Raw genomic sequence first — 112,452 nt, forward strand, 5'->3', positions numbered from 1 at the left:
GGCGCCGGCGGCGAGCACGCCGGGCACCGGGGTCTGCGGCCCGAGGCGGCGGCGCCCGTCGGCGTTCGTGTGCGCGGTGCGCGGCGCCTCAGGCGAACTCGAGCGCCGTGCAGCACCAGCGGCCCTGGCGCAGCTCGAAGCGGGCGGCGACGGCCCGGGACCGCTCGCCGTAGCGCACGTGGGCCCAGGTCTCGAGCACGCCGGGCCGGATGACGCTGCTGCGCACGCTCACCAGGTGGGGACGGGCCGGGTGGGGCCGATGCTGGCCGGACCGAGAGCCGGCCGCGCGGGCGACCAGGACGGCCCGGCGCCGGAGGTCCTCGTGGACGGCTCGCGTCGACCAGCGCACCAGCTGGCTCGGGGGACGGGCGCCTCCGGCGATCTCGACGGCGGCCTGGAGGTAGCGCTGGGCCCACACCTCGCCCTGGAGGTGACGCTGGCGGACCAGCTCGCCGGCCTGGGAGATCGGCACGACCTGTGCTGCCGGGCCGTCGTGAGCCTCGGACGCGACGTCGGAGGCCGGGCTGGGGGCCAGCTCCGGCGCGCGCAGTGCGACGGCGCCGAGGTCCAGTGCGAGGGAGCCCTGCACCTCCGCGAGTCCGATGCGGGGGCGAGCGGCGGGGCCGTGCCGCAGGGGGACGACGGGGGCGTGGGCGCGGGAGCGCGAGGAGGTGCGGGTCATGGTCGTGTCCTTCCGAGCGGAGACGGGTGCAGGGGGCGGTGGGACGCGGCGGCGGGCGCCGTCGCGACGAGGTCGTGGGGGACGCGCAGCCGCTGGCCGACGCGCAGGAGGTCGGGGTCGGGCACCGCGTGCCGGTTCGCCCGGTGCAGTCGCGGCCAGGCGGCCGCGACGGCGGCGTCGTCGACAGCACGGCCGGAGCCGGCCTCGAGCAGGGCGGCGGTGATCGACCACAGGGAGTCGCCCGGGCGCACCAGGACGAACGAGGGAGAGCGGTGCTCCCGCGGAGCGCGTGCCGCGGCGGGGACGGGGGCGCTCGCGTCCGACGCGAGGGCCGACGGCGCGAGCGTGGGCGCCGACTCGGGCGCCGTGGCCGACTCAGGTGTGGTCTCGGGCGTGCTCGGGAGCCGGGGGTAGGGGAGTCCGTCGAGGTCGCTCGCGACCGTGGACGCGGCGACGGGCGGGATGGGCTGCGGGTCGGCGCCGGGGGCGTCTGCGGGAGCCGGGAGGGCGAGGCCCGTGCTGAGCGAGGAGGTGAGCGCCACGCCGCAGGCGAGCAGCACGACGCGCCGCAGACGGGCCGGGGCGCGTGCGGCGAGCCGGCCGGGGCGTCGACCCCCCGCCTCGCGGACCACGGCCAGGCAGACCGCCCACAGCCAGGTCAGGCAGGCCAGGAGCGTGAGCTCGGCGAGCGCGACGACGGCGTCGGCCGGAGCGCGGGGCATCCGCAGGTCCGAGACCAGCAGCCCGGCGAGCATCAGCGCCGCGAGCGTGGCCGCCACCACGACCACGATGCGCCGACTCGCCATCGTTCCTCCCGAGAACTATGCGTTTGCGTCCGTTTGCATCAGTCAAGGCGCGTTGGATCCTCCTGTCAACGATTCGTCCACAGCGTGCGGCGACGTCGCCGATGACGATCGGTCGCGCCCGCTGCTAGCGTCGCGACGTCCCGCCTATCTCGGAGGTCTCTGATGGACACCAGCCCCACCGCGTTCGCCGCATCGCCCCGTCCGGGGCTCCTGGTCACGCTCGTGTGGGTCGTCGGCGTCCTCGCCGCCACGGCCTTCCCGCTCGGCGGCCTCGTCGCGGGCCTCGCCGCCGCCGGCACCACCTACCGCCGCTCCTCGATCGCGGTGCGCGTCGCCTGGGTCGTCTACGGACTGCTCACCGTCGCGCTCCAGATCGGGACGTTCGTCGCCGTGGCAGGCTCCTCGCCCGTCGGCCCGCCGGTGCCGGTCGGTCCGATCGGCGGCCCCGTCGGCGGCTGAGCCGCACTCCCCGCGCCGTCGTGCACGAGGAGTCCCTCTTCGACGTCCTCGCCGAGCTCGAGCAGCAGGCGGAGGCGCTCTACGACGCCGAGCGCGGGCTCGAGCTCGCCGACCGGGTGCGCAGCGAGTACCAGCAGGTCGCCCTGGCCGGCCGACTGATGGCGTCCATCGGGTCCGTCGTCGGCCTCGAGGTGCCGCACGTCGGCTGGATCCGCGGCGAGCTGGTGCGGGTCACCGCGACCTGGAGCCATCTGCGGGTCTCCGGACGCGACTGGATCGTCCTCCACGACGCCGTGCAGGCGGTGCTGGGGGCGAGCCCGCGCTCGGTGCCAGAGGTGGCGTGGTCGCCGCTGGCCGGCCTCGGCGTCGGCTCGGTGCTGCGCCGCCTGGCCGACGGCGGGCTGAGCGTCACCCTGCAGCGCCGCGACGGCGGACGTCTGGAGTCGGCGATCCGGCGCATCGGCGCGGACTTCGTCGAGGTCCTCGGGCCCGGGGGAGACCAGGTGCTCGTGCCGCTCGCCGCGATCGCGGGTCTCGCCAGCCGCGAGGTCTGAGACGCCTCAGGTGGCGTCGACGTCGAAGGGCGGGACGTCGCCCTCGATGAGCGGCGCGCCGTCCTCGCGACGCCGCTGGGCCTCCTCGGCCTCGACGTCCTCCATCGCCTCCATGATGTGCTTGCGCACGATCTGGCGGGGGTCGAGGTCGCGCAGGTCGAGGTCGGCGTACTCCGGGCCGAGCTCGTCGCGCAGCTCGTCGCGGGCGGCGTAGGCCATCTTGCGGGCCTGGTGCAGCATCTTCGCGGCCTGCCGGGCGAACTCGGGGAGTCGCTCCGGCCCGAACGCGACCATCGCCACGACGGCGATCACCGCGAGCTCGAGGAAGCCGATGCCGAACACGAGGGAAGCCTAGACGTCAGGTGGGTGGCCGCGTCGGCGGGGGCCCCGACTCGCTCAGAGTCGGTTGCTCGGGGTGAGCCCCAGCTGCATGCCGGCGAGGCCGCGTCCGCGACCGGCCAGGCGCTGGGCGATCTCGGTGAGCGCGACCGCCGACGGGGCGGTGGGGTCGGCGTCGACGACCGGCTTGCCGGCGTCGCCGCCCTCGCGCAGGGAGGGCTCCAGCGGGATCCGACCGAGCAGCGGGACGTCGTAGCCGAAGCGCTCGGAGAGGGTCTGGGCCACCCGCTCGCCACCGCCGGTGCCGAAGATGTGCAGGCGCTCCTGGGAGCCGTCGGGGTTGGTGTGCTGGTAGTAGCTCATGTTCTCCACGACGCCGACGACGCGCTGGTGCATCATCGAGGCCATCGTGCCGGCGCGCTCGGCGACCTCGGCGGCGGCCTCCTGCGGCGTGGTGACGACGACGACCTCGGCGCCGGGCAGGTGCTGGCCCAGGGAGATCGCGATGTCGCCGGTGCCCGGGGGCAGGTCGAGGAGCAGGGCGTCGAGGTCGCCCCAGTAGACGTCGGCGAGCATCTGCACGAGCGCGCGGTCGAGCATCGGGCCGCGCCAGGCGACGACCTGGTCGCGGCGCGGCTTGAGCATGCCGATGGAGATGACCGAGACGCCCGAGGGGGTCGGCACGGGCATGATGAGGTCGTCGACCTGGGTGGGGCGGCTCTCGGCCACGCCGAGCATCGCCGGCACCGAGTGGCCGTAGATGTCGGCGTCGACGACGCCGACCTTGAGGCCCTGGGCGGCCATCGCCAGCGCCAGGTTCACCGTGACCGAGGACTTGCCGACGCCGCCCTTGCCCGAGGCGATGGCGTAGACCTTGGTGAGCGAGCCCGGCTGGGCGAAGGGGATCTCGCGCTGAGCGGCGCCCTGGCCGAGGGTCTCGCGCAGCGCCGCACGCTGCTCGTCGTTCATCACCCCGAGCGTGAGGCGGACGTCGCTGACGCCGGGGACCTTCCCGACCGCGGCGGTGACGTCGCGGTTGATGGTGTCCTTCAGCGGGCAGCCCGCGACGGTGAGCAGCACCGTGAGGCTGACGACGCCGTCGTCGATGGCCACCGACTCGACCATGCCGAGGTCGGTGATCGGACGCTTGATCTCGGGGTCGTTGACGGTCGCCAGGGCGGCGTTGACCTGCTCGAGGAGGGAGTCGCTCATGATGCGTCCAGTCTAGGCGCCGCCCAGGGTCGCGCCGCCCGCGCCTCCCGACGCGGACGGCACGACCCGGAGCCGGTGCTCGGCGAGGGCGTGGTCAGCGCGCGTCGATGGCGGTGATCCAGTACTCCGTCGTCGGCGTCGGGGTGGTGGAGAACCGGGCGTTGGGCAGGTACAGACGCTCGCCCAGGCGCGCCACCGTGGTGGGCACGTCGAAGTCCGGGCTGGTCAGCGTGCGGGTGACGGTGCCGCGGCGGCCGTCCTCGGAGAGTCGCATCACCGCCACCTGGTTCAGCCGGTTCTGCACGCCGTAGAGCGTGCGGCCCGAGCGGAGCAGGCCGTCGCCGTTGGTGAGCAGCGCGCCGCCGAGGTCGACGACGGTGGTGACGCCGGTGCGCGGGTCGACGCGGTGCAGCTCGCCGGAGGAGGAGTCGACGACGAGCAGGGCCGATCCGTCGGGGGTGGTGGTGAGGCCGTTGGCGTTGTTGACGCCGTCGTCCTGCACCCACGCGCCCGAGAGCGGCAGCGAGCGCGCCTGCGCCGGCAGGCGTCCGCCGCGGCCGAGCGGGATCTCGGTGAGCACGGCGTTGCGGGAGTCGGTGACCCACACCGCCCGGCGGGTGATCAGCACGTCGTTGACGAAGCTGGTGGCGCCCTCGGGAGCCACTCGATAGGTGCGCAGGAGCTCGCCTGTGCGCGAGTCGACGACCCGGACGGTGCCCGACGGCCCGCCTGCGACGAAGAGGCGTCCGAGCCGGTCGATCTTCAGGCCCACCGACGCGGTGCCGGGGCCCTGGCTGATGGTCTCGCCGCGCCCGGTGCGCAGGTCGACGCGATAGAGGTCGCCGTCGGCGCGGGAGCCGAGGTAGGCCTGGGCGCGAGGACCGATGGTGATGCCCTCGGGCTGGAAGCCGTCGGGCAGCTCGATGCGCCTCGGGAACGGCGCGGGGGCGTGCGCGCCGCCGTGGTGGGAGGCGACGCGCGCGGAGTCGGCCTGGGCCACGCCGGGGAGTCCGGCGAGGGAGCCGAGGGAGGTGGTGGCGGCCGCGGCGAGCAGCGTCGCCACGGTGACGCGGGCGCCGCGACGGCGACGCAGGGGTGCGGGGGTCTGACCGGGGGTCGGGGTCATGCCTGCTCCAGAGGTCGGGGCGCCGAGACCCGAGCGATGGGCCGCGCGGTGAGGTCCCGACGCCGAGAACGGGACCCCATCCACGGTGGCAGAGCCGGGGGAGCGGCCCGAGTCCGTCAGGGTGAGGGGGCGTCGTCCTGCTCGGCGTCCCGGCTGGCGTCCCGGCCGCTGTCCCGGCCGGCCTCGCGCACCGCCTGGCGGTCGTCGAGCTCGCCGAGCAGGCCGCGCAGCTCCGAGCGCAGGTAGTCGCGGGTGGCCATGTCGCCCAGCGCCATCCGCAGCGAGGCGACCTCGCGGGCCAGGAACTCCATGTCGGCGTGGGCGCGGGTGTTGGCCTGGCGGTCCTGCTCGGCGATCACCTTGTCGCGGGTCTCCTGCCGGTTCTGTGCGAGCAGGATGAGGGGCGCGGCGTAGGAGGCCTGGAGGCTCAGCATCAGGGTGAGGAAGATGAAGGGGTACTCGTCGAAGCGCCACGACGACGGCGCGGCGAGGTTCCAGCCGACCCAGACCACCACGAACGCGCTCATGTAGAGCAGGAACGTGGCGGTGCCCATGAAGCGGGCGAACTGCTCGGCGAAGACGCCGAACGCGTCGGAGTCGAAGCGCGGCCGCGGGACGAGCGGACGACGCTGCTCGCGCGGGGTGTCGAGGCGCTCGCGACGGCTCTCGGCCACCTCAGGCCTCCCGTCCGGCGGCGCGGTCGCGCCAGTTCTCGGGGAGCATGTGGTCGAGGAGGTCGTCGACGGCGACGGCGCCGAGCAGGCGTCCGGCCTCGTCGCACACGGGCGCGGCGACCAGGTTGTAGGTGGCCAGGTGGGCGGCGACCTCGTCCTTGCCCATCTCCGGGCGCAGCGGCTCGAGGGAGTCGTCCAGGGCGCCGGCCACGAGGGTCGAGGGGGGCTCGCGCAGGAGCCGCTGGATGTGGGCGACCCCGAGGAAGCGTCCGGTGGGGGTCTCCAGCGGCGGGCGGCAGACGTAGACCAGCGCGGCCACCGACGGCGTGAGGTCGGGGTTGCGCACGTGGGCCAGGGCGTCGGCGATGGTGGCGTCGGGGCCGAGGATCACCGGCTCGGGGGTCATCATCGCGCCGGCGGTGTCGGCGGTGTAGGACATCAGGCGCTTGACGTCCTCGGCCTCCTCGGGCTCCATGAGGTCGAGCAGCGTGGCGGCGGTCTCGGGCGGCAGCTCGGCGATGAGGTCGGCGGCGTCGTCGGGCGACATCTCCTCCAGGACGTCGGCGGCGCGCTCGGAGTCCAGGCGCCCGAGGATCTCGACCTGGTCCTCCTCCGGCAGCTCCTCGAGGACGTCGGCGAGCCGCTCGTCGTCGAGCGCCGCGGCGACCGCCGTGCGCCGCTCGGCGGGCAGCTCGTGGATCATGCTGGCGGCGTCGGCCGGACGCATGTCGTTGAGCGCCGCGACGAGCTGGGTGGCGGCCTGCGACTGGTCGGTGCGGGTGAGCCCGGCGACGTCGCGCCACTCCACGACGTGGGTCTGCCCGCGACGGCGCAGGCCCTTGCCGGGCTCCTGCACCGCGACGCGGCTGATGACCCAGTCGCGGTTGCGCGCCTGCTCCATGCCGACGTCGTAGACGGTGCCGGCGACGTCGCTGCTGGGGATGGTGACGGCGCGATCGAGCATCTGGGCGATGACGAGGGTCTCGGTGGAGCGCTGCTCGAAGCGGCGCATGTTGAGCAGGCCGGTGGTGTAGACCTGCCCGGCGTCGATCGCGGTGACGCGGGTCATCGGGACGAAGATCCGGCGGCGTCCGAACACCTCCGCGACCAGCCCGAGCACGCGCGGCTGGCTGCCCTCGGCGCGCACGGAGGCGACGACGTCGCGGACCTTGCCGACCTGCTCGCCGATGGGGTCGAAGACCGGGAGCCCGACGAGGCGTGCGATGTAGACCCGGGCCGCGTTGCTCACGGAGCGCAGGCTACCGGTCGGCCGCGCTCCGGCCGGGTGTCCACCCCTTGGGCACCGGGCGACGTCCTCGCAGCCTGCGGCCTGTCAGAGTGGCTGTGATCACGCTCACCGCTTCCCGCCGACGGTGTTGCAAGTGACTCGCGAGTAATAAAGTTGCGGGCGATCAGCAACGCCCCCCGAGCCTCACGAAGGATGCCGCAGATGCGCTTGTGCCAGACCGACGGGCTGACCGACGACCAGATCGAGATCCTGAAGGCCGTCCGCGCCTTCACGGAGAAGGAGATCCTGCCGGTCGCGACCGAGCTCGAGCACGCCGACGAGTACCCGCAGGCGATCGTCGACGGACTCAAGGAGCTCGGCGTCTTCGGCCTGATGATCCCCGAGGAGTACGGCGGCCTCGGCGAGTCGCTGCTCACCTACGCGCTCGCGGTCGAGGAGATCGCCCGCGGCTGGATGAGCGTCTCCGGCGTCATCAACACCCACTTCATCGTCGCCTACCTGCTCATGCACCACGGCACCGAGGAGCAGAAGCAGCGCTACCTGCCCAAGATGGCCGTCGGCGAGGTCCGGGGCTCGTTCTCGATGTCCGAGCCCGGCACCGGCTCCGACGTCTCGGCGATCTCCACCAAGGGCGTCAAGACCGCCGAGGGCTACGAGATCACCGGCCAGAAGATGTGGCTGACCAACGGCGGCTCCTCCACCCTCACCGCGCTGCTCGCCAAGACCGACGAGGGCGCCGACTCGGTCTACCGCAACATGACCACCTTCCTCATCGAGAAGGAGCCGGGCTTCGGCGAGACCGCCCAGGGCGTCACCATCCCGGGCAAGATCGAGAAGATGGGCTACAAGGGCGTCGACACCACCGAGATGGTGCTCGAGGGCCACCGCACCACCGAGGCCCAGATCCTCGGCGGCGTGCCCGGCAAGGGCTTCTACCAGATGATGGACGGCGTCGAGGTCGGCCGCGTCAACGTCGCCGCCCGCGCCACCGGCGTCGCCAACCGCGCGTTCGAGCTGGCCGCCCAGTACTCCCAGCAGCGCGAGACCTTCGGCAAGCCGATCGCCCAGCACCAGGCGATCATGTTCAAGCTCGCGGAGATGGCCACCAAGGTCGAGGCCGCCCACGCGATGATGGTCAAGGCCGCCCGGATCAAGGACAAGGGCGAGCGCAACGACGTCGAGGCCGGCATGGCCAAGTACCTCGCCGCGGAGTACTGCAACGAGGTCGTCGAGGCCTCCTTCCGCATCCACGGCGGCTACGGCTACTCCAAGGAGTACGAGATCGAGCGCCTCTACCGCGAGGCCGCCTTCCTGCTGATCGGCGAGGGCACCGCCGAGATCCAGAAGATGATCATCGGCCGCCAGCTGCTCTCGACCTACGCCCTCTGAGCGGAGCGTCGTGACCCAGCAGCACCCGCACGTCACCGACACCGTCCCGGCCCCCGCGGCTGGGGCGGTGTCGCCCGTCGGGCCCTCCGACGCTCCCGTCGGCGCCCCCGACCCCGCCGACCTCCAGGCCGCCCTCGACCGCCTCGAGGCGCTGCTCGACCGCGCCGACGGCCTGCTGACCCGCGTCGAGACGCTCGTCGACGCCGTCGTCGGCCCGCTGGCCACCACCACCGCGCTGACGACGCAGCTCACCGGCCAGGTCGCGAACCAGGTCGGCGACTCCCTGCGCAAGGGCGCGGGCCAGGCCACCGCCGCCGTCCTCAAGGGCGTGCAGGCCGGTCGCGGCCTCGCCGGCCGCTGACCCCGCCCCACCTCCCGCCCCCGGAGCATCAGGAGCTTCCATGCCCGAGACCAAGACCAACCCCGGCAACTTCTTCGAGGACTTCAGCCTCGGCCAGGTGATCGAGCACGCGACGCCGCGCACGATCACCGACGGCGACCGCGCCCTCTACGGCGCCATCTACCCGACGCGGTTCGCACTGCCGTCCTCGGCGCAGTTCGCCGCCTCCGTCGGGCTGCCGCAGGCGCCGGTGGAGGAGCTCATCGGCTTCCACATCGCCTTCGGCAAGACGGTGCCGGACGTCTCGCTCAACGCCGTCGCGAACCTCGGCTACGCCGAGTGCCGCTTCCACCGCCCGCTGGTCACCGGCGACACCCTGCGCACGCGCTCGGAGGTGATCGGTCTGAAGCAGAACTCCAACGGCAAGACCGGCGTCGTCTACGTGCGCTCCACCGCCACCGACCAGCACGGGGCCACCGTGCTGGAGTGGGCGCGCTGGGTGATGGTGCACAAGCGCGACGTCGAGGCCCCGGCGCCGGAGACCGTCGTCCCCGAGCTGGCCGCCGTCGTCGACCCCGCCGACCTCGTGATCCCCGAGGGCCTGGACTTCACCGACTACGACGTCGCGGCCGCCGGCGAGCCGCACCGCTTCGACGACTACGCGGTGGGGGAGCGCATCGACCACGTCGACGGCGTCACGCTCACCGACGCCGAGCACATGATGGCCACCCGCCTGTGGCAGAACACCGCCAAGGTGCACTTCAACACCGAGGCCCGCCCCGACGGCCGGCGCCTCGTGTACGGCGGCCACGTCATCTCCCTGGCCCGGGCCCTGTCGTTCAACGGACTGGCCAACGCCCAGACGATCGTGGCGATCAACGCCGGCGCCCACGTGGCCCCGGCCTTCGCCGGCGACACCGTCTACGCGTGGTCGGAGGTGCTCGACAAGGCCGAGACCTCCGCGCCCGGCGTCGGCGCCCTGCGCCTGCGGCTGGTCGCCACGCGCGGTCGCGACACCTCGATGACCCTGCGCGGCGAGGACGGCAAGCACGCCGAGGGCGTCCTGCTCGACCTCGACCTGTGGGCGCTCGTGCCGCGCTGACGCGCCGCTCGCGCACCGCCTCGACCGGCCCCCGGGACCAACGTCCCGGGGGCCGGTCGCTTTTTCGGAGAACCGCCCCCGGCACACCCCCGGGTGCACGACGATGAGGGCCATGGGTCAGACCGGTCGTCAGCTCCGCAAGCGCACCGCACAGGCGATGGGGGAGCGGGCCTCGGCCTCCTCCGCGAGCGCCCCGCGCCGTCCTGCCGCCCCCGCGCCGTCGTGGCGCGAGCGAGCGCGCTACCTCTTCGACAACTCGATGTCGCGCGGGACGCCGGCGCTCATCGCCTGGCTCACCGTCGCGACGCTGGTGCTGATCTCGTTCTTCGCCCTCGTCACCCTCGCCCTCAGACTGCGGGGCGACGACGCCTCGAGCGACGGCTTCGGCGACGAGCTCTTCAACGCCCTGCTCCACGCGCTCGACCCGGGCACCGTGGCCGGCGACGTCGGCAACCCGTGGCGCTACATCCTCACGATGCTGGCCCTCACGATCGGCGGCCTGTTCATCGTCAGCGCGCTCATCGGCGTCATCGCCGCCGGCATCGACGCCAAGATCGCCGAGCTGCAGCGCGGCCGCTCGCTCGTGCTCGAGCGCGACCACACCGTCATCCTCGGCTGGTCGGAGTCGATCTTCACGATCCTGCGCGAGCTCTCGCTCGCCAACGAGAGCCGACGCCGCCCGGTCGTCGTGATCCTCGCCGACCGCGACAAGGTGGAGATGGAGGAGGAGGTGCGGGCCAAGGTGCCCGACCTGCGCGGCACCCGCGTGGTCTGTCGCAGCGGCTCGCCGATGGACGTCGACGACCTCGCCGTCTCCAGCCACCGCAGCGCACGCTCGGTGATCCTGCTGGCGCCCGCGGGCTCGGAGGACCCCGACGCCGAGGTCATCAAGACCCTGCTGGCGCTGACCCACGAGGGCGAGGGCGGCCCGCGCATCGTCGCGGAGATCCGCAACCCCACCAACCTCGAGGCCGCGCGCCTGGTCGGCGCCGAGCGCACCACGCTGCTCGACATCCGCGAGACCGTCGCCAAGCTCGTCGTCCAGACCTCGCGGCAGTCCGGCGCCTCGGCCGTCTACGTCGAGCTCTTCGACTACGACGGCGACGAGATCTACTTCCTCGCCGAGCACGAGCTCGACGGACTCGCCTACGCCCAGGCCCAGCACCGCTTCGAGAGCGCGAGCCTCATCGGCCTGGTCGGCCCCGAGGGCAGCCGGCTCAATCCGCCTCCGGAGACCGTGATCGCCGGCCACACGCTGATCCTCGTCGCCGAGGACGACTCGGTGCTCGACGGCGCCGGCACGGCCCTGGCCCAGCCCGTCGAGGAGCACCTCGGCACCACGACGCCGGTCGAGCCGCACCCCGGACGCGCGGTGATGATCGGCTGGAACGAGCGGGCACCGCTGATGCTCGCCGAGCTGGACCGCTACGCCGCCCCCGGCTCGACGATCACCGTGCTCACCGCGCACGGCGTCCCGGTGGTGCCCGACCTGGAGACCCTGGCCGTCGAGGTGGTCCGCGGCTCCACCACCGACCGCACCACCCTCGAGGCGCACGTCGTCGAGGGCCTCGACCAGGTCATCGTGCTCTGCTACTCCGACGACCTCGAGCCGCAGGCCGCCGACGCCCGCACGCTGGTGACCCTGCTCCACGTGCGCGACATCCTCGGGCGCCTCGGCGCCACGGACACCGCCGTGGTCAGCGAGATGATGGACGACCGCAACCGGGTGCTCGCCCAGGTCGCCGACATCGACGACGTCGTCGTCAGCGGCGAGATCGTCAGCCTCATCGTCACCCAGCTCTCCGAGGACGCCCGCCTCGAGGCGGTCTTCGCCGAGCTGCTCAGCGCCGAGGGCGCCGAGATCTACCTGCGCCCCGCCGAGTGGTACCTGCGACCCGGCGTCGAGGCCACGTGGGCCAGCGTCGTCGAGGGGGCCGTCCGCCGCGGCGAGACGGCCATCGGCTGGAAGTCCGACGCCCTGGCCCAGAGCGGCGCGGAGTTCGGCGTCCAGGTCAACCCGCCCAAGTCGATGTCCCTGGTCGTCGCGCCGGGTGACAGGATCGTCGTGCTCGCGCAGGACTGACGCGTCGGGGCGCCGCGGTCCGCGGACGTCCCGGTGCCCGACGACGATGGGACTTCAACGATGGCCGACGAGGTCTGGCTGGTCCGGCACGGCGCCACGGAGTGGAGCCTGGCCGGTCGACACACCTCCAGGACGGACCTGCCGCTGCTGCCGGCCGGCGAGGACGCCGCACGCGCCCTCGCGCCGCGGCTCGCCGACGGGTTCGACCTCGTGCTCACCAGCCCCCGCCAGCGGGCCCGGCGCACCGCCGAGCTCGCCGGCTTCCCCGACGCCGTCGTCGACGACGACCTCGTCGAGTGGGACTACGGCGACTACGAGGGCATCACCACCGCCGTGATCCGCGAGACCGTGCCCGGCTGGAGCGTGTGGACCCATCCCAGCCCCGGCGGCGAGGACGCGGACGCGGTGACGGCCCGGATCGACCGCGTGCTGGCCCGGATCGCGGAGGTCGAGGGGCGCGTGCTCGTCGTCGCCCACGGCCACACCCTCCCGGCGCTCGCGGCCCGCTGGCTCGGCCTGCCGGTCTCCGAGGGACGCCGCCTCGTGCTCGGCACGACGACCGTCAGCGTGCTGGCTCGCCACCGCGAGGACGCCGTCATCCGGCGCTGGAACGCCTGACGGGCCGTGACGGGCCTTGACGGGCCTTGACGGGCACGGAGGGGCCCCACGACCGTAGGGGCGTGCCGCCGACCGTCCCCGCCCCCGAGTGCCCGCGCTGCGCGGCGCCCGTGGGCCGGATCTCGGAGGATCCGGCGGCCGGGCACTCCTGCCCCGAGCACGGGCCGGTCGCCGCGGTGCGACGCGCGGGCGACGTCGACTACGACGGCTTCGCAGCCCACCTGCTGCATGCGGGGGAGTTCCCGACCTACCTGCCCTGGCCGCTGAGCCCCGGGTGGCGCATCACCGACTTCGCGGCCGTCGGCGGCGGTGGGATGCCGACCCGCGCGACCCTCACGGGCGTCGGCGGCTCCAGCCAGCTCGACGGGCCGGTCGATCTCACGGTCGTCGTCGAGGAGGCCGCCACCGGACTCGGCGCCCGCTGCGCCGGCCTGACCCACCTCGATCCGTGGCCCGCCCCCGTGGACCAGGCGCCGCTGGTGCGGGTGCGCGTCGGGCGTCAGGCCGTGCCGCTGTGGCCGGTGTCGGTGGCCGGGGCCGAGGGCGACCTCGACCGCTCGGTCGTGGCGGGGGAGGCCGAGGGCCGGTGGCTGTGGCTCGTCGTGCGTCCGGCGTCGGCGATCCTGCTGCTGCGCGACGACTGGATCCTGCGCGACGTCTCCGGCGTCGGGGCGCCCCTGGTGGAGCTGCCGTTCGGAGGCCCGGGCCCGGCCTGGTGAGGCGTCCCACGCCTCCGTGCGGCCGATCGGGGCTCTGCTCCTCGTAGGGTGGAGGCGTGCGCATCGACCTCCACACCCACTCGCGGGCCAGCGACGGCACCCAGTCGCCCGCGGAGCTGGTGGAGGCGGCGGCCGCCGCGGGCCTCGACGTCCTCGGCCTCACCGACCACGACACCGCCGCCGGCTGGGACGAGGCGGCGCAGGCCGCCGAGCGCCACGGCGTCGTGCTGGTGCGGGGCATCGAGATCAGCACTCGTCACCGCGGCCGCGGCGCGCACCTGCTGGCCTACCTGCCCGACCCCACGCATCCGCCGCTCGTCGAGCACCTCGAGCGGATCGTCGAGGGCCGGGTCGACCGGCTGCCCCAGACCATCGCACGCCTGCGCGCCCTGGGCATCGACGTCGACGAGGACGACGTGCACGCCGCCAACGACGACGCCGTCGCGCCGGGACGTCCGCACGTCGCCGACGCGCTGATCCGCGCCGGCGTGGTCGCCGACCGCGCCGAGGCGTTCCTGCGCTACCTCAACCCCGGGCGGCCCGCCTACGTCGACCGCTACGCCGCTCCGCTGATCGACGTGCTGGCGGCGGTGCGTGGCGCCGGCGGCGTCAGCGTGCTCGCCCACGCCTGGGGCCGACGTCGCGAGGAGGTGCCCGACGCCGCCGACCTCGCCAGCCTGGCCGCGGCCGGGCTCGGCGGGCTGGAGGTCGACCACCAGGAGCACGACGCCGGCCAGCGGGAGCGGCTGCGGGCGATCGCCCGCGACCTCGACCTCGTCGTCACCGGCTCCAGCGACCACCACGGCACCGGCAAGGTCGACCACGAGCTCGGCTGCAACACCACCGCCCCGGCCGAGTACGAGCGCCTGCTGGCCCTGGCCGCCGACGCCGCAGCCGCCGCGGGCCGTGGGGCCCCGGCCCCCGGCATCGTCAGCCGCGGCTAGCCCGGGGCTGCTCGGAGGGCTCCGTGCGCCCCTACTTCCGGCCCAGCGACTGGAACCGCTGCAGGACGCCGTTGGGCACGACGCGCGCCACGGTGCTGATCGCCTGGTAGCGCACGCTCGGGATCGAGTAGATCTTGCCGGACGCGTGGTCGGCCAGGGCCTGGCGCACGAGGTCGTGGGCGTCGAGCCACAGCCACGACGGTGCGGAGTCCTGCGCGACGCCCATGCGCTCGTGGAACTCGGTGCGCACGAACCCCGGGCACAGCGTCGTGACGGTGACGCCGCGGGGGCGGTACTCGTGCGCCGCCCACTCGCCGAACCGGTTGACCCACGCCTTCGCGGCGCCGTAGGTGCCGCGGGGCAGGAAGGAGGCCACCGAGGAGACGTTGACGATGCCGCCGTGCCCGCGCTCGGCCATCGGTCCCAGCGCCGCGTGGCTCAGGCGCAGCACCGCGGTGACCAGGACGTCGAGCATCGCCGTCTCCTGGTCGGCGGAGTTGCCGAGGAAGCGGTCCTTGAGCCCGAAGCCGGCGTTGTTGACCAGCAGGTCGATCGGGCGGCCGCGGTCGGCCAGCCGCTCCTCGACCCGGCGCATCTGATCGCGGTCGGCGAGGTCGGCGCCGAGCACCTCGACCTCCACCCCGTGCTCGGAGCGCAGCCGGGCCGCGAGCTCCTCGAGCCGGGCGACGTCGCGGGCGACGAGCACGAGATCGTGGCGCGCGGCCGCCAGCTGCTCGGCGAAGGCCAGGCCGATGCCGGCCGAGGGGCCGGTGACGAGGGCGACGGGGCGGGTGACCAGAGGGGTGGGGGACGCGCTCATGTGCCCAGTAGAGCAGCACGTGCGACACGGGCGGCCGGTTGTCCGGCATGATGGCGAGCGATGACCACGACACTCGCGATCGCCAACCAGAAGGGCGGCGTCGCCAAGACCACCTCGGTGGCCTCGATCGGCGCCGCGCTCGCCGAGCTGGGCCACTCCGTGCTGCTCGTCGACCTCGACCCGCAGGCGTGCCTGACCTTCTCCCTGGGCATCGACCCCGAGGACCTCGAGATCTCCGTGCACCAGGTGCTCACCAAGGGCACCGACCCGCGCGAGGTCATCCTGAAGACCGACGACGGCGTCGACCTCCTGCCGGCCACGATCGAGCTGGCCCGCGCCGAGGCCGACCTGCTGACGCGCACCGGCCGCGAGCACGTCGTCGCCGGCGTCCTGGAGTCGCTGGCCGAGGCCGACGCCTCCTACGACTGGGTGCTGCTCGACTGCCCGCCCTCGCTGGGCGTGCTCACCGTCGCCGCCCTCACCGCCGCCGACGGCGTCCTGGTGCCGCTGCAGTGCGAGACCCTCAGCCACCGCGGCGTCGGGCAGCTGCTCGACACCGTCCACGACGTGCGCCGCTTCACCAACAAGGGGCTGCAGGTCTGGGGCGTCCTGCCGACGCTGTTCGACGGCCGCACCAACCACGCCCGCACCGTGCTCGAGACGATCTCGGAGACCTACGACCTCGAGGTCGTCGAGCCCCCGATCCCCAAGACGATCAAGTTCGCCGAGGCCCCGGCCGCCGGGCGATCGATCCTCGCCACCAGCCGCTCCAACAAGGGCGCCCAGGCCTACCGCCAGGTGGCGGTCAACCTGGTCGCCCGCGCGCAGCGGAAGGCCTGAGCGGGGCGGCCGTGACGGGAGCCCGCGTCCGGCGGACCCGCCCGCGCTACGGCCGGGTGGCCCTGCTGGCGACGGCCGTCCTCACCACCCTCGTGGCGGTGCTGGGCGGCGTCGGCGTGCTGCCCTCGGACGCCGACGACCCCGCCGAGGCGGCACCGGTGGCCGCCGAGACCGCGGCGCGCACCTCCGACGGCCCGCTGGCCGCGCCCGCGGCCCAGGACGACGTCCTGCCGCCGGGCACCGGCGCGGGGCGGCGCGTGGTCTTCGACCAGAGCCGCCAGCGGGTCTGGCTGGTGACCGCCGGCGGCTCGGTCGCCTCGACCTACCTGGTGTCAGGCAGCGTCACCGACAACCTCAGGCCGGGCCGGTACGAGGTGTTCTCGCGCTCGGCCCGCGCCCGCGGCATCGAGGACTCCGGCACGATGCGCCTGTTCGTCCGCTTCACCCGCGGCCCCAGCGGCGCGGCGATCGGCTTCCACACCATCCCCGTCGACGACGGGCGTCCGGTGCAGACGGTGGCCGACCTCGGCACCGCGCAGTCGCACGGCTGCATCCGGCAGCGCTACGCCGACGCCGAGCGGATGTGGCGCTTCGCCCCGCTCGGCACCCGCGTGGTCGTCGTCGCCTGAGCCGGGAACCGCACACGGCCCCGGGGAGTCCCCGGGGCCGTGTGATTCACGCGTGGCTGATGCTCACTCCGCTGCGGGAGCGGCCGCGGACTCGCCGCCACCGCCGCCGCTGCGACGCCGACGACGCCGACGCGGAGCGCCGCCCTCGCCCGAGCCCTCGCCCTGGCCCTCGCGCTGGCCCTCGCCCGCGGGAGCGTCGGAGCGTCCGGCCGGCGCCTCGGCGGCGCCGCCCTCGACCGGGCGCCCGTTGCGGGTGCGCGTCCGGTTGCGGTTGCGGTTGCGCGGGGCCCGCTCCGAGCGCTCGCCGCGCTCGGCGGGCTCACGCCGCTCGACCGGCTTCGGGGGCGCGATGCGGCCCTTGGTGCCGGCCGGGATGCCGAGGTCGGTGAAGAGGTGCTCGGAGGTGGAGTAGGTCTCCTGCGGCTCGTCGAAGGGCAGGTCGAGCGCCTTGTTGATGAGCTTCCAGCGGTGCAGGTCGGCCCAGTCGACGAAGGTGATCGCCTTGCCGGTGGCCCCCGCGCGGCCGGTGCGGCCGATGCGGTGGACGTAGGTCTTGTCGTCCTCGGGGCAGGTGGCGTTGATGACGTGGGAGACGCCGCGCACGTCGATGCCGCGAGCCGCGACGTCGGTGGCGACGAGCACCTTCAGCTTGTCCTCGCGGAACCGGGCCAGCGCCTTCTCGCGCGCGACCTGGGCCATGTCGCCGTGCAGGGCGCTGGCGCTGAAGCCGCGCTCGACGAGGTCGTCGGCCACCCGCTGCGCCTGGCGCTTGGTGCGGGTGAAGACGATGACCTTCTCGACGTCGTCGGCCTGCAGGATGCGGCCGATGATCTCGGGCTTGTCGAGGTCGTGGGCCTGGTAGATGAACTGCTCGGTGGCCGGCACGGTGGCGATCTCGTAGGAGGACTCCGCGCGGATGTTCATCGGCGTGTTCATGTGCATGCGGGCCAGGGCGACGATGGCCGAGGGCATCGTGGCCGAGAACAGCATGGTCTGGCGGTTGGACGGGGTCATCCGCAGCAGCTTCTCGACGTCGGGCAGGAAGCCGAGGTCGAGCATCTCGTCGGCCTCGTCGAGGACGAGGGCGTGGACGTGGGAGAGGTCGAGGGCCCGCTTGTTGGCGAGGTCGATGAGGCGACCCGGGGTGCCGACGACGACGTCGACGCCGGCCTCGAGGGCCTCCAGCTGGGGCTCGTAGCCCACGCCGCCGTAGACGGTGAGGACCCGCAGGCCGAGGTCGGCGCCGGCCAGGGCGAGGTCGCTGGCGACCTGGATCGTCAGCTCGCGCGTGGGCGTGACGATGAGGGCCTGCGGCTTGCCCTGCGGCTTCTCCGCGTAGGCGGGGTCGCTCACCGGGGTGCTGCGCTGCAGCACCGGGATGCCGAAGGCGAGGGTCTTGCCGGTGCCCGTGCGGGCCTGGCCGATCAGGTCGGTGCCCTGCAGGGCGACCGACAGCGTCATCTCCTGGATGGCGAAGGGCGTGGTGATGCCGGCGCGCTCGAGCGCGTCACAGATCTCGGGGCGCACCCCGAGCTCGCGGAAGGTGGTCAGTGGCTTGTCGCTTTCGTGATCTCGGACGGTCAGGCCGATTCGTGTCGGAATGCGGCGGGCCGGGTCGAGTCACGAACGTGGGTTCACGGACGCCGGGCCGAGAGGCCGACGGCGTGGACTCATCAGTGAGGTCACGGGCTCGCCGCGCACATGCGTGCCGCTCGCTCCGCCCCGGGTGGCGCGGGGATGCGGCGGGTGCACGAGGTCGTGCGAGGGCCAGTCTAGCCCGTGGACGTCCACGCAGTGGCTTCCTCGGCGATCCCGCGGCGATCCCGCGGCGATCCCGCGGCGATCCCGCGGCGATCCCTGGGCGATCCCTGGGCGACGCGGCGCCCGGATACGCTGCGCGCATGTCCACCCCCGAAGCCGGTGCCGCCACCGATCCGCAGGCCCCCGCCGCCGCGTCCGCGCTCGAGGAGGACGCCCTCGCGTTCGCCGACCCGGCCTACCGCGAGGCCGTCGTCGACCTCCTCGGCGTGATCGCCTACGGCGAGATCTCCGCCTTCGAGCGGCTCGCCGAGGACGCCCAGCTCGCGCCGTCGCTGGAGGACAAGGTGGCCATCGCGGGGATGGCCTCGAAGGAGTTCGGCAAGGTCGCGCTGCTGCACGGGCGCATCAGCGCGCTCGGCGCCGACCCCTACGAGGCGATGCGTCCCTTCCGGGTGGCCGTCGACTCCTTCCACGAGCGCACTCAGCCGGCCGACTGGTGGGAGGGCCTGGTGAAGGCCTACGTCGGCGACGGGCTCGCCGACGACTTCTACCGCGAGATCGCGGCCTTCCTCGACGCCGGCACGCGCGACCTCGTCGTCTCCTCGATGGAGGACACCGGCCACGCCGCGTTCGCCGTCGAGCGGGTGCGGGCGGCCATCGCCGCCGACCCGCGGCTCGGTGGACGCCTCGCGCTGTGGGGACGCCGGCTCATGGGGGAGGCGCTCACCCAGGCCCAGCGCGTCGCCGCCGAGCGCGACGCGCTCTCCTCGCTGCTGGCCGGCGGCGTCGACCGGCCGGGTCTCGACCTCGCCGCCATCGGGCGGATGTTCACCCGCCTCACCGAGCGGCACACCGAGCGGATGGCCAGCCTCGGCCTGGAGTCCTGAGCTCCGCCCAGGCAGGACGAGGGGCCCGGAGCTGCTGCTCCGGGCCCCTCGTGCGTCTGCGTCAGTCGGACCTCGGTCCAGCGTCAGGTGCGTGTCAGCTGCGGAAGCCGACCGCGCCGACCGTGCTGCTGCCGATCTCCACGTAGGCGATCTTGGCGCTGGGCACGATGATCGTGCGGCCCTTGGTGTCCTTCAGGGTCAGCACGCCCTCGCCGGACACGGCCTCGGCGACCTGCGCGGCGACGTCGTCGGGCGACGCGTCGGTCTCGACCACCAGCTCACGCACGGCCTGCTGCACGCCGATCTTGACCTCCACGGGAACCTCCTCGTCTCGGGCCGCCGGACGGCGGGCACTCGCTGGCTCGAAGCGTACGGGGCCGGTGTTCTGTTCCCGCCGGGGGATCGGCGCCGGGGTCAGTGCTCGGGGTGGTCCTCGGCCTTGGGGTAGCCGCGGATGCCGCGCCAGGCCAGGCCCGCGACGAGCGCCGCGGCCTGCGGACGCTCGATGCCGCCGCCCTCGTCGAGCCAGAAGCGGGCGCTGACCTGGGCCATGCCCACCAGCGAGACCGCGAGCAGGCGGGAGGCGGCGTCCGGGAGGCCGGTGTCGTCGCGGATGACCTCGGCGATGAGGGCCGCGCACTCGTGGGTGACGCGGTCGACCTGCTCGCGGACGGCCGGCTCGTTGGTGAGGTCGGACTCGAAGACCAGGCGGAAGGCGCCGGAGTCGTTGGCGACGTACTCGAAGAACGCGTCGATCGTCGCGGCCACGCGCAGCTTGTTGTCGTCGGTGGACTCCAGGGCCGCGCGGCAGTTGGCGATGACGGTGTCGCAGGAGGCGTCGAGCAGCGCGAGGTAGAGGTCGAGCTTGCCGGGGAAGTGCTGGTAGAGCACCGGCTTGGAGACGCCCGCGCGCTCGGCGATGTCGTCCATCGCGGCCGCGTGGTAGCCCTGCGCGACGAAGACCTCGAGGGCGCTGTCGAGCAGCTGCGCGCGGCGCTCGCGGCGCGGCATGCGGCCGCCTCGGGGGCGGGACTCGGTGTCGAACTGACCGGTGCTCACCGTCATGCTCCTCGGCGCTGGTGCTCTCGGACCACGGGTGCCGACGCACCCGCGAGCGGGAAGCCTACTCGCAGGTAGCCGCGGGTCCGCATGACGGGACTCGTCAGGCTCGCCGGGGGCGCGAGGCCACGATGGTGGGAACACCGGCGCGACGCCGAGCGTTGCGCCCGGAGTCCGTCGTCGTCGACACCACCCGTCGACGTCCGCCACCCACACCGAGGAGCACCGGTCGTGACCTTCCCAGCACTCGTGGAGCCGGCAGCCGAGCTGACCGTCGACGAGGTCCGTCGCTACAGCCGCCACCTGATCATCCCCGACGTCGGCATGACCGGGCAGAAGCGGCTGAAGAACGCCCGGGTGCTCGTGATCGGCGCCGGCGGCCTGGGCAGCCCCGCCCTCATGTACCTCGCGGCCGCGGGCGTCGGCACGCTCGGCATCGTCGAGTTCGACGAGGTCGACGAGTCGAACCTGCAGCGCCAGATCATCCACGGCCAGTCCGACGTCGGCCGCCCCAAGGCGGTCTCGGCGAAGGAGTCGGTGGCGGAGATCAACCCGCTCATCGAGGTCGTCGTCTACGAGGAGCGCCTCGACAACGACAACGTGCTGCAGATCTTCGAGGGCTGGGACCTCATCGTCGACGGCACCGACAACTTCGCGACGCGCTACATGGTCAACGACGCCGCGTACTTCCTGAAGATCCCCTACGTCTGGGGCTCGATCTACCGCTTCGACGGCCAGGCGTCGGTCTTCTGGCCGCACGCGGTCGACACCGACGGCAACCGCGTCGACGCGCCCTGCTACCGCTGCCTCTACCCCGAGCCCCCGCCGCCGGGCATGGTGCCCAGCTGCGCCGAGGGCGGCGTCCTGGGCGTGCTGTGCGCGAGCATCGGCTCGATCCAGGTCAACGAGGCCATCAAGGTGCTCACCGGCGCCGGCGACCCCGCCGTCGGCCAGCTGGTCATCTACGACGCCCTCGAGCTGAGCTGGCGCAAGCTCAAGGTCCGCAAGGACCCCAACTGCGCGCTCTGCGGCGAGAACCCCACCGTCACCGGCCTCATCGACTACGAGACCTTCTGCGGTGCGATCTCCGACGAGGCCGCCGACGCCGCCGCCGGCTCGACGATCTCGGTCACCCAGCTCGACCACATGCTCAAGGAGCGCGCCGAGGGCAGCCGCGACTTCGTCCTCGTCGACGTCCGCGAGCCCAACGAGTACGAGATCAACCAGATCCCCGGCTCGGTGCTGATCCCCAAGGGCGAGTTCCTCAACGGCAACGCCCTCGAGCAGCTGCCCAGCGTCGACTCCGGCATCCAGGTGGTCCTGCACTGCAAGTCGGGCGTGCGCTCGGCCGAGGCGCTGGCCGTCGTCAAGGGCGCCGGCTACGACGACGCCGTGCACGTCGGCGGCGGCGTCGTGGCGTGGGTCAACCAGATCGACCCCAGCCAGCCGTCGTACTGACGGCCCCGACGCCGGTGCCCCCGGCGTCCGCCTGCTGAGAGCCCGGCCCCGGACCGTGACGGTCCGGGGCCGGACTCGTTGTGGGGTCATGACTGCCCGTCTGCTCCCCGTCCGCGGTCGCGCCGCGGTGCCTGCCACGCTCGGCCTCCTCGCCGCGCTGCTCCTCAGCCTCCTCGCCGGCCCTGGGCTCGCTCCCGCCGACGCCGCCTCCGCCCGCTACGCCCGCTGGGCGCCCGCCGCGTCCGCGACCCTGACGCCGGGCACGCAGATGTACACCGCCGGCGCGCAGTGCACGAGCAACTTCGTCTTCACCGACTCCCGCGGCAACGTCTACCTCGGCTACGCCGCCCACTGCGCCGGCAAGGGCGAGGCCACCGACACCGACGGCTGCAAGGTCGACTCGGTGCCGCTCGGCACCAAGGTCACCTTCAACCGCGGTGGCAACCTCGCCAGCGACGGCACTGTGCTGGCCACCGGACGCCTGGCGTACTCGTCGTGGATCACGATGCGTCGCCTCGGCACCACGGACGCCAACACCTGCGCCTACAACGACCTCGCCCTGGTGCGCGTCGCCGCCGCCGACCGTCGCACGGTGAACCCGAGCGTGCCGCAGTGGGGCGGCCCGACCGGCCTCTCGACGTCGTCCCTGGCCGCCGGCGACCGCGTCTACAGCTACGGCGACTCCAGCCTGCGCGGCGGGCTCTCCCCGCTCTCCCCGAAGGTCGGCCTCGCCCTCGGCGACCAGGCCGCCGACGGCGGCTGGAGCCACGGCGTCTACACCCTCACCCCGGGCATCCCCGGCGACTCCGGCTCGGGCTTCCTCGACGGCCAGGGCCGCGCCATCGGCGTCCTGTCGACCGTCGGCCTGCTCCCGCTGCCGCTCTCCAACAACATCGGCGACCTCGCCCGCGAGCTCGCCTTCGCCCAGAAGCACTCCGGCATCCCCGGCCTGCGGCTGGCGAAGGGCACCGAGCCGTTCACCGGTCCGCTCTGAGGCCGGCTGATCAGGTCAGGGGAAACTGGCTGTTGTCGGGGGAAGTTTCCCCTGACAACGTCCGGTTTCCCCGGCTGACCGGGGAAGCTTCCCCACTCCTGAGGCTCCTGGGACGTGCGGGACGACGTTCGCCGGCTCGTCGATCAGGTCAGGGGAAACTGGCCCTTGTCGGGTGAAGTTTCCCCTGACAACGTCCGGTTTCCCCGGCTGACCGGGGAAACCTCCCCACTCCTGAGGCCCCTGGGACCCATGGGACGATGACGCCGTGCGCCACCCGGAGGACTACGTCGAGCAGGTGCTGGCGCTGGTGGAGAGCATCCCGGTGGGGCGGGCGACGACGTACGGGGCGCTGGCCGACGCGGTCGGGCGGTTCGGGCCGCGGAGGGTCGGCGCGGTGATGGCCGAGCACGGGGCCGGCGTGCCGTGGTGGCGGGTGGTGCGGGCCGACGGGTCGCTGCCCGAGCCGCTGCGGGCGCGGGCCGCGGAGGAGCGCCGTGTCGAGGGGACGCCGGTGCGCGCGTCGGGCTCGGTCGACCTCCCCGCAGCCTTCTGGCAGCCGCCGCTGCCGCACGACCCGGGCAGGCCGGGCAGGCCGGGCAGGACGGGAGAGGACGACGCCACCGCGTGACGGACGCCGCTTCGGCTGACCGGCCGGTAACCGCCAGACTGGCGGTCATGGCCGAGGACCCGCTCTACCGCCTGCTCCACCCGGTCATCCCGCCGCTGGCCCGGGCGATCTGGCGCCCGCGCGTCGAGGGCCTCGAGCACGTGCCGGCCACCGGCGGGGTGCTGCTGGCGTCCAACCACCTCAGCTTCGTCGACTCCGTGGTGATCCCGGTGGTCGTGCCGCGCAAGGTGGTCTTCCTCGCCAAGTCCGACTACTTCACCGGCACCGGCGTCTCCGGATCGCTGAGCCGCGCCTGGTTCTCCGGCCTCGGCATGCTGCCGGTCGACCGCGACGATCCGCGCGCGGCGCTGGCCAGCCTCGACACCGCGCTCGGGGTGCTCGAGCGAGGGGAGGCGTTCGGGCTCTATCCCGAGGGCACCCGCTCGCGCGACGGCCGGCTCTACCGCGGTCGCACCGGCGTCGCGCACCTCGCCCTCACCGCGGGGGTCCCGATCGTGCCGGTCGGGTTGATCGGCACCGAGCGGCTGCAGCCGGTCGGGTCGCGACTGCCGCGCCTGGCGCAGGTCACCGTGCGGTTCGGCGCGCCGATCCACGTCCGGGGGCCCCAGGCCGAGGTGTCCTACGAGGGCATGGCGCTGGGCCGGGCCCGCCGGGAGGTCACCGACCGCGTCATGACCGCGATCGCCGCGCTCAGCGGCCAGGAGCCGGCGGGCGTGTTCAACGACCGCGCCCCCGACGCCTGAGCCCGCGTCAGGAGAGCCCGCGTCAGGAGAAGATGCCGCCGCCGCTGTTGCCCGACTGCGGGGTGGGGAGCTTCGGGATCAGCCAGCCGAGGAAGGCGTCGGTGCTGCGCGTCTGCACGTAGATGCGGCCCGGGCCGGTGAGGTCGCAGACCAGGCCCTCGCCGGAGAACAGCGTCGACTTCCAGCCGCCGACCTTGCGCACGGCGTACTGGACGCCCTCGGTCCAGGCCACCATGTGGCCGGTGTCGACGGTGTAGGTCTGGCCCGGCTGCAGGTCGATGGCGTGGATCGCGCCGTAGCTGCTGAGCACGAGCTCGCCCTGGCCGGCGATGCGCAGCATGAACAGGCCCTCACTGGAGAAGAACGTCTTCCCGCCGCCCCACTGGGTGTCGACCGTGATGCCGGCCGAGGAGGCCAGGTAGGAGCCGGACTGGACGAACAGCGTGCCGTTCAAGGGCCACGCGACGACGTCGCCGGGCAGGCTCGGCGCGACGTAGAGCTCGGCGCCGTCGACCTGCGCGGTGAAGGTGTTCATGAAGAACGACTCCCCGCCGAGGACGGCCCGCTTGAGGCCCTTGAGGACGCCGCCCTGCGTCGAGGTCTCCATCGTGACGCCGGCTGACATCGCCAGCATCGCCCCGGACTCGGCGCGGACGGTCTCGCCGGCGGCGAGGGTGAGCCTGGCGGTGGCGTAGGCGGGGGAGTACATGACCTCGGTGCGCATGCGGCGAGCGTAGTGGCGCCGACGCACCCCCGTCCCGGCCCCGTCCGGAACTGTCGGCACTGTCTGGTCGAATGGGCCGCGATGTCGACCTCGAGCCGTTCCTCCACTCGCGGAGCCACCTCCGGAGCCACCCGCGCCGCCGCCCCCGCCGTGCGCCTGCTCGGCCCCGTGCCGGCGCCCCCGGCGCCCCGGCTCGACGAACACCAGCAGGCGGTCGTCGACCACCCCGGCGGCCCGCTCCTCGTGCTCGCCGGCCCCGGCACCGGCAAGACCACGACGCTGGTGGAGGCGATCGTCGAGCGGGTCGAGGCGCGGGGCGCCTCGCCCGAGCAGGTGCTCGCGCTGACGTTCTCCCGCAAGGCCGCCGAGCAGCTGCGCGACCGCGTCACGGCCCGGCTGGGCCGCACCCTCGGATCGCCGGTCGCGGCCACCTTCCACTCCTTCGCCTACGGGCTGATCCGCCGCTACGCCCCCGCCGAGCTCTACGACGCTCCGCTGCGCCTGCTCAGCGCCCCCGAGCAGGACGTCGTCCTGCGCGATCTCCTCACCGACGCCCCCGAGTCCGTGGCCTGGCCGCCGGGCCTGGCCAAGGCGCTCGGCACCCGCGGCTTCGCCAAGGAGGTCCACGCCGTCCTGGCCCGCGCTCGCGAGAAGGGGCTCGACGGCCTCGCGCTCGTCGAGCTCGGGCGCGCCCAGCAGGTGCCGGAGTTCGTGGCCGCGGGCCTGTTCCTCGAGCAGTACCTCACGGTCCTCGACGCCCAGGGCGCCACCGACTACCCCGACCTCATCCGCCGCGCCGTCCTCGAGGCCGAGCTGCACCGCGCCGAGCTGCGCGCCGAGCTCGCCCACGTCTTCGTCGACGAGTACCAGGACACCGACCCCGGTCAGGTCGCGCTGCTGCAGGCGCTGGCCGGCGACGGCCGCGACCTCGTCGTCGTCGGCGACCCCCACCAGTCGATCTACGGGTTCCGGGGTGCGGAGGTGCGGGGGATCCTGGAGTTCCCCACCGTCTTCCCACACCGCGACGGGCGTCCGGCCGACGTCGTCGCCCTGCGCACCACACGCCGCTTCGGCCCGCGGGTGCTCACCGCCTCCCAGCGGGTCGCGGGACGTCTCGGGCTGCCCGGCAGCATCCCCGAGCAGGCGCGCGAGGCCTTCCTCGCGCCGGTGGCGGCTCCGCCGGCGCCCGGCACCGCCGACCGCGTCACCGTGCGGGTGCACGACACCGAGCGGGCCGAGGCCGAGCACCTGGCCGACACCCTGCGCCGTGCCCATCTCGAGCAGGGCGTCGCCTGGGACGACATGGCCGTCCTGGTGCGCTCCGGGCGCACCACCCTCCCGCCGCTGCGCCGCGCCCTGGCCGCGGCGGGCGTGCCCGTCGAGGTCGCCGCCGACGAGGTGCCGCTGGTCCGCGACCCCGCCGTCCTCCCGCTGCTCGACGCGCTGCGCGTCGTCGTGGCCACCTCGCCGCTGCCCCTCGAGGAGGAGGGTGCCGAGCCCGACGCCGCCGCTCCCGCGCTGCCCGGCGACCAGGCCGAGGCCCTGCTCCTCGGCCCCCTCGGCGGACTCGACGCGAGCGACCTGCGCCGTCTGGCGCGCCGGCTGCGGCTGCGCGAGCGCGACCGCGCGATCGCCGAGGAGCGCGCGCCCCGGCCGTCGCGCTCCCTGCTCGGCCTGGCCGTCCTGCACGAGTCGTTCCTCGACGACCTCCGCGCCCCCGACCGGCCCGAGGTCGACGCCGCCCGCGCGCTCGCCGTGCTGCTCGCCCGTGCCCGGGCCGAGCTCGGGTCGGGCTCCTCGCCCGAGGAGCTGCTCTGGCTGCTGTGGTCGGGCACGGGCTGGCCCGAGCGGCTGCGCCGCGGCATCGACCTCGGCGGCGCCGCCGCCCGGCGCGCCCACCGCGACCTCGACGCCGTCTGCGCGCTCTTCGAGGTCGCCGCCCGCACCACCGAGAAGCGCCACCACCTGGGCGTCCGGGCGTTCCTCGACGCCCTCGTCGAGCAGGAGATCCCCGCCGACACCCTCGCCGAGCGCGGCACCCGCGGTGCGGCCGTCCGGCTCCTCACCGCCCACCGCTCCAAGGGCCTGGAGTGGCGGCTGGTCGTCGTCGCCCACGTGCAGGCCGAGCAGTGGCCCGATCTCCGGCGTCGCGCCACCCTGCTGGGCGCCGACCGCATCGGCGCCGACGGCGAGCTCGTCCCGCCGATCAGCCCGCGCGAGCTGCTGCTGGAGGAGCGGCGGCTGTTCTACGTCGCCTGCACCCGCGCCCGCGAGCAGCTGGTCGTCACCGCCGTGGCCTCGCCCGACGACGACGGGGAGCAGCCCTCGCGCCTCCTCGACGAGCTCGGCGTGCCCGTGGAGCACGTCGTCGGCCGGCCCCGTCGCCCGCTCTCGCTCGACGGCCTGGTCGCCGAGCTGCGCCGCACCCTCGCCGACCCCGACGTCGAGGAGCCGCTGCGCGAGGCTGCGGCCCGTCGCCTGGCGCGGCTGGCCCCGCAGGTGCCGCAGGCCGACCCCGCCACCTGGTGGGGCACCCGCGGCCCGACCTGGTCGCAGGTGCCGGTGCGTCCGCCGGGGGAGCCCGTGCCGATCTCGGCGTCGCTGCTGGAGAGCCTGCTGACCTGTCCCGCGCGCTGGTTCCTCGAGCGGGAGGCCGGCGGCGCCCCGCGCACCCACCAGTCGGCCCACCTCGGCCAGATCGTCCACGCCCTCGCCGAGCGGGTCGCCTCCGGCGAGCTCGAGGCCGCCGACGACCCCGCCGGGGTCGAGACCCTCATGGCCGAGGTCGACGCGGTGTGGGACCGCCTGGAGTTCCGCACCCCGTGGTCGAAGGCGCGCGAGCACGAGCGCACCCGGGCCGCGCTGCGCCGGTTCCTGGCCTGGCACCACGCCGACCGTCGCGAGCTCCTGGCCACCGAGGCGCGCTTCGACGCCGTCGTCGACCTCGAGGACGGCGAGCAGGTGCGGCTGCACGGCTCCGCCGACCGGCTCGAGCTCGTGCACGTGCCGGTGGAGGGAGATGTAGGCGCCACGGTGCCGCGCATCGTCGTCGTCGACCTCAAGACCGGCCGTGGCGCGCCCTCGGGCGCCGCCGTCGAGCGGCACCTGCAGCTCGGCCTCTACCAGTTCGCGCTCGACCAGGGCGCGCTCGCACGCGTCCCGGAGGTGCCCGAGCCCCTGCGGACGCCCGGCACCGTGGCCGGCGGCGCCGAGCTCGTGCAGCTCGGCTCGCTCGACCTCCCGGCGGCTGCCACCGTGCAGACCCAGTCGCCCCAGCCGCCGGACGGCGAGGCCCGGACACTGCTGCGCGAGCAGCTCGGGCTGGCCGCGTCCACCCTGCGCAGCGAGGTCTTCCCCGCGCGCGCCGGACAGCACTGCCGTGACTGCGGCTTCCTGTCCCTGTGCCCCCTCAAGAGCGCCGGGGCGGTGACGGCATGAGCGAGTCGACGTCCGACGCCTTCGCCCCGCGTCCGATCGGCTCGGCCGAGGAGCTGCAGGCGGTCATGGGCACCGCGTACGCGCCGAGCCCGCAGCAGTGGCGGGCGATCTCCGCGCCGCTGGAGCCGGCGGTGGTCATCGCCGGCGCCGGCTCGGGCAAGACCACCCTCATGGCCGCTCGCGTGGTCTACCTCGTCGTCACCGGTCAGGTGCGGCCCGAGGAGATCCTCGGCCTCACCTTCACCACCAAGGCCGCCGCCGAGCTGCGCGGCCGGGTGCGCGAGGCCCTCGCCCAGGCCGGGGTGCTGCCCGTGCCGGGGCTGCCGCGCCCGGGCGCCGGCGACGACGAGCACGCCGAGGTGCTCGAGCCGAGCGTCCTCACCTACAACGCCTACGCCGCCCAGCTGCTCACCGACCACGGCCTGCGCATCGGCCATGAGCCCGACACCCGGGTCATCACCGACGCCGCTCGCTACCAGCTCGGCGCGCGCGTCGTCGACCGCTTCACCGGCGACGTCGAGCACCTCACCGACCACCCGCCGACGGCCATCCAGAACCTCCTCGCACTCGACTCCTCGATGAGCGAGCACCTCGCCGGCCCCGACGACGTCCGCCGGGTCGACGACGACGCCGACGCCGGGCTCCTGCGCGCCCTGGCCGAGGAGGAGGCCGGCAAGGCCCGCAAGACCCACCGCGAGGCCCTGGAGAAGGCACGCTCCGCGATCGCCCGGCGCCGTGAGCTGCTGCTGCTGGTCGCCGGCTACCGCCGCCTCAAGCGCGACCTCGGGCTCATGGACTTCTCCGACCAGATCGAGCTCGCGGCGCGTCTGGCCCACGAGCATCCCGACGTCGGCGCCGCCGAGCGCGCCCGCTTCAAGGTCGTCCTCCTCGACGAGTACCAGGACACCTCGGTGGCCCAGGCGGTGCTGCTCTCGCGGCTCTTCTCCGGCCCCGAGGGCGCGGGTCGCGGTCACGCCGTCATGGCGGTCGGCGATCCCAACCAGGCCATCTACGGCTGGCGCGGCGCGTCGATCTCCAACATCGTCGGCTTCGCCGACACCTTCCCTGCCGAGGCCGGCCGGGAGGTCGCGGTGCACCGGCTGACGGTCAACCGGCGATCCGACGAGCGGATCCTGCGGCTCGCCAACCGGCTGGCCGCGCCCCTGCTGGAGCGCTACCCGCAGGTGGCGCCGCTGGAGGCCAAGCCCGGCGCCGAGCCGGGCGTCGTCGAGACCCACGTCTTCGAGACCGCCGCCGACGAGCTCGCCTGGCTGGCCGCCGAGGTGCAGGCCGTGCACGAGGGCGGTGCGCGCTGGGCCGACGTCGGGGTGCTGGTGCGCGACAACGCCCACGCCGCCGAGGTCTTCGACGCCCTGAGCGCAGCCGGCGTCCCGGTCGAGATCGTCGGGCTCTCCGGTCTGCTGCGACTCCCCGAGGTCGCCGAGATCGTCGCCACCCTCCACCTGCTGCACGACGTCACCGCCAACGCCGCGCTGCTCACCCTCCTCGCGGGGCCGCGGTGGGCGGTGGGCCCGCGCGATCTCCGACTCCTGCGCCAGCGGGCCGAGGAGCTCTCCGGTCGCGCCGCCCGCCCGGGCGCGGCCGACACCGCTGCGGAGCACCTGTGGGCGATCACCGACGACGTCGACCCCGCCGAGGTCGCCGCCCTCGACGACGCCCTCCACGACCCTGGCGAGCTCGACTACTCCGAGGAGGCGCGGGCCCGCTTCGCCCTGCTCTCCTCCGAGCTGCGCTCGCTGCGGCGCCACGTCGGCGAGCCCCTGCTCGACGTCGTGCGTCGCATCGTCGACGTCACCGGCGTCGACGTCGAGCTGGCCTCGGCCGTCAGCCCGGCTGCGGCGGCCCGGCGCGACAACCTCGACCTCTTCGTCCGCGCGGTCGCCGACTTCCAGGCCGTCGACGGCGAGGTCACCCTGCCGGCCCTGCTGGCCTACCTCACCGCCGAGGACGACCAGGGCAACGGACTCGACCTCGCCACCCCGACCCTGGCCGACTCCGTCAAGCTGCTCACCGTCCACCGCTCCAAGGGCCTGGAGTGGCCGGTGGTGTTCTGCGTCGGCGTCTGCGAGACCCGCTTCCCGAGCAACCGCTCGCGCACCCTGTGGGTCTCCTCGCCGGCGGTGCTGCCCGCCCCGCTGCGCGGCGACGCCCACGACCAGCCCCAGCTGCGCGGCCACGACAAGGCCGCCCTCGACGCCTACCGCGCCGCCACCCGCGCGCACGACGCCGAGGAGGAGCTGCGGCTGGGCTACGTCGCCTTCACCCGCGCCGCGCACCGCCTCGCCGTCACCTCCTACTGCTGGACCGCGCGCGCCACGCCCTTCGGCCCCTCGGCCTACCAGGTGGTGGTCCGCGAGATGCTCGAGGAGCTCGGCGAGCGCGTCGAGCGCTGGCGGGAGAAGCCGCAGAAGGGCGACCCCAATCCCTACGACGCCGCCGACCCGACCCGTCCGTGGCCGATCGCGGAGGCCGGCGCCGAGGCGCTGCGGCGTCGCGCGGCGGCCGAGCGGGTGCGCGCGGCCGACCCCGACGAGCCCGACGACGGCCTCGACCTCCCGCAGACCGCGCTGGTCGCGGAGTGGGACGCCGAGCTCGAGCGGCTGCTGGCCGAGCGCCACCGCGATCGCGGCGACCTCCTCGAGGTGCCGGTGCCCAGCAGCATCTCGGCCACCTCGCTGCTGCGGCTGGCCGACGACGCCGACGCCTTCGTCCGCGACCTCGCTCGGCCGATGCCGCGCCCACCGTCCTCGGCGGCGCGCTTCGGCACCCGGTTCCACGCCTGGGTCGAGGCGCGCTTCGGTCAGCAGAGCCTCTTCCCCGACGACGACCTCCCGGGCCGCGCCGACCTCGGCGTCGACGACGACGCCGAGCTCGCCGCGCTGGTGGCCTCCTTCGAGGCCGGGCCCTTCGGCGACCGTCCGCCGCTGCGCGTCGAGGCGCCCTTCGCGCTGGTGCTGGCCGGCCAGGTCGTGCGCGGACGCATCGACGCCGTCTACGCCGAGCCGGCCGGGCCCGACGGCGCGCCGCGCTACCTCGTCGTCGACTGGAAGACCCAGCGCGCCGCCGACGCCGATCCGCTGCAGCTCGCGCTGTACCGACTCGCGTGGGCCGAGCTGGCCGGCGTCCCGGTGGATTCGGTCGCGGCGTCCTTCGTCTACGTCCGCACGGGGCGCATCGAGTCGCCGTCGGACCTGCCCGACCGGGCGGGTCTGGAGGCCCTGGTGACGCGGTCTACGGTGGCGCCGTGACCCTCGATCGTCCAGCGCCGCCGCACGTCCGCCTCTCCGAGGACCCGCACGACCGCGTGGCCGAGCGGCGCAAGGACGACGCCTGGCTCGACGACGCCTGGTCGCGGGAGTCCACCCGCGTGCTGGTGGTCGCCGGCACCCGGGTCCGTCCCCTGGGTGGCGAGATCGTCTGGGTCGCGCCGTCGCAGGCGCCCGAGGGCGTGCGCGTGCTGCTCGGCGAGCGCGACGGCGTCGTGTGGTTCGCCCTCGTCGCCGACCGTGCCCTGGCCGACGATCGCTCCTGGGTGCCGCTGCGCGGCGTCCTGCCGGCCCTGGCCGGACCCCAGACCTCGATGGCGCCGCTGGTGCTCCACGCGCTGGGCATCGCCGAGTGGCTCGACGCCACGCACTTCTGCCCGCGCTGCAGCGGACGTCTGGAGGCCCGAGCGGCCGGCCACGAGCTGGTCTGCCTCGACTGCGGCCGTCCGCAGTTCCCGCGCAGCGACCCCGCCGTCATCATGCTCGTCTCCCACGGCGAGCCCGGCTCGGCCGACGAGCGCTGCCTGCTGGGGCGTCAGGCGTCCTGGCCCGAGGGGCGGTTCTCGACGCTGGCCGGATTCTGCGAGCCGGGGGAGACCCTCGAGGACGCCGTCCGCCGCGAGGTGCTCGAGGAGACCGGCGTGCGGGTGGGCGAGGTCCGCTGGTTCGGCAACCAGCCGTGGCCGCTGCCCTCGAGTCTGATGCTCGGCTTCTTCGCGCGGGCCGAGACCACCGAGGTCCACGTCGACGGCGTCGAGCTCGCCGAGGCGCGCTGGCTGACCCGTGCCGAGCTCCTCGAGGAGGTCGCCGAGGCGCGGATGCTGATGCCCGGCGGCATCTCGATCAGCCACTCGCTCCTGGAGGCGTGGCTGGGCGAGAGCCTGCCCGGGGGCTGGTGAGGCTCAGCCGAGCTCGGCGAGCTTCGCCTTGACCTGCGCGAGCGACGGGTTCGTCTGCGCCGAGCCGTCGGAGTAGACCAGCGTGGGGACGGTCTGGTTGCCGTTGTTGACCTTCTCCACCAGCGCAGCGGCCTCGGGCTGCTGCTCGATGTCGACGACGTCGAAGGGGATGCCCTCGCGGTCGAGCTGGGACTTCAGGCGGTGGCAGTAGCCGCACCAGGGGGTGGAGTACATCGTGAAGGTCGCGGACATGCGGGTGGATCGCCTCCGGGCTCGCGGGTGGTCGGACGTCTGATCCAACCAGGTGGGTGCGGTCGATGTTCCCGCCGGGCGGAGGTTCCCTGGCGTCGTCACGCGGTCGATCCCCGCGAAGCCCGGCGGGAGCGACACGGCTGTGCCACCGTCCTCGGGTGTCGTCCTCCCTCCCCGTGCCCTCCGTCCCTGTGCCCTCCGCCCCGATGCACCCCGCGATCGCCGAGCCCGAGGCGTCGAGGCCCGCCGACCTGGAGTGGCTCGTGCGTCGGATCGTCCTCCTCGGAGCGCTCGGTGCGGCTCTGCTGATCGCCTCGCACCTGGTGGTCCTCGCCCTGTCCTTCACAGGCCGCGACCTGCCGCTCCGGCTCTCGCTGAGCTCCGAGCAGAGTCCTAGCGCCTGGTGGGCCTCCCTCCTGCACGCGGCGACGGCCGCTCTGCTGGCCCTGGTCGGGCTCAGCGAGCCCCGGCCGCGTCGGCGGTGGCGCTGGTGGGTGCTCACCGTCGCCGCGCTCGCCGCCTCGCTGGACGAGGTGATGGCGCTGCACGAGGAGGTGGGCGCCCGGCTGGACGGCTCCGGTCCGTCGTGGGGGCCGGTGCACGGCTGGGTGGGGCTGGCCCTGCCGCTGATCGCCGTCGTGGTGGCCGTGGGCGCGACGGCCGTCCTCGAGCGCCCCGGCCGCGGTCTGATGGTGCTGGGAGCCGTCGTCTTCCTGCTCGGAGCCGAGGTGGGGGAGATCGTCGAGAACCTGGTGCGCGGGGGTGGGGCGAGCCTCCTCAGCACCCGGATCCTCCTGCAGCAGGGCGTCGAGGAGGGCTGTGAGCTCGCGGGGTCCCTGCTGGTGATGCTCGGACTCGCACGGACGCTGCGCGGCGTCGGTCTCGGAGAGCTCAGCCGTCGAGCTGGGCGCGGATGAGCGAGGCCTGCTCCTCGAGTCGCCGCAGCTCGCGCTCCTTGCGGTCGAGCACCGCCCGCATCCGTCGGGCGACCTCCGGGCACACCTCGACCCGGCCGCCGTGGTCGGTGCAGGGGAGCAGCGCGGCGACGAGGTCCAGGAAGTAGCCGGCGTCGAGCAGCGCGCCGATGCGTCCCACGACCGTGACGCTCTCGGGGCCGAACACGCGGTAGCCGTTGGCGGCGCGCCGCGAGGGCAGCAGGCCGCGCTCGTCGTAGTGACGCAGCGACCGCGCGGAGCGCCCGGTGAGCGTCGCGAGCTCGCCGACGGTCATCTCGGTCTTGACCTTCACGCCGGTGTCAACGCCTAGCGTCCGCCGCATGCTTCCCGCCGACCCGATCCCCGACCCGATCCTCGACCCCGGCCGCGAGGTGCACCGTCACGGCCGGGGCGCCCCGCTCGCCCTCGCCCACGGAGCGGGCGGCGGCGTGGCCGCGAACTTCGCCGACCTCATCGACGCCCTCGAGGACCGACGCCGCCTGGTCGGCGTCGACCACCCCGGGTCCGGCGGGAATCCGCAGGCGCGGGGCGACCTCGACCTCGACGACCTCGCCGACACCCTCGTCGCCGCGATGCTCGACGACGGCCACGAGCGCTTCCCCGTGCTCGGCATGTCCCTCGGCGCCGCCGTGGCGCTGAGGGCCGCCCAGCGGCACCCCGAGCGCGTGACCGGGCTGGTGCTCGGCGTCGGCTTCGCGCGGGCCGACGCCACCGTGATCGGGACGGTGCGCCTCGTCGAGACGCTGAGCGGGGCCGGCCGGCACGACGACGTCGGACGGCTCCTGCTCCTGGCCGCCTCCTCGCCCCGCGCCCTGGCCGACCTCGGCTCCGACGGACCTGGCGGCTTCGAGGCCGCTGCCGCCGCGATCGCGGCGAGTGCTCCTCCGGGCCTCGTGGCCCAGCTGCGGCTGGCCGCGCGCGTCGACGTCCGCGGGGCCGCCGCGGCCGTGCGGGTGCCGACGCGGGTCGACGTGAGCGCGCAGGACCGCCTGGTGCTGCCGGCGAGCACCCGGGCCCTGGCCGCGCTGATCGCGGGGGCGGAGGTCGTCGAGCACCCGGACGCCGGGCACGTGCTCGATCCGGGGGAGTCGCGCGCCTGGGGCCGCGACGTCGGCGACTGGCTGGCCGAGCGCGGGCTCTGATCCGGGCCGAGCGGGCCGAGCGGCGGGGCTGTGGAGCCGCGCCCGGGACTGTCGCCGGCGGCCTCTAGGCTGACCCCATGCCCGATCCCGCCGCACTCCTCGAGGCCCTCGACCCCGAGCAGCGGCAGGTCGCCGAGGCCCTCCGCGGCCCGGTCCGCGTGCTCGCCGGCGCCGGCACGGGCAAGACCCGCGCCATCACCCACCGCATCGCCTACGGCGTCGCCACCGGCGTCTACGCCCCCACCGAGGTCCTGGCGGTCACCTTCACCACCCGCGCCGCCGGCGAGATGCGCGGACGCCTGCGAGCCCTGGGGGCCGGAGGCGTCCAGGCGCGCACCTTCCACGCCGCGGCCCTGCGTCAGCTGCGCTACTTCTGGCCCCATGTCCACGGCACCGAGCTGCCGCGGCTCACCGAGTCCAAGATCCCGCTGCTGGTGGGCGCCGCGCGGCAGCAGCGGCTGCGCGCCGACCAGGCGCTCCTGCGCGACCTCGCCGCCGAGGTCGAGTGGGCCAAGGTCAGCAACGTCCACCCCGACGACTACGCCCGCATCGCCGGGGCGCGCGGGCGCTCGGTCTCCGGCCACGACCTCGAGACCGTCGGGCGCGTCTTCGGCTCCTACGAGGACCTCAAGCGCGGCGAGGGCCGCATGGACATGGAGGACATCCTCCTGTTCACCGCCGGCCTCCTCGCCGACGACGAGCGCGTCGCCGCCCAGGTGCGCCGCCAGTACAAGTGGTTCGTCGTCGACGAGTTCCAGGACGTCTCCCCGCTCCAGTCCGCGCTGCTCGACCTCTGGCTCGGCGGGCGGTCGGAGCTGTGCGTGGTCGGCGATCCCGCCCAGACCATCTACTCCTTCGCCGGCGCCAGCCCCGCCTACCTCAAGGACTTCGCCCAGCGGCACCCCGGCGCGACCTCCATCGAGCTGGTGCGCAACTACCGCTCGACGCCCCAGGTCGTGCAGGCCGCGAACATGCTGCTCGCCGGCACCTCCAGCGAGGGCGTGGCGCTGCGCGCGCAGCAGCCCTCGGGCGCGGCGATCACCTTCCGCCCGCACCCCGACGAGGTCGCCGAGGCCGAGGCCACGGCCGCCCGCATCCTCGCCCTGCGCGACGCCGGCCGCTCGCTCGGCGAGGTCGCCATCCTGTTCCGCATCAACGCCCAGTCCGAGGCCTTCGAGGAGGCGCTCGCCGCCCGCGGCCTGCCCTACGTCGTGCGCGGTGCGGCCCGCTTCTTCGATCGCGCCGAGGTGCGCGAGGCCGTCACCCGGCTGCGCGGCGCGGCCCGTGGCGGCAGCGGCGCGCTCACCGGCGAGGAGCTCGTCGAGGTCGTGTGCGGCACCCTCGCGGGCATGGGCTGGACCTCGCAGCCGCCCACCTCGCGCGGTCAGACCCGCGATCGCTGGGAGTCCTGGCAGGCGCTGGTCGACCAGGCGGGGGAGTGGTCGAGCAGCGGCGACCTCGACGGCTTCGTCGACGACCTCGACCGCCGCGCCGCCGAGCAGCACGCCCCCGTCGCCGAGGGCGTCACGCTGGCCACCTTCCACGCCGCCAAGGGCTTGGAGTGGGACGTCGTGTTCTGCTGCGGCCTGCACGACGGCACGCTGCCGATCACCTACGCCGAGACCCCCGCCCAGATCGAGGAGGAGCGTCGCCTCCTCTACGTCGGGCTCACCCGCGCCCGCGTCGAGCTGCACCTCTCGTGGGCGCTGGCGCGCAACCCGGGGGGCCGCGGCAGCCGCAAGCCGTCCCGGTTCCTCGCCCCGCTGCTGCCCGAGGACGTGAAGGCGCCCAGCGCGCCGGGCCGCTCCCACAAGGCGATGGCGTGCCGGGAGTGCGGGCGTCCGCTGAGCACGTCGGCGGAGAAGAAGCGGGGTCGCTGCGCCGACTGCCCGGCCTCCTACGACGAGGAGCTCTTCGAGCGGCTGCGGGAGTGGCGCAAGGAGCGCGCCGAGCAGGACAGCGTCCCGGCGTTCGTCATCTTCACCGACGCCACGCTCCAGCTCATCGCCGAGCACAAGCCGCGCGATCTCCAGGCGCTGCTGCGCATCTCGGGGGTGGGGCGCAAGAAGCTCGACCAGTTCGGCGAGCAGCTCCTCGCGCTGGTCGGCTGACCTCCCGACGGCCTCCAGACGGCCTCCCGACGGCCTGCCGACGGCCTTCTGGAGACCTTCCGACGACGACGGAATCCGGTGCGTCGAGGTGCTTCGGCTGCGGATCGAAGGAAATTCGGTCAGGAGCAAAAAAATGATTTGCTCCTTACATTCGATCCGGGATACCTTCCTCACACCTGACCAACCGCGCACTCCGGGCCTGACACGCCCCGCGCCCGACGCCCCGAAGGAGGTGGCCCTGATGAAGACCCAGCTCATGACCCGCGACGAGCAAATGCCGTTCGGCATCGCCGCATGCGCGCGCCAGGACGTCCTCGCCCTCGACCTCACCGGTCGCGGTCGCGCCACCTCCTGGACCGGTGCCTTCGGCCACGTCTTCGGCGCTGCTGCGTTCACGCAGGGCGTCGACGTGCCGGCCGTCATCACCGATGGCGCCGCGTACCGCACGCCGTCCACCGGGATCCCCGCCTGGAGACCGCCGAGCTGTTGAGACAGCGCACATCGGCAGCCTCCAGGCCGCGGAACCCGAACCGGGATCCGCGGCCTTGTTGCTTCTCTGGGGCATCTCCATCGCCCCGCGGACAAGGCCTTCCCCCTGAAGCCCGCACCACGAGAGACACGAAGGAGGTGAACACATGACCACCACGGTCGCCGATGTCCTCGACGCTCCCGACCTCGACCACGAGCGCATGCCGTGCCGGGTCGCCGACCCCGAGCTCTGGTTCGCGGAGTCGCCCAGCGACGTCGAGTTCGCGAAGACCCTGTGCCAGGACTGCCCCGTGCGGAGCCTGTGCCTCGACGGCGCACTCCAGCGGCGCGAGCCCTGGGGCGTCTGGGGAGGCGAGCTCTTCGCCCAGGGCGTCGTCATCCCGCGCAAGCGCCCCCGTGGCCGGCCGCGGAAGGACGCCGCCGCCTAGCCGCCCCGCTCAGCAGCACCCAGCAGCACCCAGCAGCACCCAGCAGCACCCAGCAGCACCCCGTGTGATCCACCTCCACCTCATCCCTAGGAGAGAACCGTGAACAGCTTCGTCGAGGACCTGGCGCGTGAGCGCGTCAGCCAGCACCTCCAGGAGGCGCGCCTGCGCAGCCGCGCCCGTGTCGCCCGCTCCCGCCGGCAGGCCCGGCGCTCCGAGCGCGACGCCGCCCGCCTCCGCTCCGCCGTGCGCGACCTCTGAGGAGGCGATTCGACATGACCGACCTCCTCACCCCCACCGATGACCACCAGGTCGCCCCGGCGACCGCCCACCAGAACGGAACCACCGTGCATCTCATCCACGAAGAGCTCGCCCGCGCGCAAATGTCCGCGCGCCTGGGAGAGGCGCAGACCATCCGGCTCGAGCGTCAGCGCGCCCGTGCCCTCCGCCTCGGCCGCCAGGCCGAGGCCCTGGCCCAGAAGGCCCGGCTGAGCATCGCGCGCAGCCTCTGACCTCCTGACGGCTCACCTCGCAGCATCCATCCACGATCCCGAGAGCCGGGGTCGCGGCCGCACCCGCGGTCGCGGCCCCGGCTCTCGGTCGTCGCGGGCGCGCGCTCCCGCGTCCGGGTCTACGGTGGGGCGATGACCTGCGACTGGTGCGGTCGTCGCGAGGACGACGCCGCGGAGCTGCTCACCTGGTCGACCTCGATCGAGCGGGGGCGGCGCCACGCCTACTGCCCGACCTGCTCGCGCGCGCATCTGCGCTCGATGGAGGGGAAGCTCGACAGCGAGCACTGGTGAGGCGGTGGCTCCTCGCGCAGGGGGCGGACAGGCGGTGCGGGTCGGACGGGGGTCAGGTCAGCTCGTCCCAGGCGCAACCGCACCAGGGATGACGTCGCCAGGTGCGCGGCTGCGCGTCGTCCTCCAGCGTGATCGCGCTGGTGGCCGACCACAGCCGCGGACGCAGGCCCTCGGCCCACCGCACGATCTCGCTGACCGCCTCGGCGCGGGCGCGCAGGTCGAGCACCGGATCGGACTCCGCCGCCCAGGTCGTGGCGTCCGGGGCGTCGTCGACGAGCGGTCGTGAGGGGTCCTCCTCGACCAGGTGGGCCTGCAGGCAGCGCGCGCACGCGGTGAGCCCGGGGGAGACGAAGGGGCCGACGCGGTGTGCGTGGACCCCGAGGGCGACCAGCAGGTGCGGCACCTGCTCGCCGACCCAGCGGTCGGCCGCCGCTGCGAGCGCTCCGGCCGGCCGGGCGAGGAGCGCGACGGTCTGCAGCGGCTCGCCGGCGTCCTCGGCCGGATCGAGGCCGCAGGCGGCGAGGTCGGCGGCCCAGGCCGCGCGCCAGGCCGCAGGGGCGTCGAGGACGACGCGGGTGCCGGTGCGCAGCGCGACGCGGGTGGCGGCGTCCAGCCCCGTGCGGGAGGCCAGCGCCCGCCCCAGGGGGCCCGAGGTGGCGACGTGGTCGGCGTCGGCGATCAGGCCGTCGGCGGCCAGCCGCAGCAGCAGGCCGCGGACGCGGGCCTGCGCGGGGTCGGGCAGGCGATGCTCGCGCAGGCACCGCAGCGCCTCGACGGTGACGGTGCCGTCGGGCAGGAGGATCGAGGGGCCCGGCTCGAAGCCGAGCTGGAGCGCGCCGACCTCTCGACGCGCCAGGACGACGCCGGGGGCGAGCATCGGGTGGTCGGGCAGCACGGGCATGCCCGGTTCCTACCCGCTCGCGGACCTGCGCGGCGTCGCTCGTCCACAGGCACAAGCGCGACGGCGGCCCCCCAGCCGAGCTGGGGAGCCGCCGTCGAGGTGCTCGGCGATCAGGCCTTGCCGAGGATGCGGTTCAGGTTCGTACCGCACTCGGGGCACTTGGCCTTGGCCATGCGGGTGCCCTTCTCGTTGACCTTGACCTCGCCATCGGCCTGGCGCTTGTCCTTGCACTTGACGCAGTAGAACTCGCCGCTCCAGGTCTCCGCCATGACGGCCTCCTTGTCCTTCGTATGTCTGGTCGTCGCGACGGGGACGCTCGGGGAAGCCCGTCGGAAGCTCGCGGCCGGTGCCGCTGAGCCGGGGACGACCCTACGGCACGCTCAGCACGGCGCCTAACAGGCGTGCCCCCGCGTGTTCACGCGGGATTCACGGGCGACCTCACGCCCCTGATCCGCCGTGACCCGCCCCTGTCCTGACCCGGACGTGACTAGGGTGCGCCGCATGGAGCCCACCTCGGACCTGACCCACCTGCGCCTGGAGCGTCCGCGCGACGGCGTCGCCCTGCTCGTGCTCGACCAGCCCGACCTGCGCAACGCGATGTCGTCGGAGATGACCGCCTCCTGGGTGCGGGCGATCGACGCCCTCGCCGGCGACCCGAGCGTGCGCTGCGTGGTCGTCACCGGCGCCGGATCGGCGTTCACCAGCGGTGGTGACACCGCCTGGCTGGCCGGCGACGGCACCGCCACGGTCGACGAGCTGCGCACCCGGATGCTGCCCTTCTATCGCGCCTGGCTCTCGATCCGGCGCCTCGAGGTGCCCACCCTGGCCGCGATCAACGGTCCGGCCATCGGCGCGGGGCTGTGCCTGGCGCTGGCCTGCGACCTGCGGGTGGCGGCGCGCGGGGCGCGGATGGGCGTCCCGTTCGTGCGCCTGGGGCTGCACCCCGGCATGGCCGGCACCCACCTGCTGCCGCAGGCCGTGGGCGCGGCGGTGGCGCGCGACCTGCTCCTCACCGGCCGGCTGGTGCGCGACGAGGAGGCCCTGGCCCTCGGCCTGGCCTCGCGCGTGCTCGAGCCCGAGGGCTTCCTCGACGTCGCCCTCGACCTGGCCGCCGACGTCGCGTCGACGGCGCCGATCGCCAGCCGCCTCACCACGCTCGCACTGCGCGGCGGCGGCCACGACGAGCTCGAGCAGGCGCTGCAGTGGGAGGCCCTGGCCCAGCCGCTCACCCTGGCCACCGAGGACCTCCAGGAGGGCCTGCGGGCGCTGCGGGACAAGCGCGCACCACGGTTCACCGGTCGCTGAGGACGGATCGAGGCCCCCGGCCCGATCGCGGACGCCTGCCTTCCCCGTGCTGACGTCCGGTCCCGGCCCGGAGGCCTCGCGCCGCACAACCTAGGGGCGGGCCCGCGGGGCGTCAATCAGGACCGGACCGGCCCTGTGGAGGAACGGCCCGTCCCTGTGGATGACCTGGGGAGAAACGCCGCTGCGCCGCGGGGAGGCTGGGGATCGACCTGTGGACGAAGTGCGGTCACTAGGCTGGGAGACATCGGTCGGTGGTGCCCTGAGCAGCGACGATGCTCCTCCACCGGCTGTGGACGGAGGTCGACGTGGGGGAACGGTCCGAGCGGTCCGAGCAGGCGTACGACGCCGGCCCGATCGCCGCGCTGCGTCGCATCGCCTTCCTCCTCGAGCGGGGTCGCGAGGACACCTACAAGGTCAAGGCGTTCCGCTCCGCCGCGGCCGCGCTGCTGCCGCTCGACCCCGACGACGTCGCCGCGGCCGCCCGCGCGGGCACGCTGGTCGACCTGCCCGGCATCGGGGCCAGCACGGCCGCCGTCGTCCGCGACGCCGTCCACGGGGTGCTGCCCGAGCGGCTGGCCCGGCTCGAGGCCGAGCACGGTGGACGCCTCACCGCGGGCGGCGACGCGATCCACGCCGCCCTGCGCGGCGACCTGCACTCCCACTCCGACTGGTCCGACGGCGGCTCGCCGATCGAGGAGATGGCCTTCACCGCCCTCGAGCTCGGCCGCGACTACCAGGTGCTCACCGACCACTCGCCGCGGCTGAAGGTCGCCCGCGGCCTCTCCGCGGAGCGCCTGGCCCGCCAGCTCGACGTCGTCGAGGCCGTCGACGCGCACCTGGGGGAGTCGTTCTCCCTGCTCAAGGGCATCGAGGTCGACATCCTCGACGACGGCCGACTCGATCAGACCGACGAGATGCTCGCGCGGCTCGACCTGCGCGTGGCGAGCGTCCACTCCAAGCTCGCGATGGACCCCGCGCCGATGACGCGCCGGATGATCGCCGCGATCGAGAACCCCCTCACCAACGTGCTGGGCCACTGCACCGGCCGCCTGGTCACCGGCGGACGCGGCACGCGGGCGGAGTCGCGCTTCGACGCCCGCGCCGTGTTCGAGGCCTGCGCCGCCCACGACGTCGCGGTCGAGATCAACGCCCGCCCCGAGCGTCGCGACCCGCCGACGCGCCTCCTCGAGCTCGCCCGCGACCTCGGCTGCGTGTTCTCCATCGACTCCGACGCCCACGCGCCGGGTCAGCTCGACTTCCTCTGGTACGGCGCCGAGCGGGCCGAGGAGGCCGGCATCGAGCCGGACCGGATCGTCAACACGTGGCCGCGGGAGCGCCTCCTGGCCTGGGCGAACGGCTAGCGTGCCGTCATGGCCGGGTCGGGACGCGTCGAGGTGCGCCGCTCGGCGCGCCGTGTCCGCACGGTCTCGGCCTACCGCGAGGGCGACCGGATCGTCGTCCTCGTCCCGGCCACGCTGAGCCGGGCGGAGGAGGAGAGCTGGGTCGAGACGATGGTCGCCCGGCTGGAGAAGGCCGAGCGTCGCCGTCGTCCCTCCGACGCCGACCTCCAGGCCCGGGCCCTCGCGCTGAGCGACCGCTGGCTCGGCGGCCTGGCGCAGCCGGAGTCGGTGCGCTGGGTCGACAACCAGACCGCCCGCTGGGGCTCGTGCACCCCGGCCGACCGCACCATCCGGCTCTCCGCACGGCTGCAGGGGATGCCCGGCTGGGTCGTCGACTACGTGCTCGTCCATGAGCTCGTGCACCTCATCGAGGCCCACCACAACGAGCAGTTCTGGGGCTGGGTCGACCGCTACCCCCAGGCCGAGCGCGCCAAGGGGTACCTGCTGGGCTGGTCGGCGGCGAGCCGCACGCAGAGCGGCACGGAGGTCGAGGACCCCGTCGTCGACGACCCGGTCGACTGACAGTCCGGTCGTCGCCGCGGCTCAGTCGACGACCAGGCGCTCCCGGGCGATCAGGGCCAGCGCGAGCAGCTGCGGCTCGAGGTCCTCGGGCGGCGCGGCGATCGGCCACCAGCGGACGTCGAGCGACTCCTCGCTCACCGTGGGCATGACGCCCTCGCGGGCGCGGGCCACGAACCGGACGTCGAGGTGCTCGACCTCGGCGTGACCGGCGCAGAACGGCACGGTGTGCGCGTCGAGCTGGGCCGGGACGGGATCGATCGCCAGGTCGTCGAGACCCGACTCCTCGCGTCCCTCGCGCAGCGCCGCGCCGAGCAGCGTGGCGTCGTCGGGCTCGAGATGGCCGCCGAAGTGGAACCAGCGCCGTGCCTTGCCGTGCAGGTTGAGCAGCACGTGCTCGCCCGCGGCGTCGATGACCACGACGCCGGCCGTCAGATGGGCCGGCGAGCAGCCCCGCTCGACGCCATCGGCATGGGCGTGCAGGTGCGCGACGAAGCGCTCGCGCAGCTCCTCCTGGTGCGCGTCGGGTGCGCTCCAGGCCTCGAGGGTGGCGACGGCGTCGGCGTGGAGACCGCTCACCGGTCGGAGTCGGGTCCGGAGTCGGGTCCGGAGTCGGGTCCGGAGTCCGAGCCCGCGTCGGGCTCGTCGCCGTCGAGCAGGCGCGCGAGCTCGGCGTCGAAGTCGTCGTCGGTGAGGCTCGTGGGGGCCTCGGCGCCCTCGCGGAAACCGAGCGGGTCGTCGAGGTCGGCGGCGGTGGGCAGGAGGTCGGGATGGGTCCAGACGCCGTCGCGGGCCTCGACGCCCTGACGGGTGCGCAGCGAGCCCCACAGGGTGGAGGCGTCGCGCAGCCGGCGGGGTCGCAGCTCGAGGCCGACGAGCGAGGCGAAGGCGGCCTCGGCCGGTCCGCCCGCGGCGCGACGACGACGGATGGCCTCCTGGAGGCGTCCGGCCGTGGGCATCCGCTCGGCGGTGGCCTGGCCGACGACCTCGTCGACCCAGCCCTCGACGAGCGCCAGGGCGGTCTCCAGGCGCTGCAGCGCGGCGTCCTGGGCCGGGGTGCGGGGCGGGTCGAAGAGGCCGTTGTCCATGAGCCGCTGGAGGGCGGCGGGGTCGGTGGGGTCGACGCCGCGCATCTGCTCCTCGAGGCGCTGCTGCATGGCCTCGGCGTTGATCGAGATGCCGCGGGCGTAGTCGGTGACCGCGCCGAGGAGGTGCTCGCGCAGCCACGGGACGCCGGTGAACAGGCGCTGGTGGGCGGCCTCGCGCAGGGCGAGGTAGAGCAGGACGTCGTCGGCCGGCACGCCGAGGCCCTCGGCGAAGGCGTCGATCGCCGACGGCACGAGCGCGGCGCGGCCCGTGGCGGCCAGCGGGAGGCCGGCGTCGCTGACGCTGAGCACCTCGCCGGCCAGCGCGCCGACGCCCTGGCCGACCTGGTGGGCCAGGAGGCCGCCGATGGCCTTGGAGACCAGGCCCATGAGCGGGCCGGCGGTGGCGCGGGCCTCCGGCGGGAGGGCGCTGCCGAGGGCGTCGATGGAGCTCTGGGCGATGGGCTCGACGAGCACCTTCCACACGTCGGCGGTGCCGACGATCCACTCCGCCCGGCTCCACGCGGCGGTGCTGGAGATGCCGGAGGGGAGCGCGGTGACGGGGTCGAGCCAGTGGTCGGCCAGGCGCAGCGCGTCGGCGACGGCGTCCTTCTGACGCTGCGTGGGCGCGGGGTCGGGGGTCTGCGCGGCGGTCTTGCGCGCGATGTCGAGGGCGACGTCCCAGTTCAGGGGGCCGTCGTAGGGCTGCATGAGCGACTGGATCTGACCCAGCAGGGCGGAGAGGTCGGGCATGCCCGCGCCGCCGGCGCCCCCGAGACCACCGAGACCACCCAGGCCTCCGAGACCACCGGGGCCTCCGAGACCACCCAGGCCGCCGGCGCCGAAGAGGTGCTCGAACGGCGTGCCCTTGAAGGGGTTGTCAGGGCCCTCGCCCTCGGACGGCTTGTCGTTCATGGCTCCACGGTACGCGTCGGATCTGGGTGTTCGCTGAGGGCGGACCAGCAGCGAGCGGAGAGGGTCGCGGCCTCTCGCCTAGGGTGACGCCATGGCCGACTCCTCCCGCGTAAGCTCCGACGTCGTCCGCCTGTGCGCGCTGCGCGAGACGCCGCTCGACGTCGCCGAGGTGCTCGAGGCGCTGGACGACGACGCCTCCGGCGGCGTCGCGCTGTTCGTCGGGCGCGTGCGCGACCACGACGGCGGCCAGGGCGTGCGCGGCCTGGAGTACAGCGCCCACCCCACCGCCGCCGACCGGCTCGCGGAGGTGTGCCTGCGGGTGGCCGCCGAGTTCGACGTCCACGCCCTCGCCGCGGTGCACCGGGTGGGCGAGCTCGCGATCGGCGACGTCGCGGTCATCGTCGGCACCGCCACCGCCCACCGGGGCGAGTCGTTCACCGCCACGCGTGCGCTGATCGACACCCTCAAGGCCGAGGTCCCGATCTGGAAGCACCAGCTCTTCTCCGACGGCACGCAGGAGTGGGTCGGCGCGCCCTGACCGATCCTGGGCCCCGCGCGCCCTACCCTCGGAGGCGTGGAGATCCTGCTCTGGCTCGTGCCGCCGGCCCTGGTGACCGCGGCCACCGCGGTCTGGGTCGGCCTGCTCGGACGTGAGCCGGGCCAGGTCGACCGCGAGGAGCGCGCCCGTCTGCTCGGCGCCGCGCTCGAGCGCTCCACCGACCGTCGCTACGCCGCCCCGACCCCCGAGGCCGACCGCAGCACCGGCGTCGCCGTGCGGCCCTCGCGTCGTGCCGGCGTCGAGCGCCGCGCGTCCTGAGCCGTCTCCCGGGTCCCCGCCGACGCCTTGGGCGCGGATGAGAGGGTGAGCCCATGAACCAGCGGACGGTGGCCGCCCTCGTGGCGGCACCCCTGTGGCTCGTGCTGCTCGCCGTGGCCGGCTTCGTGCACCTGCCCTACGCGACCTACTCGCCCGGCCCGACGATCGACATCCTCGGCCAGGCGAACGGCTCGGAGACGGTGCAGGTCAACGGCGCCAAGACCTACCGCGACGACGGCCAGCTGCGCATGGTCACCGTCAACGTCTCGCCGGTGGGGGAGCGCCTGGGCCTCCTGCCGCTGCTCTCGGCCTGGTTCGACCGCACTCGAGCGGTCTACCCCTACGACTTCGTGCACCCCGACGACGTCTCCGCCGAGCAGGACCAGCAGGAGGGCGCCGTCTCGATGGTGACCTCCCAGGACGTCGCGATCGCCGACGCGCTGCGCAAGCTCGACGTGCCGGTCAAGGCCGCGCTCGGCGTCTACTACGTCTACCCCGACAGCCCCGCCGAGGGCGTCCTCAAGCCCCGCGACGTCTTCCTCAAGGTCGACGGCAAGGCCATCACGACCGCCGAGCAGCTCGTCGCCGCCGTGCGCGCGGCGCCGAAGGGTCAGAAGATCGACCTCGTCATCGAGCGCGACGGCCGCACCAAGGACGTGTCGATCACCCCGCAGACCGAGGACGGCACCCAGCGCATCGGCGTCCAGCCCGGCCGGCTGTTCCGCTACCCGTTCCAGGTGAGGGTCAACATCGACCCCCGCATCGGCGGCCCGAGCGCCGGGATGATGTTCGCGCTGGCCATCTACGACACCCTCACGCCCGGCTCGCTCACCGACGGCAAGACCATCGCCGGCACCGGCACCCTCGACCTCGACGACAAGGTCGGGCCGATCGGCGGCATCCAGCAGAAGATCGCCGGCGCCCAGCGCGACGGCGCCCAGCTGTTCCTCGTCCCGCCTGACAACTGCGCCGAGGCGCTCGGCGCGGCCAGCCCGCGTCCGCGCCTGGTGCGCGCCGACACCCTCGACAGCGCGCTGTCCTCGATCCAGAAGTGGACCAAGGACCCGAACGCGACGCTGCCCTCCTGCAAGGACGCCTCATGAGCGACGAGCCCGTCTTCGAGGGCATCCCCACCGGCCCTGGCACCCCGCCGCCGGTGCCCGACACCCCGCTGGCGCAGGCCGTCGTCGAGGTCGAGGGCCACGTGGCCGACGGCGGCTGGGACCAGCCGGCCCAGCTGTTCGCCCTCGTCGACACCGCCGAGCTGCTCGCCGCCGAGCCCGGCCTCGCCGCGCTGATGGGCGGGGACGCCGTGACGCCCGGCTCGCTGACGCCGGTGCAGCAGGAGCAGCTGCCGCCCGACCGCACCCTCGAGCAGGCGCTGGAGACCATCACCTGGCCCGACCAGGTCACCGGATGCGTCGCCGTCGTCGAGCGCACGGTGCTGCCGCCGGAGGCCGACGCGGACATCCCCGCCGACGCCGACGAGGCCGCCCGCTTCGCCGCGTCCCACCCGCTGCGCCAGGAGCTGCGCCTGGTGGCTGGAACCACCCGGGCCGGCGACTCGTTCTGTGCCATGCGGTTCCGCAGCCACGACGACGCCAGCCTGGTCGTCACCGGCCCGGACCTCGTCCCCGGCCTGCTGGAGCTGCTGCAGGCCACGCTCGACCCCGACGCCGGCTGAGCGCCGGACCCGCCGGACCCCCACCAGGAGACGCCTCGTGACCGAGATGTACGACGAGCCCGAGGGCGCGCCCGCGCCGCAGGGACCCAGCCGACGCTCCCGCGCGCTGATCATCACCGGCATCGTGCTGGTGGTGGCCCTGTTCGGGCTCACCGCGTTCGCGCGGTTCTACACCTCCCGGCTGTGGTTCGACGACCTCGGCTACGGCTCGGTGTTCAACCGCCTGCTGTGGACCAAGATCGGGCTGTTCGTCGGCGCCGGTGCGTTCATGGCGCTGGTCGTCTGCGGGATGATCGTGCTGGCCTATCGCACGCGTCCGCTGTTCGTGTCCCTGCCGCAGCAGGACAACCTCGACCGCTACCGCGAGTCGCTGACGCCGATCCGCAAGCCGCTGGTCATCGGCGTCGGCCTGCTCCTGCTGGTCTTCGCCGGCAGCTCGGGCACCTCGCAGTGGCGCACCTTCATGCTGTGGCGCAACGGCGTCGACTTCGGCCGCAAGGACCCCTACTTCGGCCGCGACATCGGCTTCTTCGTCTTCGACCTGCCGTTCTGGCACTACGTCGTCAACCTGGCGATGGCCGCGCTCGTCGTCGCCATCCTCGCCGCGGCGCTCACCCACTACCTCTTCGGCGGCATCCGCCTGCAGGTGCAGGGGGAGCGGCTCACCGCGGCCGCCCAGATCCAGCTCTCGGTGCTCATCGGCCTGTTCCTGGTGGTCAAGGGCGTCGACTACTGGCTCGACCGCTACGACGTCGTCAGCGCGTCCGGCGGCCTGGTCACCGGCGTCACCTACACCGACGACAACGCCGTGCTGCCGGCCAAGAACATCCTGGCCGCGATCGCGCTGGTGTGCGCGGTGCTGTTCTTCCTCAACGTGTGGCGTCGCACCTGGACGCTGCCGTCGGTGGGCGCCGCGCTGATGGCGCTCTCGGCGATCCTGCTCGGCCTGATCTTCCCCGGCATCGTCCAGCAGTTCCAGGTCAAGCCGTCGGAGGCCGACAAGGAGTCGCCCTACATCGGCAAGAACATCAAGGCCACCCGCAGCGCCTACGGCCTGGACTCCGTCGAGACCGTGCCCTACTCCGGCCGCTCCACCTCCGGCAGCGACCAGGCGCAGAGCCTCTCGACCCAGCTGGCCTCGGTGCCGCTGGTCGACCCGCTGCTGGTGCGTCGGGCCTTCGTCCAGCAGCAGCAGGCCCGCAACTACTACTCGGTGGCCGACGTGCTCGACGTCGACCGCTACCGCATCGACGGCCAGGAGCGCGCGCTCGTGCTCGCCGCCCGGGAGCTCGACCAGTCGGGCATCAACGCCGCGAGCCGCAACTGGTCGAACCTGCACACCGTCTACACCCACGGCAACGGCCTGATCGCCGCCTTCGCCAACCAGCGCGACGCCGCGGGCCAGTCGGTCAAGCAGGCCGACGGCATCGCCTGGGCCGAGGGCATCGAGGGGGGTCAGGACGCCCTCTCGAAGGCCGAGGGCGGCTATGAGTCGCGCATCTACTTCGGCGAGAAGAGCCCCGACTACTCCATCGTCGGCAAGGCGACGGCGTCCTCGCCCGACGTCGAGCTCGGCCTGGCCGACTCCACCTCGCAGGAGGACCGCTCCACGACCTACGACGGCCAGGGCGGCGTCGCGATCGGCTCGACCTTCCGACGGCTCATGTACGCCATCAAGTTCGGGGAGCCGAACTTCCTGCTCTCGGGCCGCGTGAACTCCAACAGCCAGGTGCTCTACGACCGCGACCCGCGCCTGCGCGTGCGTCAGGTCGCCCCGTGGCTGACCCTCGACAGCGACGCCTACCCGGCCGTCGTCGACGGGCGCGTGCTGTGGGTCGTCGACGGCTACACCACCACCGACCGGTACCCGGGCGCGGAGAAGGAGTCGTTCACGACGATGACGGCCGACTCCCGCCAGGAGAACACCGGCCTGCAGGCGCCGCCGACCGACGAGATCAACTACATGCGCAACGCGGTGAAGGCCACCGTCGACGCCTACGACGGCACCGTCACCCTCTACGCCTGGGACGAGACCGACCCGATCCTGCGCACGTGGGAGAAGGCCTTCCCCGGCACGGTGGTGCCGAAGAAGGCGATCCCCGAGGACCTGCTGCCGCACCTGCGCTACCCCAACGACCTGTTCAAGGTGCAGCGCTACCAGCTCGCGCGCTACCACGTCACCGACCCCGGCACCTTCTACACCGACCGCAACCGGTGGGAGGTCCCGCTCGACCCGACCGACGCCGGCAACCGGCTCATGCAGCCGCCGTACCGTCTGTTCTCCCAGTCCGAGCCCGGCACGGGCCCGGAGGACACCTGGTCGCTGACCTCGGTGTTCGTGCCCTACGGCAAGGCGAGCCTCGCGGCCTTCGTGTCCGTCGACTCCGACGCGACCTCGAAGGACTACGGGAAGATGCAGGTGCTCGAGCTGCCCAACGACGGCGTCGCGGGCCCGGGTCTGGTGTCGAACCAGATCCAGGCCGACTCCGAGGTGCGCCAGAAGCTGCTGCCGTTCACCTCGCCGAACCTGCCGCTCTACGGCAACCTGCTGACCCTGCCGGTGGACGACGGGCTGATCTTCGTCCAGCCGATCTACGCGCTGCGTCAGGGCTCGACGTCGGGCTACCCGATCCTCCAGCAGGTGGTGGTGTCGTACAACAAGAGCGTCGGCGTGGGCACCAGCCTCTCCGCGGCCCTGGCCGACGCCCTGGGCGTCAACGAGGCCGACACCGCCGGCCCGACCACCGGGGGCGGCTCCGGCAACGGCTCGGGCAACGGCTCGGGCGGCAACCTGACGACCTCGCAGCGCATCAAGCGGCTGCTCGACCAGGCCGACACCGCCTTCGCCGCCGCCCAGCAGGCACTGGCCGACAACGATCTCGGGAAGTACCAGACCGAGGTCGAGAAGGCCCGCCAGGCCGTCAACGACGCCCTCCGGCTGTCGAACGGATCGGGCTCCTCGGGCTCGGCGGGCTCGTCTCCGTCGGCGTCGCCGAGCGCGTCCGCCAGCCCGTCGGCCGACGCCTCGACCGGCTCCTCGGCGGCCGGCTGAGCTCGAATCGGGCCGTAGGGGAGGGGGCGGGACGGCCCCGATTTGGTCCGTCCCACCGCCTCCCTGTAACGTCTGGTTCACCGACGCGGGGTGGAGCAGCTCGGTAGCTCGCTGGGCTCATAACCCAGAGGTCGCAGGTTCAAATCCTGCCCCCGCTACAAAGTTCAGGCTCGGAATCTACGGATTCCGAGCCTGAAAGCATTTGAGGATTTGAACCAGGTACCACTTACGGACCGAAAACTCGGTGCAAGAACGCTCACCGACGAGGTCGCTCACGCTGGCTACGGAGTCAGCCTGACTGGTGCTGGGAAGCGCGGGCGTCGCTGCGCACCTAGCTCGTATGAAGACCTCAGAGACGACGATCAGTGGTCTCGAACCGCTGATGAGTATCGAAGAGTTGTCGGAGTATCTCGACGTTCCGGTCAGGACTCTCTACGACTGGCGTCTGTCTGGGCGTGGTCCGTGTGCTGTCCATGTCGGGCGTCAGTTGCGCTACTTCGTCAGCGACGTTCATGTCTGGTTGGCGAGCCAACGCGAGCAAGAACCAGGAACGCCGCTCGACGGGCGGTGACCGGTCGTGGCTAGGCCCAGGACGCCGATCGGGACGTTCGGCGACATCTCCTTCATCAAGGCCGCACAAGGCCAGGTCCGTGCGCGGACTCGCTACCGCGACGATGACGGGAAGGTTCGCCGTGTCTCCGCGACCGGAGCGACCAAGCGGGAAGCCGAACGGAACCTGAAGAAGGTGCTGGCCGAGAGGACGTCGTACCGGGCCACAGGGGAGTTGTCGCCGGACAGTTCGTTCACCGCGCTGGTGGATGTCTGGCTCGCTGACCTTGACCTAGAGGCGAAGCTCGCCGAGAGCACGAGGGCGCTGTACGAGCGCAACATGCGGCAGTTGGTGTTGCCGGCGTTCGAGGGCTACGCGCTGCGGGAGATCACCGTGAGCAAGGTCGACCGCTTCCTTAAGGGGCTGGCCGCCAACAAGAGCTACAGCATGGCCAAGCAGGCTCGGACCGTCCTGAGTCTCGCACTCGGTCTCGCCGTGCGTTACGACGCGGTTGCGAAGAACCCGGTTCGTGAGACTGCGCGGCTTCGCAAGCCCGCCTCGCAAGCAACCGCGCTCACCACCAGTCAGGTCGAATTGATCCGGACCGCTGTCCGTGGTTGGCGCCGAGGGTCGGGCTTCTCAGGCCCGCCACCCGACGGACAGTTGGAGCAGATCATCGAGGTGATGCTCGGGACGTCGGCGCGTATCGGCGAGGTGCTAGCCATTCGCAAGTGTGACGTCGACGTAACCGGCACACCGGCCACGGTGCGGATCTCGGGGACGATCGTCTCCCCGGCCGGCAAGCCCACGCAGCGGCAATCCCATCCCAAGACACAGAGGTCGACCAGGACGGTGTCAGTGCCGTCATTCACCGCTGAGGTGCTTCGTGCGCGCTTGGCCACGATCGGAGCTGAGGCGCCGGACCATCTGATCTTCTTCACCAGGAACGGCACTCCACTCACCACCAACAACGTCCGCCGCCGGCTTCGCGCAGTCATGGAGGAGGCCGGGATCGAAGGAGTCACGCCGCATTCCTTCAGGCGAACCGTGGCGACGGTGATCGACCGTGCTGGCGGCGCTGATCTTGCGGCGGAGATGCTCGGTCATTCGTCGACCAAGATCACCAAGGAGCACTACATCGAACCCGATGAGTCCGTGAATCCGGTGACCGCGGAGATCCTCGAGGCTCTCGCGCCACGGCGGTTGGAGGGCTAGCGATGAACGACGAGATTCATACCCTTTCCCATGTAGATGGAAAAGGGTATTCTTGGGTGGTCGATGTCGAGTTGATCGAGGAGTGGCTCAACGCCAGTGACGACAACACGTATGACCAGGTAATGGCGGCGCTGCGAGTCTTGGCTTCGGTCGGCCCGGCGTTGGGCAGGCCGTTGGTCGACACGATCATCGGCTCGCGACACAACAACATGAAGGAGCTGCGGCCCGGTTCGTCGGGGCGCAGCGAGGTGCGGATCTTGTTCGCGTTCGATCCGGCTCGCCGGGCGATCTTGCTACTCGCTGGCGATAAGCAGGGTCGGTGGGACAAGTGGTACCGCAAGAACATCCCGGTCGCGGATGACCGGTACGACGAACACTTGGACGGTTTGCGCAAACAGAAGGACGGCGACTGAGATGGCCAAGACGATGGAAGAGATGCTCGCCGAGCGTCCCGGCAATTCCGCGGTGCAGGAAGCGCACATGAAGCGGATGCTGGCCGAGGTGCGCGCCTACAAACTGCGTGAGTTGCGCGAGATGCTCGCGATGACGCAGACCGAGGTGGCGCAGGCGTTGGAGGTCAGCCAGAAGCGGGTTTCGGAGATCGAACGAGGCCAGGTCGACTTCACCAAGGTCGACACGCTGCGCCGGTACGCCGACGCGCTCGGCGGCACCCTGCGGGTCGAGGTCACGGTTGGCGAGGAGACGTTCCAGATCGCCTGACCCACGGACTCGAAAACTCCGTGGCGATCAGAGGCTGAGGTCCGGCGACTTTGACGTTGAACGTTGGGCAGCGTCGATGGCGTCTGTAAGAGCCCGCCGCTGCGTCGTGCTGCCAGCGGAACACGCCGAAACGGTCCGGCGTGGTGGGGTGAGCCGGTTCTTGGCGGTGTCGAGCACTGGCGCGCGACGTGGCACGTCGAGAGGGATGTGGCGTGCCCGCGGCGGCTTGACCGCGCCCGGCTCGCTCAGGTCGATGCGGGGCATGGCGACGCGCATCAGGTAGCTGCGGTCATCTGCGCCCGCAGCGATCGTTTCGGCGAGCCTCTGGTCGATGTGGTTGCACAGCGCATCGAGGTGCCGCAACTGTTGGGAACGGATCCGGGCCGTGGCGGGGAGGTCACGGATGCGAGCCGCCGCAAGTGCGCCTTGGCCAGCAGCGGGGCCGGTGCCTACGAGGCCACGCAGATTGCGGGTCTGGTCGATGAGCAAGCCGTAGGTCTCGGACCGGTGTAGCCAGCGGTCCGCCACTGGGGCCGGCGCGCCCGCAGCGTTGCTGATCGCGGCGGCGCGCGCGGAGACGATGCGTTGTGAGTCGAAGATGAGTCGCAGGCTGTAGGCGTCGGGTTGGTGGCGCAGGTGGGCGAGCAGGTTGTTCTGCGCCTGCAGCACGCCGTCGAGTCCGGAGAGTGCTGGCCCGTCGACGAGTTGGACCGGGGGACGCCACCCGCGCTGGTCGACGCTGTAGTCGGGTTCGCTGTAGCCGGCGTGGGCGGCGCAGACGACGGCAGCACGGCCGAGCAGGTCCGCCTCGGTGATGGGTTCCCAGCCAGGAACGGACGTGGCGTAGTGCCGGTCGAGTCCGGTGAGTGCCCGGGCGACCTCGGAGGCGTCCTTCAGGACCGTCATGGCCTGGTGCTCGGTGAGGTTGCCGTAGTCCAGGCCGGCGGGGAAGTCGTGCTCGCCGAGGGCTGCTGCTTTCGCTGCACGTCGCCAGAGATCCACGACGTGGTGGGGGTGTGGCGTGGCGAGCTGATCTAAGTCCGGCAGGGGAGCGGTGTAGGCGGAGCGGGCCTGGTCGAGGCGATACCGCAGTTCCTCGGCCGGGCCGCGGCTGCGCGGCGTGCGTCCACCGAGGTTTCCTTCGGGGTTCGATGCGCGAACGGCTTGCTGGCACCAGACGGTGACGCTGCTGCGGAACGCTGCGACCAGCATGACCGCGTCCGGCGTGAGGATGTCGAGGCCTTGCCTGTTGCGAGTGATCTGCAGGAGCGTGGCGAGTTCACCGCGTAGTGCCCCTGTGTTGTCGCCGTACATCAGAACCCACTGGCCTCGGGGTTCGGGTTGTCGCGGTCGCGGGCGACGTCGAGCATGTCGAGAAGCAATTCGACCTGGAGCTTGTCGACGCCGTGGTCGGCGAGCTCTTTGACGGCGCTGACAGCGACAGCGTGCAGGATGACGCGGTCGTCAGTGAGCCCGTGGGTGTCGAGGGCGGGGACGTCGTCACCGTGGATCAGGTCGAGGTACAGCAGGGCGTGTTCGTACTCGACCGAGCCGTCGAACGTAGCTGCCTCATCGGCAAGTGCGGCGATGTAGGAGCGGGCCTCGGCCAGGGTGACCGCGTGAGCAAGAAGCATGGGGATGTCCCTTCGTTGAAGATCAGGTGCGCGCACCACCACCGTCCGCCCAAGGACTTGCTCCCTGACGGGCTGATTCGCCGGCTGTGGACAACGGCTGGTTTGTCCACAGATCGCCATGACGGCTCAGGAGAAGTGGCGTTCGAGGTCGGCTTCGACCTGACGGCGTGCGGTGACGTCTTCCATCACGAACTGCACGAAGTCGGCGTCCCGGTCGGCGACCGAGGCTTCGGCAGTGGGAGGCGCGGCGGGTTCGCCGGGCCAGGTGGTCTGGCGGGTGGGTCGGTCGCGGTCCAGTCGGGTGCCGCAGGCGGCGACCCATTCCCGCAACCGGTGCCGGGTCTCGGCGAAGTCGCGATGCCATGCCAACGGCGAAGACGGCGAAGCGTCAGGGCTGTAGGAGTTGAGCCAGTGCAGGTGCAGGGCGGACAGTTCCCAGACGAGTTCGTCGTGGCGGTGCCACATCGGGGGGACCTCGTTCGGTGCGAGGCCGTAGGTGCCGCGCAGCCAGTGCACCCACGCGTTCAGGTCGAGCCACTCTGCCTCGGCCTCATCGGCGGTGAGGGTGTTCCAGTTGATCGGCCCCAACGGCTCAGCGAGCGATCCCGACTCGAACGAACCTGGCCATTCCAATTCGACCCCGTGGTCGGCGGTGTCGTTGGCGTTGTAGTTCTGCCAGGTGTCGAAGACAGGGTGCCGCTCGACATCGAGCACCGACGGATCCGCGTCAGACCGCTCGGCCGTCTCGTCGGTCATGGTCAGATGCCGATAGCGGTCGAAGACGGCTTCACCGTGGGCTGAACATCCCGGCCGGACGCTGCGCCGGTGTTGCGTTCAGCGGCGGGGCGTTCGACGCTGTAGCGAGTGCGGGCGGCGTCGTGACCGATCCGGCGGGCCACAAACTCCTCACGCTGGACGGTTTCGCCGTCACGATCGAACTCGTACTCGTGGACGTAGCCAGAAGCCACGAACTGATCGCCGGCACGGAACCAGGCGTAGGCCCGCTCGGCGGCGGACTTGAACATCACAAGCTCGCAGAACTGCGGGTCGAGTTTGGTGAATGAACCATCGGGCTCCTTGCGCCACTGCTCGACACCGACCCGAGCGCGGAACCGCGCGACGTCGCTCTTGCCGTACGTCAACTCTGGTGCGGTGGCGATGAAGCCGTGCAGGCTCATCTGGGTGGGGATCGTCATCGTCGACTCCTGACCTGACGCGATGCCTCGGTCGGCGATCGCTCTCAGAAGTCAGGTGCGCGGTAACCGGCGGCGTGTGTGAGGCCATTGGGACTGCCCCCGGTCTGGTTGACACTCGGATTTTTCAGTAGTCAGGCCGCTTCTGCGGCCGCGTAGATCATCTCAAACTCGACCGGTGTGAGCTTGCCGAGGGGGCGTTGGCGTCGTCGGCGGTTGTACTTGGTCTCGATCCAGGTGACCATCGCGAGGCGGAGGTCTTCGCGGGTCTCCCACCGCTGGGTGTTGAGGACGTTCTTCTGGAGTAGGGCGAAGAAGGACTCCATGGAGGCGTTGTCCCCGGCGCCGTAGGAACGTCCCATCGACCCGACCAGGCCGTTGTTGGCCAGCAGCCGCTGGGTGCGCTTGGCCCTGAACTGACCGCCCCTGTCGGAGTGACAGATCGTCCCGTCGGGTGAGCGCAGAGCGATGGCGTTGCGCATCGCCGCTCGTGCCAGCGATGACTTCATCCGGGTGTCGATGGAGTAGCCCACGATCTTGTTCGACCACACGTCCTTGATCGCGCAGATGTAGAGCTTGCCCTCTCGCGTGGGGTGTTCCGAGATGTCCCAGAGCCAGACCTTGTTGGGTGCGTCGGCGACGAACTCGTGCCGCACGACGCCGTGCTCGTCGACCACCGCGAGGAGGTCGTCGTGCGGGGCGGGGCCGGTGGAGCCGGGCTTGGAGCGCTTCTTGTGGTGGGAGGCGTGGATTCCGGCGATGCGGCACAGCCGGTGCACCCGGTTCTCACCAACGTTGATGCCGTGCTCGAGGTCGAGTTCGTCGGTGATGAACCGGTACCCGAGCGTGGCGTCGTCGGCGTGGATCTCGTGGATCAGATTGAGGAGGTGGGCGTCGTCCCAGTCCCGCTGGGATACCGGGTCGGCCAGCCACTTGTAGTACCCGGCCCGCGAGAGGCCGAGGACCCGCAACGTCACCGCGACCGGCACCCTGATGTGGGTGCCGGTCGCGGCCATCTCTCGGACGAGCGGGAAGACTATTTTCCCGGAAGGTTCGCCTGGGACAGGTAGGCAGCCGCGCGGCGCAGGACCTCGTTCTCCTGCTCGAGGAGCCGGTTGCGCTTCTTCAGCTCGCGTAGTTCCTTGCGCTCGTCCTCGCTCAGGCCCGGCCGCTTGCCGTCCTCGATGTCGGCCTGCTTCATCCAGTTCGCCAGCGAGCCTTCGGAGATGCCGAAGTCCTTCGCGATCTGCGTCAGCGGTGCCTGGCCCTTGCGGGCCACGGCCACGACGTCGTCGCGGAACTCCTTGGGGTAGGGCTTTGCCACGGGGACATCCTTCCTCCTGAGGTCGAAACCTCAGAGGTCAGGTGTCAACCGAACTCGGGGCAGTCCCATTCATCACTGAAGCCGACAAAGGTCGGGAGGTGCCAGTAGCCTCTGTGGAGGACTGGGAGGTGAGCGAGATCGCAAGGATCCACGGCACGTACGAGTACGACGATGATGACCTGACTCCGGGTAAGAAGAAGGAGGGCGGGCTTCATCAGAATCTGTTCGATGCCGACGGCAACTTGAAGGGGAGTGCCCGCTTCGTACCCGACGAAGAGCAATCGGAGGACCCGTTCGGCTACGGATACGTTGATCCATACGTCGAGGCACAGATGGCAGCCGAAGTAGCGGAGGATGAGCGCCGTCGGCAGCGGGAGAGAGAAGAGAACGCAGAACTCGCCGCGAAGGTCTTGGCCGCGTTGGCGGCGATTGCTTACGTGAAGGCCAAGCCCCATGCCCAGCGACTGTGGCGCGAAAAGCTGGCTCCCGCAATTGAGGCTCGGCGTGACGCTCGCATTGCGCGAAAGCAGCGGCGCCAAGAACGTAGGGGCAGGAAGAAGTCCGCTGCTGAGGTCGAGTTCATTGAGGCGACGGTCGTGGACTCAGAGGCATCTCAACTTCCAGAGGCGCAGCAGTATCGCCTCGACATGACCAGCGCCGAGGCGCAAGCTCGATACCTGATGGCTCTAGCTGCCAAGGCCTTCAGCGAAGAGCAGCTGCGCCTTGTCGCTGACGCGAATATTGTCGAAGAGCCGGAGTTCCAAGAATTGCAGCAAGCTGTGGCTGCTCTTCCTCAGGATCAAGTCATGCGCCTCATTCAGCAGCTGGAACTTAACCCTTCGCTTGCCGCGGATGGCTTCGACCTGGCGAGCGTCCTCGAACGATCTGAAAAGCAGGTCGAACGGCGACATCAGCAAGAACGCTGACCCCGCAAAGGCTTCGTACTGGTGCAGCTCGCGATCAGTGTGCGGCGTGGGTTCGCAGCATTTGCTCGACCTGATTGCGATTGCTTCGAACCATTGCGGCATCTGCTCGGGCGGTCCAGGGACGCATGTCGGTCACCAGCGGCGACGAGCTACGGAGCAGAACAAGCCCGGTCCCAAACGGCAAGGTCCTGATCGCTTCAGGCGGCAGGATCGGCACCCGTCGTGTGGAGCGTTGCAGTGATCGGGAGCCGTAGTCGCCGATGGAGATGGTGTCGGTCTTTTCGTCGCGTTCGCCGATGAGGGCGGAGAGGTCTTGGAGGTCACGGGCGGAGGAGGTGCCGCCGAGGATGACCTTGGTGATGGAGGCGTCCCAGATGGCGCCGGCTGCGTGGTCGCCCCACTTGTCGCGTGCTTGGGACAGCGATTGGAGGACGGGCATGGTGGTGATGCCGGTGCCCCCGCCTTCGGCCATGAGAACGGGCAGCGACGGCAGAGGAGAAAGGTTGCCGATCTCGTCGAGTGCCAGCAGCAGTGGCGGGTCGAGCCGGGCGCCAGGGGAGGCGGCCGCGAGACGTCGGGCGGTTTCGACGAGGTCTTCGATGAACGCCGCCACGAGAGACCAGGACGCTCCGGCTCCTGCGCCGGTGGCGAGCAGATAGAGGGTGCCGTTGCCGGTGAGGAACTCGACGGGGTCGAAGTGTTCCCCGGGGCGTGGGGTGACGGCGTCGAGGACGCGGGGGTCGGCGAGGCAGGACAGGGCGAGGGAGACGCCCATCCAGATGGAGTCGCGGGTGCGGGCGTCGGCGTGGATCATCGAGTCGAGCGATTCGCCCCAGCCGCTAGCGGCGTTGGGGTGGGAGGCGAGGATCGCGACGGCGTCGTTAGCTGATGAGGGCGAAAGGGTCCAGGCGAACAGTTCGGCCGGGTTGCGGTGGTCGAGTGCTGCCGCATGCAGCAGGGCTTGCAATGCGGTCCGGGTTTTCCCTTCCCAGAATCCGCCGGACTCGACGCCGCCCGCGGACAGGCCGGTGGCGGAGGCGAGGCCGGTGGCGCGGATCATTGCGGTTAGTGGGTCTTCGCATCCCCGTACGGGGGACCAGCGCAGGCCGGAGGGGAGTCCTTCGGCGAGATGTTGGGGGTCGAATACTGCGACGGGTCCGACCTTCTGGCGGGCGGTGATGGTGGCGGCGATGTTGTCGGGGCGGGTTGCGGTGGTCACGACTGCGCCGGGGGCGTCGAGGATGGCGTTGATGACGACGTGCAGGCCTTTGCCGGACCGCGGTGGCCCGAGGAGCAGGATCGAGTCTTCGACGGAGGCCCAGACCTCCATGCCGCGTGAACGTCCGAGGAGGTAGCCGACGTCGCTGGCCTGGGCGATGGTGAGGCTGGGCCGCAGGGTGGTGCTTCGCGCGAGGAGGGCCTTCTTGGATGCCACGGTGGCTACGTCGGTGCGGGTCGCGACACCGGCCAGTCGGCGGGGGTCGTGCTTGGTCTTGTGGCGCAGTGAGTCGATCTTTCGCCAGACCACGAACCCGGCCGCGAGGAGAGCGGCGACGAGCACGGCGAGGATGGGCCAGTAGACCCAGGGTGAGATGTCGGCTCCGAAGACGCGGCCTGGGTTAGCCGGTTCCCCGAGCACTTGGACGCCTGCCGCCCAGCCGGCGGTGGGCTGCTCAGTTCGGCATACCCAGGCGGTGAGTGCCGCAGCGCCACGGAGCAGCGCTGCAGCGGCGCCGGCAGTCCCGCTGGCGATGAGCGCGAGGTTGACCAGTGTGTCGTCGACCGGACGGCCCGCGGTGTTCACGAGGCTTCACGTTCCGACGTGTCGGTGTCCACCGGGGAGGGCCGGGTGGCCCCAGATGCTTCGCTGACGACGACGAGGTCACCGGCGGTGCGGTCGAGCAGCGAGGCGGGCAGGCGCAGGTCGAGGGTGCCGTCGGCCTGCGTGCTGGTGCGGTGCACGATGATCGCGACAAGGACTTCCTCGCCGGGTTGGAATCCTCCGCCGAAGACGGAGCTTGCCTGCACCCTCACCATTGGCCGTGCGTCGCGGGCACTGCGTTCGTGGCGAACCGGCTTCGGCGCGGGCTCAGTCGCGGTGGTCGGCTCTAGGGTGTGGAAGTCGGTGAAGACCTTGCCGTCGGGTTCGTGGATCTCGACGCGCAGCGCTGATCCGCGTTCGGTGGCGATGCGGTCCAGGAGTGGCCGGAGCTCGCCGCGCGTGAGCACCGAGGCTTCGTCGGGGAGTGGTTCGTCATCGATGGTGACGCTCAAGGCGCCTGTGTCGTCGACCGCGACGCAGACCAGTGGCAGGACCACGGGGATTCGTGGCCTTGATGTGGAGCGGCGGTAGGCGGTGGCTGGGTTCAGCAGGCTCATAGTCCCACCACCTGGGGTTCGGCGGCCGGCTGTTGCTGACGCTCCGGCGTCGTACGGGTAGGAGCGTCGCGGTCGAGCCCGGGCGGGTCGCCGTCGCCGATCTGTGGTGTATCGAGTTGGTCGAGGACGCGGACTGCGGTGGCGCGGACCCGTTCAGCGGTGGACTGGATGACCTCGACCGGTTCGCCGCCGGGCACGCTGCTGGCCCAGCTCGACACGTAGGGGATTGTGTAGGCGCTGGTGTCGAGACCGTGAGCGGCACCGATCATCAGCGCTACTGATTCGGCTTCGACTTCGGCGATGCCGCGGTGCAGCACTGCGTCGCGAGCGGCGGTGTTGTCGCCGGTGCGGGCTTCGGGGGAGTGGAGCATGACGTGGCCGAGTTCGTGGGCGAGTGTCTTGACCTGGGCTGCGTCGTCCATGTCGCGGCGTACGCAGACCTCGTGGGTGGAGAAGTCGGTGATGCCGTTCGCGCCACCGATCGCTTCGGCATTCGGAACCTGCTTGAGGGTGAACCCGTGGGCTTCGACCTGCGCGGCGAGTCCCTCCCAGAGCCCGAGGGGTGCTTGGCCGGACAGCAGGGTCGGTGCTGGTGGTTCGGGGATCGGGTCGCCGTCGGTCTGCGTCATGTCCCATACGTAGGCCGGTCGGAGCCCGACCAGCTTGGTGCGGGTCGTCTCGCCGGGTTGGGGCCGTTCCCCGCGCCCAAGACGCCGCCACGACTCAGCATTGTTGGGGGTGCGGGAGACGAACCGCGCGGTGACGGGGGCGAGGATCCCGTAGCCGGACTGGCCCTTCATTACCTGGCGGCCCAAGGTCTGCCACTGCTTGAACCCGGCGACGTAGGTCGGGGTCGCCGACGGAACGCGCCCGGACTGGAAGGCCTGGTAGTGCTGCAGGTAGATCAGCATCGTGTTGTTGAACGATCGACTGCGAAACCGCGCGGAGAACTCGAGCGCCCGTCGCCAGTCATCGCCGCTGACCAATGTGCTGACGGATTCGGTCAGTTTCGAGTGGAGAGCGTCGAGTTTGGCCTCGCGTGCCTGCTGCGCTCCCCGCGTTTGATGCCGCATCCCGATCTCACTTCCTGTCGGACGTGTCGTCCATCAGGTGCGCTGGCTTCGCCGGATCGCCGGTCATGCGACCCGTGGTGTCGAACAGTTCCAGCTCGGCGGGATGAAGCTGATGTTGCACAACGAAGGAACGGTGCTTGATGCGCCACAGGCCCTGTCCGGTGCCCAGCGTCGGCAGCAGAGACTGTTCGGTGCCGGTCAGCCCGAGGGCTGTGGCGGTGCTGCCGAGCTGGTCGGACTCCTGTCTGTAGACGACGCGGGTCTCGGCGTTCGCAAGCAGCGACGCTGCTAGCGCTCGCATGGCTGATCCGGAGTCTCCGACGTTGTCGAGGTCGGAAAGCTTGTGGAAGACGAGCATGTTGGCGATGCCGTAGTGCCGTGCGAGGCGCCAGTGGGCGTCCATGCGCCGCAGTAGCGCGGGGTGTGACATCAGCCGCCAGGCTTCGTCGTACACGACCCAGCGTTGGCCGCCGTTGGGGTCGAGAAGTGCCGATTCCATCCAGGCCGACGCACAGGTCATCAGCACCGACACCAAGGTGGCGTTCTCGGTCACGCGGGACAGGTCGAGGGAGATCATCGGCAGCGTCGGATCGAACCGCACCGTCGAGGGACCGTCGAAGAGTCCAGCGAGGTCGCCCGCGACGAGGCGACGCAGCGCATGGCCGGGCAGGCGGCCGTCCTCGATGAGCCGCCCGGTGGGATCGACGGATGGGTCGGGCTCCAAGAGACGGTCGACCACCAGCGGAAGTACCGGGACGTCGGTGGTGCGGACGACCTCGGCCAGGGCGATGTCGATGGCGGTGTGCTCCAGTGGGGAGAGTCGGCGATCGAGCACCGTCTCTGCCAGGGCGCCGAGCAGGTCGCGGCGCCGTGCGCTGACTTGAGCTGCCCACTGGACGTCGTCGAGCCCGCTGGGTCGGTGGCCCTCGTCGAGGGGGTTGAGCCGGGCGGACATGCCGTGGCCGAGCGCGATCGCTTTGCCGCCGACTGCTTCGGCCACGCCGGTGTGTTCGCCTTTCGGGTCGCCGGGGATGTAGACGCGGCGCCCGAACGGGATGGAGCGGGTGTAGAGGCTCTTGGCCAGTGAGGACTTGCCGGAGCCGACGATCCCGGCGAGTACGACGTTCGGAGCGGTGATCAACCCGCGGGCGTAGAGGACCCACGGGTCGTAGACGAACGAGCTGCCGGAGTAGAGGTCCTGGCCGACGAACACGCCGTCGCTGCCGAGTCCACCTTCGGCGAGGAACGGGTAGGCGCCAGCCAGAGTGGCGGAGGTGTCTTGATGGCGGGGGAGCCGTAGGCGTCCCGGTGTTCGCAACGCCGCGGGCCCTGGTTCGCCGGACTTGGGCAGCAGCGCGGTGGCTTTGCGTTCGGCGGTGAGTGCGTCGGCCTTGGCTCGGGCCGCGGTCTTCCGCTCTGCGCGCTCGCGGGAGAGGAGGTCCCGTGCTGCGAGCTTGCGGGCCTTCCGGTCACGTCGCCGTTCCCGCTTCGGCGAGACGAGCACCGTGCTGTGGAGCCGGGAGGTGTCGTGGTCGTTCACAGCGACAACCCGTGATGACTGCGACTCGAAGGGTGCCTGGTAGAGACCGGGGTTTGGTAGACGATCGTGGCCTCGGACTGGTGTGCGCTGTCGATCGACTTCTGGATGCTGGCCAGCATCTCGGCGGCTCGGTGCAGGTCCCACGACACTCGGTAGGCCGCGCCGGTCTGCTTCGGATCGATGATGGTCGCGTCAGCGCGTGCGCCGTGGTTGTCGTGGTACGACCCCAACTGGTGGAGCGCCTGACTCAGCGACGCGGTCGCTTGGGACAGTGAGCCGAGCACGCTATAGATCTGAGTCGGGTCCTCGATCCGACGGGTTGAATGAGCGAGCCCGCGCAATGCCTGCTCGGCCTCGGCGGCATCGACGGCCGGGTTGTCGAAGGTGGGCATGAGTTCCTCCTGGAGCGCTGGAGTCCGTTACTACCGAGGTGCGCAGTCGCCGTCAGACCTGACGACACAGAGGAAGCGCGGCGGCGGTGAACGCCTGAGCCTGTTGACCCCACAGTCGTCGGGTCTCGCAGGAAGCTTGGATGGCGGCCTGCTCAATATCGGCGACGGCGCGTTCGAGTTCGTCGGGGTCGCTGGCGCTGACGGCGATGAGGCCGGTGACGCGGAGGATGCCGTGGCCGGCGGTCAGATCGGCTTCTTGCTGGAGGACGTCTTGGTATTCGGCGGTGTGCTGGGCGTCCTCGATCTGGCCGATGCGTTGACGTTGGGCGGCGTCGGAGACGTACTCGGTCTTCTTCTTGCGGATGTCGCGGGCAGCTTGGTCGGTGCGCAGCGGCGTGTAGAGCAGGGTGACGGTGCGCCGGATGCCCGACGACAACAGGACTGGCGCGAGGAACCCGGGGAAGACCAGGGATCTGGGCCATTCGCTGATCCACAGCACGCAGTGGTGCGCGGAGTCCGAGCGCAGCATCGACCAGCTTTCGGTGACGGCAACTGGGCCGGCGGTGGCGAGGTCACGGCCGACGTCGCCGTGACGCTCCAGCGCAGCGCCGACGTCAGGGTCATACGCGCCGCGCAGAATCACGGCCAGTTCGCCGGGATCAAGCCAGTCCGAGGGGGCGAGGTCGGCCGAGCGCAGCGCGGCGATGATGGTCGACATCTCCTGGCGCAGGACGGCGGCGGCCCCACGGTTGCCTCCGCCGGCGGCGCGGACGGCTCGGCTGGCGGTCTTGAGGTTCAGCGACAGCGAGATGGTCGAGGCATGGCGCTCGCCGGCCGGGCCGGCGCGGTCGATAAGTTCGCCGTACGTGGTGGCGGTGAAGGTGTCGTCACCGGAGCCGTGCTGGTGCCACCACTCGGCCAGCCCTTTGCCGGAGTCCGGCAGCGTGCGCTCCATGATCTGCAGCGAGGCGATCCGTCCTGAGCGGCACGCGGTGGCCAGGACTCGGCCCCAGCCGGTGACGCGGCGTTCTTGTTCGAGCGGGTCGAGAAGGATGAACGCCGGATGGGAGACCGCGACGATCGCGGTCAACGTAGAGCGGTGCGGGTCGTGCACCATTACTGCGCCGGTTTCGGGGTCAAGCCACTGACGCAACCGGGCCGCATCCCCGGGAAGAGCGAGCGTGCCGACCGGTCGCGGGGCGATCACACGCCGCCGATAGGTCAACTGGCCTCCCGTGGAGCGCCACAGCCAGACTCCGACGATGGGCAGCCACTGGATGAGTTTGCGGCCCCCGAGACTGACCCACGCCAGGGCACTGCAGCAGACGATGACGGGGAGAGCGACGATCAAGCTCGCGCCCCCGCCGACGTAGAGGGAGAACACCAGCGTCACTGCGCCGATCCCGACCACGATCAGTTGGGAGGCGGTCAGGCCGAACAGCACGCCGCGGCGGGCAAGGCGGGAGAACTTCACCGGCTGCAGCTCGTAGTCGCCCGACCGGGCTGTGTTGGTGGCGCTCATCGTCCGTCTCCCGACTTACCCGAACGGCGTCCCGTCATCGCCGGGGCCGGATCAGCAGTGTGCGCGGGAACCGTCCCCGTGGCGCCAGCGGGTGCGGATGCTTGCTCGGCTTGGCCTGCGGATTGGGCGGCCACGTAGTTGCCCATCTTCGGTCCGGCGGTGGTGGCCTCCTTGGCGGCTACAGCTCCCGCAGCCACGACACCGCCGGCAGCCGCACCACCCGAGGCAGCTCCGCCTGCGCCGCTGGTGCCTCCTCCACTGGGTGCGGCAGCAGGGGCGGGTCCCCGTCCCGAACCTCCCGAGGCTCCGCTGTCGCCGCCGAGGATCTTCGGGACCATGCCGCCCGAGCCTCCTCCGGTTCGGATGGGGAGCGGCCTGTTCATCGAGGCCTTGGTCTCCTGCTCGGCCGACATGGCGTGGTACATGTCGAAGCCCATGAAGCTGATCGCCTTGTAGGTCATGTAGGGCGCGAACCCCGCCATCAGCATCAGCACGACGCCGGCGATCGGTTCGCTGACCGACTGCAGGTCAGCATCGATTGGCGCCGAGACCTGCGCGGTGGCGAGCAGGAAGATCACCACGAGCACGAGCTTGGACAAGATCAGCGCGATCACGAAGGTGGCCCACTTGCCGATCCAGCCGCGGGTCTGGTCCCACGACGCTCCGGCCAGGGCGATGGGCGCGAACACAATCGCGACCAGCAGCAAGGCCTTGCGGACCAGGAGGCTGATCCACACGATGACCGCGGCACCGATGGCCAATCCGGCGAGGAAGATCGTCAAGATCGCCGCCGCGCCGGGGGCTTTGAGGCTGAGTCCGCCGATCCCGACAGCGAGCAGGGCAACGCGATCGCCCATCTCGTTCATGTTGGTACCAGCCGCGTTGACGATCCCGATGGTCAACTGGTCGGTGATCTCCAGCGCAAGAGCGAGCAGGGTGATCGCGACGAAGGACCCGAGGATCGATTTGGCCAGGCCGGTCAGTGCGCGGGTCAGGGCTGCGGGTTCTCGTCGGACCATGCCGCCGATGACTTGGAGCAGGAAGAAGCCGAGCATGACGAAGACCGCGACGCCGAACAGGATGTTGTAGACCTTCATGTATTCGTCGCTGGTGATGTCGACCGATGTGGTGCTGTCGAAGACGTTCCACACGGACTTGAACATCCACTCCGCGGCGTTGCCCATGCCTTCGGCGAGCCAGTCGAAGGGCGCGGTGATCAGGCTCGCCGCGGCGTCTCCTGCTTTGTCGCACACCGTGGAGACCACGGGCACGTCGCATACGTCGACCATCGTTCTGTTCCTTCTCGATTCGAGCTGGAGTCAGACCGCTTGGCCGACGTTCCAGAAGAAGTTGACCAACGCGACCGACGCTCCGGTGACGATCGCGGCGCCGAGCGCGATCACGACCCCGAACTTCCCGCGACCAGCCAGGTGGGGGTTGGACGAGTTCGCGCCCATCGCCCACACGACGGCCGAGATGATCAGGGCCAAGACGGCCAGGATCAGGCCGACGGTCATGGACGCGCCGACGATCTTGCGGAGCTGTCCGATGCCGGGGAGTCCGTTGGAGTTCGGGTCGATGGTGATGTCCATCGGCAGGAGCTGCGTGAGGGCGGGCAGCAGGTCGGGGTAGAGCATGATTCCTCCTCAGAAGGTCAAGACGGTCTGTTCGACAGGTGCGTCAGTAGGCGCGGTTCACAGGGCGGCACCGACATCGAGCAACCAGTTCGCCCACGCCAGTGCCCCACCAGTCAGTGCCGCGCCGCCGAGGGCGACGAACACGCCGGCCTTGGCCTTCGCGGCCGATTGCCAACTGCCGTTGGACGAGGAGATCGCCCACGCCGCAGCTGAAATGATGAGCATCAGGCAGGCGAACATGAGCCCGTAGGTCAACAGGGCTCCGATGACGGCGCGCATGTCCGCGGAACCGCCCACGGCCCCGAAGTCAGGCCCTGCGGCACGGTGAATGAGATCGATGGTGGCCATGCTCATCAGGTGTGCCGAACAGAGCCGATCCCTGCCCAGGGGTCAGGGGATGGCCGTGAAGTGCAGATGGTCGTAGTGGCCGCCGGTGATGCTGGCGGGGTCGTGCATGCCGCCGCCGTCGTAGGGACGCCATCCTTCGGCTGATCGGGCGACGGACCAGATCTTGCCCTGCCAGATGAGGTACTGGACGCCGAGTGTTTCGGCGTTGGCCTTCATCCAGTTGGTGACTTTCCAGCCTAGGTCGAGGGCCGGTCCTTGTGCGGCGACGCCGATGGAATTGCCGAAGGTGCCGTCGCAGGCTCTGCCGAGGGAGTGCTCGGAGGGTTGGCCGGGGCGAGGGGAGAAGCAGGACCAGGAAGAGTTCGGGAACTGCCGGCGGACTTGGGCCAGGATGTGCGCGGTCCGTTGGGTGATCTTGCCGGTGGTGGTTGGGTCGTCGACCATCCCTGTGGGGTTGTCTCCGTTGTACGACGTAGTGTCGCCGTCGGGGCCGCATTCGCCGGTGGCGCTCGGCGTGCTGACGGCGAGATCGACGGCTCCTTGCGCTTTGAGCCAGGGCACCGGGTCTGCAGTGGCGGCGTTCGCGCCGCCTGGGCGCAGCTCGAAGTGCAGGTGAGGCCCGGTGGCGTAGCCCGTCGATCCGACGGAGGCGATCTGTTGGCCGGCGGTCACCCGATCACCGGCTCGGACCATGATGCTGGCCTCGGTCATGTGCGCGTACCCGGTGGCCACAGGCTGCCCGGCGACGGCGTGCTCGATCAGGATCAGGTTCCCGTTCCCTGCCGACGGGCCGGCGGAAGCGACCCGGCCGTCGGCTGCAGCGAAGATCGGCGTTCCGGATGGGGCAGCGAAGTCGACGCCGGAGTGCAGTTTGTAGATGCCGGTGATCGGGTGGAGACGCATCCCGTAGTTGCTGGTCTTGACCCAGGTGCCGGTTGGCAGGGGGAACACAACCCGTGAGGACTCACCGACCGGCGCTTGAGTCGGGTTGTCGTTCTTGCCGAAGAAGTTGATCGAGGTCAGCGGCAGGCAGGATGCCTCGGCTGCCGGGTTCAGGATGGCGGTCAGTGAAAGCAAGATGGTCGCAGGCCCGAGCATGAGCGCGACGAGCCCGCCGATGAGTGCCTTTTGCATGGGGCACCTTGCCTACTCCAGCGGCTCGTCGAGCAGGGAGAGCCGCAGCAGCCGGCACTGCTCGTACGTTGGTGCGCAGGTCATGAAGACGGTGAACGCCACGTCGTGCTGGCTGGCGACAGGCTCGCCGTCCCACACGCCGTCGCGGTGCCGCACTCCGGAGATCGTGAAGGCGGTCGTCCCGGGCGCAAGGGCACTGCCGGCCTGGTCCAGCGCCGTGTCCCACTCGGAGGGGACCTCGACGGCCTCGACCTCGATCCATTGGCGCGTCTCGTACTCGCGCAGTTCAACCCAGATCTTCTCGGGCGGCAGGTAGGCGTCGACGTCACTGATCAGTCCGGGCGAAGACTCGCCAGTCGGGTCGGCCACGGTCGCGATGCGCTGCAGGTACGCCGCCCGCGGAGCCAGCGATGAGGTGTCCCAATCGAAGATCGCGTGAGCCACCAACTCGGCGAACTCCTCCGGATCTGTGACGGGCGGCAACTCCGGCAGGGTGCCGTCGTCGGGTGTGCCGGTCGGCCCCGCCTCCGACTCAGGCGCGGTGGTGACAGGGAGAGTGCTGGAGGGAGCGCTGTGTGGCTCGTCGCGGGTCAGCAGTGCGTACGTGACCGCCGAGATGAGGAGAAGGCTTGTGACGATCGCCAAGACGATGAGGCGACGTCGACGAAGGTCGGGATCGTAGTTGGGGGAGCGGAGCATGATCTGTTTCGTCCTCACGCGTCGACGAGCGCATCGCTCGGCTGGTTGTCGCGTGCCTCGCGCGCGGTATCGGCGAAGGCCACCGATTCGGCGAGGGTCTGCTGGAAGGAGTCCCACTGTTCGTCAGTGAGTTCACGGCCGACCTTGACCGGGTCGTACCGGTTGACCCATCCGGCCAGGTCGTCCCACATCAACGTGAAGGAGTGCACCGAACGACGGGCGGACTCGGCAGCAGCCTCGCGCTTGAGCCGGTTCTCCCGGATGCGCCGTGCTCGATCTGCTTTGGCCTGGGCCAACGCCCGAGCGGCCAGTTCCTCCAGGTCCTCGGCCTCATCCTCGTCGACGGGTGCCTGTTCGGCTGCAATGACGGCGGCTCGAACTCGCTGATAGCTGGGGTCGACTGCCCCGCCTTCGCGGATCCGCTCGAGCTCGTCTTCCGCGACCTTGCGCACCGAGGTGGGCGTCGCCTCGTCGGCGGCGATGCTTTCGATCGTGCAGATCTGCTCCAGCCGGGTGTGCGATGCAGAGTTCGTCACCATCTGGGCCGCTTGGTTGCGCGACTTTCCCGGTTCGGTGTGCGGTGGTGCCGAATCGGCACCACCGTCGCCTTCCTCCCCGTCGTCGGCGCCGAAGCGGGTGGCCCGCTGTCGGCGGGCTGCATCCTCGGCCAGGAGTGTCTTCAGCTCCCGGTACAGAGCTGCAGCATCCAGCGGGGAGAGTGGTCGGTGCATGGTGTTCTCGTCTTGCTCGGCCAGCAGTTGCGTGAGGTGGTCTGAGACCCCGGTGCGGACCCAGACCCGCAGTGTGGGCCACCCGAGCTGCTTCACGGCCGCTAGCCGGCGATGCCCGCACACCAGTACGCCGTCGGGAGTGATGGTGACCGGTTGCAACAGTCCGAGGCGTTCGATCGACCGCATGAGAGGCGCCAGGTCCCGCTCGGCATCCGAGCGGTGCCGCACCCCGACCTTGATGGAGTCGACGCGACGCTCCAACTCGATGTGGCCGTTCGCGTCAGACATGGGAGACCCCCTCATGACTGGGGGCGGTCGTCTCGAACACATCGGCGAAACATGGGACACCGCTGAGTTCGCCCGGCAGGTAGCCGAGTGCAAGCAGTTGCAGGAGTCCGCGGCCCTCGCGAGCGCGTTCGTGCGTGGGGAGTTGGTTGCCCAGGAGCGCCTGCAAGACGGCGATCCAGTGATCGTGCGACAGGTCGAGCAGCGCCTCGGCGTGGTGATCGCGTGTCAGGCGGGCGTACGCCGTGGCGCGATTGCCGGAGCGGATCAACTGGCTGCAGACGTACTCGACGCATCCCGTGGCCGTGGGTTGGGGCCATCCGTTGTCGACCATGATCGACGCGGCGTGCTCGGCTGCGACCCACGCGTTGGTCGGCTCGTCGGCCTCCGGAGCGCCCGTTGCGCAGTCGCCGTACTGCTCGTCGGGCTGGTCGGTGACGTGGAACGCCGGGTGGTAGTCAGTGAGGTCGTTCTCGCGTTCACAGAATCGTTCCGCGTCGTGGTGAGCTGCGACCTCGGGACGGCGTGCCTGGTGGTTCGAGCACAGCAGTCCTTGGGCGCGGGCCTCGTAGATCATGGTGACCTGGACAGCCCGGGTGACCACCGCCCAGGGGTCGATAGCGGTCCGGACCGCGCGGGTCCGCATCGCTTCGAACGCGGCATAGGCAGCATCCTCGGGAGCCAGGTCGTACTTGCGTGCCAGGGCGGCGTACTTCTGGGTCGCGAACTGGATCAGTTCGTGCGCGTCCGAGTCTTGTCGCCACGAGCCGGTCGGTGAGTAGTGCAGTCTCACGAGCAGGAGCCGCAGGCCCTGCGCGGTAGTGAACGATGGCGTCTTCACAGTTCCACTCCTTCGCGTGAAGGGGGCGTGGCTGGCCGGACAATCGCCGACCGACTCGTGCGATGACCCGCCCTGGCGATGGAAGACGGGGCACGCCGCGCCAGAGTCGCCAGAGCTGTTTGCAGTTCGATGCCACGACCGGCAACGGGCGATCCGAAACGCATGGCGAGTTCAGTGGGGCGCACCCAAGCGATGCCGTGGGCGCCCTGCTGGCTCGGCATAACCGGCTGCTGGGAGGGATCGCGCCGCACGGCCAACGCGGGAGGATCAGCCGCCTGAACGGCCTCGGGGCGAGGCGCGGCCTCGTCAGGAAGCCGGTCGAGTCGGCGGTCGTAGGGGTCAGGTCCGTTCATGGAAGGTTCCTCGTGAAGTCTGGATGGGTCGGCAAGGTCGGGGACGAGCGTCAAAGGCGCACCCCCTCAACCGCTTGGGAAGGGCCCAGGCGCTCACCCGCCGCAGACGGAGGTCCCAGACGGTGAGCGATGCGGTAGGCCGAGCGGATCGTGGTCATCGCCTCGCGCTCGGTCAGACCAGCCGACTGAGCAGCCTCGCCCAGCACCGTGGCGGCGACATCGAACCGTTCGCCCGACTCGGCCATGCGGCACGAGGCCCAGAAGAGCCCGCGGTTCCTTTCACCCTCACCCCGCGTGGCGACCCAGGAAGCGAGCCGGTCTGGCCGCGCTCCGAGGTTCGGCAGGTCAGCCGGGGGACGGGTCGGGCGAGGCGGCTCCAGAAACCGACGAAGCGTGTTCGCATTGACAGCATCAGGTTGGCGAGTAGCAACGTTGACGACCCGATACGGGCGGGCTTCGCCATCGGGCTGGACAACGGTGGACGGCGGCAGCACCACGTATCCGCCGTCGCCACGGAAGTCGACGTGTCGCCCGGGAACCTGCCACGACCGCTGCTCGACCGAACCTGTCCGGAGGAAGCACGCGTGCATCCCGCCCGACGGTGTCGAGACCACCCACGCAGGTGTACCCAGGAGGCCGGTGGACCGAGCTTGTTGCAGCGCGTCGAAGCCGCTGCCGGAGGCATGCACGTCGACGTCCACGACGTCGACGCCAGAGGCGAAGCCGGTGGGCATGGCCACGTTCGCGTCGGACCACCGACGCCACCACTCGGTCACGACGGAGGTATCGGTCGAGGCGTCGTGGAAGCCGTGCTCGGTGAGCGGGTTCTTCTGAAACGGAACGCACGGGAATACCGGAATGCCCGCAGAAGCGAGCATCGCCGCAGTGTCCGCGGGTGTCGCAGACTGTCCCAGGCCCGCGACCAGCGCTGGTGACCAGCGAGGAGAGCTGGTGGCGTGGAGTGTCGAGTCGGTCATGGGCGCGACGATCCTCAGAACCCGTATCCGACTTCGTACCCCCTACCGGTCGGTAAAGGTGGGGGTACGCCCATACCCCAACGTGTTTGTGCAGGTCAGCAGGCATACCCCCAGGACCCTCATAGGCCTGACCACAAGACCGATCGGACGATGGTCGGTCCGGGTCAAGTCCGTGATGGGTGAGCGCGCGCCTTGTCGTGCGATTCGAATCCCAACATGTTCTTGACCCGGACAGTCGCGTCTCAGTGTTCGTCCAGTGGGCGTTCCATCTCGCTTTCGCGCATGCGTCCCGCCAGCATCGCGATCAGCGCAAGGGCGGGTGGTGCGATGCCGGCGATGATGAAGATCACGGGGATGGGCAGGAGCAGTGAGAGCGGGCCTGCGATGGCGATCGAGACCGGCATGAAGGCGATCGAGACGAAGAAGTCGAGGCTCGCGACTCGGCCGATCATGTCGAGCGGCACCAGACGTTGCAGCAGGGTTCCCCAGATGACGACACCGGCTCCGGTCGCTGCGCCGACGATGAACAGTGCGGAGAGCATCAGAATCAGGTTGTCGGCGACGCCGATGACCGCAAGAGGGAGGGTTCCGCCGCCCCAGCAGGCGATCATGAATGTGAGGTAGCGGCGCGGGAGTTTCAGCGATGACACAACGAGTGAGCCGATCGCTCCGCCGATGCCGAGTGCGGCGAGGAGGAAACCGAACGTGGATTCGGCGTCCTCGAACCTGTCGCGGGTGATGAACGGCAGCAGGACTTCGATCGGTCCCTGGATGATGAGGGCGAGAGAGGAGCCGAAGATCAGGGTCCAGAGCAACCAGCGGGTGCGAGCCACATAGTTCACGCCTGTGCGAAGGTCGCCCCATACGCTCGTGCGCTGCTCCGGAGAAGTGACCGTGGTCAGCTCGTCGCGCCGACTGAGGAACAGAGTGAGGATGAACGCGATCGCGTACGACGCTGCGACGATCACGGCCCCGATGGCGGGGAAGAACATGCCGACGACGATTCCGCCGAGGGCGGGACCGAGGCCCTGTCCCATCGAGGGTCGGAGAGCGCCTTCGAGCCCGTTCGCGGCGAGGAGCTGCTCAGGCGGGAGCACCTGGGGCAGATACGCGCTGTAGGCGGGGTAGAAGAACGCGCTTCCTGCGCCCATCGCGAATGAGGCGGCGCCGACGTGCCACAGTTCGATCGTCTCGGTGAGGGACAGGACTGCCACCACGGTCATCACGGCCGCGGTGCATCCCTGCACGGTGATGATGATGCGGCGTTTGGACAACCGATCGGCGACAACGCCACCCAGGACCGAGAAGGCGAACAGGCCCAAGCTCATCCCTGTTGCGACCGCTGAGAGCGCGAGCGGGCTGTCATCGAGCGCGAGCACTTGGAAGACCATCACGATGGTCCACATCCCGGTGCCGAAGACCTCGATGCCGACCGCGGCGAACAGGAGCCGATAGTCCTGCGAAGCCAGTGGCCGCAGGGCACGTATCCGGTTGAGGTTCTTCTCGCTCATACCAGCGCCTCGCCTGCGACCATCGAAGTCAGTTCGAGGCTCGGCCATTCGTCAACGTCACGGAGCAGTTGCCGGTCGTGCGTTGACAGGACGACCGCCGCCGCGGTCGCTCCAAGTGCGTCGGTGAGTTCGTCAACGAGCGCAATTGAAAGGTGGTTGGTGGGTTCGTCCAGGAGCAGCACATGCGGGCGCATCGCGAGCACGAGTGCCAGATCGAGCCGGCGCTGCTGCCCCATCGAGAGCTCGCCCACTCGTTTGCCCGCCTCGCGCGGGCGCAGGAGACCAAGCTGAGAGAGGCCGATCGCATCCGATTCCCGCAAGGTGCCTTCGGACACGAGCGCGCCGACGTGCGTGGCGTACACCTCGCTCGCTCTCCGATCAGGCGGCAGGGTCGTCTCCTGATGGAGAAAGCCGAGGCGCGTGCTCCGAGGCAACCGAACCGCTCCCGTGTCCGGCGACAGCTCACCACCGACCACGCTCAGCAGTGTGGACTTGCCGGCACCGTTCGGGCCGGTCACGACGAGATGGCCGCGGTGGGAGAGTGAGAACGACACTGGCTGGCTCAACCGCCCGGCGACGCTGACGTGATCGACGCTGAGGAGAACCGCGCCAGTTCGTGTGGGGAGTTCGGGGAACCGGAAGAGCTGAGGCGGTTCCGGCACGGTGACGGCGTGGGCTTCGAGTGCTTCCTGGCGTCGGTGTACGTTCTGCACGAGCCCGCCGGCCCGGGTAGCGCGCCCATGTTTGTTGGTGCCCTTCTCTGGTCGCCACCCCGAGACGAGTCGGTTCTGCGCGGCGCTGAGACTGTCCTGGAGCCGAGCATGCTCGGCCTGCTGGCGGTCATAGTCCTGCTCCCAGCGTTCCCGCTCGGCCAGGCGTCCCTCCCGGTAGCCGGCATAACCGTTCCCGTACACGCGCGGCCGATCGTCCGGCGTCGGGTCCAGGTCGACGATGGTCTCCGCGATGTCGGACAACAGCGCGCGATCGTGGCTGACGACGACAACACCCCCGCTCCGCGCTCGGAGCTGCGCGGTCAGGAACTCCAGCCCACTTCGGTCGAGGTGGTTGGTGGGCTCATCAAGCAGGAGGAAGTCGTGATCGGCGCCCAGGAGGCACGCCAGCCGTACTCGATACCGCTGTCCCACCGAGAGGTTTGCGAGAAGCATGGTCGTGTCCGTCTCCGCGTCGAGTGCTTCGAGCGCGATCTGCACGCGCCGTTCGGCATCCCACGCATCGAGCGCTTCGGCGTGTTCCAACGCGGTCGCGTACTGCTCCTCCGCCCGGTCCGTGTTGTCCGCGAGAGCGAGAGCGGCCGCGTCGAGCGCCGCCAACGCGGCAAGTGGTTCGGCGATCGCCTCCGCGACCGCCTGCCCAACAGTTCGACTGGCAGCGGCGGTCATCTCTTGCTCGGCAACACCGATCGTGCCGATGCACTGGACTGTTCCGCTGTCCGGAACCAGGACGCCAGCGAGCACCTGCAGGAGCGTCGATTTCCCTCGCCCGTTCTCTCCCACGATCGCGATACGCGATGAGGCAGTCAAGGTGAGGTCGACATGATGGAGAACGGGTGTGGCTCCGCGCATCAAAGACACGTCGGAAGCAATGAGTTGCGCGCGATGGCGCGCCGGATGACGGTTGGTGGGGGTGAGCATTCGAGTCCTTCGAGACGGCGCACCACGAGCCGTTAGGCACACGGGCACGCAAATGACGGCGACCACAGAGGGGGGTCAGAACGAGCGGCCGCCGCAGACTCGGATTACTCAACGAGCGCGGTAGGCCTACTCAGCCGTCACAGGAAGTACAAATGCATAATCCCACTCTACCGCATGACACTGGCCTGCCTTCGCATAGTTGTTGCTGGCCATGCGGTTCTTGTCGCGGGACGGACTGGCGTCAGCGAATGGCTGAGGTTTGGGTCCCAGAGGCCGGTGGTGCGTTCCCTGCTCAGTTTCGGTACGCCCCGGTGAGGCTGGAACGGTGCCAGTCCTGGCACTGCGGCCCAGCTATTTGCGGCGCCCCTGATGGCGAACGGCAGCGACGGTGGGCGGAACTTCTACGGGTCCGAGCTGATCATCGCTCCGGTTATGTACTGCTGACGCAAGGAACTCTCGGGCGGCGTCCTCGTGTCCTTGGGCCACGAGTACCGCAGCCCGGTCGACCCGAGCGATCTCGTCGTAGGGCGAGGCCAGCGTCGCAGTTGAGACCGCCTCGGTAGCTCGGTCCACGTCGTTGTCTCGGAGTGCGGTGGCGGCAACCTCATGCGCGACGTCGACGATCGCGCAGGCCAGGATCTCGTCGTCACGCGACTCGGCGTCGAGTAGCCAACTCCAGCCGGTTTCGCGTAGGTCGGAGAACGGGGGACCGTCAACAAGTCGGAGAGCGGTGTGGAAGTCCTCCTGGCCGTCGTCGCCGCAGGCTTGGCCGCGGGCTCGAAGGCGTCGGAACAGGTCGGCGTCGACGAGCACGTCGTCGACTTGATAGGTCCAGACCCCCGCTTCGCTGGCTGCGCGAGATTGAGCTGCGGGCGGTAGGTAGGGGCGGCCGGTGCGCGGGTTGTCGCCGAGCCACTTGCGGACGACGCCGATGTCGATGCGAACACGGTCCTTGCTCATGGAGAACGCCTCAGCGACTTGCTGGGAGGCGACCCCTTCGGGGTGTAGCGCCAGGTAGGCGAGGAGTTCGACGTAGTGAGGCTTGCGGCGCGCGACCGCAGCTGGGTTCCCGTGTGCAGTGGCGCGCACCGGTCCGAGTAGGTGCAACTTCGGGACCCGACTGTCGGTGTCGAACCAGGCGGCGACGTCCTCGTCGAGCGTCGGATCGAGCACCTCAGCCGCTTCCAGTTGCGAGGAGGAGACGGTCTCCTCCACGGTCTCGGGTTCGGGCGCACCATCGGCGGTGTCGTCAACTGTGTGCGCGACCTTCTGCGCTGCGGGCGGGGCGTCGGCGTACGCCGTCACGAGGCTTCCCGAGCGGTCCGTCGCCCCACGCCATGCTGGTTCTTGGGCGTCATGGACAGGCGTGGGTACGGGTGCAGCGTCGCGGGTGACTGCGACGATGGCTGCGGTCGCGGCGGCCTCGGCGGCCGTGAGACCAGCACTCGTGAGGTCGAGACCGAGACCTTGGATGTGCAGGCGGCCGTCCCCGGTCAGATGGAACGAGACAGCATCGGGGACAGGGGTGTCGCTTGAGGTCACCACGGCCGCTCCGAATCGGCCGGTGCTGTCGGCGATGACGCGGATCAGCGGCTGGGTCGCATCGATGTCGCACGCGATGACGGCGTGGAACAGCTCCGGCTCGTCGTCACCTCGGGTCGCAAGGTCAGCATTGAGTCGGTCGAGGAAGCCGAGATCGTCGGGCTCGTGGTGGTGGAGTCGCACCGGATCGAGGTCGGCGAGCTCGGCCGCGATGCCGACCGTGTCGATGTCGGTGAGCATGCTCCACGGGCTGAGCGTGAGTTCGGCGGTCATCGAGCGTGCGAGTGCGGCTGCCGCTTCCTGGTCGCCGGTGAGTGCGACTATGCCGAGTTCTTCCAGGTTGGCGAGCACCAGGTGCCCGTCGGCGGTGGCACCGATGGTGCACAGCAGTGGCCAGGGTGCTGGACTTTCGGGGTCGGGGAGCGGCTGTTCGAGCTTGAAGGTCCACGCCACGTCCGTGCCACCCCATCCGGGCGGTGGCGCGGCCGGTTCGGCGAGGTGGAGAGTCACACACTGGTCGGCGAGCTCGACGTACTGGAGAGGAGGCCGCGGCTGATGAGTCAACTCCAGTCCGTCGGCGAGGTGCCGTAGCAGGCGGTCGAGGTTCTGGAGTCGCGGCACGGTGCCGGCGCTGAGGCGTGCGGTCTTCTCGACAGCGACCAGGTCCTGGGGAGGTGGCTCGATCACTTCGCCGGGGCTTCGGAAGCGCAGTTGGGTACGGCGGTGGGCACGCAGGACGAGGAAGAGGGATCCTGCGAGGACGGTGCCGGCGCCTGTGAGGCCGGGTAGCAGCCATGTGGGTGTGCCGGAGCTCTGGTCGACGTCGTTGGATTGCGCCTCGGCGGCCGTGTCTGCGGGTGTTTCGAGGTCGATGGGAGGGGGAGTGGGTGTGGCTTCCGGAGGTGCGGTGGGGAGGGGGTCCGCCGGTTCCGGAGCGGTGTCTTCGGGTGTGGTCTCCTGCGGGGTCATGTCGACGTGCGGCTGGCCGTCGGGGATCTCGAGTTCCCAGCCCGGGTAAATCAGGTCGGGATCGGTCAATGTCCGACCATCGGGTTGGACGATGTCGTCAGAGGCCTCGAAGATCTCGTCGTAGCGGGTCGGGTCACCGAGCTCCTCGTCGGCGATGTCCCACAATGTGTCGCCAGGCTCGACCACGTAGGGACTGTCCTCGGGATCGACCGCCGTGGTGGCGTCGCTCGCCGGTAGTTGCAGCACCGTTCCCGCGGTGAGGAATCCCGGTCCGTCGGGGAACAAGTCGGGATTGAGGTCGACGATCTCGGTGAACCGAGTGCCGTCGCCGAGGTGCGCTTCCGCGATCTTCCACAGGCTGTCATGAGCCCGGGTGATGTACGACTCCGTCGCAGGAGCGGACTTCGCGGGTAGGACTGCAGGCATGGTCGCTTTGGCAATTGGTTCTGCCAGAGATGCAGCAGGAGGCGGGGCCTGGACCTCAGTGATGTTGTCGGCGTGAGCCGGGGTAGCGGCGAGGGTGAGGCTCAGCGGTTGTGCGACGGCGAACAGAACCGCGGCCGAAGCAACCAGCTGGGATGCCAGCTGCTGCCCGGCTCCGAGACCGCGCAGTTGTGGCGCGCGCACACCACGAACGGCAGCGACGATTTCGGTGAGCAGGCAGAAGGCCATCACAGCCCATGCGATCCACGCGGTAGCACCGATGACGATGAGCGCGACGCTGCCGTCGTCCGGGCTCAACAGCCTGAGCCGCAGGTCGGCCAGGTCGACGGTCCACGGCGTTGCGCCGAGCGCGACGAGCAGCACCGGCACGCCGGCGAGCACGGCCAGGATCAGGAGGGCGGCAACAAGGCCTCGGGCACGGGACGGGGTGCGATTCATCGCTCGACTCCTCCAGTTGTTCTGATCAGGCGTGCTGACGCGTCACCGGTCACCGTGAGATCCCCGATGCCGACCATCGAGAGGAAGGTCGGTTCGTAGATGTCGGTGACGCGGACGACCAGGGTGGTGCCGCCGGTGATCGTGACGGTTCCCTCGACCCCGGCGGCGGCTAGGTACTTCTCGGCGGCGCGTCGGGCAGCGGCGGTGTCGAGGGCGACGTACCGGCCTTCCACCGCCGGAGCTGCCTCCACCTGCTGTCCGCCGGCGCGGGCTGCTTGGGCGGCGACGTCGTGGGCGCGCTGCTGCGCGTGGACCTGACCGCCGAGGTCGACGGCCAGGCCGACCAGCGTCATCATCACGATGGTTGCGGTGACGACCCAGATGCTGATTGAGCCGCGTTCGTTGTGGCGTCGTGTCATGGCGACCGCTCCCGCCACGTGTCGATCGGGCTGGTCATCGTGGCCGAGATGGTCCGGGTGCCTGGCACTCCCGGAACGGACAGATCTGAGAGGTCGAGAAGGCACGACACGGTCACGTCGACTTGTGCTGGCGTTCCGACATCGTGGGAGAACTGCTGGGTGTCGATATCGACGTCGACGCGCAAGCAGTTGATGCCCTGGTTGGCGAGGTTGGTGACCGCCGCGTCCTTCGCTGCCTTCTTGGCGTCGGCCTCGACGCGCAGGATGGAGGCCGAACGGGCAGCGTCCGCAGCGGCCGACTCCACGGAGTGACGCACGACGGCGGTGCGGCCGCCGAAGATGATGAGCCCCACGAACAGAGCGAAGGCCGGTACGGCGATGGCGGCCTCGATCGAAGCAGATCCCCATTCACCTCGGCGCTTCATGGTGCGGTCACCCGCTCGACGGGGACGGTGGCGCTCTGGCGGATCACCGGGCTCCAGCCGGGGATCACGCTGAGGCTGCGGGCCTCAACGACCACGGTGGCGGTGGTCGCCGTACGTTCGGCTTGGGCGACGGCCTGTTGGAGGACGTCGTTGCCGATGTCGTCGATGAAGGCGTTGGCGGCATCGACACCGCGAGATTCGCTCCCGGTCTCCGCCCCGGCTGCTCGGGCGCCCTCCTGCGCGGCGGCGATCGCGACCGTTCGGGCGTGGTAGTAGAGCGCGGCCTGCATCCCGAGGAAGAGGACCGCGAAAAGAGCCGGCAGCAGGATCACGAGTTCGACCGAGACCGAACCACGCTGATCCCGTCGTCGGTCAGTTGATCTTGCCGGCCTGGATCTCGACAAAGGTCTTCACCGCCGCGACCACGATCCCCACGATGGCGATCACCGCCACCGCCCACAAGACGTGCTCAGTGGTGACCGAGCCGCGCTCGTCACGTTTCAGGCGGTCCTCCCAGACGAGAATCAGCGTCGTGACCGCCGTCATCAGTCGCTTCATGGTTGCTTCCTTCCTTCTGACATTCAGGTGCCGCTGAACATCCGCAGCAGGGACGGCGCCACGAGCAGCGCCATGAAGATGACTCCGAGCAGGGAGCCGGGGATCGTCATCCGTTCGCCGACCGCGTTGGCCTGGGCGACTTCGGCATTGAGCATCGCCGTGCGCATCGCGGCGGAACGAGCACGCAGGTTGCCGTAGACCGCGGCACCCTCCTCGCCGGAGAGCCGCATGATGTCGGCGAAGTCCTCCAACTCAGGCAGCCCAAGTTCCTCAGCCAGCGCATGCAATGCATCCCAGGGCGGAAGGCCTGACCAGCGAGACCGGCCGAGCTCCTCACTGAGCCGCCGAAACACCCACGAGTCCGCCACGTCGGCAGCGGACTCCATCGCCTGCCGCACGCCGGAGCCGTTGTGGCGCTCCAGAGCAACCAGGTCGATGTAGGCACCGAGCGCCCGCGCGAACTCCACCCGCGCTCGCTTCGCGTCGTCGACGGCGTTGTAGTTCGGGATGAAGAAGCACACCGCCGCCAGCGCGACTGAGGCGAACGCTGGCACCATCAATGGCAGCCCGATGCTCAAGACCTCGAAGAAGGCGCCGAGCAGGGGCGGTGCCACCAGCCCGAGTGCGGCGAACGTGAGCTTGTCTCCGTAGAACTTCGCCAGCGGGATCCGCAGCAGCGCCAGTTCCCGAGTCGGCGTGCGCACCCACATCCCGGGAGGCAGTACCCGGATCGCCCACACGCCGAGGCGTTCCTTGCCCGAGGTCGACTCGGTGGCGGCAACCAGATCGGTATGCCGGGACGGGGTGAGCCGCCCGAGTGCCTCGGCGAGATCCACCTGAGCCGGCAGTAGCCGGGCGACCAGCAGGACGCAGCCGAGCATCAGCAGCGCGCCGGCCGCCATTGCCAAGGGCAGTCCCGCGATCACGATGCCCGCCCCACCGGCCCCGGTGCACCGACGAGGAAGCGTGCCAACGGTTTCCCGATCGCCATTCGCTTCATCCGCACCAACGTCGCGACGTACGCAGCCAGCAGCGTCACCAAGATGACCTGCCCCAGCGGACTGCGGTACGGCTCGACGTACGTCCCGGAGATCGCAAGGATCACCAGGACGCCGACGCTGATGATCGTCACCCAGCGGGCAGTGGCTCGGGGTTTGGCGCGGTCGGCCTCGATCTGACGTCGAGCACGTACGTCGGCAGAGACCGACTCGGCCAGACTTTCCAGCACCTGCGCCAGTCCAGCGCCCCGGCGTCGCGCCGCGAGGATCAGGTTCGCAGCCACCAGATCTCCGGTCGCGTCATCCAACTCGTCAGCGAACGCCCGGATCGCCTCCTCGGTGTTCCACCGCGAACGCAAGCGCGCGACCAGTCGCTGAACCTCCGGTCGGATCGCGCTCGGAGATGACCGTTCAGTCGCGACCAGGGCCTGCTCCAGACCGATGCCGACAGTCAGCACACCGGACAGCGATCGCGTCCACTCCTCCATTGCCTCGAGCCGGTCGATCCTTGCCGCAGCGCCGGAGTTGGACAGCAGCATCGGCACGCCCACGCACGCCAGCGGAACGGCGATCAGCGCGAGAGCCCAACCCGTCGCTAACCACGCCAAGCACCCGCCGACCACGCCCACCAGCAGCAGCCGCTTCGTGGCAGCGCTCATCGGCTTGCGCCGAACCGGATGCGACCGCGGCGGCCGTTCCGGCGCCGGTTTCAGGCCGACAACCAGCCCGATGATCCCGGCGACGATCAGCGCTCCCGCGACGGCCGGCACCAGGGCGATCACGACAACACCTGCTGCTCGCTGAGGAAGCTGCCGAGGTCGAATCCGCAGGACGCCAGCGCCCGGTACTCCTCAGGGAGGATCGCGGGCCGCGCGGTTCCGGAGGCGTCGGGGGAGAACAGGTGCGTGGTGGCGTAGCCGGTCTCGCGTTCGCCCGGCGCGACTGCGATCACTTCACGCACGCAGCGGCGCCGCTGGAACCCATCCGCTGCACGCTCGGTGGTGAGATCCAATTGCACGATCAGGTCGATGGTCGAGGCGAGCTTGCTCGTCGCCAGTTCGTGGGTGACGTGAGGGCCGGCCTCCATCGCGCACGTCACGAGTTTTCTGATCGCCGCAACGGCATCGGAGGCGTGGGTGGTGGAGATGGAGCCGGTCCCGGACTCCATCGCCTTGATCATCGCCCAGATCTCCCGGCCGCGGACCTCGCCGACGATCTGACGCGACAGGTTGAACCGGAACGAATCGATCAGCGCCTCATCGAGGGTGAACTCGCCGGCCAGGCGACCGTCGGCGCCACGCTCGCCGGAGCCAGGGCGTGCTTCCCAGGCATGCACGATCTTGTGACGGCCGAGTTCGTTGAGGTGGAGTTCGTACTCGGTCTCGAAGGTGCCGATCGCCTCGTGCTCATCGATCTCGCTGCATAGCGCACGCACCAGCGTGGTCTTCCCGGCACCTTGGCCCGAGACCACGATGCTCTTGCGGGCACGGACAGCTGCACGCAGGAACGAGGCCAGCAGGGGTGAGAGCATTCCGCGCTCGGCGAGGTCGTCCAGTGTCACCTGCATCAGCCGGTGCCGTCTGATCACGACCGATGGTCGGGGCGTCACCCACGCTGCGGCAGCCAATCGCGAGCCACCGTCAAGTCGCAGGTGCAGCCGGGGTTGTGCTTCGGAGAACCCGCGGGCGTTCACCTCGCTGCGCGAAGCGAGGAAGACCAGGAAGTCGATCAGTTCGGCATCGGAGTCGGCGACGGGTGGTCCCTCGACGAGAGATCCGTCGATGAGTTCGAGCATGACGTTGTCGTGCCCGGCAATGATGATGTTCTCGACCCGGTCGTCGTCGACCAGTGGTTGAAGCCGGCCAAGCCGGAACAGGGAATCGAACACCGCTTGGGCCAGCGCCGCTTGGGCTGTCGAGCTCCACGCGCCGCGCCCGGCGTTGACCCGGTCGGCCATCGTCGACTCGATCAGATCCAGCACGATGGCGCGGCCCAGCTCGGTCTGCGCTGTCTTGTCCAGACGCGACGACTCGGCGCTCACTGCCTGACTCAGTTGCTTCGAGGCGAGGGTGCGCAGCGAGGCGACGACGCCCCAGTCGACGTCCGCGTCGTCGTACGACGAAGCAACCGATGGATCGGGCGGCCGCGGGGGATTCTCAGCGGCGGTTCTGGGCAGGGGTTGGCCGAACAGCGGCAGGTCGATCAACCGCGGGTCGGCGTTGGTGGGACGGACGAGGTGGTCACTGGACATCGGCGAGCACCTCCGTGCCGAGGCCATTGCGCCGGACGTTTACTGCGGCGTGGATCGTGGAGATTGCGGCCTGAAGGCTGCGCACCAACGGACTGCGATCGAACCGGTCAGGGATGGCGACCCCGCGGTGCAAGACCGCTGCGGACCGCGGATCGTCGGCGACGACTGCATGAACCGGCAGCCCAAGGACTCTGCTGACTTCCTTGGCCGAATACGGCTGGCCCTCGCCCACGAGCGTCACGCCGGGGTTCGCCCACATCCGATGCCCACGCTGGACGGTCTCGGCCCACGATCGGGTGGCCGCGATGGCGGGCAGATGCGTTCGACACAGGATCAAAGAGAGATCTGACTCGGCGAGCACAGGTTCGGGCCATCCGACGAGACCGAGGCGACCGCAGTCGACGATGACGTCTTGGCCGGTGGCTTCGAGATCCTGGAGCGCAGTCATCAAGGGCGCCCACAGTCCGGTGAGCGCCGGTGCCTGAGTGTGGGCCCGTGGACCGGGGATTAACGCCGCGGTAGAGGACCCGATCGGTTGCGCCATCCGGGGGAGCAGATCGGCCACGTCGTCAGCAGAGAGGGCCAGCTCGACCAGGCCCTGGCCGTAGGACTTGATGCCGCGGAAGTAGCCCGCCAAGATCCCAGATCCTCCTGTCGCGTCGGCTTCGACCAGCAGTACCGGGCGTGGCCACAGCAACGCCATCCCGAGTGCGGTCGTCGTGACCCCTGGGGAGCCGGACGCAGAGCAGAGCGCAATGACAGCCATGTCCTCACCGCGCCCTGGAGTCCAGCACGATCGCCACGTTCCCGGTTGCGATCTGGGCTGCCAGTGTGGCGGCCTCGGCATGGGGGACCAGGAGGTCTACGACGAGCTGGCCGGTGTCATCAGAGACTCGAACGCCGACCACCTCTGCCTCGCTGAACGAGGGAACCCCGGTCGGCGCGTCACTGCCCTCAGCGGGCGTCGCGACCACCCGCACCCGATCACCCGTCTGCAGATTCATCCCCGGCGCCTGCGACGACGTCAGCGCGACGCCGACGACCGACAGGTTCTCGGCGGGTACCACCGAGTCGGCGTACGACGACGGCGTCAGCAGCGAACCGGCCGCGATGTCGACGGCGGCTCGCTGTCCGACCGCCGACTCCAAAGAACCGGCGCCGACGGGCTTCAACGCGGGGTCGCTGTTGACCCGGACCCGGACCAGGTCGTCGGCCTCGATGATCGCCCCGCGCTCGATGTCGGCACGTGCGGCGAGGACTTCCTGGGTGTTGGTCGTGGCGGTCCATGCCCAACCGCCGAGGATCGCGCCCAGACAGATCGCCACCACTGCGGCAGCGATGAGGGCCGGGCGGCGCCGCAGCTTCGGAGGTGGAGGCAACGGTGGCTCGGCAGAGGACGGAGGGGGAACCTGCGATCGCTCATACCGTGTCGCGGTGCTGCTCATCTTCGTCTGCCCTCTCGCCGCTGCTCGTTACTCCACGAGCACCTGTGCCTCTCCGACGGTGATCTCGACCGACCTCTGCAGGCCGTCGAGACGGATGGTTCCGGTCTGACCGGCGCCCTCCCACGTGATCACCCACGACGACGTCGCCGTCACCGTGTAGGTGCCACCGGGCTCTCCGGCGCTCGACTTCGTGTAGACGTGACCGCAGTCCGGCGACGATTTCTTGCCGTAGGCGGCCTTGTACGGCGTCCCTGCCGTTCGGCACTCGACGGTGGTCCCGTCGCCCATCTGCCACGTCACCTTCTGCACGTTCGCCGTCGCGGTGATCGTGATCCCACCTGCGCTGGCGGTGGCGGTGATCGGCCCGTAGGTGTGGTCGTCTGGGTTTGCCGCCCACATCCACACCGGCATCCCGACCAACCCGATCCGGTTCGCCCCTGGCTCTGGCGTGATGCCGACGTCGATCGCGCGTAGTGCCATGTCGTCGATGGCCAACTGCGCGACGTCGCGCGGGCTCGGCCCCGTGCCCGAGTTCTCCGGAGGGTTGTCAGCCCAGATGTGGATCAGCAGATGGGCCTGCGGCTGGTAGCAGTCGTACACCGCGCCGTCGCCGGGCTCGTGTCCCTCCCAAGCAGGGTCGCCGGCGGGTGGCTGAGGGTCGAGGAGGCGGATGTAGCAGCGATAGGTGTTCGACCAGTAGCCATATTCCGACGTGCAGGGGACCGGTCCCGGTGGTGGCTTGCTGATGCCCTGCTTCGTGCCGTCCCAGTAGCAACTCTGGCCCGAGCCCGTGTCCTTTGGGCCGTCGTCGACGTTCTCGTTGCCCGGCACCTCGACGACCACCCACACCAGGCACTTGCCGGTGGTCGGGTGTGTTTGCTGGCAGACGGTCTTGGAATCTGCGGCAGCCGGGGAAGCAGCGATGCCGATCAGGCACACGACGAGGAGGGGCAGTAGCGCGAGGAACCGCGTACTCACCCGGCGCACGGAGTCTTCTCCAGGTCTTCGCCGCCGGCAACGCGCCAGCCCGTGTCGGGATCGGTGTCCCAGGTGTAGTTCGCGACGGTCAGTCGAGTCCATCCGCGATCAGGCCGGTCAGCGGGAACCATCGACTTGCCGGAGGCATCCACGACGTCGACGGCACTGACGTCCCAACAGACGTCGATCGTCACCGAGGGGACGCGGCCGGCCTTCGGATCCGAGTTGTCCAAGCTGACCGACTGCACCTTGGTCTCGACGAGCTTCGTGTCACCGTGCTGCTGGGTTCCGGCAGCTCGTTCGGTGGTCAGGAAGTTCTTCTGCGCCGAGAGCTGGGTGCTGATCGCGACCTCCTCCAGACGATCGAGTGAGACCGTGTCGTCCTGGAGCAAGAGATCGGTGAGCGCGTAGTAGTCACCGACGGCAACTACAGCCGCCGTGGCTGCGGAGTCTTCTGGGGAACCCGCCGTCGAGGGTGGAGCACTGCTTGGAGAAGACGCGCTCGTGCTTGGTTTCGGAGCTGGTTCGGCATCGGAGTCCGAGCCGCAGGCGGCCATTGCGGCGAGCAGAAATACTGCCGTCGCGACCGAGAACGTTCCGGAGAATTTCGTCATGGCCGAGTCCATCCGCCCCCGCGGGAAGTTCCCGAGAGAGCAGCAGACGGCGCCCCGATAGCGGTCGCACCGAGCTCACCGCCTCCCACCATTGAGCCAGTCAAATGTGATCTGCGCAACATTTAGTCCTCCTCTGTGCACTTCAAGGACCAGGTGCACAGCCACCGCCCACCGGCCGCACTCACTCGAAATCGACTGCTGAGCGGCCCCCACCGCTCAATCCGGTCACACCTCTGGCACAGCGAGGTGGAACACCCGGCGCACCTTGGTTTCGAGGAGGTGCGCGTGACGGTTTCGCTGCGGAAGATGAGCCCCGGGCACGGGTGCGACTACCTGCTCAAGAGTGTCGTCGTGGGCGACGGCAACCGGGCGTTGCGTACGCCGATGACGCGGTACTACGCCGAGGCCGGTACCCCGCCCGGCGTCTGGTTGGGCTCCGGCGTCCGCGAGTTCGGCGCAGGCCAACTGACACCTGGAGCGGAGGTCACGCCGTCACAACTCGAACTGCTCCTCGTCCACGGCCACGACCCGATCACCGGCAAGCAACTGGGGCGGGGCTATCCGACGTACCCGTCGATCCAGGAGCGGATCGACCAGCGCATCGCAGGGCTCGACGCCGCGTTGACGGCGGAGAAGCGAGCGGACGCGGTCGCCCGAATCACCCACGAGGAAGAAGCCCGGGGGCCGAAGACCGCGGTGTCCGGCTTCGACCTGACCTTCAGTGTCCCCAAGTCAGTTTCGGTGCTGTGGGGGCTCGCGGACGCTGACCTGCAGACGCAGCTCGTGCAGGCGCACCACGACGCCGTAGCCGAGGTGTTGGAGTTCTTCGAGCGCGAGGTCGCTGTCACGCGGGCGGGTGCTAATGCCCGCAACGGCGCCGTCGCCCAGCACGAGGTCGCCGGTGTGGCGGCGACGGCATACGACCACTGGGACTCACGCTGTGGTGACCCGCAACTGCACACCCACGTGGTCCTCTCCAACAAGGTCCGCACCGTCTACGACCAGAAGTGGCGCAGCCTCGACTCGATCCCGATCCACCGCAGCGTGGTCGCGATCTCCGAGCACTACAACGCGGTCCTGGCCGACCTACTGACCCGACGCCTTGGCATCACCTGGGACCGCCGCGACCGCGGCGCCGACCGCAACCAGGCCCTGGAGATCACCGGTGTCAGCGAAGACCTGATCGCGGAGTTCTCGAACCGCTCCCGCCACGTCGACATCGAGACCGACCGACTGATTGAGGAGTACGTCGCTGAGTATGGTCGGCGACCATCGGCGAAGACGATCATCGAACTGCGAGCGACGGCGACAATCGCGACCCGCCCCGAGAAGGAACTGCACTCACTGGCTGAGTTGACGACGGGGTGGCGTGACCGAGCCCAAGGTCTGCTGGGCGCGGATCCGACTGGCTGGGCGCACTCGGTTATTGCCCGAAGAGGCAGCGCGGGTTTGCACGTTCAGGACGTGCCACTCGACGTCGTCGTTGAGGTCGGGCGGCAGGTTGTGGCAGTGGTGGGGGAGAAGCGATCGACCTGGCGTCACTGGAACCTGTGGGCCGAGGCATCAAGGCAGACGATGGAGTGGCGCTTCGCCACACCCCGCGACCGGGAGGCAGCCGTCGCGCTGATCGTCGACGCAGCCACCGGCGCATCTATCCGCCTCACCCCACCCGAACTCGAGGCCAGCCCGGAAGCGTTCCGTTGGTCGGACGGTTCGAGTCGATTCCGGCCCCGCCAGTCGGCGGTGTTCAGTTCCGCCGACCTGCTCGCGGCCGAGGACCGGCTCTTGGTCCGCGCCAACACCCCCGCCGCACCCGCAGCCGACCTGGCCGCGGTCGAAGCGGCCACCAGCCGCGACGTCCTCGGACATCACCTGTCCAAGCGGCAAGCGAACGCGCTGGCCCAGATCGCCACTTCCGGTCGCCAGGTCGACCTGCTGGTCGGTCCGGCGGGCGCGGGGAAGACCACCGCCATGCGTGCCCTGCACGCCGCGTGGACCACGAGCCATGGGCCCGGATCGGTCGTCGGTCTGGCGCCCTCGGCCGCCGCAGCACAGGTGCTGGCCGACGACCTAGGCATCGTGTGTGACAACACCGCAAAGTGGCTCCACGAGCATGATCACGGCCGGGCCCAGTTCACCCGTGGTCAGTTGGTGATCATCGACGAAGCCACACTGGCGGGCACGCACACGCTGGACCGGATTACCGGTCTGGCCGTGGACGCTGGGGGGAAGGTGCTGTTGGTGGGGGACTGGGCCCAACTGCAATCCGTTGACGCCGGCGGTGCGTTCTCGATGCTGGCCGCCGCCCGTGACGACACGCCCGAACTGGTGGAGATCCTCCGCTTCGACCACGACTGGGAAGCCACCGCCACCGCTGCGTTGCGGGTGGGGGACACCGACGTGATCGGCACCTACCTCCACCACGACCGCGTCCACAGTGGCGGCACCGACGAGATGACCGACGCCGCATACGACGCCTGGCGCACCGACGTCCAGGCCGGACTATCTAGTGTGCTGGTCACCGAAGCCACGGCCACCGTCACCCGACTCAACCAGCAGGCTCGGGCGGAGCGGATCCTTGCCGGTGAAACCGAAGCCGGCCGCGAGGTCGCTCTGGCTGACGGCAACCGTGCTTCGGTTGGGGATCTGATCATTACCCGCCGCAACCAGCGCCATCTGCGGTCGCTGCGCGGTGGGTGGGTCCGCAACGGCGACCGCTGGCGAATCACCGACGTCCTGCCTGATGGTTCCGTCCTGGCTACCCGTCTTGATCGGAAAACCTCGGGGGCTGTGGTGCTACCCGCAGCGTACGTCGCCGAGAGCGTCGACCTCGGCTACGCCACTACCGCCCACCGGGCCCAGGGCATGACGGTCGACACCGCCCATATCGTCGCCTCCGGGCGTACCAACCGGGAGAACCTCTACGTGTCGATGACCCGCGGCCGTCGATCGAACACGGTCTACGTCGCACTCGACGACCCGGACGACACCCACACCCCGCCGCAGGACGGCGAGGTCACTGCACGGACCGTGCTGTACGGCATCCTCAAGCACTCCGGTGCTGAACTGTCGGCGCACCAGATGATCGAAGCGGAGCACGAACACTGGTCCTCCATCGCCCAGTTGGCCGCCGAGTACGAGACCATCGCCGCCGACGTCCAACGCGACCGCTGGACGAAGCTGGTCCACCACATCGGGCTGGATGAGGCCGACGTCGAACGACTCCTCACCTCCGACTCCTTCGCGCCACTGACCGCGGAGTTCCGTCGCGCCGAAGCCAACGGCTACAACCTCAACACGGTCCTCCCGCGGGTCGTCGCCAGCCGCGGACTCGCTGACGCCCACGACATCGGTGCAGTGCTGATCAGCCGCCTCCACCACGTCATCGCACGACCAAAGCGGATCGGCCGCCGCCGCGCAGAACCTGACATGGTCGTCGGGTTGATCCCGGCTGCATCCGGACCGATGACGGCCGAGCACCGCCGAGCGCTCGACGAGCGCCGTGAGCTGTTGGAAGCCCGTGCCACCGGACTGGTCGAGCGTGCCATCAAGGACCGTGAGCCTTGGGTCTCGGCAGCGAGCCGTCCGCCCCACGACGCGGCTGCTTTGCCCGCCTGGCGGGATCAGGTCCGCATCGTCGCCGCCTACCGTGACCGCTACGACATCAACGGAGCCCACCCGCTGGGGACGGCGCCTGAGGGCATCACCCAGCGGGCCGACCGAGAACGTGCTGCGGCCGCCCTGCGACGGGCACAGGAGTTGGTCAGAGACCCCGCGGGGCGCCGTGTCACGGGGGTCGAGCCGGCCGCCATCTCTCGCTGACGTGTTTCCGCAGGTGCTTGTCATCCGTGGTTGTCCACAGGTGTCAGAGATTGCTGCTCACGGCACGCGGATCCTGCGCTACCCCGGAGAGACGACATCAGGTCGTCTGAAGGGAACCAGGTCATGATTCTGATACTCGCGGTCCGCCTGGCCGCAACCACCCACGTCTACCTCGACGCCTACGCGCCGACCAACATCCTCATCCGCGCGCTGCTCGATTCCAGGCGCCAACCCCTCGCCTTCCCGGTCTCAGCGGTGCTGGCGGTCGCTTACGGGCTGGTCGGGGCCTGGCTGACTTCGATCATCGACTCGGGTGGTCCTGGTCGGCTCAATCCGCTCGCGTTGCTGTGCGCTTGGAACATGATCAAGTTCGGCTGGGTGAGCTTCGCAGTTGCGTGGAGCCGAGCCGTGAGTGTGTTCCGGGTGACCTCGCCAGCGTCTACCGGTCCATTTCACCGTGGAAAGGCCCGCTGAAAGATAGGGTGACGTCGAGACGGATGGAAAGCATGACGCCATCGGTGGCGGCGCGGAGAGGGCGCGAGAACTTGGTAATGGGGATCGCTAGCGGTGGTGGTGTCCGGTGACGGCGGTTACTGCGGTGAAACAGGGATTTACCGATTACCAAGCGAAGTACTACGCCTACGAACTGCAGCGGAGTTACGCCAGTGACCACGTCGGCAAGCTCGCCGGCCTCCTCTTCGACGCGCAGGTCGAGCCCAAGCCGCACCAGATTGACGCCGCGCTTTTCGCGCTACAAACCCCGTTCCTCAAGGGCGTGATCCTCGCTGACGAGGTCGGCCTCGGAAAGACGATCGAGGCTGGCATCGTCATCAGCCAGTACTGGGCTGAGCGAAAGCGCAGCATCCTGATCATCGCGCCGTCCAGCCTTCGCCAGCAGTGGCAGCAGGAGCTTTACGAAAAGTTCCTGATCCCGAGCTCGTTGCTCGACGCCAAGACCAAGGACCGCCTCCTCGGGGCCGGCCGATCACCCGAGGTCCTGATCTGCTCGTACGAGTTCGCCCAGCGCCACGAGCTGTCGCTCCTACGCGCGTGGGACGTCGTCGTCGCCGATGAAGCGCACCGACTGCGCAACTTCTGGAACGGCAAGGCCAAGGTCGCCAACGCCGTCGCCCACATCGTCGATGGCGCGCACAAGACCGTCCTGCTCACCGCGACTCCGCTGCAGAACAAGCTCGAGGAGCTCTACGGCCTGGTCTCGGTCTTCGACCCGGACTACTTCTACTCGCTCGACGCATTCCGCGAGCGCTACATCAAAAACCGAGAGTCAGCCGCGTTTGACGACCTCGGCGACCGCGTCGCGCAGGTCAGCAAGCGGACGCTTCGTCGTGACGCGGACAAGTACATCCGCTTCACAGAGCGACTCCCGCTGACGGTTGGCTTCGAGCCGTCGCCGGATGAGCGGCGCCTGTACGAGCTCGTCAACGATTACCTCCAGCGCGATGAGGTCTACGCCTTCTCTAAGTCCACCCGGCACCTGAGCGCCTTGATCATCCGCAAGCGCCTCGGCTCCTCGACCTACGCCATCGCCAGCACGCTTGAACGCGTCGCAGGCCGGCTGGAGCGCGAGGTCGAAGAGGGCAAGCGCTTGACGAACACCGGCAGCTTCATCGTTGACGCCGACCTCACCAACGAGGAAGAGGAAGAGCTTGACAGGGAGCCGAAGGCCGGATTCACGGCCATCGACCCGCGCGACATCGAGCCCATGAAGGAGGAGGTCCGCGAGCTGCGCGAGTACGCCGCGCTGGCCCGGTCCATCACTGTCAATGAGAAGGCCGTCCAGCTCAACCACGCCCTCGACCTCGGCTTCGAGCGCCTGCGCGAGCTGGGTGCGCCCGAGAAGGCGATCATCTTCACCGACTCGACGGTCACCCAGGACTACATCGCACGCTCGCTCACCGAGGCCGGACGCGGCGAGGGCCTGCTCCTCTTCAACGGACAGAACGACTCCCCGCAAGCCACGGCGATCTATCAGAAGTGGCTCGAACGCAACAAGGGAAGCGACGTCATCACGGGCGTCCTGGCGGCAGACCGCCGCAAGGCTCTCGTGGACTACTTCCGCGAAGAGGGCACGATCATGATCGCCACCGAGGCAGCCTCGGAGGGCATCAACCTCCAGTTCTGCTCCATGGTCGTGAACTACGACCTGCCCTGGAACCCGCAGCGAGTTGAGCAGCGCATCGGACGCGCGCACCGCTTCGGCCAGCAGCACAACGTCGTAGTCGTGAACTTCTCCAACAAGGGCAACCTCGCCGAGCAGCGCATCCTCGAGCTCCTAGAGGACAAGTTCCACCTCTTCAAGGGCGTCTTCGGTGCCAGTGACGAGGTGCTCGGCTCCATCGAGGACGGCCTCGACTTCGAGAAGACGATCAGCGACATCCTGAACCGCTGCAAAACCGCGGGCGACATCGAGGTCGCGTTCAACCAACTGGAAAAGCAGTTCGAAGGCGAGATCTCCAAGGAGATGGCCACCGCCAAGGCCAAGGTCTTCGACAACCTCGACCCCAACGTCCAGGACCGCCTCAAGTCGTACGACGCACAGTCAGGCGAGGTGCTCAACCGCTTCGAGCAGCTCCTCCTAGCGGTCACGAAGTACCAGCTCGACAGCGTCGCCACCTTCGAGGGAGACGGTCGCCAGTTCGAGCTCCACACGGCGCCGATCCCAGACGCCAAGACCGGTCGCTACTTCTTCAAGTCGCAGCCGCAGGAACACGCCCACCAGTACCGCTTTGCCAGTCCATTGGCCGAATACGTCGTCGCCAGCTCGAAAGACGCGGATACGCCTGCCCGTGAGCTCACCTTCAGTCTCGGCAAGTCCCAGCGGGCCAGCACCGCAATCAAGGCGTTGCAGGGCAAGAGCGGGCAGCTCGTGAGCAAGGTCGTCACGTTCCGGATGAAGGCCGGCAACGAGGACATTTCCGAGTCGTACGCGCTTGCAGGGCTGCTGACGGACGACGGTGAGTGGCTCGATCACGAGTACGTCGCTGACCTGATGGACCTCGCCTGCACAGAAGTGTCGGACCCGATTGAAATGATCGACGAGTCGGCCTTCGAAAAGCATCTGGACGCCCAGCGAGAGGCGTTCGAGAAGGAAGTGCAGGCACGCAACGCTCGCTACTACGACCAGCAGGAGGAGCTGCTCTACCGGAACACGCTCGACCGCAAGGCCGAGTCCGAAGGGCTGATCCGCGACTACCGCCAGAAGGAGAAGGAGAGCCGGAAGGCGGCGCGACAGACCGACGACCCGATGGAGCAACTGCGACACAAGAAGGAAGCCAGGCGCTGGGCGCAGAAGGCTGAAGACGAGGACGACCGTGCACGCTGTGAGCGGATCAAGCTCCGGGAAGAGATCGACAAGTACCTCGACCTGATCGAGCAGTCCCTCAAGGGCAAGCGCGAGACCGAAGACCTGTTTGCTATTCGCTGGCGGGTCACTGCATAAACATCAGACTTATCAATAATCATCAATATTGATAAAACGAATTCAGATAAATTCAATGAGGAAGCCTGAATGAGCGACGAAATCCACGAGATCCCGAGTACCACCCCTGACCTGCAGACCGAGCTGGCGCGCCAGCTGCAGGAGTTGGTGCCCGAGGCGATCTCGGACGGCAAGGTCGACGTCGCCAAGCTGACTGAGCTCCTCGCGGAGGACGTCGCCGACAGCAGCGAGCGATTCGGCCTGTTCTGGCCGGGCAAGAAGCGCGCACTCCGCGCTGCCCAGGAGCCCACCACGGCGACGCTCCGCCCGGTCAAGGATCAGAGCAAGGACTGGGACACCACGAAGAACGTCTTCATCGAGGGCGACAACCTCGAAGTGCTAAAGATCCTGCAGAAGCACTACCACGGCAGGATCAAGATGATCTACATCGATCCTCCGTACAACACCGGCAAGGACTTCGTGTACCCCGACAACTACAAGGAGGGGCTGGGGACGTACCTCGAGTGGACCAAGCAGGTCAACGAAGAGGGCAAGAAGGTCTCTACGAACAGTGAGTCCGAGGGGCGCTACCACTCGAACTGGCTGAACATGATGTATCCGCGCCTCAAGCTGGCTCGGAACCTACTGACTGAGGACGGCGTGATCTTCGTCAGTATCGACGAGAATGAGGACGCCAACCTTCGCCTTCTGCTCGACACCATCTTTGGTGCTTCGAACTTCGTCGGCGAGTTCATCTGGCAGCACAGCGTGCAACCCAAGGGCTACACGAACACGGTTTCACTTCACCACAACATGATCTTGGCGTATCGCCGAGGCGAGGCGTTCGAACTCCATGCGCTTGAGCGCACCGCCGAGCACAACGTGAACTACCGGAATCCCGACAACGATCCGCGTGGGCCGTGGCGCGCGGGCGATGTCCGGAATGCTCTTTACCGTCCCAACCTGAAGTACCCGCTGGAGACCCCGAGCGGGAAGCTCATCGATCCGCCTGACAACGGCTGGCGCTGGAGCAAGGAAACGATGGCTGCGAAGATCGCAACCGGCGAGATCAGCTTCGACGCTGCAGAAACCAAGATCACCCGGAAGATCTATCTCGACACGGTCGAAGGCCGGGCAGTGGAGTCCATCTGGTTCGGCAAGGAAGTCGGTGTCACGCGCGACGCCGCTCGCGAGTTGAAGTCGTTGTTCGGTGGAATGCTGCCGTTCGACACCCCGAAGCCGGTTGGCTTGATTGAGCGAATGATGCAGATCGCAGGAGTGGGTTCGGGCGACACTGTGCTCGACTTCTTCTCTGGCTCCGCGACTACAGGCCATGCGGTTGTAGCAGCGAATGCGAAGGATGGTGGCACGCGCCGGCACATTCAGGTCCAGTTGCCGGAGCCAGCCGGGGAGAACACCGAGGCGTACAAGGCGGGGCTCCGGACGCTGGCAGCGATTGCCCGTAGGCGACTGGAACTGGCCGGCCAGAAGGTTGCTGCCGAGCTCACCGGTCAGTCTGTCGACACCGGATTCAGGGCCTACGCGCTCACGGATACGAACTTCACCAAGTGGAGTGTGAGCAGCAAGGTTGAGCCGGGCGCGCTAGAGCAGCACTTGCTCAGCCTGCGCGACAGCGCGGAAGACACCGCCACGCCCGATGCTCTCCTCACTGAGTTGCTTCTCAAGCAGGGGTACTCGCTCACCGAGGAATCGTCCGAAGGCGAAGTGAGCGGGCTCAGCCTGCAGTCCGTCGGCGATGGCCTGCTCCTGGCGTACCTCGACGAACACACTAAGCCGACTCTGGATCAGCTCCGTGCGGTGGTCGACGAGGAGCCCGCGCGCTTCGTGATCCTAGAGGACGCGTTCCACGGCGACGACGAACTGAAGACGAATCTTGCTCAGCTCTGCAAGAGCAAGGGCGTGGAGCTCTGGACTGCCTGATGGAGTTCAAGTTCGACGCTAAGCAGCAATACCAGCTCGATGCCATCGGGTCGTTGGTGCAGCTCTTCGACGGCCAGCCCAAGGACGCCGAGGCCGTCCTGACGACGCTGCGTAGCGAAGGCCAGTTGGGCGGCGCCGTGGATCAGACGAGCCTCGATCTCGATCTGTCCCAAGAGGTTGGGGCCGTGGGCAACAACCTCGTCCTCGACGAGGCGACCATCCTTCAGAACCTGCAGGCCGTCCAGGACAAGAACGGCCTGGAGGTCCTCGGAGCACTCGCCGGCGACGCCCTCGACTTCGACATCGAGATGGAGACCGGCACCGGCAAGACGTACGTCTACCTGCGCACGATCTTTGAGCTGGCCAAGGCGTACAACTTCACCAAGTTTGTGATCCTCGTGCCGAGCGTCGCGATCAAGGAAGGCGTCACGACCAGCATCAAGTTGATGCGCCAGCACTTCCGGGACCTCTACCCGGCGCAGCCGTTCGACTACTCGGTCTACTCGGGCAAGTCCGCCGAAGAGGTGCAAGGCTTCGCTACCAGCACCAACGTGCAGATCATGGTCATGACGATCGACTCGATCCGCGGCGATGCGAACTCTCGCATCATTCACCAGACCCGGGACAAGTTGAATGGCCTGCGCCCGATCGACTACCTGAAGGCCACCCGGCCGGTCGTCATCATGGACGAGCCGCAGAACATGGAATCGCAGCTCTCGCAGTCGTCGATCGGGGAACTCGACCCGATCGCAACCCTTCGCTTCTCGGCGACACACCGCAAGCAGCGCAACGTCATCTACCGGCTCGACCCGGTCGACGCTCACGACCACGGGCTCGTGAAGCAGATCGTTGTTGCCGAGGTTGCCCAGCAGGGCTCGGACGCGACGCCATACATCAAGGTCATCGAGGTCAAGCGTGACCCGTGGGAGGCCAAGCTCGAGTTGGCCGTGCGCGGCGCCGACGGCTCCCTAACTCGCCGGATCGTGAAGGCCAAGCAAGACCAGGAGCTGTCCAACCTCACCAACAACCCCGCGTACGAAGGTTGGTGGATCACCGAGCTCTCGGTCGAGCCGCAGTTCATCGAGCTCAACAAGCACGGCATACTCCAGCAGGGCGAGGAGATCGGCGGCAACTCCGACTCGATCTACCGCGAGATGATCCGCGAGACGATCAAGGAGCACATGCGCAAGCAGACGATGCTCCACTCGAAGGGCATCAAGGTGCTCAGCCTGTTCTTCATCGACAAGGTCGAGAACTTCCTCGGCGACGGCTTCAACAACATCGACGCCAACGGCCAGTTCGTGCAGTGGTTCGACGAGCTGTTCCGTGAGGAGCGCGCCAAGTCGCCGCAGTGGCAGGAACTCTTCCCGCAGGATCCCGCGGAGCTCCGACGCGGCTACTTCTCGGTGCTCAAGGCCAAGCGTGGCGGGACTGACACGTTCCAGGACACGTCCGGCAGCACTAAGGCCGACGACGACGCCTATGACCTGATCATGCGCGACAAGGCTCGCCTGCTCGACCAAGCAGAGCCCGTCCGCTTCATCTTCAGCCACTCCGCGCTGCGCGAGGGCTGGGACAACCCGAACGTCTTCCAGATCTGCACCCTGCGCGAGATGGGCGCCGAGGTGGAGCGCCGTCAGACCATCGGCCGCGGCCTCCGTCTCCCGGTCGACCAGACCGGCGAGCGCGTGGCGGACCGCAGCATCGCCCAGCTCACCGTGATTGCGAACGAGTCCTACGTCGCGTTCGCCAAGTCGCTCCAGACCGAGTACGAGAAATCGGGCGTCGAGATCGGCCGCGTGCGGCTGCAGGAGTTCTCGAAGATCGCCCTCTACGAAGAGCACATCGAGCCCGACGGCCCCGAGTACTTCGGATACGAGCGCTCCAAGAGCCTCTACGAAGCGTTGGAGAAGTCGGGAATGATCAAGGATGGCAAGGTCACCGCTGCGTACCAGCCGACCCAACTCGGCTTCGATCTGAAGCAGCACATCCCGGACTTCTTCTGGCCGTACGAAGACACGATCATCGAGTACATCGGCCGCTCCAGCATTGAGCGCTACGTGAAGCCGCAGTCCAAGCGGAAGGCGCGAAAGCTCAACAAGGAGCTCTTCGCGAACCCCGAGTTCGAGGAGTTCTGGCGCGCCATCTCGGCTCGCACGACATACCGAGTTTCGGTCGAGCGTGACCGCCTGATCGAGGCGACGGTGAAGGCGATCAAGGAAGCGCCGGCCATCCAGCCACTGCGCATCCAAGTCACCCGCGCCGGAGTCAAGATTCTTCGGGGCGGCACCAAGGCCACCGAGACCGGCCAGCGATCCGCGTCGCTCCAGGGCGCCTACGACCTGCCGGACATCATCACGGAGCTGCAGGAAGCCACGTCGCTGACGCGAAAGACGATCATCGACATCCTCCTGGACAGCGGGCGCCTGCCCGAGTTCATGGGGAACCCCAACGACTTCATCCAGATGGTCAAGGGTCGCCTGCAGGCCGTGCTCGCCGAGATCGTCACCGAGGGCATCCAGTACGAGAAGATCGGTGGCTACGTCTACGAGCTTCGCGAGCTGCAGAAGGACGGGCAGGCGGAGAAGGACCGCTTCCTCGACCAGATGTACAAGCTGCAGAACCCGGAGAAGTCCGACTTCGATTACGTCGTCTACGACTCGGAACCCGAGCGCCAGTTCGCCGAGCTGCTTGACGGGCGAAGCGACATCAAGCTCTTCCTGAAGCTGCCGGGCAAGTTCAAGATCGACACTCCCGTCGGTCCGTACAACCCGGACTGGGCGATCATCAAGCACGAGGATGGTGCTGACCGGATCTACATGATTCGCGAGACCAAGAGCACCGACGACGAGGTCAAGCGCCGCCCGATGGAGAATGCCAAGATCAAGGCCGCGACTAAGCACTTCGCGGCGATCGGCGTCGGTGACTACGCCGTCTCCACGCCTGCCAACTGGAGGGTGTAGGCGGGTGAATCCGTACCCTCGCGGTTCTGAGTGGCGCAAGTGGGATCTCCACTTGCATGCCCCGGGCACCAAGCTCAGTGACAACTACGCAGCCAAGGACGGGCAACCGGATCTGGAGCGGTTCTGCCAGGTCGTCCACGACTCTGACGTTGCAGTGGTTGCGATTGCTGACTACTTCTCGCTGGATTCGTTCTTCGCGGTCAAGGCCAAGTACGACGAGTTCTACGCCGACAGCAAGACCCTGCTACTCCCGAATCTCGAGCTGCGCCTGCCCGTCGCCGTCAACCGCGCCGACCAGGAGGTGAACCTGCACCTGATCTTCCGGCCGACACTCACTCGGCAGGAGGCCGACAAGTTCCTCGGACGACTGAAAACCGCGGGCACAACGGGGCCTAGTCGAACCGCCGTCAACTGCTCTGACCTCGCGAGTCAGGCAGACTTCGAGAGCGCGACAGTCTCGCTTGAGGCGATCAACGAGGCGATCAAGGATACTTTCGGCGACCATGCCACGGTGCCGTCGATTCGCCAGGAGCACCTCATTGTCGTTGCGTCAGCGAAGGGCGACGGCATCCGCGCCGGGGGAAGTGGAGTCCAGCGCAAGAAGCTCCTGACCGACGAAATCGACAAGTTCTCTGACGCATTCTTCGCGAACGTCGGTTCGCGCGACTATTTCCTTGGGACTGACCGTCTCGAAACTGACGACTTGATCTCGCCCAAACCAGTCTTCGACGGCTGCGACGCCCACAGCTTCGATCAGCTCGCCCAAGGGCTAGGAAAGCACGTCACGACTGACGGGCACCAGCGGAACGTCACTTGGATCAAGGCCGACCCGACCTTCCCGGGTCTCCTGCAGACGCTGATCGAGCCCGCGGATCGCGTGGCAATGCAGGCGAGCGAGCCAGATCAGAAGGAGCCCTACAAGGTCATCTCGAAGGTGACGTTCTCGGGCACCGATGCCTTCCCGGCTGAGGTACTCCTCAACAGGAACCTGAACTCGATCATTGGCAGTCGATCCTCGGGGAAGTCGGCGCTTCTCGCCTTCATCTCTCACGCTGTCGATGCTGCTGAAACGACACGGATTCAGACCGAGGCTTCGGGAGTCAGCGAGCACGAGGTTGGGCCAGCCGCTGGCTTCACTTGGGCTGACGTCTCTAATGTCACCTGCACGGTTGAGTGGGAGTCCGGAACCGGCACGTCCGGCAAGGTCATCTACATCCCACAGAACTCTCTGTACTCCCTGAGCGAGCAGCCAGACGAGATCACCAAGAAGATCGCTCCTGCCTTGTTCCGGACCTACCCGACGGTCAAGACGGCCTTTGACAGCGCGAGCGGGAAGATCGCTGCGGCCAACACCGAGATCAAGGCAGCGGTGGACGAGTGGTTTTCGCTCGCCGACCGAATCGGAGAGCGTTCGCAAGAGATCAAGGACCTTGGGGACAAGGATGCGATCACGGCTCGGCGCGAGGTGCTCCAGCAGGAGATCGACAAGATCAAGGCGGCCGCACAACTCACCGACGACGAGGTGGCCACGTACCAGGCGATCGCAGGCGAGCTCGACGCCAAGGAGGCGCGCCTGAAGGAAGTTGCCGTCGAACTTGATCAGTTGTCCTCGTTCGTGATGCCGTCAGGCGAGGAGGGCGGCGCCGCCATCCTGCCGGAAACGGTGCAAGCGACCGTGACCATGCGCCCGTCTGCTGTTGAGGTCCCCGACGCGGTTGCTACTCAGATTGAGGCGCACAAGGTCGACGCGGTCCTCGCCTTGGTTGAGGAAGTGGAGAACGCTCTAATCGCGGCGACCACTTCCCGCGACGCGGAGCGGGCAACACTTCTGAGCGAAGTAGCAGCGATCAGGGCGGACAACGCGGAACTCATCGCCAAGCACGAGGCGAACGAGGAGTTGGCGACTGTCGTCGCCGAGCACAAGAAGCAGGTTGGTGTACTCGATGAGATTGCGAGGCGTGAAGCCTCGCTGGGCAAGTTGAGCGCCGATCAGGCGAGCGCTGCTTCCAAGATTGAGAAGGGGATCAAGGACCGCGCCGATGCGCTGACCACTCTTGAGTCGACCTTCAAGGTGGAGGACCGAGTGCTCACGGACTTGAAGTTCGGTATCGAGACGTCGGTGACGCCCGAAGCCGTCTCGCATGTCTCGATTGGGTTCAGTCAGCGGAGCACCAACGACTACGTCAAGGCTAAGGGTGACGAGGTTGCCTATTCAGAGGCGCAGGCGAATCCGGCGAAGTTCCTCCGTGCGCTTCGTGACGAGAAGGTACGCCTGAATAAGGGCTATGATCCCAGCGCCGTCGCCGCCGAAGTCCTGACCGTCACGAAGGAGGTCCGCTTCTCGGCGGAGCTCGACTCGGACCGGATCGGTGGGTTCACGCGCTCATCCATGACCCCAGGCAAGCAGGCTCTCTTCGCACTGACGCTGATCCTGAACGAGTCGCAGGAGCCGTGGCCGCTCCTCATCGATCAGCCCGAGGACGACCTTGATAGTCGGTCGATCTACGAGACGATCGTTCCGTACCTCGCGAAGCGGAAGAAGGAACGCCAGATCATCATGGTGAGCCACAACGCGAACCTGGTCATTGGCGCTGACTCGGAGCAGGTCATCGTAGCCAACCGGCACGGGGACGATCGCAGGAACAAGGATGCTCGCACGTTCGAGTACTTCACGGGTTCCCTCGAGCATTCGCAACTTCTCAACGACGCAAGCCCGACCACCCTCGGGCGGTTCGGTGTCCGCGAGCACGCGTGCGAGATTCTCGACGGTGGTGAGGAGGCGTTCCAGAAGCGGCGCGAGAAGTACAAGATCTGAGCCAGTTGCTCAGCGCGGGCGTTCTCGACAGCGACACGGTTCAAAAATTCGTGGCCAAGATCTGGGGACGACGAGCAGCAGGCAACTCATTTTCTTGAGCCACAACGCCAACCTTCTCGTCAACGACGATGCAGACCTCGTGTTGGTCTGCGCCTACGTCGCCCCTGGGATCGGGCGGCAGGTGAACATCAAGGAGCAGGGCGCCATCGATGTAGCGGCGGTCAGGGACCAGATCACCGCAGTGATGGAAGGCGGCGAGAAGGCCTTCAGACTGCGGAAGGAGAAGTACGGGTTCTGACGCAGCACCAGCGTGGGCCAACTAACCTGTCCTGAGCGCAGCAGCCAAGGTCGAGGAGGGATGCGTGGACTTCTACGAGCGGTTGTCGATGCGCCCGCTTTTGTGGACGAAGTTGCACGCCTTGACGGGCGAAGCGTTCCAGGGCTTCTTCCACGACCTGATGACATGCGCTGACCCCGACTTTGTTGATGTACGGACCCACGGCAACATCGGCGACCTTGCGAGCGACGGTCTGAGCCTCAACGGTCGCCGTCTGTTCGCCTGCTACGCGCCTGAGACGCCCGACGCCTCGAAGACGCTGAGCAAGTTCAATAGCGATCTCGCCGGGGCTCTCTCGAAGCGTTCCGGCCAGTTCGACACCTTCGTTTTCGTGCACAACGACACCCGGGGAACCCATCCGGAAGTGTCGGCAGCGTTGGCCGGCGCCCGGAAAGCAAACGGCGGCATTCAGTTCGAGGTGATCGGGGCTCGGCACATTCGGGACATCATCGGGCGCCTGACTCGCGATCAAGTGGAGGAGCTTCTCGGCAGCGAGCTCCCCCTTCAGCACACGGTCACGGTAGGGCTCACCGAGATGGAGGAACTGCTCGCCGAGTTGTCGGTGGCGGGCATCCCGCTCGACCCTGGTGCTCCGGTTGAGGCTGTCTCGATCAACAAGCTCCGATTCAGCGCGCTCACGCCCGACAGCCAAGCGGAGCTGCGCGACGCGATGAGGCACTCGTCGATGATCGATGACTACTACGCACGTCGGATCGACGTGACGGAGCGCGACGAAGTTGCAGCTCGATTCAATCGGGAGTACCGCGACGCGGTTGCTGACAACGCGGAGCCAGAAGACACGCTGTTTCGCTTGCGGGAGTTCCTTGCTGGGTCGCGGCTCCAGTCCGGCCCGCTCTACAGGGCCCAGACCGCGGTGCTCGCCTACTTCTTCCAACGCTGTGACATCTTCGAAAACCCACCGGCAGGCTGGGTTCCGCCCACGGAGGTTGCGTCGTGATTACGCCGACTAAGGGGATCGCGCCTCAGCGCGCGCTGCTTAGCGTGGGCGCACAGATCGCGCAGCTTCTGGATGAGCCGATGACGGTCAGCCAAGCATGGTCGCGGCTCGGGCAATGGCGTGCCTCGAACGGCCATCACGCCGCGGTTTCATTCTCCTGGTTCGTACTGGCGCTGGACACGCTGTACGCCCTTGGGGTTGTGCGGCTTGAAGCCGGACTGATCGTTCGGAGAGTCGCGTAATGCTGAGAGAGGTGCGATCGAGCGACGATCGCTTCAAAACCGTCGCACTTGGCCCTGGACTAAACATCCTGGTCGCGGACAAGACTGCTACCTCGGCGACGACGGACAGCCGGAACAGTGCCGGGAAGTCGTCCCTGGTTGAGATCTTGCACTACGTGCTCGGCATGCGACGGCTGACAGGCTCAGTGATGGCCAACCGTGCTCTGCGTGAGGATGTCTTCACGCTAGTGCTCGATTGGCCGGGACTCGAAGACCCCGTTTCCGCATCGAGGTCGCTCAAGCCCCGGTCGCGATCGAAAGTGGCGGTGACGCCGGACGTCACTGGCGGAGTAGACACGTTGCCGACGTTCGCTCGCGACGTGCCTGTTGCAGAGTGGCTCTCCGCCTTGGGAACCTCGTTGTTCGGGCTCCCCGAAGAGCACGAAGGCGTGAGCGTTCGCGGGCTTCTGTCGTTCTATGCGCGCCGCGTATCCCAGCATGGCTTCGATGACCCGGTTCAAACCTTCCCCCGTCAGTCAGTCACCGAAGCGTCGTCGAATGTCGCCTATCTTCTCGGACTCGACTGGCGCTTGGCGGCTGGCTACCAATCGCTGGCCGCAAGAGAGGCTGTGCGCAAGAAGCTCCGCGAGGCCATCAAGGACCCCGGGTTCAAGCTCGTTGTCGGAGCCGTCTCCGAGCTGAGGGGACAAGTGACTGCGGCGAACGCCCGGGTCCGGTCTCTCCAAGAGCAGGTCGCGGCGTTCCGAGTCGTGCCGGAGTATGAGCGCCTACAGGCAGAGGCGGACGCGGTCGACGAACGCATTCGGACTTTGCGAAGTGCAGACGCCGCCGATCGTCGCAACATGCTCGACTTGGAGGCCGCGATCCGCGATGAGGATGAGCCGGACGTCAGTTACGTGGAGCGGATCTATCAGGAGCTCGGCATTGAGCTTCCGGGCGCTGTCCTGCGCGCGTACGACGACGTCCGTGTCTTCCACGACTCCGTCATCGCGAACCGGCGTGCCTATCTGCAGGACGAGCTTGAGGCGACTCGTAGTCGCCTCGATGAGCGTCAGCGCGAGCGTGACGGGCTGGGCGAGCGACACGCAGCCCTGCTCCGAACACTCCAGCAGGGAGGCGCCCTCGCCGCGTTCACCGCTCTTCAACAGCAGTTGTCGGCAGCGCAGGCCGACCTCGGCACACTGCAATCACGGCTGGACACAGCGGTGCAGTTGGAGGCGACGCAGTCAGAAATCAAGCTTGAGCGTGGAAAACTTCAACAGGCCATCAGCAGGGACCTCAGCGAGCGCGACAACACGGTCACCGAGATCAACGCCCTGTTCCAGAGGTTTGCATCAACCTTGTACGGGGCCGGGCGGGACGCGTGGGTAGAAATCACCGCGCTCGAAACCAGCCTGCGGATCAATCCGCACATCGGTGGTGAGGACAGCCAAGGTGTCGGCAAGATGGTCACGTTCTGCTTCGATCTGATGGCTGCAGTGATCGCCCGCCGAGGTGGGCGGGGCCCCGACTTCTTGGTGCACGACAGCCACCTGTTCGACGGTGTGGACGAGCGTCAGGTTGCGAAAGCGCTGTCGCTCGCTCGCCAGGTCTGCTCGGAGGAAGGTCTGCAGTACATCGTGACAATGAACTCGGACGACCTCGACAAGGCGGAGCGTCACGAGTCGAGCGTCGCTGACTGCATCATCGAACCGCGTCTGACCGATGAGTACGACACGGGCGGCATCTTCGGCTTCCGGTTCGACTGATCCATCGCGTGTCGTGCAGTTTGCTGTCCATTCCAGGCTCACGCCGGGACGGTGAAAAGTCTCCGCTGCGGGTGCAGATGCTCAGTTCAGCCACGGCTTGCCTGACCGCAACCTTGATGTCGTGGACAAGTTAGGCATGTGGGCGGCGCATTACGGGGCGCTGTGCGAGTTGCGCCAACGCGAGCTCCAGGTGGATCCGGGCGAGTGTGGTGGTACGGGACATCCACGATGTCCTCACAACCCATGCGCATGCCTCACGGCTGTCGACGATGGCGTCCTGTGAGGCCGTTTGTCGGTCGAGGCGGGTGACCTCTCGAACGCGGAAGATGTCTGAGCCCATGGCCAGTGAGACACCGGCAATCGAGCCGCGGGCTGCGCGGATTCGATCTGGTACCGCTTATGGTCCACTTTGAGACCGTGCCACTCGGCACTCGGCGGGTATCCTGAGATTGGAAGCGAGGGCGATTCCCTCACTACACCGTGCGAATCGGTAGCTTCCGACTCAGGACCGCAGTAGTCGCGACGCCCCTGACGGCGCCCAGAGGTCGCAGGTTCAAATCCTGCCCCCGCTACGAATTTCAGGCGCGGAACCCACGGGTTCCGCGCCTGAAAGGTTTGTGGGACTTGATCATGTGTCCACTTAGGGCCGGGTTTCCCGGACAACCTGACCGGGGGCGGTCGAAGTGCACCCGCGGGTGACCTACACCGCGACGCCCTCCGGAACCGACCGGGGAGCGGGCCCGGACGGCGGGTGGCTATGCCGGTCCGACATGACCCACCTCATGACGATGACCGCCGCCCACGCCCTCGACCGGATCGCCGACTGGCAGACCGCCCTACGTGCCGAGAACAAGAGCCTGGGCACGATCTTCACCTACTCCGACGGCGCCACCCGGTACCTGCGCTGGTGCGCCGAGGCTGACCTCCTCCCGATGAGCCGAGCTGCGCTCAACTTCTGGATCGCCGGACTGCTCGATGCCGGATCCTCGCCCGGCACTGCCCGCATCCGCCAACTCGCCGTACGCCGCTTCGCGTCCTGGCTCACCGCCGGCGGCGAGATCGCCGCCGACCCGTTCCCCGGCGTCAAGGCGCCGCGTTACGAGCCGCCGCTGGTCGAGCCGCTCACTGACGCCGAGCTCCGAGCGCTCATCGCCACCTGCGCCGTCCCAGACAACCCCACCACCTGGAAGTCCCGACCTGAGCACGCGCTCAACGACCGCCGCGACGAGGCCATCATCCGGCTCATGTTCGAGACCGCCATCCGGTCCGGAGAGCTCGTCGACCTACGACTCGACGACCTCGACCTGACCGGACGGCTGATCACGATCCGTCGCGGCAAGGGCGGACGCGGCCGAGTCATCCCCGTCGGCCAGGCCACCACCGAGGCGCTACTCGCGTACCTCGACCACCGCGAGCAGCACCCGCTGGCCGCTAGCCCCGACCTGTGGCTCGGCAACCGCGGCCAGCAGTTCGGCCGCGAAGGACTCAGCCGGGCTCTACGCCGTCGCGCCGCGCGCGCCGGAGTACAAGGCTTCCGGCCCCACCGGCTCCGGCATACCGCTGCCCACCGATGGCTCGCGGCCGGCGGCTCGGAATCCGGCCTGATGGCCATCGCTGGATGGACCCGCAGCGACATGCTGGTCCGCTACACCCGCGCCCGCGCCTCCGAACGTGCTGCCGCCGAGGCCCGCCGTCTCGACCTGGGCAACCTCTGATCGGGCTACCCGGGAGGTCGGTCCGCGACCTACCCTTCGACGCGACCGGTCAGGTGGCCGAGGGGGCCGATGCGGCCTGGGGCGAGGCGTGCCCATAGGTCGAGGGCGTGCGCGTCCGGGCCGGCGATGACCCGAGCACGGTCCTTCTCGATCGCGTCCACGACGCGGCGGGCGAGCATGGTCGGTGACCGCATTCCGAGGGAGGCGAACCGTGAACGGCCCATGTCGGCGAGCTTGGCTCGCTGGCTTCCGCGGGCGCCCTCGGTGATGCCGGTTCTATGGGCGCCCGGGAAGACGGTGGTGAGGCCAATGTTGGTGGCGACGAGTTCTGCGCGGAGGGCTTCGGAAAAGGAGCGGACCGCGCCCTTGGTAAGTGCGTAGATGGCATTGTGGGGCAGGCCCATCAGGCCGACCATGCTGGAGACGTTCACGATGTGCGCCTCGTCCTGTTCTCGCAGTACAGGCAGGAACGCGTGGCACCCGTGGAGCACACCCCATACGTTGATGTCGACGATCCAGTGGAGGTCCGCGAGGGTTTCCTTCTCGAACGCGCCGGCTGAGGTCACGCCGGCGTTGTTGATCAGGATGTGACAGGCCCCATGCGCGTCAAGGACCTCGCCGGGAAGTGCCTGCATCCGCTCGGCCTCCGCGACGTCGGCCACGTGGGTCGAGACGCTGGGTCCGATGGCCCGTACGAGTCGAGCGGTCTCCTCGATGCCCTCGGGGCGGACATCGACCGCGGCGATCGTGGCTCCGCGTCGGGCGAGTTCGAGGGCAAGCTCGCGGCCGATACCGCTGCCCGCCCCCGTGATGACAGCGACACGGTCTTGCAAGGTACGCATAAGGGGTTCCTCTTCAGTTCGTTCCGGGGTGGGTGCGGCGGCCGCTCGTCGGAGTGGCGCGTCGCAGGGAGCGGGGCGGTTCAGCTGATCTGGAGGGCCTCGACGCAACGGGTCCGGGTGTCGCCGATCTTGTCGGAGGTGGCGGCGGCCTTGGTCATGCACAGGTTGCAGTGGTTGCAGGAACCGCGGGTGGTCTCGCCGGCTTGCATCCGGTTGATCAGGTCGGGTTCGCGCAGCAGTGCGCGTCCGAGGGCGACGAACTCGAAACCTTCGGCCATGGCGCGGTCCATGGTTGCTTTGTCGTTGATGCCGCCGAGCATGATCAGCGGCATCGAGACGGCTTCACGGAACGCCAGGGCCTTGTCGCGGAGGAACGCTTCCTCGAACGGGTACGACTTGAAGAACCGCTTGCCGACCGGGGACTTCAAGCCCACCCTCAGGGCTGGTGGCATCGTCTCCGCGAACTCGTTGAGGGGCACGTTGCCGCGGAAGAGGTACATCGGATTCAGCAGGGAGCTTCCGGCGCTCAGTTCGAGTGCGTCCAGGGTGTTGTCGGCCTCGAGCATCTGGGCGAACTCGACGCTTTCGGGCATCGAGAACCCGACCGGGGAGCCGTCGGTCATCCCGATCTTCGCGGTGACAGCCACCTTGTCACCGACCTCCTCGCGGACCGCACGGGCTACCTGGCGGGCAAACCGGGACCGGTTTTCCAGCGACCCGTTCCAAGAGTCTTTGCGTCGGTTCTGGCCCTTGGCGAGGAAGGATGAGAGCAGGTAGCTGTGGGCCATGTGGATCTCGAGGACGTCGAAACCAGAGTCGGCCATGATCCGTGCGGTGCGGGCGTAGTCCTTCGTGATCCGAGTGATGTCCGCATCCGAGCAGGACCGGATCATCTGCATGCTCATCGGCGAGGGCATCCGGGAGGCAGCAAGAGCGTGCACCCCGTTGGAACGGCCGTTCGCGACCGGACCGGCGTGGCCGAGCTGGCCCGCGATCTTGGCTCCGGTCTCATGAATCGCCTCGGTCAGTCGCGCCAGTCCAGGGGCGGCCTGGTCGTTGACGACGATGACCTCCCGGTGAGTCCTGCCTTCGGGTGCCACCGCCAAGTACGCCACGGTCGTCAGTCCGACGCCGCCTTGGGCCGGAGCGAGGTGGTAGTCGATCAGCTCGTCGGTCACGAGGCCCTCGGGGGTGCGGCCCTCGAAGGTCGCAGCCTTGATGGTGCGGTTACGAAGTTGCACAGGTCCGAGCGTCGCGGGAGCGAAAACGTCAGGCGTCATGCGCAGAGAGTAGCACCAAACGAGACGGTCCGTCTCGTCTCGTGGAAGGTAGGGTCTTCCCTGTGAGCACCCCAGCCTCAGCACCTGCGCCCGCTTCCGATGACGACCGACCGCGGCGGCGCAGCGAGCGCGCCCGACTGGCCATCCTGCGCGCTGCCAACGAACTGCTTCACGAGAACGGGCTCGACCAGTTCAGCATCGAGGGCGTTGCCGCCCGTGCCGGAGTCGGCAAGCAGACGATCTACCGGTGGTGGCCGAACCGCGCGGCCCTGGCGGCCGATGCACTGCTCGATCGTGATGACCTCGTACCTACGTCGCCGAACGACACCGGAGACGCTCTTGCCGACCTCGGCGAGTGGGCCGGCGAACTGGCCGTGGCGATGGGGTCACCCCGTGGCGCATCGACCATGAGGATGCTCACCGCTGCGGCGACCGAGAACGAGGAGATCTCGCGCCGTTTGCACGACAAGTTCAGCGGGCCCCTTCAGGAGCAGGCGATGGCTCGCCTCGGCTCAGCTCCTGATCTGACGGCGACCTTCGAGGAGCGCCGCGCCGCTGTCGACGCCATCATCGGCTTCATCCTGTTCCGCGTCCTGGCCCATCAGGAAGTGGGCCGAGCCGGCACCGCTGACCTCGTTCGCGCTCTCGCGGTGGGGTTGCGCGGTTCGGCGGAAGGCTGACCGCTCACGTAAGAAATCGGGCGGCGCGGGTACTCCGAACGCTCAGAGTTCTGAGGGAAGGCCGTGCAGGTAGAGCGCAGGCAGGTCAGTGGCTTGCGTCAAGGCTGAGACCACGCCGGGACTGGCATGGCGGAAAACGTCGGGATAGTCCCGCTCTCCGAGCTCGGCCCGCACCGGCCAAGCGAGCTGTTCGGTGTCGAGACTGAACTGTGCGTCAACGCCGGCCTTGTTCCCTCGGGGATCTTGGCGATGCCATGAGCCTTCCAGGTGGATGGCGACGAGACCGTGGAGCATGAAGGTCGTCTCGTCGTCGGTCAACAGCTGGTAGCAAAGCCCGGTGGGGATGCCTTCGGCCCGCAGTAGTGCCGCCAGCAGGTGCGCCTTGGCGTAGCAGAGGCCGGTGCCCTGTTCGAGAGCATCCGAAGCGCGCAGGGTCACGCGAGGGTCCTGGGCGTCCCACGAGTGGGTGACCTCGTCGCGTACATACTCGAATGCCGCCCTCGCGAAGTCGACGTCGCGAGGATGAGCAGCGCGTAGCTGCTGGGCCAGGTTGCGAATGGACGGATCTTCGTGATTGACGATGTCATCCGCACCGAGATAGTCGCCCGGATTGCTCGCGACCAGTTCCATGGGCCCTAGGAAACCATCTGCGCTGCCTCAGAGCAGGCCCAGGTACTTCCCGGAGCCGGTGTATGGGTTGACCGGGATGCAGGGGACGGGCTTGGCGTCTGCTGGTGCAAGTGCGTTGACGACGAAACGCCAGGTCCGTTCGCTGAAGCCGATGGAGAGGTGCTCGGACTTGTCCAGGGCGCAGCCGTCCTGCAGTGGTGGCGAGGTTCACCGCGCGCAAGTGCTGTCCCGGCTGCGCCGACTCATCGGCGGCTACCTCGCCCTGGGCTGAGGTGGCGAGTGGCGGTTAACCGCGTGCCCGGAATCGACCAGGGTCCACTTTGGGTCCAGATTGAGCTGCTCCGGATCCGTATCTGACGGGTATCCTGTGACTGGAAGCAATCCGGTTTCCCGCTCAAAACAAGGGAATCCCGTAGCAACCGTCCTGACTCCGTAGCTGTCGCAGGTGGCCCGATCTCGTCCAGAGGTCGCAGGTTCAAATCCTGCCCCCGCTACAAGGATCAGGGCCCGACCGCCGAGTGCGCCGGAGGTGAGGTCGGAGAGAATCGCCAGCGTGCGGGACCTCGTGACGTTCGCGGCGGAGATGCTGGTGCTCTCCGTGGCCACCGTGCTGCTCGCCCGCTGGTTCCGGGTGGGGCTGGGGTGGTCGCCGCTGATCGCGCTGGTGCGGGCGGCGGTGCAGCTGGGGGCGGTGGCGCTGCTCCTGCGGGGTGCCCTGTCGGCGCCGGCGGCGGTGCTGGCCTTCGTGGTGCTGATGATGAGCACGGCGTCGTGGACGGCGGGCGGACGGATCCGCGCGCTGCCGGGCGGGCGGCGTCTCGCCGCGCTCGGGGTGGTGGCCGGGGCGGCAGCGGCCCTCGTCCCGGTGCTCGGACTGGGGCTGGGGAGCACGGGGTCCGACGGCCAGCACGTGGTGGCGGTGGCCGGCATCGTCATCGGCGGTGCGATGACCGCCGCCACCCTGGCCGGACGCCAGTTCGCCCGGCAGGCGACGCTGCGGCGCGACGAGATCGAGGGCTGGTTCGCGCTCGGGGCCACTCCGAGCCAGGCGCATGACGAGATCGCCCGGCAGGCGGTGCGCGAGGCGCTGCTGCCGAACCTCGACCAGACCCGGGCCACCGGTCTGGTGACGCTGCCGGGTGCCTTCGTGGGTGCGCTCTTCGGAGGCGCCGGGCCGGTGGAGGCGGCGCGGTTCCAGCTCGTGGTGCTGGCCTCGATCGCGCTCGCGATGCTCGTGTGCGCGCTCGTGGTGACGCTGGGGGCCAGTCGCTCGCCGTTCGTGATGGTGGGGGAGTAGCGCCTCGGCGCCGGATCCGCAGGCCTTTGCCCAGAACCACTCCGATCGTTCGTTCGGTGGCCGATGAGGGGGCAGTCGTCCACGAAAGGACTCCCTGATGTCTCGGCCCCCCGCTCCCGACTCCCACCGCTCCCGAGCCCTGCGCGCCTCCCGTCGTCGCCCGTCTGCGCCGCGCGCGCAGGGCGACACCCCGATCTGGCCCGCCGACGGCCTGGTGACCCTCTCGATCGCGCTGCCGACGCCGCCGGTCGTCGACGAGGAGGCCGAGCGCGTCACCTCCCGCACCACCGCCGTGCTGCGCCGGACCTCGCGGTGCACCTCGAGCGCTCCCGTCGCCTCGGGCGCGCGCCGTCGGCGCTGGCCCTGTGGTCGTGGCTCGGGGCGCGCCGTCAGGAGTGCGACGCCACCGGACGCGGCGACATCGCCCGTCAGGCGGCGGCGCTGCTCGCGATGGTGCACCCCGACGTCGACGTCGCCGGCGCGGGCACGTGGGCCTCGATGAGCTGCCGCTGCGTCGAGCCCCTGCGCACCTGGGTGCCGGCGACGCGCGTCGGACTCGAGCTCGACCTCTCCGCCGGCGTCGCCCGCGCGCTCCTCGACGGCGCGGTCGTCGCCGAGGGCGAGGTCGAGCGCGCGCCGGACGACGGCAGCGTCGCCACCCGGGCCCGGGAGGCCGTCGTCACGCGCTGCGAGCACGGCGCCCGCCTCGACGTGCTCTGGCGCGTCCGCGGCGCGCACGTCGACTGGAGCGTCGCCGAGGCCGTGCCCGCGGCGCTGCCGACGCCGGTCACGGCGCCCGACGTCGCCTGCGCGTGAATTCCTGCGCGAACGCCTGCGCGAGCACCTAGAAGGTCGTGTAGAGCTCCTCGCCGGCCCGCCGCTGAGGCGGGGCGGTGAGGTGCTCGCCCGGCACCTGCAGCGGGATGCCCGGCGGGTAGGCGATGACGTAGCGCCCCTCCTGGACCTCGCCGACGGCAGGCTCCTCGGTGCCGCACACGGCCGCGATCGCCTCGGCGAGCACGTCGACCTGCTCGGGCGTGACGCCCACGTGCACCGTGAACAGCAGCGTCGGGCCGTCCTGCCGGGAGACGAAGATCCCGTACTCGTCGAAGAGCTCGCGCCGGGCGACGTGCGCGCGCTCGGGGGAGCCGAGGTCGACGTGCACCTTCATCGGGTCGAGCGCGTAGGCGCCGCCGAGCGTCGCGACGGGCTGGTGGACGGCCAGGCCCGGGGTGGTGCGGGCGATCTCGCGGATCCGCTCGGCCAGCCGCAGCGAGCGGTCGACGAGCGCCTCGCCCTCGGCGACGGCGTGGGCGCGGGCGATGTCGAGGCTCGCGACGATCGGCAGCGACGGGCTGGTGGTGTGCACCCGGTAGACCGCGGCGTCGACGTGCTCGCGCAGCGCCTTCGGCCCAAGCACGTGGACGTAGGAGCCCTGCCGCAGCGCGAGCATCGACTTGTGGGTCGACTGGGTGACGAGGAACGACGCCGGCCAGTCCGGATGGTCCTCCATCGCCTCACGGATGCAGGGGACGGCTGCGTTGCGTCGCAGCATCGGGTGGAAGGCGTGGATGGCCGTCCTGGCCTCGTCGACGAGCACCTTGCAGCCGGTGGTGGCCGTCAGCTCGTGGAGCGCGGCGAGGAAGCGGCGCATCTGCACCAGCGCGCCGTCGTAGGCCGAGACGCCGATGACGACGACGTCGTAGG

Annotated in this window: 108 protein-coding genes, 1 tRNA gene and 1 pseudogene (1 of these 110 only partly in view); 55 read left to right on the top strand and 55 right to left on the bottom strand. The window is 69.7% G+C overall.

All coding sequences use genetic code 11. The annotated features are described in order from the left end of the window. Window positions 1-88: 88 nt before the first annotated feature. Together ACZDWJ_RS06875 and ACZDWJ_RS06880 are read right to left on the bottom strand one after the other, a co-directional pair. Window positions 89-682 (bottom strand): Rv3235 family protein, encoded by a 594-nt coding sequence (locus tag ACZDWJ_RS06875; protein WP_463520190.1) that lies wholly within the window; start codon window positions 680-682, stop codon window positions 89-91. Continuing rightward, on the bottom strand, window positions 679-1,488 hold the full coding sequence (locus ACZDWJ_RS06880; protein WP_463520191.1) for a LysM peptidoglycan-binding domain-containing protein: 810 nt from the start codon (window positions 1,486-1,488) through the stop codon (window positions 679-681). Before ACZDWJ_RS06880 ends, ACZDWJ_RS06875 begins: the two co-directional genes overlap by 4 nt. Window positions 1,489-1,650: 162 nt before the next feature. On the opposite strand from ACZDWJ_RS06880, the gene ACZDWJ_RS06885 reads away from it, so the two are divergent. Together ACZDWJ_RS06885 and ACZDWJ_RS06890 are read left to right on the top strand one after the other, a co-directional pair. Further along, entirely contained in the window at window positions 1,651-1,947 is a 297-nt protein-coding gene (locus ACZDWJ_RS06885; protein WP_463520192.1) for a hypothetical protein, read from the top strand. A 20-nt stretch (window positions 1,948-1,967) separates the two neighbouring features. Then, a complete protein-coding gene (locus ACZDWJ_RS06890; RefSeq protein WP_463520193.1) occupies window positions 1,968-2,501 on the top strand; it encodes a hypothetical protein in 534 nt (177 codons plus the stop codon). A gap of 6 nt (window positions 2,502-2,507) precedes the next feature. On the opposite strand, the gene ACZDWJ_RS06895 is transcribed toward ACZDWJ_RS06890, so the two are convergent. From ACZDWJ_RS06895 to ACZDWJ_RS06915, 5 genes are all read right to left on the bottom strand, one after another. Next, complete coding sequence (locus tag ACZDWJ_RS06895; protein WP_463520194.1) at window positions 2,508-2,843, bottom strand: sec-independent translocase; 336 nt, start codon at window positions 2,841-2,843, stop codon at window positions 2,508-2,510. 54 nt (window positions 2,844-2,897) lie between these two features. Next, on the bottom strand, window positions 2,898-4,052 hold the full coding sequence (locus ACZDWJ_RS06900) for an Mrp/NBP35 family ATP-binding protein (RefSeq protein ID WP_463520195.1): 1,155 nt from the start codon (window positions 4,050-4,052) through the stop codon (window positions 2,898-2,900). A 94-nt stretch (window positions 4,053-4,146) separates the two neighbouring features. Further along, window positions 4,147-5,178, bottom strand: a complete 1,032-nt coding sequence (locus ACZDWJ_RS06905; RefSeq protein ID WP_463520196.1) for an SMP-30/gluconolactonase/LRE family protein — start codon at window positions 5,176-5,178, stop codon at window positions 4,147-4,149. Between the two features lie 116 nt (window positions 5,179-5,294). Further along, window positions 5,295-5,852: a DUF1003 domain-containing protein gene (locus ACZDWJ_RS06910; RefSeq protein WP_463520197.1), complete on the bottom strand. Its 558-nt coding sequence runs from the start codon at window positions 5,850-5,852 to the stop codon at window positions 5,295-5,297. Window position 5,853: 1 nt separating this feature from the next. Next, on the bottom strand, window positions 5,854-7,101 hold the full coding sequence (locus tag ACZDWJ_RS06915; RefSeq protein WP_463520198.1) for a magnesium transporter MgtE N-terminal domain-containing protein: 1,248 nt from the start codon (window positions 7,099-7,101) through the stop codon (window positions 5,854-5,856). A 201-nt stretch (window positions 7,102-7,302) separates the two neighbouring features. Between ACZDWJ_RS06915 and ACZDWJ_RS06920 the strand changes: the two genes are divergently transcribed. The 7 genes from ACZDWJ_RS06920 to ACZDWJ_RS06950 all read left to right on the top strand — a co-directional run bounded on the left by ACZDWJ_RS06920 (window position 7,303) and on the right by ACZDWJ_RS06950 (window position 14,296). After that, entirely contained in the window at window positions 7,303-8,490 is a 1,188-nt protein-coding gene (locus tag ACZDWJ_RS06920) for an acyl-CoA dehydrogenase family protein (RefSeq protein WP_463520199.1), read from the top strand. Between the two features lie 10 nt (window positions 8,491-8,500). After that, complete coding sequence (locus ACZDWJ_RS06925) at window positions 8,501-8,851, top strand: hypothetical protein (RefSeq protein ID WP_463520200.1); 351 nt, start codon at window positions 8,501-8,503, stop codon at window positions 8,849-8,851. A 40-nt stretch (window positions 8,852-8,891) separates the two neighbouring features. Beyond that, window positions 8,892-9,932 (top strand): MaoC family dehydratase, encoded by a 1,041-nt coding sequence (locus tag ACZDWJ_RS06930; RefSeq protein WP_463520201.1) that lies wholly within the window; start codon window positions 8,892-8,894, stop codon window positions 9,930-9,932. Between the two features lie 112 nt (window positions 9,933-10,044). After that, window positions 10,045-12,015, top strand: a complete 1,971-nt coding sequence (locus ACZDWJ_RS06935; protein WP_463520202.1) for a CASTOR/POLLUX-related putative ion channel — start codon at window positions 10,045-10,047, stop codon at window positions 12,013-12,015. Window positions 12,016-12,048: 33 nt separating this feature from the next. Next, on the top strand, window positions 12,049-12,633 hold the full coding sequence (locus tag ACZDWJ_RS06940; protein ID WP_463520203.1) for a histidine phosphatase family protein: 585 nt from the start codon (window positions 12,049-12,051) through the stop codon (window positions 12,631-12,633). 62 nt (window positions 12,634-12,695) lie between these two features. Continuing rightward, window positions 12,696-13,352 (top strand): DUF6758 family protein, encoded by a 657-nt coding sequence (locus ACZDWJ_RS06945; RefSeq protein ID WP_463520204.1) that lies wholly within the window; start codon window positions 12,696-12,698, stop codon window positions 13,350-13,352. 56 nt (window positions 13,353-13,408) lie between these two features. Next, a complete protein-coding gene (locus ACZDWJ_RS06950; protein WP_463520205.1) occupies window positions 13,409-14,296 on the top strand; it encodes a PHP domain-containing protein in 888 nt (295 codons plus the stop codon). A 31-nt stretch (window positions 14,297-14,327) separates the two neighbouring features. On the opposite strand, the gene ACZDWJ_RS06955 is transcribed toward ACZDWJ_RS06950, so the two are convergent. Next, window positions 14,328-15,116 carry an SDR family NAD(P)-dependent oxidoreductase gene (locus tag ACZDWJ_RS06955; RefSeq protein WP_463520206.1) on the bottom strand — a complete coding sequence of 263 codons (789 nt, stop codon included), beginning with the start codon at window positions 15,114-15,116 and terminating at the stop codon, window positions 14,328-14,330. Between the two features lie 60 nt (window positions 15,117-15,176). Between ACZDWJ_RS06955 and ACZDWJ_RS06960 the strand changes: the two genes are divergently transcribed. Continuing rightward, a complete protein-coding gene (locus ACZDWJ_RS06960; RefSeq protein ID WP_463520207.1) occupies window positions 15,177-15,956 on the top strand; it encodes a ParA family protein in 780 nt (259 codons plus the stop codon). Window positions 15,957-15,967: 11 nt separating this feature from the next. Next, window positions 15,968-16,585, top strand: a complete 618-nt coding sequence (locus tag ACZDWJ_RS06965) for a L,D-transpeptidase (protein ID WP_463520208.1) — start codon at window positions 15,968-15,970, stop codon at window positions 16,583-16,585. 63 nt (window positions 16,586-16,648) lie between these two features. Here the strand turns inward: ACZDWJ_RS06965 and ACZDWJ_RS06970 are convergent, their stop codons facing one another. Next, complete coding sequence (locus ACZDWJ_RS06970; protein WP_463520357.1) at window positions 16,649-18,187, bottom strand: DEAD/DEAH box helicase; 1,539 nt, start codon at window positions 18,185-18,187, stop codon at window positions 16,649-16,651. Window positions 18,188-18,486: 299 nt separating this feature from the next. On the opposite strand from ACZDWJ_RS06970, the gene ACZDWJ_RS06975 reads away from it, so the two are divergent. Further along, window positions 18,487-19,233 carry a ferritin-like fold-containing protein gene (locus tag ACZDWJ_RS06975; RefSeq protein ID WP_463520209.1) on the top strand — a complete coding sequence of 249 codons (747 nt, stop codon included), beginning with the start codon at window positions 18,487-18,489 and terminating at the stop codon, window positions 19,231-19,233. A gap of 94 nt (window positions 19,234-19,327) precedes the next feature. On the opposite strand, the gene ACZDWJ_RS06980 is transcribed toward ACZDWJ_RS06975, so the two are convergent. Further along, complete coding sequence (locus ACZDWJ_RS06980; RefSeq protein WP_463520210.1) at window positions 19,328-19,549, bottom strand: DUF3107 domain-containing protein; 222 nt, start codon at window positions 19,547-19,549, stop codon at window positions 19,328-19,330. Window positions 19,550-19,647: 98 nt separating this feature from the next. Next, complete coding sequence (locus tag ACZDWJ_RS06985) at window positions 19,648-20,244, bottom strand: TetR/AcrR family transcriptional regulator (protein WP_463520358.1); 597 nt, start codon at window positions 20,242-20,244, stop codon at window positions 19,648-19,650. Between the two features lie 279 nt (window positions 20,245-20,523). Here ACZDWJ_RS06985 and moeZ point away from each other — a divergent pair, with 279 nt between their 5' ends. The 4 genes from moeZ to ACZDWJ_RS07005 all read left to right on the top strand — a co-directional run bounded on the left by moeZ (window position 20,524) and on the right by ACZDWJ_RS07005 (window position 24,115). Continuing rightward, a complete protein-coding gene (gene moeZ, locus ACZDWJ_RS06990; protein ID WP_463520211.1) occupies window positions 20,524-21,750 on the top strand; it encodes an adenylyltransferase/sulfurtransferase MoeZ in 1,227 nt (408 codons plus the stop codon). A gap of 88 nt (window positions 21,751-21,838) precedes the next feature. Then, the gene (locus tag ACZDWJ_RS06995) at window positions 21,839-22,744 is read left to right on the top strand and encodes a hypothetical protein (protein ID WP_463520212.1); all 906 of its coding nucleotides are present in this window, start codon (window positions 21,839-21,841) and stop codon (window positions 22,742-22,744) included. A gap of 265 nt (window positions 22,745-23,009) precedes the next feature. Then, on the top strand, window positions 23,010-23,372 hold the full coding sequence (locus ACZDWJ_RS07000) for an MGMT family protein (protein WP_463520213.1): 363 nt from the start codon (window positions 23,010-23,012) through the stop codon (window positions 23,370-23,372). 47 nt (window positions 23,373-23,419) lie between these two features. Continuing rightward, entirely contained in the window at window positions 23,420-24,115 is a 696-nt protein-coding gene (locus tag ACZDWJ_RS07005; protein ID WP_463520214.1) for a lysophospholipid acyltransferase family protein, read from the top strand. Window positions 24,116-24,137: 22 nt separating this feature from the next. Here ACZDWJ_RS07005 and ACZDWJ_RS07010 read toward each other — a convergent pair whose 3' ends face one another. Beyond that, window positions 24,138-24,839: a TIGR00266 family protein gene (locus ACZDWJ_RS07010; protein WP_463520215.1), complete on the bottom strand. Its 702-nt coding sequence runs from the start codon at window positions 24,837-24,839 to the stop codon at window positions 24,138-24,140. Window positions 24,840-24,920: 81 nt separating this feature from the next. Between ACZDWJ_RS07010 and ACZDWJ_RS07015 the strand changes: the two genes are divergently transcribed. The 3 genes from ACZDWJ_RS07015 to nudC all read left to right on the top strand — a co-directional run bounded on the left by ACZDWJ_RS07015 (window position 24,921) and on the right by nudC (window position 32,463). Then, window positions 24,921-28,277 (top strand): ATP-dependent helicase, encoded by a 3,357-nt coding sequence (locus ACZDWJ_RS07015; protein ID WP_463520216.1) that lies wholly within the window; start codon window positions 24,921-24,923, stop codon window positions 28,275-28,277. Between the two features lie 65 nt (window positions 28,278-28,342). Then, window positions 28,343-31,546, top strand: a complete 3,204-nt coding sequence (locus tag ACZDWJ_RS07020; RefSeq protein WP_463520359.1) for a UvrD-helicase domain-containing protein — start codon at window positions 28,343-28,345, stop codon at window positions 31,544-31,546. After that, window positions 31,543-32,463 (top strand): NAD(+) diphosphatase, encoded by a 921-nt coding sequence (gene nudC / locus ACZDWJ_RS07025; RefSeq protein WP_463520217.1) that lies wholly within the window; start codon window positions 31,543-31,545, stop codon window positions 32,461-32,463. The genes ACZDWJ_RS07020 and nudC overlap by 4 nt, the downstream gene beginning before the upstream one ends. Window positions 32,464-32,466: 3 nt before the next feature. Here nudC and ACZDWJ_RS07030 read toward each other — a convergent pair whose 3' ends face one another. Continuing rightward, window positions 32,467-32,715, bottom strand: a complete 249-nt coding sequence (locus tag ACZDWJ_RS07030; RefSeq protein WP_463520218.1) for a mycoredoxin — start codon at window positions 32,713-32,715, stop codon at window positions 32,467-32,469. Window positions 32,716-32,906: 191 nt separating this feature from the next. On the opposite strand from ACZDWJ_RS07030, the gene ACZDWJ_RS07035 reads away from it, so the two are divergent. Next, window positions 32,907-33,632, top strand: a complete 726-nt coding sequence (locus ACZDWJ_RS07035) for a hypothetical protein (RefSeq protein WP_463520219.1) — start codon at window positions 32,907-32,909, stop codon at window positions 33,630-33,632. Here ACZDWJ_RS07035 and ACZDWJ_RS07040 read toward each other — a convergent pair. Next, window positions 33,607-33,963, bottom strand: coding sequence for a MerR family transcriptional regulator (locus ACZDWJ_RS07040; protein ID WP_463520220.1), 357 nt, complete (start codon window positions 33,961-33,963; stop codon window positions 33,607-33,609). The two genes, ACZDWJ_RS07035 and ACZDWJ_RS07040, sit on opposite strands and share 26 nt — an antisense overlap. A 28-nt stretch (window positions 33,964-33,991) precedes the next feature. Between ACZDWJ_RS07040 and ACZDWJ_RS07045 the strand changes: the two genes are divergently transcribed. The 7 genes from ACZDWJ_RS07045 (at window position 33,992) to ACZDWJ_RS07075 (ending at window position 38,641) form a co-directional block, all read left to right on the top strand. Further along, entirely contained in the window at window positions 33,992-34,813 is an 822-nt protein-coding gene (locus ACZDWJ_RS07045) for an alpha/beta fold hydrolase (RefSeq protein WP_463520221.1), read from the top strand. 77 nt (window positions 34,814-34,890) lie between these two features. After that, the gene (locus tag ACZDWJ_RS07050; RefSeq protein ID WP_463520222.1) at window positions 34,891-36,924 is read left to right on the top strand and encodes an ATP-dependent DNA helicase UvrD2; all 2,034 of its coding nucleotides are present in this window, start codon (window positions 34,891-34,893) and stop codon (window positions 36,922-36,924) included. Window positions 36,925-37,165: 241 nt separating this feature from the next. Continuing rightward, the gene (locus ACZDWJ_RS07055; RefSeq protein ID WP_463520223.1) at window positions 37,166-37,414 is read left to right on the top strand and encodes a hypothetical protein; all 249 of its coding nucleotides are present in this window, start codon (window positions 37,166-37,168) and stop codon (window positions 37,412-37,414) included. Between the two features lie 145 nt (window positions 37,415-37,559). Continuing rightward, window positions 37,560-37,841 (top strand): WhiB family transcriptional regulator, encoded by a 282-nt coding sequence (locus ACZDWJ_RS07060; protein WP_463520224.1) that lies wholly within the window; start codon window positions 37,560-37,562, stop codon window positions 37,839-37,841. Between the two features lie 99 nt (window positions 37,842-37,940). Beyond that, window positions 37,941-38,099 (top strand): hypothetical protein, encoded by a 159-nt coding sequence (locus ACZDWJ_RS07065; RefSeq protein WP_463520225.1) that lies wholly within the window; start codon window positions 37,941-37,943, stop codon window positions 38,097-38,099. Window positions 38,100-38,113: 14 nt separating this feature from the next. Next, entirely contained in the window at window positions 38,114-38,350 is a 237-nt protein-coding gene (locus ACZDWJ_RS07070) for a hypothetical protein (RefSeq protein WP_463520226.1), read from the top strand. 132 nt (window positions 38,351-38,482) lie between these two features. Then, window positions 38,483-38,641, top strand: a complete 159-nt coding sequence (locus ACZDWJ_RS07075; protein ID WP_463520227.1) for a hypothetical protein — start codon at window positions 38,483-38,485, stop codon at window positions 38,639-38,641. Window positions 38,642-38,693: 52 nt separating this feature from the next. On the opposite strand, the gene ACZDWJ_RS07080 is transcribed toward ACZDWJ_RS07075, so the two are convergent. Together ACZDWJ_RS07080 and ACZDWJ_RS07085 are read right to left on the bottom strand one after the other, a co-directional pair. Beyond that, the gene (locus ACZDWJ_RS07080; RefSeq protein ID WP_463520228.1) at window positions 38,694-39,542 is read right to left on the bottom strand and encodes a hypothetical protein; all 849 of its coding nucleotides are present in this window, start codon (window positions 39,540-39,542) and stop codon (window positions 38,694-38,696) included. A gap of 110 nt (window positions 39,543-39,652) precedes the next feature. Then, window positions 39,653-39,811: a DUF5679 domain-containing protein gene (locus ACZDWJ_RS07085; RefSeq protein WP_463520229.1), complete on the bottom strand. Its 159-nt coding sequence runs from the start codon at window positions 39,809-39,811 to the stop codon at window positions 39,653-39,655. A 232-nt stretch (window positions 39,812-40,043) separates the two neighbouring features. On the opposite strand from ACZDWJ_RS07085, the gene ACZDWJ_RS07090 reads away from it, so the two are divergent. The 3 genes from ACZDWJ_RS07090 to ACZDWJ_RS07100 all read left to right on the top strand — a co-directional run bounded on the left by ACZDWJ_RS07090 (window position 40,044) and on the right by ACZDWJ_RS07100 (window position 42,769). Further along, complete coding sequence (locus ACZDWJ_RS07090; RefSeq protein ID WP_463520230.1) at window positions 40,044-40,847, top strand: enoyl-CoA hydratase/isomerase family protein; 804 nt, start codon at window positions 40,044-40,046, stop codon at window positions 40,845-40,847. Window positions 40,848-41,119: 272 nt separating this feature from the next. Beyond that, a complete protein-coding gene (locus ACZDWJ_RS07095) occupies window positions 41,120-42,208 on the top strand; it encodes a PHP domain-containing protein (protein ID WP_463520231.1) in 1,089 nt (362 codons plus the stop codon). 9 nt (window positions 42,209-42,217) lie between these two features. Beyond that, entirely contained in the window at window positions 42,218-42,769 is a 552-nt protein-coding gene (locus tag ACZDWJ_RS07100; RefSeq protein WP_463520232.1) for a M48 metallopeptidase family protein, read from the top strand. A 21-nt stretch (window positions 42,770-42,790) separates the two neighbouring features. On the opposite strand, the gene ACZDWJ_RS07105 is transcribed toward ACZDWJ_RS07100, so the two are convergent. Beyond that, the gene (locus ACZDWJ_RS07105) at window positions 42,791-43,345 is read right to left on the bottom strand and encodes an NUDIX hydrolase (protein WP_463520233.1); all 555 of its coding nucleotides are present in this window, start codon (window positions 43,343-43,345) and stop codon (window positions 42,791-42,793) included. Continuing rightward, complete coding sequence (locus tag ACZDWJ_RS07110; protein ID WP_463520234.1) at window positions 43,342-44,766, bottom strand: zinc-dependent metalloprotease; 1,425 nt, start codon at window positions 44,764-44,766, stop codon at window positions 43,342-43,344. Before ACZDWJ_RS07110 ends, ACZDWJ_RS07105 begins: the two co-directional genes overlap by 4 nt. Window positions 44,767-44,857: 91 nt before the next feature. Between ACZDWJ_RS07110 and ACZDWJ_RS07115 the strand changes: the two genes are divergently transcribed. From ACZDWJ_RS07115 to ACZDWJ_RS07160, 10 genes are all read left to right on the top strand, one after another. Then, entirely contained in the window at window positions 44,858-45,304 is a 447-nt protein-coding gene (locus tag ACZDWJ_RS07115; protein WP_463520235.1) for a molybdenum cofactor biosynthesis protein MoaE, read from the top strand. 36 nt (window positions 45,305-45,340) lie between these two features. Further along, window positions 45,341-45,583: a hypothetical protein gene (locus ACZDWJ_RS07120; RefSeq protein WP_463520236.1), complete on the top strand. Its 243-nt coding sequence runs from the start codon at window positions 45,341-45,343 to the stop codon at window positions 45,581-45,583. 53 nt (window positions 45,584-45,636) lie between these two features. Continuing rightward, a complete protein-coding gene (locus tag ACZDWJ_RS07125; protein ID WP_463520237.1) occupies window positions 45,637-46,686 on the top strand; it encodes a YlbL family protein in 1,050 nt (349 codons plus the stop codon). Next, entirely contained in the window at window positions 46,683-47,267 is a 585-nt protein-coding gene (locus tag ACZDWJ_RS07130; RefSeq protein WP_463520238.1) for a PPA1309 family protein, read from the top strand. The genes ACZDWJ_RS07125 and ACZDWJ_RS07130 overlap by 4 nt, the downstream gene beginning before the upstream one ends. Window positions 47,268-47,313: 46 nt before the next feature. Continuing rightward, window positions 47,314-50,319, top strand: coding sequence for a UPF0182 family membrane protein (locus ACZDWJ_RS07135; RefSeq protein ID WP_463520360.1), 3,006 nt, complete (start codon window positions 47,314-47,316; stop codon window positions 50,317-50,319). 84 nt (window positions 50,320-50,403) lie between these two features. Further along, window positions 50,404-50,477 (top strand) — tRNA-Met (locus ACZDWJ_RS07140). 224 nt (window positions 50,478-50,701) lie between these two features. Continuing rightward, complete coding sequence (locus ACZDWJ_RS07145) at window positions 50,702-50,890, top strand: helix-turn-helix domain-containing protein (protein WP_463520361.1); 189 nt, start codon at window positions 50,702-50,704, stop codon at window positions 50,888-50,890. Window positions 50,891-50,896: 6 nt separating this feature from the next. Then, window positions 50,897-52,084, top strand: coding sequence for a tyrosine-type recombinase/integrase (locus ACZDWJ_RS07150; protein WP_463520239.1), 1,188 nt, complete (start codon window positions 50,897-50,899; stop codon window positions 52,082-52,084). 2 nt (window positions 52,085-52,086) lie between these two features. Next, entirely contained in the window at window positions 52,087-52,497 is a 411-nt protein-coding gene (locus ACZDWJ_RS07155; protein ID WP_463520240.1) for a type II toxin-antitoxin system RelE/ParE family toxin, read from the top strand. 1 nt (window position 52,498) lies between these two features. Beyond that, window positions 52,499-52,804 (top strand): helix-turn-helix transcriptional regulator, encoded by a 306-nt coding sequence (locus ACZDWJ_RS07160; protein ID WP_463520241.1) that lies wholly within the window; start codon window positions 52,499-52,501, stop codon window positions 52,802-52,804. 27 nt (window positions 52,805-52,831) lie between these two features. Here ACZDWJ_RS07160 and ACZDWJ_RS07165 read toward each other — a convergent pair whose 3' ends face one another. The 5 genes from ACZDWJ_RS07165 to ACZDWJ_RS07185 all read right to left on the bottom strand — a co-directional run bounded on the left by ACZDWJ_RS07165 (window position 52,832) and on the right by ACZDWJ_RS07185 (window position 56,955). Then, window positions 52,832-54,118, bottom strand: a complete 1,287-nt coding sequence (locus tag ACZDWJ_RS07165; protein WP_463520242.1) for a hypothetical protein — start codon at window positions 54,116-54,118, stop codon at window positions 52,832-52,834. Further along, the gene (locus ACZDWJ_RS07170) at window positions 54,118-54,438 is read right to left on the bottom strand and encodes a hypothetical protein (RefSeq protein WP_463520243.1); all 321 of its coding nucleotides are present in this window, start codon (window positions 54,436-54,438) and stop codon (window positions 54,118-54,120) included. The genes ACZDWJ_RS07165 and ACZDWJ_RS07170 overlap by 1 nt, the downstream gene beginning before the upstream one ends. Window positions 54,439-54,564: 126 nt before the next feature. Then, a complete protein-coding gene (locus ACZDWJ_RS07175; protein WP_463520244.1) occupies window positions 54,565-55,194 on the bottom strand; it encodes a hypothetical protein in 630 nt (209 codons plus the stop codon). Between the two features lie 2 nt (window positions 55,195-55,196). Further along, the gene (locus ACZDWJ_RS07180) at window positions 55,197-55,634 is read right to left on the bottom strand and encodes a single-stranded DNA-binding protein (RefSeq protein ID WP_463520245.1); all 438 of its coding nucleotides are present in this window, start codon (window positions 55,632-55,634) and stop codon (window positions 55,197-55,199) included. A 131-nt stretch (window positions 55,635-55,765) separates the two neighbouring features. Next, window positions 55,766-56,955 (bottom strand): IS3 family transposase gene (locus ACZDWJ_RS07185; RefSeq protein ID WP_463520246.1). Its coding sequence is split into 2 segments (ribosomal slippage): window positions 55,766-56,674 and window positions 56,677-56,955, totalling 1,188 coding nucleotides; the frame shifts between segments, so codons are not numbered across the junction. 128 nt (window positions 56,956-57,083) lie between these two features. On the opposite strand from ACZDWJ_RS07185, the gene ACZDWJ_RS07190 reads away from it, so the two are divergent. Next, window positions 57,084-57,881 (top strand): hypothetical protein, encoded by a 798-nt coding sequence (locus tag ACZDWJ_RS07190; RefSeq protein WP_463520247.1) that lies wholly within the window; start codon window positions 57,084-57,086, stop codon window positions 57,879-57,881. A 34-nt stretch (window positions 57,882-57,915) separates the two neighbouring features. Here the strand turns inward: ACZDWJ_RS07190 and ACZDWJ_RS07195 are convergent, their stop codons facing one another. From ACZDWJ_RS07195 to ACZDWJ_RS07330, 28 genes are all read right to left on the bottom strand, one after another. Next, window positions 57,916-59,685 carry a type IV secretory system conjugative DNA transfer family protein gene (locus tag ACZDWJ_RS07195; RefSeq protein ID WP_463520248.1) on the bottom strand — a complete coding sequence of 590 codons (1,770 nt, stop codon included), beginning with the start codon at window positions 59,683-59,685 and terminating at the stop codon, window positions 57,916-57,918. Next, entirely contained in the window at window positions 59,682-60,260 is a 579-nt protein-coding gene (locus ACZDWJ_RS07200; protein ID WP_463520249.1) for a hypothetical protein, read from the bottom strand. The genes ACZDWJ_RS07195 and ACZDWJ_RS07200 overlap by 4 nt, the downstream gene beginning before the upstream one ends. Next, a complete protein-coding gene (locus tag ACZDWJ_RS07205) occupies window positions 60,257-61,333 on the bottom strand; it encodes an ArdC-like ssDNA-binding domain-containing protein (protein WP_463520250.1) in 1,077 nt (358 codons plus the stop codon). Before ACZDWJ_RS07205 ends, ACZDWJ_RS07200 begins: the two co-directional genes overlap by 4 nt. Window positions 61,334-61,340: 7 nt before the next feature. After that, entirely contained in the window at window positions 61,341-62,873 is a 1,533-nt protein-coding gene (locus tag ACZDWJ_RS07210; protein ID WP_463520251.1) for an ATP-binding protein, read from the bottom strand. Further along, on the bottom strand, window positions 62,870-63,265 hold the full coding sequence (locus tag ACZDWJ_RS07215) for a hypothetical protein (protein ID WP_463520252.1): 396 nt from the start codon (window positions 63,263-63,265) through the stop codon (window positions 62,870-62,872). The genes ACZDWJ_RS07210 and ACZDWJ_RS07215 overlap by 4 nt, the downstream gene beginning before the upstream one ends. 52 nt (window positions 63,266-63,317) lie before the next feature. Next, entirely contained in the window at window positions 63,318-64,787 is a 1,470-nt protein-coding gene (locus tag ACZDWJ_RS07220; RefSeq protein WP_463520253.1) for a PrgI family protein, read from the bottom strand. Continuing rightward, on the bottom strand, window positions 64,784-66,076 hold the full coding sequence (locus ACZDWJ_RS07225) for a conjugal transfer protein TrbL (RefSeq protein ID WP_463520254.1): 1,293 nt from the start codon (window positions 66,074-66,076) through the stop codon (window positions 64,784-64,786). The genes ACZDWJ_RS07220 and ACZDWJ_RS07225 overlap by 4 nt, the downstream gene beginning before the upstream one ends. A 30-nt stretch (window positions 66,077-66,106) precedes the next feature. Beyond that, window positions 66,107-66,424, bottom strand: coding sequence for a DUF6112 family protein (locus ACZDWJ_RS07230; RefSeq protein WP_463520255.1), 318 nt, complete (start codon window positions 66,422-66,424; stop codon window positions 66,107-66,109). A gap of 57 nt (window positions 66,425-66,481) precedes the next feature. Further along, a complete protein-coding gene (locus ACZDWJ_RS07235) occupies window positions 66,482-66,772 on the bottom strand; it encodes a DUF6112 family protein (RefSeq protein ID WP_463520256.1) in 291 nt (96 codons plus the stop codon). Window positions 66,773-66,814: 42 nt separating this feature from the next. Beyond that, window positions 66,815-67,906: a M23 family metallopeptidase gene (locus ACZDWJ_RS07240; protein WP_463520257.1), complete on the bottom strand. Its 1,092-nt coding sequence runs from the start codon at window positions 67,904-67,906 to the stop codon at window positions 66,815-66,817. A gap of 12 nt (window positions 67,907-67,918) precedes the next feature. Beyond that, window positions 67,919-68,605, bottom strand: coding sequence for a cell wall protein (locus tag ACZDWJ_RS07245; RefSeq protein WP_463520258.1), 687 nt, complete (start codon window positions 68,603-68,605; stop codon window positions 67,919-67,921). Between the two features lie 14 nt (window positions 68,606-68,619). Beyond that, window positions 68,620-69,624: a ParB N-terminal domain-containing protein gene (locus ACZDWJ_RS07250; RefSeq protein ID WP_463520259.1), complete on the bottom strand. Its 1,005-nt coding sequence runs from the start codon at window positions 69,622-69,624 to the stop codon at window positions 68,620-68,622. Then, entirely contained in the window at window positions 69,617-70,462 is an 846-nt protein-coding gene (locus tag ACZDWJ_RS07255; RefSeq protein WP_463520260.1) for a serine/arginine repetitive matrix protein 2, read from the bottom strand. Before ACZDWJ_RS07255 ends, ACZDWJ_RS07250 begins: the two co-directional genes overlap by 8 nt. Before the next feature lie 403 nt (window positions 70,463-70,865). Beyond that, window positions 70,866-71,792, bottom strand: coding sequence for a bifunctional DNA primase/polymerase (locus ACZDWJ_RS07260; RefSeq protein WP_463520261.1), 927 nt, complete (start codon window positions 71,790-71,792; stop codon window positions 70,866-70,868). A gap of 242 nt (window positions 71,793-72,034) precedes the next feature. Beyond that, a complete protein-coding gene (locus ACZDWJ_RS07265) occupies window positions 72,035-73,303 on the bottom strand; it encodes an MFS transporter (RefSeq protein WP_463520262.1) in 1,269 nt (422 codons plus the stop codon). Then, window positions 73,300-74,955: an ABC-F family ATP-binding cassette domain-containing protein gene (locus ACZDWJ_RS07270; protein WP_463520263.1), complete on the bottom strand. Its 1,656-nt coding sequence runs from the start codon at window positions 74,953-74,955 to the stop codon at window positions 73,300-73,302. Before ACZDWJ_RS07270 ends, ACZDWJ_RS07265 begins: the two co-directional genes overlap by 4 nt. Before the next feature lie 351 nt (window positions 74,956-75,306). Next, window positions 75,307-78,348, bottom strand: coding sequence for a LysM peptidoglycan-binding domain-containing protein (locus ACZDWJ_RS07275; RefSeq protein ID WP_463520264.1), 3,042 nt, complete (start codon window positions 78,346-78,348; stop codon window positions 75,307-75,309). Then, the gene (locus tag ACZDWJ_RS07280) at window positions 78,345-78,767 is read right to left on the bottom strand and encodes a pilus assembly protein TadG-related protein (RefSeq protein WP_463520265.1); all 423 of its coding nucleotides are present in this window, start codon (window positions 78,765-78,767) and stop codon (window positions 78,345-78,347) included. The genes ACZDWJ_RS07275 and ACZDWJ_RS07280 overlap by 4 nt, the downstream gene beginning before the upstream one ends. After that, window positions 78,764-79,192, bottom strand: coding sequence for a TadE family protein (locus tag ACZDWJ_RS07285; RefSeq protein ID WP_463520266.1), 429 nt, complete (start codon window positions 79,190-79,192; stop codon window positions 78,764-78,766). The genes ACZDWJ_RS07280 and ACZDWJ_RS07285 overlap by 4 nt, the downstream gene beginning before the upstream one ends. After that, window positions 79,189-79,596, bottom strand: a complete 408-nt coding sequence (locus ACZDWJ_RS07290) for a TadE family protein (RefSeq protein ID WP_463520267.1) — start codon at window positions 79,594-79,596, stop codon at window positions 79,189-79,191. The genes ACZDWJ_RS07285 and ACZDWJ_RS07290 overlap by 4 nt, the downstream gene beginning before the upstream one ends. Next, complete coding sequence (locus ACZDWJ_RS07295) at window positions 79,565-79,750, bottom strand: hypothetical protein (protein ID WP_463520268.1); 186 nt, start codon at window positions 79,748-79,750, stop codon at window positions 79,565-79,567. The genes ACZDWJ_RS07290 and ACZDWJ_RS07295 overlap by 32 nt, the downstream gene beginning before the upstream one ends. 23 nt (window positions 79,751-79,773) lie before the next feature. Beyond that, window positions 79,774-80,676 (bottom strand): type II secretion system F family protein, encoded by a 903-nt coding sequence (locus ACZDWJ_RS07300; RefSeq protein ID WP_463520269.1) that lies wholly within the window; start codon window positions 80,674-80,676, stop codon window positions 79,774-79,776. Next, the gene (locus tag ACZDWJ_RS07305) at window positions 80,673-81,530 is read right to left on the bottom strand and encodes a type II secretion system F family protein (RefSeq protein ID WP_463520270.1); all 858 of its coding nucleotides are present in this window, start codon (window positions 81,528-81,530) and stop codon (window positions 80,673-80,675) included. The genes ACZDWJ_RS07300 and ACZDWJ_RS07305 overlap by 4 nt, the downstream gene beginning before the upstream one ends. Next, entirely contained in the window at window positions 81,527-82,999 is a 1,473-nt protein-coding gene (locus ACZDWJ_RS07310; RefSeq protein ID WP_463520271.1) for a CpaF family protein, read from the bottom strand. Before ACZDWJ_RS07310 ends, ACZDWJ_RS07305 begins: the two co-directional genes overlap by 4 nt. Continuing rightward, window positions 82,989-83,636: a P-loop NTPase family protein gene (locus tag ACZDWJ_RS07315; protein WP_463520272.1), complete on the bottom strand. Its 648-nt coding sequence runs from the start codon at window positions 83,634-83,636 to the stop codon at window positions 82,989-82,991. The genes ACZDWJ_RS07310 and ACZDWJ_RS07315 overlap by 11 nt, the downstream gene beginning before the upstream one ends. Window positions 83,637-83,769: 133 nt before the next feature. Then, window positions 83,770-84,444, bottom strand: coding sequence for an SAF domain-containing protein (locus tag ACZDWJ_RS07320; RefSeq protein WP_463520273.1), 675 nt, complete (start codon window positions 84,442-84,444; stop codon window positions 83,770-83,772). Between the two features lie 27 nt (window positions 84,445-84,471). After that, window positions 84,472-85,431, bottom strand: a complete 960-nt coding sequence (locus ACZDWJ_RS07325; protein WP_463520274.1) for a hypothetical protein — start codon at window positions 85,429-85,431, stop codon at window positions 84,472-84,474. After that, a complete protein-coding gene (locus tag ACZDWJ_RS07330; RefSeq protein WP_463520275.1) occupies window positions 85,419-86,036 on the bottom strand; it encodes a hypothetical protein in 618 nt (205 codons plus the stop codon). Before ACZDWJ_RS07330 ends, ACZDWJ_RS07325 begins: the two co-directional genes overlap by 13 nt. A 135-nt stretch (window positions 86,037-86,171) precedes the next feature. On the opposite strand from ACZDWJ_RS07330, the gene mobF reads away from it, so the two are divergent. The 11 genes and pseudogenes from mobF to ACZDWJ_RS07385 all read left to right on the top strand — a co-directional run bounded on the left by mobF (window position 86,172) and on the right by ACZDWJ_RS07385 (window position 106,016). After that, window positions 86,172-89,858 (top strand): MobF family relaxase, encoded by a 3,687-nt coding sequence (mobF, locus tag ACZDWJ_RS07335; RefSeq protein ID WP_463520276.1) that lies wholly within the window; start codon window positions 86,172-86,174, stop codon window positions 89,856-89,858. 123 nt (window positions 89,859-89,981) lie between these two features. Then, complete coding sequence (locus tag ACZDWJ_RS07340; RefSeq protein WP_463520277.1) at window positions 89,982-90,332, top strand: hypothetical protein; 351 nt, start codon at window positions 89,982-89,984, stop codon at window positions 90,330-90,332. A 124-nt stretch (window positions 90,333-90,456) separates the two neighbouring features. After that, window positions 90,457-93,318 (top strand): SNF2-related protein, encoded by a 2,862-nt coding sequence (locus ACZDWJ_RS07345; RefSeq protein WP_463520278.1) that lies wholly within the window; start codon window positions 90,457-90,459, stop codon window positions 93,316-93,318. 69 nt (window positions 93,319-93,387) lie between these two features. Further along, window positions 93,388-95,238: a site-specific DNA-methyltransferase gene (locus tag ACZDWJ_RS07350; protein ID WP_463520279.1), complete on the top strand. Its 1,851-nt coding sequence runs from the start codon at window positions 93,388-93,390 to the stop codon at window positions 95,236-95,238. Then, a complete protein-coding gene (locus ACZDWJ_RS07355) occupies window positions 95,238-98,201 on the top strand; it encodes a restriction endonuclease (protein WP_463520280.1) in 2,964 nt (987 codons plus the stop codon). Before ACZDWJ_RS07350 ends, ACZDWJ_RS07355 begins: the two co-directional genes overlap by 1 nt. Before the next feature lie 4 nt (window positions 98,202-98,205). After that, complete coding sequence (locus ACZDWJ_RS07360) at window positions 98,206-101,016, top strand: TrlF family AAA-like ATPase (protein WP_463520281.1); 2,811 nt, start codon at window positions 98,206-98,208, stop codon at window positions 101,014-101,016. Window positions 101,017-101,039: 23 nt separating this feature from the next. Continuing rightward, window positions 101,040-101,314 (top strand): annotated as a pseudogene (locus ACZDWJ_RS07365) (hypothetical protein); the annotation flags it as partial. 64 nt (window positions 101,315-101,378) lie between these two features. Continuing rightward, complete coding sequence (locus ACZDWJ_RS07370; protein WP_463520282.1) at window positions 101,379-102,311, top strand: ABC-three component system protein; 933 nt, start codon at window positions 101,379-101,381, stop codon at window positions 102,309-102,311. Further along, on the top strand, window positions 102,308-102,553 hold the full coding sequence (locus ACZDWJ_RS07375; protein WP_463520283.1) for an ABC-three component system middle component 6: 246 nt from the start codon (window positions 102,308-102,310) through the stop codon (window positions 102,551-102,553). The genes ACZDWJ_RS07370 and ACZDWJ_RS07375 overlap by 4 nt, the downstream gene beginning before the upstream one ends. Next, on the top strand, window positions 102,553-104,301 hold the full coding sequence (locus tag ACZDWJ_RS07380; protein ID WP_463520284.1) for an ABC-three component system protein: 1,749 nt from the start codon (window positions 102,553-102,555) through the stop codon (window positions 104,299-104,301). The genes ACZDWJ_RS07375 and ACZDWJ_RS07380 overlap by 1 nt, the downstream gene beginning before the upstream one ends. A 770-nt stretch (window positions 104,302-105,071) precedes the next feature. Continuing rightward, a complete protein-coding gene (locus ACZDWJ_RS07385) occupies window positions 105,072-106,016 on the top strand; it encodes a tyrosine-type recombinase/integrase (protein ID WP_463520285.1) in 945 nt (314 codons plus the stop codon). A 29-nt stretch (window positions 106,017-106,045) separates the two neighbouring features. Here the strand turns inward: ACZDWJ_RS07385 and ACZDWJ_RS07390 are convergent, their stop codons facing one another. Then, entirely contained in the window at window positions 106,046-106,858 is an 813-nt protein-coding gene (locus ACZDWJ_RS07390) for an SDR family NAD(P)-dependent oxidoreductase (protein ID WP_463520286.1), read from the bottom strand. An 80-nt stretch (window positions 106,859-106,938) separates the two neighbouring features. Next, window positions 106,939-108,138: an NADH:flavin oxidoreductase gene (locus ACZDWJ_RS07395; protein ID WP_463520287.1), complete on the bottom strand. Its 1,200-nt coding sequence runs from the start codon at window positions 108,136-108,138 to the stop codon at window positions 106,939-106,941. 62 nt (window positions 108,139-108,200) lie between these two features. Between ACZDWJ_RS07395 and ACZDWJ_RS07400 the strand changes: the two genes are divergently transcribed. Then, entirely contained in the window at window positions 108,201-108,818 is a 618-nt protein-coding gene (locus ACZDWJ_RS07400) for a TetR/AcrR family transcriptional regulator (protein ID WP_463520288.1), read from the top strand. A 42-nt stretch (window positions 108,819-108,860) separates the two neighbouring features. On the opposite strand, the gene ACZDWJ_RS07405 is transcribed toward ACZDWJ_RS07400, so the two are convergent. Further along, window positions 108,861-109,448, bottom strand: a complete 588-nt coding sequence (locus tag ACZDWJ_RS07405; RefSeq protein WP_463520289.1) for a transglutaminase-like domain-containing protein — start codon at window positions 109,446-109,448, stop codon at window positions 108,861-108,863. A gap of 553 nt (window positions 109,449-110,001) precedes the next feature. Here ACZDWJ_RS07405 and ACZDWJ_RS07410 point away from each other — a divergent pair. Continuing rightward, window positions 110,002-110,745, top strand: a complete 744-nt coding sequence (locus ACZDWJ_RS07410; protein WP_463520290.1) for an ABC transporter permease — start codon at window positions 110,002-110,004, stop codon at window positions 110,743-110,745. A gap of 312 nt (window positions 110,746-111,057) precedes the next feature. Further along, the gene (locus ACZDWJ_RS07415; RefSeq protein WP_463520291.1) at window positions 111,058-111,561 is read left to right on the top strand and encodes a hypothetical protein; all 504 of its coding nucleotides are present in this window, start codon (window positions 111,058-111,060) and stop codon (window positions 111,559-111,561) included. Window positions 111,562-111,589: 28 nt separating this feature from the next. On the opposite strand, the gene ACZDWJ_RS07420 is transcribed toward ACZDWJ_RS07415, so the two are convergent. Further along, window positions 111,590-112,452 carry the 3' portion of an aminotransferase class I/II-fold pyridoxal phosphate-dependent enzyme gene (locus tag ACZDWJ_RS07420; protein ID WP_463520292.1) on the bottom strand. The gene runs 514 nt beyond the window's last position, so 863 of the gene's 1,377 nt are visible here — the last part of the coding sequence; its start codon lies off the right edge, out of view — the gene reads right to left on this strand; it ends in the stop codon at window positions 111,590-111,592.

It is taken from the genome of Nocardioides sp. B129/18, assembly GCF_055282735.1.

Excerpts from the sequence above, each read along its gene's own strand:
- ACZDWJ_RS06875 (WP_463520190.1), bottom strand. The coding sequence starts at position 682 with ATGACCCGCACCTCCTCGCGCTCCCGCGCCCACGCCCCCGTCGTCCCC.
- ACZDWJ_RS06880 (WP_463520191.1), bottom strand. The coding sequence starts at position 1,488 with ATGGCGAGTCGGCGCATCGTGGTCGTGGTGGCGGCCACGCTCGCGGCG.
- ACZDWJ_RS06885 (WP_463520192.1), top strand. The coding sequence starts at position 1,651 with ATGGACACCAGCCCCACCGCGTTCGCCGCATCGCCCCGTCCGGGGCTC.
- ACZDWJ_RS06900 (WP_463520195.1), bottom strand. The coding sequence starts at position 4,052 with ATGAGCGACTCCCTCCTCGAGCAGGTCAACGCCGCCCTGGCGACCGTC.
- ACZDWJ_RS06905 (WP_463520196.1), bottom strand. The coding sequence starts at position 5,178 with ATGACCCCGACCCCCGGTCAGACCCCCGCACCCCTGCGTCGCCGTCGC.
- ACZDWJ_RS06920 (WP_463520199.1), top strand. The coding sequence starts at position 7,303 with ATGCGCTTGTGCCAGACCGACGGGCTGACCGACGACCAGATCGAGATC.
- ACZDWJ_RS06930 (WP_463520201.1), top strand. The coding sequence starts at position 8,892 with ATGCCCGAGACCAAGACCAACCCCGGCAACTTCTTCGAGGACTTCAGC.
- ACZDWJ_RS06935 (WP_463520202.1), top strand. The coding sequence starts at position 10,045 with ATGGGTCAGACCGGTCGTCAGCTCCGCAAGCGCACCGCACAGGCGATG.
- ACZDWJ_RS06955 (WP_463520206.1), bottom strand. The coding sequence starts at position 15,116 with ATGAGCGCGTCCCCCACCCCTCTGGTCACCCGCCCCGTCGCCCTCGTC.
- ACZDWJ_RS06960 (WP_463520207.1), top strand. The coding sequence starts at position 15,177 with ATGACCACGACACTCGCGATCGCCAACCAGAAGGGCGGCGTCGCCAAG.
- ACZDWJ_RS06975 (WP_463520209.1), top strand. The coding sequence starts at position 18,487 with ATGTCCACCCCCGAAGCCGGTGCCGCCACCGATCCGCAGGCCCCCGCC.
- ACZDWJ_RS06985 (WP_463520358.1), bottom strand. The coding sequence starts at position 20,244 with ATGCCGCGCCGCGAGCGCCGCGCGCAGCTGCTCGACAGCGCCCTCGAG.
- ACZDWJ_RS06995 (WP_463520212.1), top strand. The coding sequence starts at position 21,839 with ATGACTGCCCGTCTGCTCCCCGTCCGCGGTCGCGCCGCGGTGCCTGCC.
- ACZDWJ_RS07005 (WP_463520214.1), top strand. The coding sequence starts at position 23,420 with ATGGCCGAGGACCCGCTCTACCGCCTGCTCCACCCGGTCATCCCGCCG.
- ACZDWJ_RS07010 (WP_463520215.1), bottom strand. The coding sequence starts at position 24,839 with ATGCGCACCGAGGTCATGTACTCCCCCGCCTACGCCACCGCCAGGCTC.
- ACZDWJ_RS07015 (WP_463520216.1), top strand. The coding sequence starts at position 24,921 with ATGTCGACCTCGAGCCGTTCCTCCACTCGCGGAGCCACCTCCGGAGCC.
- ACZDWJ_RS07020 (WP_463520359.1), top strand. The coding sequence starts at position 28,343 with ATGGGCACCGCGTACGCGCCGAGCCCGCAGCAGTGGCGGGCGATCTCC.
- ACZDWJ_RS07030 (WP_463520218.1), bottom strand. The coding sequence starts at position 32,715 with ATGTCCGCGACCTTCACGATGTACTCCACCCCCTGGTGCGGCTACTGC.
- ACZDWJ_RS07045 (WP_463520221.1), top strand. The coding sequence starts at position 33,992 with ATGCTTCCCGCCGACCCGATCCCCGACCCGATCCTCGACCCCGGCCGC.
- ACZDWJ_RS07050 (WP_463520222.1), top strand. The coding sequence starts at position 34,891 with ATGCCCGATCCCGCCGCACTCCTCGAGGCCCTCGACCCCGAGCAGCGG.
- ACZDWJ_RS07055 (WP_463520223.1), top strand. The coding sequence starts at position 37,166 with ATGAAGACCCAGCTCATGACCCGCGACGAGCAAATGCCGTTCGGCATC.
- ACZDWJ_RS07060 (WP_463520224.1), top strand. The coding sequence starts at position 37,560 with ATGACCACCACGGTCGCCGATGTCCTCGACGCTCCCGACCTCGACCAC.
- ACZDWJ_RS07070 (WP_463520226.1), top strand. The coding sequence starts at position 38,114 with ATGACCGACCTCCTCACCCCCACCGATGACCACCAGGTCGCCCCGGCG.
- ACZDWJ_RS07075 (WP_463520227.1), top strand. The coding sequence starts at position 38,483 with ATGACCTGCGACTGGTGCGGTCGTCGCGAGGACGACGCCGCGGAGCTG.
- ACZDWJ_RS07080 (WP_463520228.1), bottom strand. The coding sequence starts at position 39,542 with ATGCCCGTGCTGCCCGACCACCCGATGCTCGCCCCCGGCGTCGTCCTG.
- ACZDWJ_RS07085 (WP_463520229.1), bottom strand. The coding sequence starts at position 39,811 with ATGGCGGAGACCTGGAGCGGCGAGTTCTACTGCGTCAAGTGCAAGGAC.
- ACZDWJ_RS07090 (WP_463520230.1), top strand. The coding sequence starts at position 40,044 with ATGGAGCCCACCTCGGACCTGACCCACCTGCGCCTGGAGCGTCCGCGC.
- ACZDWJ_RS07095 (WP_463520231.1), top strand. The coding sequence starts at position 41,120 with ATGCTCCTCCACCGGCTGTGGACGGAGGTCGACGTGGGGGAACGGTCC.
- ACZDWJ_RS07100 (WP_463520232.1), top strand. The coding sequence starts at position 42,218 with ATGGCCGGGTCGGGACGCGTCGAGGTGCGCCGCTCGGCGCGCCGTGTC.
- ACZDWJ_RS07110 (WP_463520234.1), bottom strand. The coding sequence starts at position 44,766 with ATGAACGACAAGCCGTCCGAGGGCGAGGGCCCTGACAACCCCTTCAAG.
- ACZDWJ_RS07115 (WP_463520235.1), top strand. The coding sequence starts at position 44,858 with ATGGCCGACTCCTCCCGCGTAAGCTCCGACGTCGTCCGCCTGTGCGCG.
- ACZDWJ_RS07125 (WP_463520237.1), top strand. The coding sequence starts at position 45,637 with ATGAACCAGCGGACGGTGGCCGCCCTCGTGGCGGCACCCCTGTGGCTC.
- ACZDWJ_RS07130 (WP_463520238.1), top strand. The coding sequence starts at position 46,683 with ATGAGCGACGAGCCCGTCTTCGAGGGCATCCCCACCGGCCCTGGCACC.
- ACZDWJ_RS07135 (WP_463520360.1), top strand. The coding sequence starts at position 47,314 with ATGTACGACGAGCCCGAGGGCGCGCCCGCGCCGCAGGGACCCAGCCGA.
- ACZDWJ_RS07145 (WP_463520361.1), top strand. The coding sequence starts at position 50,702 with ATGAGTATCGAAGAGTTGTCGGAGTATCTCGACGTTCCGGTCAGGACT.
- ACZDWJ_RS07155 (WP_463520240.1), top strand. The coding sequence starts at position 52,087 with ATGAACGACGAGATTCATACCCTTTCCCATGTAGATGGAAAAGGGTAT.
- ACZDWJ_RS07160 (WP_463520241.1), top strand. The coding sequence starts at position 52,499 with ATGGCCAAGACGATGGAAGAGATGCTCGCCGAGCGTCCCGGCAATTCC.
- ACZDWJ_RS07165 (WP_463520242.1), bottom strand. The coding sequence starts at position 54,118 with ATGTACGGCGACAACACAGGGGCACTACGCGGTGAACTCGCCACGCTC.
- ACZDWJ_RS07170 (WP_463520243.1), bottom strand. The coding sequence starts at position 54,438 with ATGCTTCTTGCTCACGCGGTCACCCTGGCCGAGGCCCGCTCCTACATC.
- ACZDWJ_RS07175 (WP_463520244.1), bottom strand. The coding sequence starts at position 55,194 with ATGACCGACGAGACGGCCGAGCGGTCTGACGCGGATCCGTCGGTGCTC.
- ACZDWJ_RS07180 (WP_463520245.1), bottom strand. The coding sequence starts at position 55,634 with ATGACGATCCCCACCCAGATGAGCCTGCACGGCTTCATCGCCACCGCA.
- ACZDWJ_RS07200 (WP_463520249.1), bottom strand. The coding sequence starts at position 60,260 with ATGAGCCTGCTGAACCCAGCCACCGCCTACCGCCGCTCCACATCAAGG.
- ACZDWJ_RS07205 (WP_463520250.1), bottom strand. The coding sequence starts at position 61,333 with ATGCGGCATCAAACGCGGGGAGCGCAGCAGGCACGCGAGGCCAAACTC.
- ACZDWJ_RS07215 (WP_463520252.1), bottom strand. The coding sequence starts at position 63,265 with ATGCCCACCTTCGACAACCCGGCCGTCGATGCCGCCGAGGCCGAGCAG.
- ACZDWJ_RS07220 (WP_463520253.1), bottom strand. The coding sequence starts at position 64,787 with ATGAGCGCCACCAACACAGCCCGGTCGGGCGACTACGAGCTGCAGCCG.
- ACZDWJ_RS07225 (WP_463520254.1), bottom strand. The coding sequence starts at position 66,076 with ATGGTCGACGTATGCGACGTGCCCGTGGTCTCCACGGTGTGCGACAAA.
- ACZDWJ_RS07230 (WP_463520255.1), bottom strand. The coding sequence starts at position 66,424 with ATGCTCTACCCCGACCTGCTGCCCGCCCTCACGCAGCTCCTGCCGATG.
- ACZDWJ_RS07235 (WP_463520256.1), bottom strand. The coding sequence starts at position 66,772 with ATGGCCACCATCGATCTCATTCACCGTGCCGCAGGGCCTGACTTCGGG.
- ACZDWJ_RS07240 (WP_463520257.1), bottom strand. The coding sequence starts at position 67,906 with ATGCAAAAGGCACTCATCGGCGGGCTCGTCGCGCTCATGCTCGGGCCT.
- ACZDWJ_RS07245 (WP_463520258.1), bottom strand. The coding sequence starts at position 68,605 with ATGCTCCGCTCCCCCAACTACGATCCCGACCTTCGTCGACGTCGCCTC.
- ACZDWJ_RS07250 (WP_463520259.1), bottom strand. The coding sequence starts at position 69,624 with ATGTCTGACGCGAACGGCCACATCGAGTTGGAGCGTCGCGTCGACTCC.
- ACZDWJ_RS07260 (WP_463520261.1), bottom strand. The coding sequence starts at position 71,792 with ATGACCGACTCGACACTCCACGCCACCAGCTCTCCTCGCTGGTCACCA.
- ACZDWJ_RS07265 (WP_463520262.1), bottom strand. The coding sequence starts at position 73,303 with ATGAGCGAGAAGAACCTCAACCGGATACGTGCCCTGCGGCCACTGGCT.
- ACZDWJ_RS07270 (WP_463520263.1), bottom strand. The coding sequence starts at position 74,955 with ATGCTCACCCCCACCAACCGTCATCCGGCGCGCCATCGCGCGCAACTC.
- ACZDWJ_RS07275 (WP_463520264.1), bottom strand. The coding sequence starts at position 78,348 with ATGAATCGCACCCCGTCCCGTGCCCGAGGCCTTGTTGCCGCCCTCCTG.
- ACZDWJ_RS07280 (WP_463520265.1), bottom strand. The coding sequence starts at position 78,767 with ATGACACGACGCCACAACGAACGCGGCTCAATCAGCATCTGGGTCGTC.
- ACZDWJ_RS07285 (WP_463520266.1), bottom strand. The coding sequence starts at position 79,192 with ATGAAGCGCCGAGGTGAATGGGGATCTGCTTCGATCGAGGCCGCCATC.
- ACZDWJ_RS07295 (WP_463520268.1), bottom strand. The coding sequence starts at position 79,750 with ATGAAGCGACTGATGACGGCGGTCACGACGCTGATTCTCGTCTGGGAG.
- ACZDWJ_RS07310 (WP_463520271.1), bottom strand. The coding sequence starts at position 82,999 with ATGTCCAGTGACCACCTCGTCCGTCCCACCAACGCCGACCCGCGGTTG.
- ACZDWJ_RS07320 (WP_463520273.1), bottom strand. The coding sequence starts at position 84,444 with ATGAGCAGCACCGCGACACGGTATGAGCGATCGCAGGTTCCCCCTCCG.
- ACZDWJ_RS07330 (WP_463520275.1), bottom strand. The coding sequence starts at position 86,036 with ATGACGAAATTCTCCGGAACGTTCTCGGTCGCGACGGCAGTATTTCTG.
- ACZDWJ_RS07340 (WP_463520277.1), top strand. The coding sequence starts at position 89,982 with ATGATTCTGATACTCGCGGTCCGCCTGGCCGCAACCACCCACGTCTAC.
- ACZDWJ_RS07350 (WP_463520279.1), top strand. The coding sequence starts at position 93,388 with ATGAGCGACGAAATCCACGAGATCCCGAGTACCACCCCTGACCTGCAG.
- ACZDWJ_RS07355 (WP_463520280.1), top strand. The coding sequence starts at position 95,238 with ATGGAGTTCAAGTTCGACGCTAAGCAGCAATACCAGCTCGATGCCATC.
- ACZDWJ_RS07380 (WP_463520284.1), top strand. The coding sequence starts at position 102,553 with ATGCTGAGAGAGGTGCGATCGAGCGACGATCGCTTCAAAACCGTCGCA.
- ACZDWJ_RS07385 (WP_463520285.1), top strand. The coding sequence starts at position 105,072 with ATGACCCACCTCATGACGATGACCGCCGCCCACGCCCTCGACCGGATC.
- ACZDWJ_RS07390 (WP_463520286.1), bottom strand. The coding sequence starts at position 106,858 with ATGCGTACCTTGCAAGACCGTGTCGCTGTCATCACGGGGGCGGGCAGC.
- ACZDWJ_RS07395 (WP_463520287.1), bottom strand. The coding sequence starts at position 108,138 with ATGACGCCTGACGTTTTCGCTCCCGCGACGCTCGGACCTGTGCAACTT.
- ACZDWJ_RS07405 (WP_463520289.1), bottom strand. The coding sequence starts at position 109,448 with ATGGAACTGGTCGCGAGCAATCCGGGCGACTATCTCGGTGCGGATGAC.